We start from the raw sequence: 82,270 nt of genomic DNA, 5'->3' as shown, positions 1-82,270 counted from the left end.
ATTCAGCATCTTGTCTGCTCAGGATACTACGTTGGTGCAACAGGATACCTTTCCAGAAACCATTCAAGTGGATACGCTGGGGCAGGATTCTAGCCTGAGCATCAGTCTTGGTGTACCTGTTTCCCAGGATGCTCTGGAAGCTGCCGTGGATTATAACGCGGATACCATGAAACTTAATGCCCGCAACCAGAAAATTTATCTCTACGGCAATGCTTTTGTTTCCTATACCAATATTACACTAAAAGCGGATTATATTGAACTGGATTGGTCGAAAAGTGAAGTGTTGGCTCAAGGAGTAAGAAATGATACTACTGGCGTGCTGGAAGGGACGCCAGAGTTTACGGAAGGAGAAAATACTTTTGTTGCCAAACGGATGCGCTACAACTTCGAAACCCGCAAAGGAATCGTTTACGATGTTACCACAGAAGAAGACGATATTCGGGTAAAAGGCGCTCGCTCTAAGTTCATCAGTGCTCCTCCCGGCGATACGACGGCACACGATATTATTTATAGCGAAGATGCCATCTTCACGACTTGTACTGCTGATCACCCTCATTTTGGTATTCGCAGCAGAAAACAGAAAGTGATTCCTAATAAGTTGGTTGTAATAGGCCCTTCTAATCTGGAAATCATGGATGTACCCACACCTCTGTGGTTGCCTTTCGGCTTTTTTCCGGTCTCAGGAGGGCGTAGTACCGGGCTTATCTTTCCCAGAGATTATGAATATTCAGAACAATGGGGCTTTGGTTTGAAACAGATCGGCTGGTTTTTCCCTTTAGGGGATAACTTCAACCTCACAGTGGCGGGTGATATTTATCTGGAAGGGACTTATGGTTTGGGAGCAGCCGTTCAGTATCGTAAGAGGTATGGCTATAATGGCAATTTTAATTTCCGTTTTGATAGCCGCCGCCAGGAAGAAATACTTAATGTGCTTGACCCTGATACTGGCGAAACAATGATAGGCCCTAATGGGAACATTGTGCAAGAATCGGTTTTTCGCCGTGCCAATGGTATCTTACTCAACTGGTCACACAATCAAGACGCTGCTGCTCACCCGATGAACAGGCTGGGTGGGTCGATCAACTTTCAGACGAATAATTTCCAGCAGCGGGTTTTCAATGATGCTCGTTCGGTGGGAACAAATGTGATTAACTCTAACTTTACCTTTTCTCGCAATTGGCTCGATAAGCCGATTTCAATGAGTGTTGCTTTCCGCCACAGCCAGAATACGCGGACGCGGAGCATGAACGTGGATTTTCCCACCTTTCAATTTCAAACCCAGGCCTTGTACCCGTTCCGCAAAAAGGAAAGGGTAGGGGCCAAGCGCTGGTACGAAGACATCACTTTGCGTTATACCAATGAAGCGAGGGCGAATTTTACCGCACCAGACACCGCCTTTTTCGAACGTCAGACGCTCGACAATGCCCGTTATGGTATGCAACAAACGGCTAGTGCCGGTACTTCCTTCAAGGTACTTAAATACTTCAACCTCAACCCAGGGGTAAACATGAAGGAGGTATGGTACATGGAAGAATTAGATCTGACTTTTGATAGCGAAAATGGCGTAGTACAAGATACCACGTATCTGCCTAACGGCGATCCTCTGATAGAGACTGTAGACTTTGGTACCTGGATTCAAGATACAGTGCCAGGCTTCACCTCCTACCGGACGTACAGTGCTAATCTGAGTTTAAATACTCAGATTTTTGGTACTTACCGCTTTGATAAAGGGAGGATTCGCGGACTTCGGCACGTCATAAAGCCCAATATTTCGATTGGTTATCAGCCGGATTATATCAATAATAGAAATTATTATGATTCGGTCACGGATACCTTGGATATAACGACCAATCGCTTGGTTTCTCGCTATCAGGATGGCATATTTGGGGCCCCACCCAGCTCAGAAATGCAGATGGCCCTAAACTATAGTATCACCAATATTTTTGAAGCCAAGATTTTCTCTCGCAAGGATTCAACGGAAAGAAACATTAAGCTTTTCGATAACATCTACATCAATGGTAATTACAACTTTGCGGCGGATACTTTAAAGTGGTCACCTATTGCGATAACGGGTACAACTCGACTGTTTAAAGGAGCAACAACCTTTTCGTTCAATACCACTTTTGATCCGCATATACGACAAGAAACAAGTGAGGGCTCTGGTGTCTTTCAACGAATAAACCAGACGACTTGGCAGCAAAACGGTAAACCCTTTGAGTTTGTCAATGCAACCTTCCGTTTCAATACCAATTTGACTGTTTCAAAAATCAGAGCTCTTTTTCAAGGTAAGGAAGAAGAAATAGTAGAAGAAGTAGACCGTGATGGCAACGAACTTCGGCCGGTAGATGAAACCGATTTTCTCAGCTTATTTGAAAATTTCTCTATTCGCCACAACCTGACCTTTGGCGTTACTCCTCTGTCGGCTGACCGTGATACCTTTCAGGTGAATACCCATAGCCTTGAACTTCGAGGAAGTTTGGGGCTTACCCCAAATTGGAATGTAGACATTGGTTCTATTGGTTATGATTTTGCACGTAAGCAAACTACCTATCCTTATCTTGGCTTGCGCCGAGATCTTCACTGCTGGGAAATGGGTTTCAACTGGGCACCTACCCGGAATACCTACTCCTTTTATCTCCGGGTGAAACCGGGTACCCTCGATTTTCTCAAAGTACCTTATCAGCGTAACAATGCCGATGGAAGCCGTGCTTTTGAGTAATGGTTTGGTCTACTTGTTTTTTAAAAAATATTGTAAGGCGATTCGATAGCCCATGTAACTACGCTCACCGCTGATACTACGATCCAAAAACAGCAAGCTTTCAATAGCGAGGGCTTCATTGAGGAAAAAAGCCGCACCTGCCCCAATTCGAACATTGAGCTGACCATCGTTTAATGAATCATCAAAATTATTTTGGGAATAACCAAGTGAAGACTCGACGTTTCCGAAAGGTATAACTTGTCCGCCTGACTTCAAATAGTAACGCAGTGACGGGGTAAAGCTTAGATAAGTACTGGTGTTGTTCAGAATCGTATTGTCAAAATTCCCACGGGAGTAGTCTATTTTTAGGCCTGCGCTCCATTGGTCGGCGAAGAAATAGCTGGTTTCGGTGTTAATATTTGTTCGCAAGAAAGAATTTTTATTGTTGGGAAAGAAATGCAATTCAAGTTGGTTGTTGCCGAGCAGGATGGTTCCTTGATTGACTTGGCCACTTCCTGATTTCCAATCTCCGAGGCTTTCCTGTCGGAGAAAACTACGTAGGCCTGCCCTTAATTCAAAAGAAGGGGCATTGGGAAGGCTAAAGTGGTAAGGGTAATAGATGTAATAGCTGGTAAGACTCGCCTCTAAGACTATATTAGGGCGAATAAAATGATTGCTACCCACTTGTAGGGCGGTGTATTCCCCAAAACCCCAAAGGAAACTGTAATCTACCGATGGGCGATCAGTACCTGCTTGAATGTACCAATGAGTACCTTGAGCTTTCGGCTGAAAATAATACCGAAAATAAGGATGAAGGCGAAAATTGGTGGAGCCTCTTTGACTATACGTTTCATTGAAAAGTTGGGCCATCCCACCAAGCATAAGCCTATCGGTTAACATTTGCCCGTAGGTAGGAGCGAGTAGGTAGTAGGAACTGCCGGAAGAAGTGTTTTTAGTAGGGAAACCATATTCGTAAAAAGCAGCAGCCCCAATCGTAGCGTCTCCACGCTGAATTTGGGCACAAAGTGTGGTGGTGAGAAAAGCAAAAAGGAATAATAAGGAGTTTACCTTTGTCATGATTGCGCGGTTTTTGAGATAATTTAAGGGTGTTTAAATGGTGGCTTTTTTATTAGAGATATATAATTGACACTTGTGGTTGTAACCTGCTATCATAAATCACCAGGATAAAGCGATTGATTATTGACCTTGGCGCATCGAATTTACGCTTCGGTTGTTTAATCATTATTACCCCATCAAACAATGATTGATTTATGAGAATCAAGGTGGAAAAGTTAAAAAGTTTGCTTGAGCAAATTGATGAGTTCCTCTTAGCGATCAACGAAGCTGAAAAACATCAGTTGGACAGTTTGGAGAAGGTTGCAAAACCTTATCGTAAGAGCGCCCGCAACTTGGTGCACTACCGCGCTTTCCGGACATTTGACCTCCGTGATTTTCAAAAAAGTATGCGAGATTTGGGACTCTCGCGTTTTGCGAATGCAGAGGGCCACATTAGAGCTAGCTTACTCAATACTCGCTTGATTTTGCAGGCGCTTATCAAGGATGATGGAAAGCAGCTGCTAAAATCAGGCTTGTCGATCAAGCGTTCTCGGCGCTTGTTGGCCAGTCACACCAAACAACTCTTGGGGTATCGTTCTCCGGGCAGGCGGGTAAGGATAATGGTGACCCAACCCAGCGAAGCTGCCAATAATTATGAGCTGGTAGAACAATTGGTGAAAAAAGGAATGAACGTGGTGCGAGTCAATTGCGCCCACGATACGCCTGAAGCTTGGTGGGCAATCATTGAGAATGCCCAACGAGCAGCAAAAGCGTCGGGCCGGAAGGTAAAAATAGCCATGGATTTGGCAGGGCCTAAAATTAGGACAGGAGCCATTACCGAAGGACCAGAGATTCGTAAATTTAAGCCCCTTCGAAATGAGTTGGGGCAGGTCATTCAACCAGCGGTCATCTTGTTGGTTGCGGAATTGGGAGAGACATCGGCGGAGAATACTTTGCCTGTTGGTCAATTAGCGCTGGAAGATTTAGCCATTGGCGATGAACTGCGATTGAGAGATATGCGCAATAAGAAAAGGAAGTTTTCCATCATTGATCGAAATGCAGAAGGCCAGTTTGTAGCCACCTGTCGGAAAACAACTTATGTAACAAGCGGTATGGTGTTGGAACATTCCAAAGCATCCGGTAAGGTTTTGGTAGTTGGTAAATTGCCGCCTAAAGAACACTACCTCTTATTAAAAGAAGGAGATACCCTTCAGGTGAATCGAGCTGCGATTCCTGGTGAATCTGCGGTCTACGATCAGGAAGGGGTTTGCATCAAGATAGCTCATATTTCGTGCCAGTTACCAGAAGTTTTTAACAAAATCAAGAAGGACCATACTGTGTTGTTTGATGACGGAAAGATCTTCACAAAAGTCACGGAAGTAAATGAGGACTATTTCCAGGTAACCATTTTGAGAGCTTCCGAAAAAGGGGCAAAACTGCGTGCTGAGAAGGGCATCAATTTTCCCCAAACGGAACTGGGAATAAGTGGATTGACAGCCAAGGATAAGGAAGATTTAAAATTTGTAGCCCAGTATGCTGATATTGTTAATTTCTCGTTTGTGAATTCCAAAGCTGATGTAGAAGAGCTATTTGTGGAACTGGAGCAGCTTGGTGCACTCAATCAACTGGGCGTGATTTTAAAAATCGAAACCCGTTTAGCCTACAATAATCTTTCGGAGATACTGATGACTGCGATGCAGTCTAAACAGGTAGGCGTAATGATTGCCCGAGGTGACCTTGCTGTAGAGACTGGTTGGGACAATATAGGCTTGGTTCAGGATGAAATTCTTGCCCACTGTAGTGCTGCTCATCTGCCAGTGGTGTGGGCCACACAAGTACTGGAGAATATGGCTAAAAACGGCCTGCCTTCGCGTGCGGAGATAACTGATACGACCACTTCTTTGCGAGCGGAGTGCGTCATGTTGAATAAAGGAGCTTATATCAACGATGCAATTGAGTTATTGGACACAATCCTGAAAGACATGGAGCAGTACCATAATAAAAAAGAAGTGATGTTGGCGAAGCGAACCAAGTTGAGTGTGGGTTAATCGCTGCCTATTTTAGGAAAATTTCCTCCTTGATCGCAGGAACAATGTTAATCGCTTCTGCTTTCTGAAACAAAGCTGCTATAGCAGCACGGCCTTCCGTTCCGAGGTCGCGTGTATAATCATTTACATAAAGACCAATGTGAGCGTACATAACGTCCTCATCCATCTCCTGGGCGTGAGCACTTACATAGTCGCGGGTTGCTAAAGGGTGCTGTTGTGCGTAAGCGACACTTCTTGCCATCACTCTATTTATTTTATGCTGAATATCAGGAGCTAAACGACGGTGTGCCACAATTCCTCCTAAGGGAATAGGATGACCGGTACTACCTTCCCAGAACTCGCCTAAGTCCTGGATTTTTACGAGGCCTTTGTCCTGATAGGTGAAGCGATTTTCGTGAATGATCAACCCGGCAATAACTTCTTCTTGCTGTACGGCTTTTTCAATATCGGAAAAAAGAAACTCTTGCTTGTTTTGTGCTTCAGGGTAGGCAAGGCTGAGTAAAAAGTTGGCTGTGGTTAATTTTCCGGGGATGGCGATTGGTCCTTTTTTTATTTCTTCTGCGCTTAGCGGGCGTTTGGCAATAAGTAAAGGACCACAATTGCGCCCTAGCGCGGAGCCTGCATCTAATAATACATATTGGTTAGTCAAGTGAGCATAAGCGTGATAACTAAGCTTGGTGATGTCTAAAACGCCTTGTACTGCTTTTTGATTCAGCTCCTCCACATCGGCCAGAATTACGTCAAATTCGAGCCCTTCAGTATCGACTTTTTGGTGGACTAAAGCATCAAAAATAAAAGTGTCGTTAGGACAAGGAGAAAACCCTAGAGATAATTTCATAATTTTGTGGCCTAAATTCAAGAAACTATGCACTTACAAGTGCTTTACGAGGATAACCACCTCATTGCCATTAACAAGCCTGCGGGCTACCTGGTTCAAGGTGACCATACCGGAGATACTACTTTGGCGGAATATGTAAAGAATTACATCAAAGTTCAATATAACAAACCTGGTGACGTCTTCCTTGGCGTTATTCACCGTTTGGATCGCCCGGTAAGCGGTGTGCTACTATTTGCACGGACCAGCAAGGGCCTGACGCGGATGAACGAGTTGTTTAAACAACGCGAGGTCGAAAAAACCTACTGGGCGATTACGGAGCTTCAACCTGACCCTATGGAAGGAGAGCTGGTTCATTATATCCGTAAAGAGAAAGATCGAAACTTTGCCAAAGCTTTCGACTTTATGAGCAATCGCGCAGATGGTGCTAAAAAGGCAGAGTTGACTTATAAAATGCTTGGCCGAATCAGTACCTATTCTTTACAGGAAGTAAAGCCTAAAACGGGGCGCCCTCACCAGATTCGGGTACAGTTGTCTAAAAATAAGACGCCTATTCGAGGAGATATCAAATACGGAGCTACTACGACCAATTTAGACGGTAATATCAATCTGCATTGTCGTCAACTTTCCTTTATCCATCCGGTCAAGAAAGAGCGTGTGACGATTTATGCCAATCCACCAAAGGAAGATATTTGGGACTTGTTTAAAGGCTTTTGGAAAAGATAGTTATGAAGGCGTTTTCTTTCGTGAAATATCAGGGAGCGGGCAATGATTTTATTATTGTTAACCATTTGGAAGGCGTTGTTTTGACGGACCTTTCTGTGGAGAACATTGCCCGCCTTTGTGATCGCCGCTTCGGTATTGGTGGTGACGGGCTCATGTTATTGGAGCCGCACCCTGAGCTGGATTTCGAGATGAAATACTACAACTCGGACGGACGACCCAGTACCATGTGTGGAAACGGAGGGCGTTGCCTGGTGGCGTACGCTTTCAAGTTGGGGGTGATCGGAAAAGAAACGACCTTCCATGCGGTAGATGGCGTCCATCGGGCGATAGTAGAGCGCCCTGATTGGGTTCAGCTAGAAATGGGCAAAGTAGATAAAATAGAGACGGTTCTTAATGGCTGCTTTCTTGATACCGGCTCTCCCCATTATCTGGAGTGGCACGATGATCTAGCTGCTATTGATGTTGATGCGCAGGGGCGTGTATTGAGAAATAACGCAGCCTTTTCCCCTGGCGGTACCAATGTGAATTTCATCAATGGCGATGTGAATGGCTTGACGATTGCGACTTATGAACGTGGGGTAGAAGCGGAGACACTGGCCTGTGGGACCGGCGTTACCGCAGCGGCAATTGTAGCCGTTCAACGGCGCGGAAAACCTGGGCTATTTACAGTGCCCGTTCTTGCTAAAGGTGGTGCACTAGAAGTGAAAGTGGATTATGATGGTATAGCCTTTTCTTCTTGGCTATGTGGTCCGGCAACCTTTGTTTTTACTGGCGAAATAAGCGTTTGAAAGATATTAAGTACTTGGTACTAGGATGGAGTACTATTTGAATCCAAGTACACAGTTTCCATTGTTTGACCCTCAAGTTCGCCGTAGGTTGCAGCTACGGCCCATCAAATTACACTATTAAGCTGACCTTTTTAGTCTATCAGCAATGAATCTCTCAACAACATCTGATAAGCAGGTTGGCATTTCCTGGCAATCTCTTCTAAATGGGCTGGTAATTCAATCACTTTCTCCTGATAGGGTTTGAAGCCTGTTGACGAATGTACGTTGCTGTACCAATACTTGGCCCAAACGCCATCTTCAGGAAGTGCTCCTGCGGTCCAGCCAAGCATTTGTTCTGTGAATGGAATCTCTAACTTGTCGCAAAGTTTTTGCAGAATATCCCGAGGGTTTTGTAACAGTATTCGGGCATCGACAATGGCTTTCAACAAGTGGTGCTTCTTCAAGTAAGCATACAAATCATCTTGCTGCGGAATACCGATATCAAAAGGCGTTGGTTGTTGGATAACCTTGGTATAGGAAGCCAATATCGCCCGCGGATCACGGATGAGCATTACGTTGTCGCACTGGTGCAGAAAACTGCGATCCAGATCCATCAAATGATGAGTCATCTGCTTGTGTACCACAACAGGAGTAGGGTAGTGGTCTCCCATAATTACTTTATTCACCACTTCATTCCCATCTGCTGATTGACTGGCCATGATTTCTGCAACACCTGGGTGTGCGGCCTCACTGTTGGTGTTCGCAAGGTAGTAGGCATACAAGGGTTCATCAACGATCGTTGTATCTGGTCGTTGTGCAAAACTGTACATCAAGGCCGTCGATATATTTCTTGGGCTGGACCAAAGGTTGATGATTTTCATAGTTATTAGTCGTAAAGGTGTAGGATTATTTTTTTACTGTTTTGGACTGGTCCAAGCTAGTGCTCTGACCATCTATTTAATAATTATGGTTCTGATTTCTTTATCTCCGGAATCGTTGGTAATCTCTAATCTATATTCACCAAGAGGTAGACATAAAACAGTAGGATCATTTTCGTAATCTTTCTCGATGATATCAATTGGCATAGCATGGCTATCTTCATTTGATTTATAGGCTTTTATTAAACATGGATAGCCAACCGTAATGTTTTCGATGTCGTAACTCTTATTTCCAGGGTAATGGTATAACCAATTAGGCCTGTTCATTACAAATTGTGTTCTTGGGTGGTATACCAAGATGTCAAAGTAGGAATTCCCTTTAAATCCATTGTAATATTCACCAAATTGGTTCCTAAATACTTTTGGTGAGTCATATTTGATCATTTCATAAAATGGACTCTCTTTAGAAGAATATCGTTCGACTAATATGTCTTGATAAATCGTCAATGGATTTATTCCGGTATATTCCGATAGGTAGCTCGCCATCCATCGTTTTTCATTGTTTGCTTTTTCTAACAAATGATACCAACCGCAATGGATTAATATTTTGGCCTCGGGGTCTTCCTCTAAAATCTTAGCTATGTTTTTAGCTTGGTTCTGTTCTCTTTCTTTTCCAAATTCTTCGTATTTGAAAATGGTAAAACCAATAGTTATAGCTTCCCTTATCAAATTTGACATTTGAGGCTCACTGGTGTAAGTGCCTGAAACAGGGGAGTTTAATGGATACCCTCTTTCGTTTATCGTAGTGCCATGACTGAATTTTCTTTCTATTGAATCATTAAGGTTCGTTAAAGCCTCCAGGCCGAAATACTTATAACCATTTTGATACAAACCTTTTAACAGGCTCCTTGTAAGCATTCGATGTTGAGGCTTATGGTGGGCTTCATTGATAATGACTATTTGATGTTTAGCTGATTCTTCTATTATTGAGGCAATAGCATCTATTGGCGAAAAATCGGCAAAATATACTTGATCTTCCCAAGTAAGTGTGTCAAAACCCCAGGCTATTGGGCCATCATAAGAAATCTCTTGCGCTTTTAGGTATTCTCCTATGTAAGTTAGTTGAGAGGCTACTTTTGATTCATCCAAAGCACCATTTGATAAATCCTCAATAAGGTTTTTGCTTAGCCTATGTTGAAAAATAGGCAAAGCCATAGTATCTGCTTGGCTGTTAAGTGAGGTGAAAAAACTGTTCGTTAGTAATAGTACGAGAAATACAACGCTTTTGATCATGTCTTCATTTTTTTAACGAAACCCTTTTCAAAATCAACCACAAGCCCCATTCCCGACCCTTCCCATTGTTGAAAATGGCTTTGTTTCGGAATGTTTTTTTAAAGGGGGAGGAGAGGCGTTATACACGTATTCGCTTAGCTTGACCACCAACCCCAAACCCTTACCTAATCAAAGTCACATCCCCCATCAATACCTCCTTATTGATGCCAAGATCATCACTGTAGGTGATATTGACAAAATAAACATAGACGCCAGCAGGCATTAATTCTCCACGCGTTTTGCCATTCCAGCCTTCGCTGAGGTTATTGCTCACGAAGATTTGACCTCCCCAGCGATCATAGATTTGTAATTCGTATTCCAAAACGAGTACAGATGGATCCAACTGAATGAAAAAGACATCATTGACACCATCCTCATTGGGCGAAAAGATATTTGGGATGAAAGCCTGGAAAACTTTACATTCCTTGAATTGAACTCGGATCGTGTCTGATACAACACATCCATTGTTAGCTAAGGTAGCAGTAATTAACCCGGGGCTTTCCACTAGGTAATTATCTCTTGTTGTGCCATCAAACCACTGGAAAACACCTTGGCCTACCGTTGGTTGTACCTCAAAAGATTGGTTTTCGCACACGATGGTGTCCATTCCTAGTTCTAGTAACGGGAGTGGCGCAAAAGCGAGGTTAACCGAGTCGCGACTGATACAGCCATTTGCGCCGGTGATGTCGAGCCAATAGATGCCGGGAGTATTTAGGTCTCGGTTTTGGTCTGTGCTTCCATCGTCCCAGCTGATGGCGCCAAGGTTTGCAGGCGCATTGAGCGTAACTGCTTCCCCTTCACAGGCGGTCAGGTCTTCGCCTAGATCAAAATCAGGAGCAGGGAGGAAGTCAATCACCACAGAATCACGGCTGGTACAGTCACCATTGGCTACTTCTACGAAGTAGAGGCCACTGTTTTCCACAAGGTAAATGGACGATGACGACCCATCTTGCCATATCCCGCTTTGACCTGCGTTTAATACAACTGGCGGACCTTCGCAAGGCATTTGATCGGGGCCCAAGTCAATTACTGGGGCGATCAGGAAGTCAAGGGTGAAATCATCGTTTAAGATACAGGTGCCAATGGTGGCAGTCAGATCGTAACCTCCAGGTGCAGTTTCCGTAAAGGTGGGGCCAGTGTCACCATTGCTCCACAGGTAACTGTCTGCTGCTATTGGAGAACCTAGTGTAAATGTAGTGCCTTCACAACTTTCGTAAAACGGAGCAAAATCAAGCTCCGGCAAGTCTATGATTGCTACTAAAATAGTGTCGCTGGAAGTACAGCCCATGTTGTCGGCTGTAAACCAATACTCGCCAGCTTCGCTAACGGTAAAGTTATTTGTCGTACTCCCGTCCTGCCATGAGATGGTGCCGCTATCTGTAATGGCCATCAAGTTGAGGCTTTCTCCTTCGCAAAGCGTAGTATCAGCACCTAATGGTGTAATTACAGGGCCATCACTCAGGATGACCTCGAAATACTCTCGGACGATACAACTTCCAAAGGTAGCATCAAGGAAATAGGTGCCTGCTGTGGTCGTTGAAAAATCAGCATCCATATCTCCGTCGCTCCACGCGTAAGCATCGGCTACTGCGGGGGAAGTAAGGTTGATGACATCTCCCTGGCAGGCAAATATTTCGTCGCCAAACTCAATCGTTGGATTATCCTGGAAAGTAACGTTGATAGAATCGCGACTGCTACAGCCCATTCGATTGCCTTCTACCCAATATAGGCCGGATTGGAAGACGGTGATCCCATTCATAGTGCTTCCTGTTGACCAGGTATAGCTAATATCCGAAGCAGGAAATCCTAGCATAAGACTAGGCTGGTCGCACACTAAGGTATCATTGCCTAAGTCAATGATTGGCACACTAAAATAGTTGACAAGTACAGTGTCGCGGGTGCTACAACCACTGTTGGCGGCTTCTAGCCAGTAGACCCCTGGCGCATTACCCGAAAAATTATTATTGGTGCTTGCATCTTGCCATAAATAAGTATCTGCGGTTACATTGGAGGTCAAGTCAAAGGTTTCTCCATCACAGAGATTGATGTCTAAACCAAGATTGACAATGGGGGCGGTGGCGAGGCTCACCATCGTCGTATCACCGGCTTCGCAACCACCTATATTGACGACCACACTGTATTCTCCCCCTGTATTCAAGGTAAATGTAGGATCAGTAGATCCATCTTGCCACAAGTAACTTGCACCATTAATGGTAATGCCTGGATCTAACGTAAGTGTTTCACCACTACAAACTATCGGGTCATCTACAAGATCTACTGCGAAATCTTGGGCGGCAATGACTTCAATCGTATCTCTTATAACACAGCTGGTCTGAAAATTAACCTCTACGGCATAAGAACCTGATTGCGTAATCACCAAAGTAGAATCGGTGGAGCCATCTTGCCAGAGGTAGGTTTCTCCTATGGTGTAGGAATAGGCGTTTAGGGTCAATGGATCACCATTGCAAAGCGCTTGATCAGGCCCCAAGAAACCAACATCTATAAACTCGGGAGCGCTATCAAAGATCCAACCCACGTTGGTGTTGTCAATATCCGTACTGCGGGCTCCGGCGAGGAAGTTAGCACCGCCTGCGGCCTGGATATCGCGCATCTGGATAAAGTCGGCAAGGATGTTGCCACTAGCGGGCATATTTACGTTGGCTAGCGAATTGAGCATGGTCGAAGACAGGCTGATCGGGGTGCAGTTGTTGCCAATGATCTGCCAGTATTCATTGATCGTCTGGGTGAAGAAAGCATCAAAACGGTAGGCTTTACCCGGCGCACACAGGAGGGTGTCCATGCTTTGTTGGCGCAATAATCGTGCATTCCCGTTAAGGGTAACTGAATTGAATGTACCATTGTCTGTATCAATGGTGGCGTCTCCTGCTGGCTCCGTAAAGTAAACATTGTTCAGCGAAAGCGGATAATCAAAACGGATGCCGGGCTGTGTGTTGGTGAAGTAAATGTTGGAATTCCCCGGTTGTAGATCAAGTCCTGCTGAAAAGACCGTAAAAGTAGAGATAAATGGACCTGGATTGTTACCAGTGAGTTCTATTTCCGAATCGCGCAATATTAAAGTTTTGGGATTAGGGAGCCCAATGGCTCCGATGTCTTCGACAATGATAGGCTGGTTGTTCGTGTCAAAGGTGCCACGGTTGAGGCTAATAGTGGCTGCGTTCAATGGGTCTGTAAGTTGGTACGAACCAGTTCCTTCAAAATAGAGGGTGTGCAACCTTATCCCTGTCGTCGTTATCGTGTGATTGTTACTACCATTGAATTTGATCAGGAAAACGTTCCATTCCATTGTTCCTTCTATGGTCAGCGAGCCAAATATCTGTATATAATTGGAGTTGAAGTTAGGGGTGTTGGCGATGCCTGCTTCCCAAGTCATATCGTGGCAATACATGTTGTTTCCTAGTGAGTTGCTGACTAAGGGGTTGATCGAAGAAAATGAATTGACATCAAAAATAACATCATCAATTGGGGTTGGGATACACTCACCGCCGGGGCCACCTGAACTTAGTGACCAATTGTTTTCGTCGTTCCAGTCTCCGGCATCACCTACCCAATAAAGGGTTCTACCAGCAAAGTTGGCGAAGTTCCAGTTTACATTCCCCCCATCGTCAATGGAGTTATTGGCTTGCAAATTCCCGGTACCGGTTTGTATGATACCGTGTAGAAAGATACGATCAAAAGTATGGTCGTTGGCAATATTGAAATTGGTGGTGTAGCCAGTACTGTTGGTTCTGATGTAGATCATTCCATCTAGGCAATTGCCATTGGCATCCAGCTCATTGATCGTTTGGGTGACATCACTAACGAAATTGTATTGATGGCCGGGGGCCAGGTACCAGTAATCGACGGTATTGTTACCAGAAATAGCTCCTTCTTGATGAAACCATAAAGAATCAATCGTCACATCGGTGCCCGGAAAATCAATCAAGGAAAATAGGCGGCCTTCAAAAGAGCTGAAGATTATCTTGTGGTAAGCTGCCGTAGTGGTGCCAAAGGTTCTGTGTAGCGCCGAAAATGGCCCTTGGTGCTCAATGGTAGAGGTTCCTGCATCGAGTAACAGGTTGTCGGTGTTTACCTCCCAAATAGGTGCATAAAAGTTATGAAGGTTCACTCGGATATAAGAGGAGCCAAGGTATAACTGCCGCGGACTGGCAAATTCCGAATAGAAACGATTGACTTCCATGTCCTGATCATTGGTCCGCAGGATACCAGAAAAGAAATAGAGGTTGAAGTCTACGTACAAGTCATCCTGGAGTATCCATTCGCCTCCGGTGCCGGAAAAATTCACATCAAAATTGAATGGTTGCCCGGCACTGGTGATGGTATTCCCCAGTTGATCAGATTCAAAGTAGTAAGCGCCCGCAAAGGTGTGTTGCATGGCTGTTATAAAAGTCAAGGAGCCCCCCAAGCGCAGTGAATTATTGGCCAAGCCAGTGAGGTTGGGCATATTGGTAGCGCCTGTCCAGTCCATGCTCCGGCAATAGGCGTTTTCTACATTTACGGTGACGGATTGGCCGGCGGCATTGAAGGAATTGGCGTCAAAATACACGTCGTCCAATTGGGAAGGAATACAACCACTGCCCGGTCCGCCGCTGGTAAATGACCAGTGCGTGGGGTCGTTCCAGTTGCCAGTACCACCTACCCAGAAGAAATCTTGCGATGGTCGCGGGTTGAGTGTCCAGCCCGTATTGTTTCCTAAATCTACCACATTGTTGGCGGTAAAAGCACCCGCCGCATTGATATCTCGCAGGGAAACAAAATCGACTGCTACGTTACTGCCAGTCACAAAGTTGGTTGCATCACCAGCGGAGCTGGATTCTATACCGATGCTCTGAAGGCAATCTCCTTGTGCATCAATTGCCCCCAGCGTAAAGGTTTCGCCAGCCTCAAATTGATAACGCTGACCGGGGTGCAAAATCAGATTGTTTATAGTAGGGCTGCCATTGAGTAAGGTCAGGTGGAAGAGGTCGAGCTCGTTGTAGTTCATGGTAGGCGCATCGGCACCATTGCCACTAGGTATCCAAGGGATAATGCGGCTATTCCCCATCGGACTGCTCAGAATCACTCGATTGAAATTAATGACACCAGGCCCTTCCATCCAAATATCAACGACCGGATCAATAAGAATAAAGGTGGAGGTTCCAGCAATCATCGTCAGATTGCTTGCATGCAACCGTAGCGGCTGGATGATCTGCTCTGGGACATTCCCGCTAAAAGGATCAATTGTAGTACCACGAATGGTGATAATCGACCCCGCTAAGTCTAGCGTTCTGTTATTATTTGTACGGCTTTCAAAGTATTTGCAATCAATGTTTTGGCCATTGGTCTGTAAGTTGCCTTCGTTTAATACAAAAGCACTGTCTACGGTAATCCCACTGTTGAGTAACCAGGTAGCAGTACCATCAAAGAAGACGTCTTGCCCAGCTGGATGAGTACCGTAGCTGATGGTGTTGGTGGGCAAGGTGCCGGTAAAAACCGTTTGGCCAGTAAATGAAAAAGTCATGGTCGGAATCAAATCCAGCGAACCATAAATGTTCAAGGTTACATTGGTACCTCCAATAAAAGTGGGGTTGTTGGTCGCTCCCAGCCAGGTCATGTTGCGACAAAAAATGATGTCGGTATTCATGGTTACCGTTTGCCCGGGTGCAGTGAAGGAGTTTCCATCAAAGAAAATATCATCATCTGCAGTAGGTGCTTGCGAGTGCGTAATGGCACCTCCCGAGCTGGTCGCCCAATGACTAATATCTGACCAGTTGCCACTTCCGCCGATCCAAAAATAATCGGCAGCAAGAAGGACACTAAGGTTACTGAGTGTGAAAATGAATAGAAAAAGGAAGCTTTTGGGGAAACGCATGTTTTAGGCTTTTTTGAACAGCCCAAATTTACGGTATTTTTTTTGAGCTATTCTTGGTTGCTTAAAAGAGGGAATTGTTACCAGTATTTCTATGTTATTCGGAGCGAGGGGCTTATGTTTATTGCTTTTTACATTTCTGGACAGGCAACAAAGAAGCATTACGTCAGGTAAAGAGACAGGTTTTTTATTGCAATAGTTTAAGGTCATCCCGATTTAGGCAAGCGCCGTGCACCTTCGCCCACTGTGCGCTATGCATCCATCGGCTAAGGCGCACGGCGGATATGAGCTAGCCAGTAGGTAGGAAGGAAATTATGGGTTTATTCCAGAAGCAATTAGTGCGCTTAATATTGCAATCATACTTAAAATAATACCAAGCCACATTCCTTTCTTATTCATAAGCTCTGAGCTACTTGGCAATCTACTTCTGTACCACATGTACGTGACAAACATCACAGTAAAACCAGGTGCAGTAATCATTATCTTATGAGAACTTGTTAACCATTCTATCCAGTGTCTATTATTGAAGGCTATATCAATAGCAGCCAAGAAAGAGGTTAAAGTTACACCGAAAATTAAAGGGGGCATTATAGGGGAATCCATTTCACCAGCGTAGAAATGATTATAAAATTTATGAATATTGACCAGATATTTTCTAAACATAATACATCGAGATACTGCATGTGGGGTGGCGAACAAGTCGGATAGCTAATCAGTAGGCTGGAAAGAAAGCGTCTTTATGTATGCTTCGAAATACTTGAGTAACATCTCTTTTGAACGTTCCTCATTATTTTCGTTTTTCTGTAATATATATGAAGACCAATTAGCGCTAAATCTCCGACCTTCTTCCTGCATTAACCATTCATTAAAGCTCAAAGTTTCAGGTGCTGAAAAGTGATTAATACTCAGTTCATATCCGATGAAAAAGTTTACTAAGCTACTATAGCTGTCGTCATTGTAGAGTAGCATAGTGGCTCTGTTGTTTAACAGAAAGAATAGTTGATTCAATTGAGATCTCATTTTATTTATTTATTGGGAAAAATCAAAAAAACACACATGATTTAACCATTTAATACGCCAACTACTAACACCCCTATGTTGGTAGTTCTTTAAAGACTCGGAAATCTTCCAACCCCAACAATAAGCACAATATCAAGTGATTCTTTTTGATTTTTGCTCTCTGTGGGGATGATTAAGCCCATTTTATACTTATGCTTTTTACGGAGATTTAATTGAGGAGATATCCAACAGGAAAGTGGCTTGTCCGGATTACGGTTAAAAGAAATATAGCTGAAAAAATTCTCTTTTGTAAGATCTAATCTTGCCAATTCTTCCCCTGAGGTCAAATCAGTAAGCGTAAATTTCATTCCATCAAGTAAATTTATGATCTGATGCTTTTGCATATTAAATATGGAATCTACTCTCACCTGCTCAAGGTTTGGGAAGTAAAGCCTTACTTCATATTTATCAGAAGAAAACTGTGGTACGAATTTTTCGCAAACCAGTATTGGGGTGTCATCGATAGGTAGATGGTATACTTTGTCAAGTTTGCGTAAGCCCCAATTACCCTTGTCTAAATGAGATGGCGTTTTGTGACATGCAGAGAAAATCAGGATTAGGACAGCTCCTACAAGGCTTTTTTTCATATTTATAGTATCACCATTTGAGTCATGGCTAGGTTGTTCTACCTCTTTCTGTAGAAATATTTTCCTCATTTGTAAAATTCTTACTTATTTTTTTTGACCTAGTACATTGTACACTTCCAGCTGGTAGAGCAGGCTTGGTGATTATAAACCGCTTAAGTCAAGTAAGGGGAGTGATAGTAAGATCAATAATGAAGTTATTACTATCACTACCGATTTGTTACTGATTTTCCGAAGGAACAGAAAAATGAGTAACGCTTCAACTGTAAGAAAAAACATCTTAAAAATCACACCGCTCGCAAAGGGCCAAAACTCTTGCGCAACTAAATAAACGAGGTGATTGAACTCACCGGTTCTTCCATTAAATGAGAAGATTAGCCCAAAAATATTTACAATAGAAAACAGTAAAGCTGCTGCAATAGAAAGCAGATTGTTTTTTATTATTGTTTGGTTGGGTCTCATAGTTCCACGATTTTGCCTTACTTAGCAACCTCCGCAAAACGGATTTTTACGTACACTCTGCTGTAGGCAAAGTCAACGCCGAATTGAATTTGAATAAAGACATCATTCCAGCACACAATCCATTACCGCACCTTCACCAATTGATCCACTACCAAAACATGCCCTTCCAAATCTTTGATCCGTAAGAAATAAATACCCGTAACCCAGTTTTCTGTAGAAATACTTTCCTCATTTGTAAAAATCTTGCTTATTGTTTTTTGGCCTAAAGCATTGTACACTTCCAGCTGGTAGCGGGCCGGAGAATCGTTAATTTTTACCGTGAAGTTGTCATTGAAAGGGTTGGGGTAGATGGTCCAAGCGTCGTTTTCTAGAAGGTATTCGGCATCGTTAACCATACAGTTTGGATCATCGCTGGGGAGGATTTCTAGCGTGATGGTGGTATCTGTAAGGCAGCCCAGGTTATCTTCAATGGTAAATTGCAAGGTCGTCAGACCAATATCTTGAGGGAGTATAAGGATACTGTCTAAATTTTGAAAAAGGATATCATCGCTATTTTCCCAATACCAAGTGGCGGCGCTTACAATTTCTTCTCCATTTGCTTCAATTTCGCCTTCTACATTGATTCCCCAAGAGAAGATGACGCCATTATCCAGGCCTAGATTATCTGTTACTCTTATCTTCCATTCTCCATTTAATGGACAACCTTGCAAATCGTTGAAGCTATCTTCAGGCTCGTAGCTTCCGGCCGGGAAGTAAGTGTCCGTATAGGTGTAAATGGTGCCATCAATATAACTGGGAACCGTGGTGTAAGAATAGGTCGGGGCGTTGACATCAAACTCGATCAAGGTGCCATTGGCACTTTCTGGAACGAAGGTGTATCGATAGGGGATACCTAAAGTAGTATCGGAGGATACACCGTCAACAGGATTGTTAGCAAAAGGCTCTCCAAAATTAGTGCTCCCTGTGCCGCTTGGATAATCAAGTAAGAAAATACTACTCCCGTTAGGGCAAATCAGCTCGATATCTAAATCTCCGGAGTAAGAATGTTCCAGGTTCATCCAGAGGCTGTCTATTGGATTTTCTTCACTGACCGTAGCGCCTGCCGGAAATTGATTAAAAGTAATTACAGATTCATATTGCTCGCCAGATCCATCGGGGAGTAATAGCGTATCACCAAGTGCTCCCGCACTGTAAGTAACCAAGGTAGAAGGCAAAAGGGTGAAGCCAGGAATATTGTTCAATGAATCAAGCAAGGTGTACAATAGAATAGTATCGCCCCAGCAATAGCTGTCTTGCAGCAATTCGCTGGCTGCAAGGCTAATTCCCGGAGATACCCTGACAAAGCGGAAAGGAATATTTACGGTAGGACAGCCCATCGCATCGGTAATGTCGAGTTGTACTAAGTAAAATCCAGGCTCGGTAAAGACCTTCTCAACCTGGGGGCTGTTATTAAAGGTTCCGTCACCAAACTGCCAGTTAACGGTGCTGGTCGCCAAATCTTGAGGATAAACAAGCCCGTTCTGAGGAAAAATGGCTTGTGCATCAAAGTGTACGGTGTCTCCGGGACATATATCAATAAAAGGGGTATTCGATATCGCAGGGGGCATACTCGCTATGTCTGCTATTATGGGCTGGCAAGAGGATAAGCAGGCAATTGTAGCTTCCCAACCATCGCTTTCTCCTTCATCATCACTGCTAAATTCAACGTAAATACAACCGGTCAAATTAGCGGCTGTCGCTTGCACGGAAAAGGGAATACCTGCATGAATACTCACCGGTGGGGTGATCAATGGCGCTGAGGCATCGTTGCCGTCATAAAAACGCAGGGTATCGCCAGGTAGCAACTGGATGCTAGAAAACTGCACTAAGCTATGAGTGCTTCCTGTGCCATCACTGCAAATCAAGGTAGAGAGGGTAGTGTTAGCTTCGTAATCATCGTCTCCTCCTGGGTCAAAAAACACGCCGCCACAATCCGTTATGGGACTGCCGTCCATGATGTAATCTTGGGCGATGATAGGGGAATAAATGCCTAGAAAAAGAAACAGAGCAGAGAGAAAAACTTTGAGAGTGCGCATGTTTTGGTGTTTTAGTAAGGAACAATTTACTAAAATAGGTATTCGACTAAACATTAAGGTAAGTAAAGCCAAATAAAATGCTTCTCAATACTTATGGATTTAAAAGGATAGAAAACTGATCGAACGGATTTAACAGATTATCACGGCTTATTTAATGAAAAATATGTGTTGATCTGTTAAATCCGTTGGATCCGCGTTCTATTTAGGTTATTAATAAACTTCGGTGTATTTGCTCTAATATAAGATAGGAAATTACACCTTGCTAAATGAAATTGGCTTACTCCAACTCCACCACCAAATCATCCTGCTGTACCAGCGTCTTTTCTTTCAAGTGAACCTTCTTCACGGTACCGGCTACGGGCGAAGTAATGGTACTCTCCATTTTCATCGCTTCAATGATGAATAGAGGAGCATTTTCTTTGATTTCCTGTCCTTCCTTTACCAGTATCTTGCTGAGGTTTCCTTGCAGTGGTACACCGATTTCTTTATCACCGCTCGCTTTACGATTCATTACGCGTTCAACTTTTAGATTGCGGTCGCGAAGCTGTACAGATCGAGTCTGTCCATTTAAAGTGAAGAATACCAGTCGGTTACCTAGGTCATCAGCAGCGGTGCTGTTGAGGTACCTGATCATGATGGTTTTACCCGGAGCGATGGTCACCATGATTTCTTCATTAGGTTTTAAACCATAAAAGAAAGCAGGACTAGGCAAGTTACTGATTTCGCCAAATTCTTCGCGGAAGTCGGAGTAATCTTGATAAACCTTGGGGTAAAGCAGATAGGAAAGCAAATCTTTGATCCCTAAATCTTTGCCGAAAGCCTTTTGGAAAGTCTTGAGTTCCTTGTCAAAATCAATGGGCTCCATGTGAGCATTAGGACGCTCGGTGTAAGGGGCTTCTTCCTTGAGGACCAGCTGTTGAATTTCTTTGGGAAATCCTCCGTTTATCTGACCCAAATCTCCACGCATAAGTGCTTTTACACTGTCAGGGAAGGCCAGCTTGTTGCCTCTTTCGAGAACATCTTCCTTTGTGAGGTCGTTGCTGGTCATAAACATGGCCATATCTCCCACAACCTTAGAGGAAGGCGTTACCTTGATTAAGCCACCAAAGAGGTCATTAGCCGCTTGGTAATTGGCTTTGATGGTCTCAAACTGTTCTTCCAATCCCAATCCCCGGGCTTGTGGCCGCAGGTTCGAGTATTGTCCACCGGGGATTTCGTGCTCGTAAACGCTGGCAGTACCGGCGCGTAATTCCGTCTCGAAAGGATAGTAGTAAGCCCGCACGCTTTCCCAGTAAGCACTGTAAGCATTTAGCGAAGGCAAGTCAATCTTATTCTCCCGTTCATGGCCTTGCATCATCGCTACCACTGAATTGAAGTTCGGCTGCGAGGTGAGCCCAGAAAGGGCACTTATTGATACATCCACCACATCTACGCCGGCCTCGATTGCTTTCAAATAGGTCGCCGCCTGGATGCTACTGGTATCGTGGGTGTGCAAGTGAATCGGCGTGTCGACGGTTTCTTTTAATTTACTAACCAAAAGCTCCGCCGCAAGTGGTTTCAATAGCCCCGCCATGTCCTTAATGGCGATGATATGAGCCCCGTGATCCTCCAGCTCCTTGGCCATGTCCAGGTAATACTGAAGGGTGAATTTAGTCTTTGTAGGGTCGGTAATGTCCCCGGAATAACAGATACAGGCTTCCGCCAAACTGTTGGTGTTTTCTCTTACGGTCTTAATACTGGTGGCCATATTGTCGACCCAGTTGAGGGAGTCGAAAATGCGGAAAATATCAACACCAGTTTCGGCAGCTTCTTCAATAAAGCGAATAACCAAATTGTCTGGATAAGCAGTATAGCCTACTGCGTTTGATCCGCGTAGTAGCATCTGCAACAGCACGTTAGGCATTGCTTTACGCAGCTGAGCGAGTCGTTTCCAAGGGTCTTCCTTGAGGAAACGCATGGCCACATCAAAAGTAGCCCCGCCCCATACTTCCATACTGAATACATCAGCACCGTGTTTTTGGGCAAAGCTTTCAGCAACTTGGAGCATATCAAACGTACGCATGCGCGTAGCAAGCAAACTCTGATGCCCATCACGGAAAGTAGTATCCGTGTAATGAATTTTTGAGTCGGCCTTTAGGTCTGCGACAAAACCTTCGCGGCCTAATTGCGTGAGGCGATCTTTACTGCCTTGGGGGAATGGATTTTCTTTTACAAAAGCAGGCACCTGAGGTTTTAGGAAAACCTTCGTTTTGTCGTGGTATTTAACGTCAGCATTACCGTTGATATTAACCTCTGCCAGATAGCTCACTAATTTGGTGCCGCGGTCTTTCCAGTTAGGCGTTTTTAGGAGCTCGGGGTGGGCAGGGATAAAACCTACCGTCGCCTGTCCTTTCTTGAAAGTTGGATTTTGCAAAAGGTTTAACAGGAACCCAATGTTGGTTTTTACACCACGAATACGGAATTCACGTAACGCACGGTGAAGGCGTTCACTGGCTCCTTCAAGGGTTCTTCCCCAAGCGGTAACCTTTACGAGCATGGAGTCAAAATAGGGGCTGATCTTAGCACCAGGGAACGCACTACCTGCATCGAGGCGGATACCCATACCAGAGGCTGATCGATAGGCGATTAAGGTGCCATAATCTGGCTTAAAGCCATTCTGAGGATCTTCTGTCGTTACACGGCACTGAATAGCAAAACCATTGATTTTTACATCGTCCTGGTTTCTGATAAAGATCGTCTTATGTGCCAGAGGATAACCCATGGTAATAAGGATCTGAGACCGCACTAGATCAATACCTGTAATCTCTTCTGTAATGGTATGCTCTACCTGAATCCGGGGGTTTACCTCAATGAAATAGATATTTTCCTCCTTGTCTACCAAGAACTCTACGGTCCCGGCACAGCTGTAATTAACTTCCTTGCCAAGGCGAATGGCATATTCGTAAAGCTTCTCCCTCGTTTCCTTTTTCAGGGTGATACTTGGTGCAACTTCAACAACTTTTTGGAACCTGCGTTGCACAGAGCAGTCGCGTTCGTAAAGGTGTACAATATTGCCCTGTTGGTCTCCAAGGATCTGAACCTCAATGTGTTTGGGTTCTTCAATGTATTTTTCAAGAAAGACAGTATCATCTCCAAATGCAGTCTTAGCTTCTCCTTTTGCTTCGTGGTACTCCGTTACCAGTTGTTCATCATTGCGAACGACACGCATACCGCGCCCGCCACCACCAGAGGCGGCTTTGATCATAATGGGGTAACCTATTCTCTGAGCTTCGGCCAGTGCAATTTCGGCATTGTCAAGATCCTGCTGAGAATCTTCAATGAGTGGTACATCTACTGCCCGAGCAAGTACTTTGGCCGCCATCTTATCCCCGAGACGTTCCATAGCCTCTGGGCTGGGCCCTACAAAAGCAATGCCTTCTTCCCGACAGCGGCGGGCAAAATCAACATTTTCACTGAGGAAACCATAGCCTGGATGGATGGCATCAACGCCTTTTTCTTTAGCCAGTTTGATAATCGCCTCTATGTCGAGATAAGGCTTTAGAGGCTCATCATCCGGCCCAATTTGATAAGCTTCATCAGCTTTATACCTGTGTAGGCTATAACGGTCCTCAAAGGTATACATGGCCATAGTCCGCAACTTCAACTCGGAGGCTGCACGGAGAATACGGATAGCAATTTCGCCCCGATTGGCGACAAGAATTTTTTTGAACCTTTGGATCTTTTTGGGCATGGGGACAGTTGATTTTTTAGTATATGGTTCGGCTAAGGATTAGAAAAAGCGACACAAAAGTACTTTACGCTAGAGCGAAAGCCCTTTGTCGCCATCATAGCAGCAACCAGCAAGTAATATAACCTGTATCGATAAAATTGTGAAGTCTGAATTTTGCGTTTCTACGAAAGCTATCAAGATAGGCTTTAGTATCCGTAGCGCCAACCGGTGAATTTTCCTTCCAGATAATCAACTTGTTGTACATCTCCCAGTCGGAAACGAACAGGCATTTTTGTAGCCTGCTCCAGTTTTACCTCCAATCGGCAAAAGAAAGCCAAGTCTGCTGCCGAATAGCAATTAGGTTGTTGTTCGAGCGCTAAGGAGGAACTGCTTAGCGTCAAAGGAGATAAGTAAGAAGGTGCTGTTGATACATCTGAAGAAGAAGGGAGTCCAACAGGGAATATTTTGATAAAAGAAGAAAGGGGAGTAGTAGACTCTATCTTTTCTTGCAGTAAGAGTATTGGCTGCTCAATAGCTTCCTTTGTTTGTCCAAACAAGGAATTACAAGCTAGTAGCATGAACCCAAAACCAATCAATAAATATTTGTTCATGCGGCGGTAGCTTTTTAAAAGTCAGGTTTGCTGTGTCTATTCAAAGAAAATCAGTGTTCTATCGTACCCCTATCCTTTCTTCGTTCCAGCGTACAATTCGAATTTGTGAAATTTACAAGGAATTTGACTGTTCAACAAATGAATCTTGCGGGAAGGTCGCAGTCCGACACTTTTTATAGCCCTTAAATTACCAGAAAGTATCCAAGCTTGGTAACCGGTAAAATCTGTCTTTAGTTTATCTCCGATTTCACTGTAAAGGCCATTGATGTCTTCCGGATCAATTCTCAAACCATACGGAGGGTTGGTGACTACCGTTCCAGGCCCCTCGGGAGGGAGGAATCTCTGAAAACTACTACGTTTCACCCTAATAAAAGAGCCAAGATTAGCTGCATTGATATTGTTCTCTGCTATTCTGATGGCTTTGAAATCCTTGTCGCAACCAAGAATTGGAATATCGTAAGGTTGGCGTTGTGCCCGAGCTTCCATTTTTATTTCTTTCCAAAGACCAGGTGAGAAGTCCTGCCAGTTTTGGAAAGCAAAATCTCGGTACATTCCTGGAGCTTGGCGAGCAGCAAACATCGCAGCTTCGATGAGAATAGTACCAGACCCACACATCATATCTACAAAGGGCTGATCAGCTTTCCAACCCGATAGTTGGACCATTCCTGCTGCCAGTACCTCATTTAATGGAGCTGCACCACCATCGGTACGGTAACCACGCCGGTGTAGGCCATCGCCTGAACTGTCTAGCGAAAGGGTCGCCTCATTACGGCTGTCTAAGTGCAGATTGAACCGGATATCCGGCGATTTGGGATTTACGCTTGGGCGTTTTCCAGTCTTGTCACGAAACCAATCTGCAATAGCATCTTTGGTTTTTAGTGCCAAATACTGACTGTGAGTCATCTGGTGAGATTGGGTAACTGCTTGGATGGCAAAGGTTTGGTGCAGTTGCAAATACTTTGACCAATCTACTTCCCTTAATGCATCGTAAAGCCCCTGCTCATTTGGAGCGTGGAACTGCTTGATAGGGATTAAGATTCGTACGCCACAACGCAACCATAGGTTTGCTCTGTAGAGCAACGCCTGATCTCCTTCACAAGTAACGGCCCTTTTAAGAACCGTAATATTTTTTGCTCCTAAGCTTCGTAGTTCTTCAGCAAGAACATCTTCAAGCCCGGCCAGTGTTTTTACCAACATTTCCATTCTGCAAAGGTGCTGAGAAATTTGGCAAAAAAGAGAATTCTATGGCTTTTTCTTACGCTTAATCTTTAGGGACAAGGGTTCTTAGTCCATCAACAAGACATCTCCTTCTATGATGATCGTCTCTCCATTCTGTAAACGCAATTCTGCCCAGTAAACAAAGATGGCTTTGTTAAGACGTTTCCCTCTTGTTTTGCCATCCCAACCTTGTGACGGATCATTGACCTGGAAATTTTGATTTACAAAAACCAAGCCACCCCAGCGGTCAAAAATATTCAGAGATACTACTTCTGTGATTTGCTGCGGATCGCCATAAATGAAGAAGCGATCGTTGTTTCCATCGACATTATTAGGCGAAAATACATTGGGAACATAGACGGGGACCGTTTCGTCGACAAGTAACAGGATTTTTGCTTTTGAGCTGCAATCATTAACATCCGTCACGAACAATTCAAGGAAGGTGGTCTGTTGTGCAGTGAAAACAGGGTTTAGACAATCTGTACAGCTTAATTGTGGATCGTTGCTCCACTGGATACTAGCGATTTGATCAATAGCTTGGTCAAAAAGAGGTTCCAGTGTGTATTGTTCTCCCAGCTTTAACTCTACTTGTTCCTCTAACAGAATATTGATACCCGTAGCTTGACTAATACTGGTTACAGCAAAGACTTCGCAACCATTGATGTCTTGTACAACGAGGTCGTAAGTACCAGTAGGCAGGTTCAGAAACACAGGGGTACTCACAAAGTTATTACCGTCATCAATACTATACAAATATGGAGGGCTGCCGTTGCTTACTTCATCAAATACAATGCTGCCGGTTTCTTCACCACAGGCGATATTATTGGTAATGAGAGTTTCTATACTGGGTTCTTCAATAACAACATTAAAAACGTCACTAGACTGGCAATCATTATCAGTATTGGTGACAACAAGCTCGTAGGCACCAGGAGTGCTTGTCGTGAAATTATTTAGAACTCCTTCAGCTACAGTGGAGCCTGCAGCGTCAAGAATAGTATAAATAATGTTGGCTCCTTGACTTGAGTTACTGAGATCGATCACAGTGTTGCCTGTAAAGCAATCAAGAATGTTTATCGCCGGGCCTGCTTCAGCAGTGGGGGCATCTTGATCAAGGGAAACATTCACAATATCGCTAGCAGTACAGCCATTGAGCGTGTCAATAACATTGAGTTGAAAGTTGCCAATTGAGTTGGTGGTCAGTTGCCAGTTACCGGTATTTATTGGTGTGCCATCGGGGCTTACCCAGGTCGGTACCCAATTGATGGGGCCTTCTTCACCTTGTAAATTGGCGTTTATATCAAGGCAACCTATACTTACATCATCGCCGGCATTGGCATCTGGTGTAGTAAAGTTGGCGCTTATGTTGATATTTGTTTCGTTGGTACAATCATTATCGTTGTTAATCAAGCTTAAGGTATAAGTACCTTCTTGATCGACCATTAGGTCCGCATTACTGCTTAATAATACCTGACTTTCATCGTACCAGCTAAAGGAAAGGCTTCCGAGGGAATTACTGTTTCCAGTGATAATAATACTAGGCTGGTAACAATTGATGAGGGTATCATTAAGCGGTTCGAAAACCGGTACTTCTCGTTGCTCTACAACCATTGTTTGCAAGGTGTCAGCACAGCCATTACTCTGATCGGTCGTGATAAGAGAATAATTTCCAGCTAAAACAACAGCAACATCAGCTAGGTCGGAAGGACTGACTATACCACTTCCCGGGCCATTCCACTGATAGGAATAATTACCTGGGCCATTGCTGATATTAGAATTAATATCAATGGTGTCAATGCTACAAGTAAGTGTGTCTGGTAGGTTGAAATTCACAATAGGAGCAATCGTATCTATGCCTACATCAAAGAGAATTGTACTTCTACAGCCATTCGCTTCATCCCTGATGGTGAGAGAATAGCCTCCGGCTTGGTCTACCGTTTGTTCCCATGTTGTACTGGGCAAAATGTCGCCCATCGCATTCCTCCAAATAGGGGTGTAGTTTGCAGGGCCAGAGCTAGTGCTCAAGGTTACGGTCTCATTATTACAGTCAATATCGCCTGGTAAATCTGGTATGACTCTTGGTGCCAAAGTATCTATTGCGACCTGAAAATGAGTCGTTTGAGTACATCCGTTATCTGCATCTGAAAGCGTAATAAGGTAAGTGCCTGGTGTGTCAACTTGAGCATTAGCCGTTTGGCTAATCGTCATGCCCGATGGGTTTTCCCAGTTGAAACTGAGGTTTCCTGTATCAGGGCTTGTTGCTGTAAGGTTTAGTGTGGGAAAGAAACAGTTCAAAAGCGTATCAGGAATAGGATCAATGGTCAGCGATGACAAATCTTCGAATACTGTGCTGAGTAAGGTGTCTCTACAGCCATTCGTGATATCTTCTGCGATGAGTTGATAATCACCTGGTTCGAGTACGATTATATCCTCGACTTGTGAACTTCCATTGATTCCTCCGATGGGCCCATCCCATTGAAAGCTGTAGTTCCCTGATCCATTGAGGCTGTTTATATCGATAGCTACCTGGTTAAGGTCACAATCCAATGTATCTGGTAAATTGGCAAGCATAATCTCAGGAGCAATAAAATCTCCAGTAATGATGATCGTATCCCTGCCTGTACAGGATGTACCATTTTGGGTCGCGACTAATACATAAGTATCAGGTGTGGATACCGACAGCGTAGGCGAATTCGTAAGTAATGAACTACCGTTGATGTCTTCCCAATTGAGGGTCCAGTCTGGATCAGGATTGATAGCAGACAATTGAACAGTATCCTGTATACAACTAAGGCTGGTTGCCCCGCCAATCATTGGATTTAGATCGAAAGAATGAACATCCACCTGTATACTCATTGCGGCCGAGCAATTATTGTCATTGTCAAGAATACTCAAGGTGTAAGTGTCTGGTGTCGTCACACTTAGCATAAGAGGGTCGGGAGCTGCTATAATCGTATTGGCGGCGTCTGTCCATTGATAAGAATAGTTGCCATTCTGGCTTGAGTTGCTAGCGTCTAGCGTGATGAAAGATGTAGCACAGTCAAGGGAATCTATGGCATCAATGAGCACAACTGGAAGTATACTATCACCAATGATGGTCGTGGAGAGTGTGCTTAAACAATTATAGGCATCCGTAACACTGAGGGTATAGCTTCCACTTGTTAAGTTATCATTTAATGCATTCATATTGCCATCTGACCAAGCGTATACATAGGGTGTAGTCCCTCCACTAGCTTGCCCTTCAAGGCTTCCCAGAAGTTGGCAATCAGCAAAAAGATTGAGGGTGTCGATACTTACTTCGAGTAAATCCGGTTGATCTAGTGTAACGGAAATCGTATCCAAACAACCATTGCTATCATTAATAAAGGCATTATAGGTGCCAATATCCAGGTCATTTACAATTGCAGTATCTAATCCTACTTGATGGCTCCAAATATAGGTGTAAACGCCAGTACCCCCTGACGGGAACAACTCAATACCTCCATTGGCTGCTCCAAAGCAATCGATGGTATCCACCTGTGTGGTCGTCGTGATATCTACGACCAAGACTTGTGCTTCGCCATCTGTTGATCCAGTACAACCATCTGCACTTAAATTAGTGATTTCGTAAACTCCCGTGTTTACAATAGGTATTTGAAAAACGCCTTCTGATATATTGGTATAGGTCGTCGGAGAACCATTGGAAAGGAAATCGAAAGAAAAACTACTTCCATCCGTTAAGGTAATAGGTAAAGCTACGTTGGGCCGACCATCACAGAGAACAAAATTTCCATCCAATAAACCTGTCGGAGATTGAGCATGAACCATGTGGTACAAGGTGTCAGTAGCTCCGCATTCATCACTTATGACAAGCTGGATCGTATCATCCGCCATTGGAACGATATTGAATATAGAATCTTGGTCACCATTGGGCCATTGGTAACTAATATCGCCAGTGCCGCCTATAGGCAGCGCTACAAGCTCCAGACCATCACCTGAACAGACGCTGCCAGGGCCAAGGATGCTGCCTGTGAGTGGTTGTGTCTCAAGAATATAAATAGTTAATTCTGACTCGCTACAATCACAAGGGTTTCTTAGTTTGAGCGTGAACGTTTCAGTTCCTTCAATGATATTATCAGCAAAGAAGTCGATAACGACAGTGTCTGCAAATACGCCTGCAGGAATAACCACAGAATCAGGTAGAGCAGTATAATCCAGCCCTGCTGTTGCTGTGCTAGAGGGGAGCAGGGAATAGAATACAGTAAGATCATCAGTGAGCACTGAATCTCCTCTTGTAAAAATGATAGAAGTTGAGCCACAGCCTTCGTAGGAAGAGTCATTGCTTTGGCTAGGTCCTGTTACTTGACTTGCTACTCGAGAAGTAAGACCAGCAGCAAAACTATTGGCTTTGAGGAAAACAGCAGCATCCAATTGGTCATCAAAACCGCGATCACTTACCACGAGCTTGATGTGATAGGTTTCACAAGGAATTACCCTGGCTGAAGCGACCATCGGAACGGTAAAACCATCAAATGCAATGAAATCTGAAGCAGGGGCAGCTTGGTTTAAGCTACAACCCACTAGCCCAGGCGGTATATTGTTTTGATAGAAAACATTATTAAAAAAAGGGCTGATACTTCTTGCGGTAATAGCTTGGTTGGTACCAGGAACAATAGCAATATTGATACCATTGTTAGTGAAAGGGCCTGTTAGACCAGGGCCGTCAATGAAAAAACCAAATAAATCAATAAAGGAACTAAGGGAAAATTGGCAATATTCTTCAGAAGCAAAGACAAACTCAAAGGAGATGCTGTCCAACGTAGGTGTGAAATCAAACTCAAGGACAACGGGATCGAAAAAATTGGAATTAATATCCCCTTCCAACATGGATAAGGTCGCCAAATCAGGGTCGGTATTGGTAACGCCGTAACCGGTTGATAGTGTTTCTGCGTCTCCAAGATTGTGCCCAAGGTTAGGCCCCATGATTTCCTCTATATTTCCATTGGAGAGAATAATGCCTTCTGCAAAGCCTATGGAGGAGGAGCCATTCGTAAAAACGCCTGCCTGACCTACTTCACCACGAAGCTGAATATTAGAAACTTCGAAACATTCTCCTCCTCCTAGAAATACCTCTCGAATGAGATATTCACCATCTGTACTTGTCAATGCTGATATGGTATCAGACTGTCCATGCAATCGAGCACAAATGGCAAGAAGCATAGTTGGGAAAATAAGGAGTAACAAAGCCCTTGAGCTAGGGGGGTGGTTCATTTTGAAGTTGTGTTCCTAGGAGAATGCCGGTTACGAAATAACGAGTGGTATCCTTGAATAAGAATTATCCAAAGATAGTAGATTTGACGGGATGCACACTAAATAGTAACGGTAGGAATTCGACAATAAGGGTCGAATATTTTACAGATCAGGAAGGAGCACAATAGAGAAGTTCAGCCCAATAGTCATATTGCTATTGATGACTATTGGACTGAGATAATAAGCGTTTATTCGTACTTAAAAGGAAGTACTTTGCTATCTTTTACAGAAGAAAGTGTCATGAGTGTTTTCAAACGCTCAATTTCTTCAATTTGAGAGAGTGTCTTGAACAGTAATTTCTCGTAAGTAGGAATATCCTGACAAACGATTTTGATCAAGAAATCAGCGTCTCCTGTAATAATATAACACTCTACAATCTCTTCAATTCCCTTTATTTTTTCGAGAAAATGGTTGAGTGCGTTCTCCTTTTGCCAAGCCAGGGATACCAGTACAAAAGTTTTTACATTAAGCCCAATGGCTTGTGGGTTAACCTGAGCATGGTAGCTTTGAATGATCTCACTCTGTTCTAATTTCTTGACACGTTCAAGGGTTGGAGCAGGGGAAAGGCCAATTTTCTTGGAGAGGTCTAGGTTGGTTATTTTACTATTCTCCTGGAGGATCTTCAAGATTTTCAGATCGATTTTATCCAGTTTATCTGCCATTACAACTTTGTTATTCGTTAATCAAAAGAAAAAGCTAAGATAGGTAGCTTTGAAATAAATTACAATTTTTTCATAAAAAAGCCTATCAAAATTTTATTTAGAGCCTTTTTTGCAGGGGTGGACTTTAATAAAATTCGGTAATACTTTAATGAAAAAGAAACCCGTTGGCGGAGATAATCTCTACCAACGGGTTAATTAACGCTGAAAAACAACCATTATTATCTTATGGCCAAACACCAAAAGAAGTATAATCGCTGGCAATTTTATTAATTGCGTTAACAAATGCCGCTGTTCGTAAATCTTTAATATTACGTTTGCGCTTCTTGATTTCGCGAATTTGATGATAAGCTACAATCATGGTTTCTTCTAAACCACTGCGAACCAAGTCAATTTCATCAGCACCACGAGCAATCATGTTACGTTGTGCGGCATTTACTGTTTTACCAGTAAGTTCTTCCACAACATTGATGATGTTATTGTAGGTTTGCTGGTTGAATCGCTTATCCATTCTTCCGAAGCGCATGTGTGAAAGGTTTTTCAACCATTCAAAATAAGAAACAGTAACCCCTCCTGCATTAAGGTAAAGGTCAGGTAAAATCATTTTACCTGCTTCAACCATAATTTGTTGCGCTTCAGAAGTTACGGGACCATTTGCAGCTTCGGCAATGATTTTGGCCTTAATCCGTGCAGCATTCTCTTTGTTGATTTGATTCTCAAGTGCAGCTGGAACAAGAATATCACATTCAAATTCCATCACTTCTCTACGGCGTTCTTTCGGGAAAGACTTAGCACCTGGGTAGTTGAGAATAGATCCGGTTTCTGCCCGGAACTTTAGCAAATCATGAATATCAATACCGTCTTTCTTGTAAATGGCACCTTCAACCTCCGAGACACCTACGATTGAAATACCTCCTTCGTCTTGAGATATTTTGGCAGTGTAGGAGCCTACGTTTCCGAGGCCTTGGACAACCATTGTTTTACCTTCTGTGCCAGGGGTAATACCAAGCTTCTTCATATCTTCTGCAACAGAAAGAGCTTCACGTATACCGTAGTAGACGCCTCGTCCTGTAGCTTCTGTACGGCCTTGGATACCGTTTTGTGTAACAGGCTTACCCGTTACACACCCTGCTGCATTAATGTCCGTAGGGTTAAATGAACGGTAAGTGTCATAAATCCAAGACATTTCTCGGGGGCCAGTTCCGTAATCAGGTGCTGGAACATCAACCGATGGGCCAATAAAATTACGACGAACGAGCTCCGTGGTATACCGACGGGTAATTTTTTCCAGCTGGCCAGGAGTATATTCCCAAGGGTTAATTTTTACTCCGCCTTTTGCGCCACCAAAGGGTACATCTACGATGGCACATTTATAAGTCATCAAGGTTGCCAGGGCCATTACTTCTTCCTGGTTAACATGATTACTGTAACGAATACCACCTTTGGTTGGACTACGGTGGTGACTGTGTTGTACACGGTAAGCCTCAATTACTTTTACTTCACTTCCAAATTTTACAGGAAAATGAATTCGATAAACAGCATTACAGACTTTAATCTGTTGAAGTAACCCATCGGGTAAACCTGTGTGGGCTGCTGCGTTGTCAAAGTACTTTTGTACGCTTTCGTAAAATACGTCCGGCTTGTTATTAGCCATGGTCATTAATTTGATTTTCAATTTTGGTTAGTCTTCGGTCGAGAACGACCAAGAACAAAACAAGTCCAATAAATACGGCTACAATCACCGCTACTACTACGTACATTTTGCCCATGCTACGCATAAAGTCGGTTGAACCAGTCTGTGCAGCACCAGTGGTGAGGGTGAAAAATACTAGAAAAGCAGTAAGGATCCAGTTTGTAGCTTTCATAATGGATTATTTTGCGGGGGCTAAAGTCGATAAATTTTATAAATCTGCCGCTTTTTAGGGGCTTTCTTTTGCCTATTTGTGTGAACTATTTTTCATAATTGTCGTCCTCGTCCCATTTATCCCAAAGATATTCTTCTATCTGGGAAGCCCTGTAGAGTAGGCTGGCAACCCATGAGCTGACGAGTGTCCAGCCTATTACTGCTGGGTAAAATACCATTCGCATGGTGTTGTCAAGATCTTCTCCTCCTAGAGCAGGATTACCTCCGTTGCCGGGATGCAAGCTGTCAGTAAGACGAGGGAGTACATAAATTAGCGGGATCAGGGCGATGAATGCAAAGATGTTGTACACCGCAGAAATTCGTGCACGCTGCGCTTCGTCAGGAAAAGCACTGCGAAGTACGAAGTAAGCCATGTAAATCAAAAGCGCAATAAGTGTGGTAAACTGCTTGATATCCCAGCTCCAAAATTTCCCCCAAGTGTATTCGGCCCAGATAGCACCCGTCAATAACCCTAATCCGCCTAATAATAGTCCAACACTAGTGAGTGCCGAGGCCCAGTAATCATAGCGATTGTCTAACCGACGTAGGTATTTGATGCTATAAACCATGGCTGCAATAAAAATAATCATCATCGCTAACCATAAAGAAACGTGGAAATAGGTATTCCGGATAGTTTCTCCTAAAATATTCCGAAAAGGGAAGGTAATACCCTGCTTTTCGTGTAGCCCAGTCATCTTTTCATTGATCCACTGTTGCATGCCCTGATCAGGGTCTATGGAGTCTTGTGTGATAAGCACAGCATTGGGGCGGACAGAAGCACCATCAATAGGGTTGTCAATGACGAGGGCGAAATCTTGAACCCGTTGGCTACTAGGAAGATAATCGGGGATGTTGAATGCGACGCGAGCGTTCCGAGGACCTGTAACGTCAATGCTTTTTGCGGCGAGGCTGCGTTCGTTGTCCATTTTTAGCCACATCCGAAGGGTATCTTCTGCTTTGTCAAAATTGGTATTATAGCCTTCTATTTCTAGAATGAGCTCCTGTCCTGTTTTAGCAGAAGAAGGTGCCACCAGCGTAATGCCCGGTTTTAAAGGCACCAGCATACCTACGACAAAAACGTAAAGCAGAATTAGTACACCCAGTGCTTTCCACCAATATTGACGGATAAGTTTTTCCATAATGGTTTTCTGTTTGTTAATCTCGCCAGAGAAAGGGGTAAAGCAATATCGATACGCTTAGTAATACCAAATTTATGGCGACCAAGATAAGGATATCACTGGAAATGGAGGTGTCTTGAATTAGTCGTAGAGCATTAGCTCCAATTTTGACTAAAGTAAGGAGTATGGGGATAATTACTGGAAAACCCAAAATGGCCATTAACGTAGCGCTGTTTTGGGCTTTAGCTGATATTGCCGAGACAAAAGTAAAGGCGATTGATAACCCCATGCTACCCAGAAAAATAGCCAGAATAAATAAGCCTGTTTCCTTCACGGGGTTTCCTGTGAGCAATGCCAATGCACCCCAACTTAAAAGACTCAGCAAAAAGAGGAGGCTGGTATTGTAAATCATTTTTGCCAGCAACAACGCCAATGGGTGAACCAGGTTGTAGTAGTACAATTGCCGGCTTTGGCTCTCTTGTACAAAACTTTTGACAATGGCACTTACTGCCGCAAAAAGAATAATTACCCAGAAAATCGCGTTCCAGACCTTGGGCTGAATATCAATAAGGGCGGAATAAACCAAGACAATGGTGGCTAGCACGTACAGCACTATGCCACTAAGGGCATAACGAGTTCGCCATTCTAATATCCAGTCACGCCAAAGTAGGCGCATAGTCTGTTGTAACATATTCATCTAACCGCAAAGGTAACAAATCGTCATTTCTTAAGATGGTTGTTTGGTGCTGAATGGTTGATTTTTTACCTAAATATCGCAATAGACTGGAAGGTGGTACGATTGCGGCAGGTTTCTTAAAACAACTTCCATTTAAAACAACAGCTGATGTATATTTGCAAATCATTAAGCTTTAGATAGCTTCGGTAACAACTTTGAGAAATTACATGAATACCTACCACTTTATTAAATCTTTTCGTGCACTATCCCTAACGGCTTTTTGCTTCATGATGAGCTTGGGTATGTGTTGGGCAGAGGTCACTTATTACCAAACTAAAGCACTCGCTGGTGATGGCATCTATAGTATGCTCCGTCGCTATAAACTGGATGGGCATCGCTGCAATTTTGACCAATTTTATGAACTCAATAACCTCAATAAAAATACAGGCTTAAGGGTTGGTGAACTCTACTCCTTGCCTATTCAGGTATTTGATTTTGATGGCCGGACTATTCGCTCTACCATTGGCGAAAATGACTGGAATACTGCTGTGGAAATTCGAGATTATAACCGAGCGTTGGTGGAACTAGGCTTGTTAGAATCAAATTACGATAAGAGCCTCAAATTATTAGTGCCTTTCCATATTCAAAATTGTACAAACGAAACAGTCTCCATTGCCGCACCAGTAGCGACTGACCCAGAAGAGGAATCAGCAATAAATACTAGCACAGCCTCCGCCGAGGCAGATGGTGTATCCAGTAGCGGCGGGCGACGAATATTTCCAATATTTGGCCCTGAATATGCTTATACTCCTTTAGCCAGCACTAAGCTTAGGGGCAAAGTGTTTTATGTAGTAGGTGGGCATGGTGGCCCGGACCCAGGGGCCATTGGCCAGCGCGGAAACTATCGACTATGTGAAGACGAATACGCCTATGATGTTGCCCTGCGGCTTTGTAGAAACTTAATTGCACATGGTGCTACGGCATATATGATCAACAGAGACCCTAATGATGGTATCCGCAATGATAAATTTTTAGAATGCGATACAGACGAAGTCGTTTGGGGGGATATCCGCCAATCGTCTAATCAAAAAGTACGGTTAACCCAACGTTCTGATGTCATTAATGAACTCTACGAAAAACATCGCTTACAAGGAGTGACCGATCAAAAGGTAGTTGTTGTTCATGTTGACTCTCGTAGCCATAGCCAACGGACAGATTTGTTTTTCTATCATCATCCCTCCAGCGAAAGCGGCAGAGAGTTGGCTCGGCAGATGCAGCGTATTATGCGGCAAAAATACCGCCGGTATCGTGCAAATGGAGAATACCATGGAACGGTTACTGCTCGTGACCTCCACATGTTACGAGAATGCAAGCCAACCTCTGTGTATGTAGAGTTGGCCAATATTCGAAATACCCATGACCAGCAACGCATCATCATTCAACGAAATCGCGAATTGCTTGCCGATTGGATGCTAGAAGGGTTAATGAACGACAGTTCTAATTAGAATTTCGGACAAATAACCTTAAAGCGATCTTTGCTTGGGTGAACATAAATAAGGGAGAGTTCAAAGGCTCCACGAGAATTGTTCGCCGTTGAGAGGTCCGAAACAGTGACATCGTAGCTTAAGCCAAACTGCCAGCGTTCTACCTCCAAGATAGCACTGACAACCATGGCGTCAAGCCCTATGCCGCTTTCGGCTTGATTCGCTACTCTGCCCCAAAGGCCCGCTCTGATGGCTACCTCACGCCAATCACGGTTGCTATAACGTAGGTTCATTCCCCCAATGCCAAGGAAGGAAGGGCCCTGCCCCATAACTGCAATTGCTGGTAGAAGACTAGCTTCTCGGGTAAGGCTAACTTGACCTCCTGCCTGACCTACCCAACGACTATGTAGCATTTCACTTTGATCATCAAGGAAAGATACATTAGGCTCTGTAAGATGGTGAAGGGCACCTCCCAGGTAAAAGCTGTTGTCTTCATCAATAACGTTGTAGTAAAGCACGCCAGCATTGAACTCCATAAAGAGGTCCGTTTCCATCATGCTGAGTGCTTCACCATTAGAAGAAGCAAAATTAATGAAAGCGGTTTGGCTTCCAGGCATGACCTCGAATTGTTCCGTAAACCAAAGGTCATTCCAGTCGTAGGACCACTGGGCTATACCCAGTTGTGCACCACCAATCAAAAACTGACCAGAACCACGAGAACGGCCACTCCCAATATGTTTGAGATAAGAACCACTGAGGACCGCTCGCGATTGGCTAAATTGAGATTCTCCTACTTGGTCACGAAGAATAGCAATTCCCAGGCTGTAATAATCATCACGGCCAACCGGGCGACGGCCTTCAAATGAGGCTGCAATACTCTTGTATGCCTGGTTACCCAATACAGCATAGTTTTGTGTCCGATAATTGGCTGTAAACCGGTATTCTCCGGGGAAAACACCAGTAAGCGCGGGGTTCATCTGTAGAGGAGAAGAATAAAACTGGCTAAAATGGGCATCTTGTGCACTAAGCGCTATAGGAGCCAGAAGACTTAATCCAATAAGAAAAAGAAATGTATATAAGGTAGAGTTGATTTTCATGCTAAAGGTTTTGTAACCCGGGCAGCGGCTTGTATGCTGCTGCCCGGATAAATGGAATGACAGAATTACTTAACGGATAAGGGTGGTTTGGCCTCTCAGAATTTCTTCTGTTCCGTCTTCATGGAGTACTGTAAGTGACCAAACAAATACACCACCATTGAGCGGTTCTCCCCGGTAACTTCCATCCCAGCCTTTATTTGGGGTGTTTACTGGGAAATCTTCTTCAGCGTAGAGCATTTCACCCCAGCGATCAAAGATTTGGAATAAGATAACCTGAGTACCTGGCCTGCCATGTACTAGAAGTAAATCATTGATACCATCACCGTTTGGTGTGAAACCAGTAGGTACAACAGCCAATTTGGGCTTGTCTACAAAGACTCTCAACAGGTCAGTGTCTTCACAGCCATTTTCATCAATAGCGTAGAGTTCGTAATCAATAGTTGATTCTGGAGATGCAAAAGGATATTGGCATTCTTTACAACTTAATGTGCCTTCGTAAGGAGCATACCAGACATATTCAACATCACCTTGGGCGTTGGTCGTTGTTCCCGCTAGCTCTATACTGTCTCCGAAAACAATTTCGAGATCTGGCCCTGCATCTACAATGAATTCTCCTGGCTCAACAACCGTTGCGTTAGTCAAAAATTGACAACCATTGGCATCTTCAATAAAGATGTTATAATCACCACCGAACAAGCCTATTAATACATTGCTGCCAATGTAATTTTGATTGTCAAGACTAAAACGGAATGGCGGAGTACCTCCTTCTGTATTAATAGTAAGCATTCCATCACGCTCACCATAACAACTAACATCCTGACTATCAATCGTCGCTATTAATGCTACTGGTTGGTCGATCGTCGCTGTACGAATATCTTCACAGCCGTTAGCATCTGTGATCGTAATTTCATAATCGCCCGCAATAAGATTATCAAGGGATGAAGCAGTGGAACCACTTGGCCAGCTGTAGTTATAACCGGGTATTCCTCCGGTTACGCTAATGCCAATTGAGCCATCATTGTATCCAAAACATTCATTGTCCTTAATGCTAAAAGCAACGGACAAGCCAGTAGGCTCATCTACAATCTCTGAGAGTGTAGTCTCACAGCCTTCTTCATCACGCACCGTCACAGTATAGGTACCTGCAGGAATATCGTCAATTTGAGCAGTGGTTTGGTTACCTCCAGCAGGCCCCCATTGGAAGGTGAAATCACCGCCATTAGGACCACTAGGATTGATAACTTCGATGGAGCCATCATTATAGCCATTACAGCTAGGTTCTGCAACCATAAATCCGAAATCAACAGCTTCAGGGTCCATAAGGAAACGATCTTGTGAGGCTGAACATCCTTGCGCATCAGTAACGGTAACGGAGTACAGAATACCTCCGGGAACGTCGATCCGAACTAGGCTATTGGTACCATCCTCCCATTCATAGCTGTAGTCGGTTTCGGACATTCCTACGCCGCCCATAATCTGGTTAATTCCTACGCCTCCATCACTGTACCCATTACAAGTAGGGCGCTCGGCAATAAAATTGAAGGTAATGGGGGCCAATTCTGCGACAGTGGTTGCAGCAACAACCTGACAACCGAGGTTATCCGTAACTGTTACATCGTAAGCGCCTACCGCAAGATCTGTTGCAGTAGCATCACTTTGTCCATCGCTCCAAGCGTAGGTGTAAGAACCACCGCCACCACCAGCAATGACCACCGTTTCACTTTCATTGAGCCCTGCACAGCTTTGTAGTGTTTGGGCTGCATCAGCGTATAGACTATCAGGGGTGTTGATGGTGAACGAAGACATAATTTCACAACCCAGTGCATCCATGACAGTGTAGTCGTAATCACCAGCTGTCAAATTTCCAATTGTGGGGTCGGCATAAGTCATGCCGTCAATCAGAATGCTGAAAGGTGCTTCTCCTGCATCAATATTTATCACTGCTTCTCCATCAGAAAATCCAAAGCAACTTACATCTGTTAAGACAGGTAAGGAAATCTCTAAATCACAGAAAGAAGAGGTGCAGGTGCTAGATCCAAGTGGAACAATACAGTTGTTATTGGTGCCATTGAAAAATGCACGAACTTCTATGGTCACTTCGTCGCCATTGTTTAAACCTTGAACCAATAATTCAAGATCAGTAATAGGCCCCATCCAACCTTGAGGACCACTTGGCAATATTAGGTTGTATTCGTATTCTGTGACACCAGGTATTGGTAGCCAACTGAATAGTAAATCGCCACCCTGCTCGTCGCAAGAAACGATAGGAGCAGGAACATCTTCTATTACGGCAACAAGTACACTGTCAATAACGCTACAGCCGTATTCATCTTCTATCAATATCTCATACAAGGTACTGGAGGATGGGCTGGCAACAGGAGTCGGGCAATCCGTACAGTTGAGCCCGCCACTTGGCGTCCAAGTGTAAGTATATTCGTTCTCATTGTTAAAGGTGATCGACCATTCTAAAAGTTCTCCAAATTGGAGTGGTCCAAAGGCATCTGTAATCAATAGTTCCCATTCTCCGTTTATAGGAGAACCTATGAGGCTGTTCCAGTTGCCTTCAGGCTGGAATTCACCTGTGTAAGGTGGAGTTCCAGCATTAATGGAAACAAGAGCTGATGGAGAAAAGCAGGTGTTGATAAAGCCTTGATTAGATCCACCGCCATTGGCAGTTGATAGGGGAACAATACTCCCGTCAGGTGCCTCTAGGCTAACGTTTACATCCGCAGCAAAGTCTGTAGTTAGACTAAAACATACCGATTCAATATCCGATAGTGGATTCGTTATAAGAATAGGGTTTATACTGTTGACATTGAGTGGACTGCGGTATGCATTCCCCGGAGGGTGATTTGCATTGCCTACAGGATATTGTGGGAATCGCTCAAATGTAATAGGTTGGGCAATAGGTGGTATTTGTGAAAGGTCAAGATTAGCCGTTTCGCCTTCGCACAATACTACGTCTTCTTGTTCTTCAAATTCGATATTGCAATTGTAGCAATCTGGGTGAGTGGGAGGAAGCACTTCAAAATTAAGAGTAGTATCATTTAAACAGCCAAAATCGTCTAAGACGAAAAAAGTATACGCTGCAAAACCTGCATTAACAGGCGATGCTAAGATGCTGTCTTGAGTGGCACTTATGACGGTCGGATTAGTTTCCCATCCATAGTCAACAAAAGTGGGAGTAAAGGTCTCTACATCCGGGAATAAGTAGTCTTTGAAAGTAATACTCCATTCAAATAACCAGCCATTATCAAGTCCCAAGTTATCTGTCACGCGGATCGTCCAGTCACCATTTAGTGGACATCCTAGGAAGTTGGCAAAACTTTCTTCAGGCTGGTACTCTCCTTCCGGGAAATAACTATCAGTGTAGGTGAAAGTATTTCCAGTATTGTTACTTGGTACAGTGGTGTAGGTGTAGGTAGGAGCCATGCCGTCGAAATCAGGTAATGTTCCGTTGGCAGCAGTTTCTGTAAAGGTATAAGTGTAAGGTATTCCTGGCGTAACATCACTGGACTGTCCATCCACGGGGTTACTGGCAAAAGGTTCTCCAAAGTTAGTAGAACCTAAGCCTGAGGGGTAGTCCAGAATATAAATAGAAGTTCCATCAGGGCAAATTAGCTCAATATCAAGGTCACCACTATAGGAGTGTTCTAAGTCTAATGTAACCGAACATATATCTGAAGGATTGGTAAGCGTAGCTCCTGGTCGGAATTGAGTAAAACTAATGCTCTCCTGGTACTGACCACCGCTACCGTCAGGTAACAAAAGGGTATCAGACCTAACGCCCGCTTGAGCAAACGTCCCGGTATTAGGAAAAACAGTTACGTTAGAACTGCTCATCGGGTCTATAGAGGAGGTAACCATGATAGAATCTCCACTACATATAGTAGGATCAAGTGATCCTCCGAATTGATAAGAAGGGTAGGGGGATACTCTAATTCTTTGAGAGATAAAGTTGGTGTTTTCGCAACCAAATTGATCTCTGATTTCTAATTGGACAATATAACCTCCGGGTTCATCAAAAACATTGGTAACATTAGGACCAATGGCCGTGTTTCCATTACCAAAATCCCACTCGAAAGTACTAGTCTGGTCACTGTGGTTATAAACCAAGCCGTCCTGAGGGTATATACCCGAACCATTAAAACTTACCCGGTCCCCGGGGCAAATATCTATCCAGCCGGTATCCACAGGCATCATAGCAGGTGTGGTGTTGACCAAGTCCGCAAGAATAATCTGACAAGCAGCTATACAGTTGATATCAGCACTCCAGCCAGTATTGCCTTCATCTGTACCATCGGAGGTGAATACTACCGTAATACAACCGCTGAGGTTAGCTGCCGTTGCCTGAATGATGAAAGGATTCGTTGGGTCGAGAAGAAACGCTCCGTCAACCGCGAAAGCGGGGTCAGGGTTGTCTGCATCATAAAAGGTGATGCTTTCTCCTGGGCCAATGTCAATACTGGAGAAAATCAGCTGAATGTGGGTGCCTTCGGTACCGTCGCTACAAATTACAGTAGTGAAATTTTCATTCAACCCGTAATTAGCGGAACCACCTCCGCTATCTTGGAAAAAGCCTTCACAATCTGTGATAGGATTTCCGTTCATAGTGTAGCTCTGGGCAGAGAGACTGAAAGAACAAATTCCCATAAAAAACAGGAATGTCCAGATGTGTCTGGGTAAAAGTTGTCCCATGGATGACCTTTTTTGTTTCAAATTAACGGGTTACAAAGCTTATGCCTGTCTGCAAGGCAGTCAGACGCTATTAGCATTCGAACTGGGATGCAGTTCATGGGAAGGGCAAAATAAATACCGGGGAATCCAGTAAAGAGAAGTTTGAAAAGTTGCTACGTGCTTAGCAAATGTAAACATCTCAGATTAATTAGCCTAATTATTCCCCAAATTGTTTCATCCTCCATTCTAGGGTGACAAATGTATTTTTTATTTCTGAGACCGACCATTTTTTCCTTATAAGATTCGGATGGTTGTCCGACAAATAGTATATCCTTCTTCACTAGGTAGACCCTCTCTGAAGGCTATTCGCTGCCTGTCTTGCAGAGAACGATCTTTACCTTGCTGTTGGTAAATATTGCGCTTTAGAGCTCGGCCAAGCAAAAGCTAAAGTCTATATTTGCAACTCACAGAAAATGAAGGCATGCAAATACTGGATGGAAAACTCCTGGCTCGCCAGGTAAAAGACGAATTAGCGAAAGAAACAGCCGCCCAGATTGCGGCAGGGGGTAAAGTACCTCACCTAGCTGCCGTATTGGTAGGTGACAATCCTGCTAGCCAGGTTTATGTACGCAACAAAGTGCGGTCTTGTGAGCAGGTTGGCTTCCATTCTACGTTGATCAAGAAGCCTGTCGATATTTCACAAGAAGAATTGTTACACATTATTCATGAGTTGAATAACGATGATGGAATTGATGGTTTCATCGTGCAGCTGCCATTACCGGCTCATCTTGATGAAGAAAAAATCACATTGGCAATTGATCCAGAGAAAGATGTCGATGGTTTTCATCCGGTAAATATTGGCAGAATGGCCTTGGGTCTTCCTTGTTACCTGCCTGCAACACCTTGTGGAATCGTAGAAATCCTGAAGCGCTATGAGATTCCTACTTCAGGAAAAGAAGTAGTCGTTGTTGGGCGATCAAATATAGTGGGTACTCCTATTAGTATTTTACTTTCACGTAAAGAAAAAGTAGGCAATGCCACCGTGACGCTTTGCCATAGTCGAACAGCAAATCTTGCAGAACATACTCGCCGTGCAGATATCCTCATCGCATCAATAGGTAAGCCTAATACCATTACCGCAGATATGGTGAAAGAAGGAGTAGTAGTTATTGATGTTGGTATTAACCGTATTGATGACCCTGAGGCAGCACGTGGTTACCGTTTGGTAGGTGATGTTGATTTTCCGGGAGTTAGCCCTAAAGCAAGTTACATCACACCGGTTCCTGGTGGCGTTGGCCAAATGACGGTTGTTTCTCTGCTTATGAATACGTTAAGTGCAAGTAAAAAGGCCATTTATGGATAAGCACTCCTATTGGGCGTATTCCTTTGCCGTGGTTGGAGATGAACGGGAAGAGCTTATTGGTATGTTAGACGATTTACCGATGCTCGGCTTTGAAGAAAAGACCAAGCATTTGATTGCCTATATCGATGTCGAAAACTTGACAGAAGAAGTGATTTCTAGTATTGCAATCCTGTCGGATATTCATAATTGCACTTATCAACGCGAATTTGTTCCCGGACAAAACTGGAATGAACAATGGGAAGCTTCCTTTAAGCCTGTTCAGGTTGGTAATTTTGTAGGTATTCGGGCAGAGTTTCACCCTCCGTTTGTTGAAGTGACCCATGACCTTATTATTCATCCTAGAATGGCATTCGGAACGGGTCACCACGCAACTACCTATTTGGTGATGGAACGTATGCAGGAATTAGATTTTAATAATAAATCTGTCTTTGATTACGGCTGCGGAACAGGGATTTTAGCGATTTTGGCCCGTAAATTAGGAGCTCAACCTATCACCGCTGTAGATATTGAAGAAGCTGCTACCGAAAATACATTGGTAAATATGGCAGCTAATCACGTTGATGGTGTTGAAGTTTTTACTGGGGATATTAGTGCCGTGCCGGCGACTAAAAACAATGTCATTTTAGCGAATATCAATCGCAACGTAATACTGTCTAGCCTAGACGCGTTATACGCAAGGACCGTCGAAGGGGGAGATTTGTTGGTTTCAGGAATTTTGCAGCAGGATCAAGCTTTGGTTGATCAAAAAGCTGAGAAAGAAGGCTGGCAAAAAGTACTAACCCGAGAAAGAGACGGTTGGCTTCTTCTACACTATCGGAGGGATTAAAAAAAGAATAAAAATATGTTGCGACAGTTACTGTTGATGGTGCTCTTCTTGGGAGGGCATGGCCTGCTTTCTGCACAGATGGCTCAGGATTCGCTTTCTCCTGCACAAGTTCAAGCTGATTTCCTTGTGGAATTAGAAGATTTAATGACGAACGGGAAGCCTAAGCCTGTAGAGGAAGCTTACGAAAATTTCACAAAAATTTTCAGTTCAGGTGCTTTTACACCAGAAGAGCAAACACAGGTAACAAACACAGGGCTTTTGATGCGTTCGAAAAGACTGGGGGCGAGTCCTCATTTTCAGTACTATCTTGAAACATTGGCAAAAATCAAGCAAAATACAGTCTATGCAGAGCAGTTTACTGCGTGGCACCGTGTTTTAGAGAGAATGATCAATGATGATGCTAATTTTACGGTAAATAATGTAGGCACTTTTTTGAAGTTTTCTAACGACTTCTTTGGATTGCAGGCCATTAAGTATTCTCCAGCAAGTGTTAGTTGGTTTGTCTTTACTGAAAAATTCGACTGGACTTATGACAAAGAACCCATCTTGCAAGTTGAGAATGCAGACTTAACTGGCTTGAGATCTAACGATACCATTGTAATCAACCAGACCAATTTCGATTATTATCCATTAGAAAATAAGCTGAAAGGAAGTGGTGGTAAAACAACCTGGCAGCGTACAGAACTAGGCACAACAGTTTTTGTAGACCTTGAGCGATATGAAGTAGAAACTATTCGGAGCATATATGAAGCAGAAGTAGCCTACCTTACTTATCCTCAGTATTTTGATACCAAAAAAATTAAGGGAACTTTTACCGACAAACTGGTTTCTGACGATAGCCGTACCTCTTATCCACGGTTTGAATCAACAGAGAGCTATATTAATATTCCTAATGTGAGGGAGGGGGTAAGACTGCGTGGTGGTTTTCGTCTTCATGGGGCTACAGTATATGCGGTAGGTTCTAAGCAAGCACCGGCAGAACTATTGGTACTGAATGATCGTAATCAGCCACGTTTTCAAGGTGTCGGAAATCTGGTAACTATAAAAGACCAAGATCGTATTGTTGGTTCAGGGGTTAATTCTATTCTTTACCTAGGTGCAGATAGCCTTTATCATCCATCGGTCAATGTTCGTTTGAACCTGAATGATCTTAGTATGGAACTTACGCGTGGTAAAAAAGGTACGGATCGGTATCCGTTCTACCACAGCCTACACCAGATGAATATTGATGCGGACTTTATCAAGGTATTCCTGAATGAGGATTCTCTTATTATCGGCCGTCCCACTGCCAGCTTTGTGAACAAAGGAGACGTTATCTTTGAGTCGCTTAATTACTTTGATCCACGAGAATACAATCGAGTTCAAAATATTGCTACTGCCAATCCCCTTGCCATCATGAAGGCGACAGCAGAAAGAGAAGGAACTAACTTTATGTCGGCCTCGCTCCTGGCAAACCGAATCAATTCTAAGTTTACTATCGAGAACATCCGGCCACTTATTTACGATCTGGTAAGTAAGGGGTTCATCGCCTACGACCCGGAAACGAATGAGATAGAAATGAAAGAGAAAATCTACCATTACGTTAATGCAGATGCTGGTAATGTAGATTATGATTACCTCCAGTTGGTATCAACAACCGACACTATTAATGCCTCTATTGGTCTAGGAGATGGTTATACCGTGCTGAACGGAGTAAAGCGTATTGATTTTAGTAAACCGCAAAGAGTTGCCACCTTACCTTCTGGTAACCAGGTTTTCTTGAAGGGCAATCGCAATTTTGACTTCGACGGCCAGCTGTATGCGGGATATAGTGTGATGGAGGGAAAAGACTTTCATTTTCAATACGAAAGCAATCAGGTCAACCTGGATTCTGTACGCTATTTTGATTTGTTTGTGCCTACCGGGAACCTGGATGAGAACAACAAGCCGGAAGCCTTTAGCATTGGTTCAAGGATCGAACACTTGCAGGGAGTACTGCTGGTAGATGCTCCAAATAACAAATCTGGTCGGAAGGACATTCCTATTTTTCCTTCTTTACAAAGTAAGGGGAATAGCTATGTTTTTTATGATCGTTCCGATACCCAAAATGGGGTGTATACCCGTGACTCCTTTTACTTTGAAATAGCCCCTTTTAGCTTCGATCACCTGGATCGTTACGGGCCTCAAGACGTTCATTTTAAAGGCGAATTGTTCAGTAATGGTATGTTTCCGGAGATTAAAGAGACGCTTGTTTTGCAAGAAGATCAATCTTTGGGGTTTGTTACAGAAACGCCTACGGAGGGGTATCCTGCTTATGACGACAAAGGGACATTCACCGGTGAAATGAAACTGGATAATAATGGACTACTCGGAAAAGGTAGACTTAATTACTTGCAGGCAGTAGTCGATGCGGAGGATTTTACTTTCATGCCAAAACGAACAACAGCAAGTGCCGATGCCTTTGATTTGGAAGAAGACAGAGTGGGGGAGATACCGGTTCCTGAAGTTCATGGTGAAGCAGTAAACTTGGAATGGCGGCCTTATAGTGATAGCTTGATTGTGAAAAGTGCTGATGCGCCATTTGAGTTGTATCAAGAAAATGATCATCAATTAGAAGGTACTTTGGTTTTAACACCTTCTGGCTTGAGGGGGTCTGGGAAATTGGGATGGAGTTTAGGGGAAGCAAACTCTAAAATCTTTTCCTTTGGGGCAAATTCAGCTGTTGCGGATACGATGCAGATCAGAATCAATGTCCTTGAAGTTGATGATCGGCTGGGCCTAGAAACCAGTAATGTCAATGGACTGCTGGATTATGATGAGGGTATCGGTCATTTTGAGGCCAATGATGAAAGTGTAATAACCACTTTGCCCTATAATCAGTATACCACATCAATGAACAAGTTTGATTGGGATATGAAAGGGAGTACCATTACATTCGAATCAGACAAGGATAATCCTGCATTGTTTACATCAATACACCCTGACCAAGATTCTTTACAATTCAGAGGAGAAGAAGCTACGTATGATTTAAAAAGTAGCCTCTTGGCCATTGAGGGCGTAGAATATATAGTGTCTTCTGATGCATTTATTTATCCGGATAGCCAATACATTGAAATTTCCGCTGATGCGGAAATGGCGAAACTGGAAAATGCTCAAATTATTGCAGATACGACCAGTAAATACCATGTAATTAATCGTGCTACTGTCGAAATTAAAGGACGGAGGGTTTATGAAGCCAGCGGTTTTTATGAATACAATGTTGGACCTCACGAGCAAGAATTTGAGCTGGACAATATCATTGGGCAGCCTATCGGAAAAGGATCATACAAAGACAAACGTTCGGTAACAAGAGCGACCGGGGAAATTCAACCTACGGATACTTTTTATATCGATCACAAAACACAATTCCGAGGAACAATTAGCTTGGACGCAGAGGAAAAGAGTCTTAATTTCAATGGTTATGCTCGGTTTAACGCAGAGAATCTCCCTAATAAATACTGGTTTACAGTAAGCTTTGCCGGGGATAAAAATGACCTCGTTATTGATTACGATGTTCCTAGTTCCTATGAGAATGATCCTTTGTTTTCAGGATTGTTCCTTTCTAAGGAATTCAGCCGTGTTTATCCGAGGATTATTACACCACTTTACTTTCGTAAGGATCGCAGGATACTGGATCTGTCGACAGGGGTAATTAAGTACCTGGAGGACAAGGATCAGTTCATTTTAGGTGATTCAGCAATTGTCTTGGGGAATGAGATAGTGGGTAATAAAATGCTGTTTAAAAATGTCGATGGATCAGTAGAGGCCGAAGGTAAATTCACCTTAGGTTCTGAGCTACGGTATATGCAGGTAGATGCAGCAGGCAGGGCCTCGACAGCCTTCCCACCTCCAGCACCTGAAGAAGAAATACCAGAAGAGGAAGAAACTGGTGGCATTATGCTAGCAGAAGACCCACTTGTAACGGAAGAGCCAGAAGAAACAGTCCCTTTTGATCCATCACAAATAGCTTTTACAGCAGAGTGGATGATGGGCTTGAAAATGAGAATACCGGAAAACCTTTTGAAGATTGTTCAGAATGATTTCGAATCTGCCTCTTTTGAATCCAGGGCGATTGGTTATTTAACAGATATTTCTTTTTATCAAAAGACGGTAAGAGAGATATTTCCCGCCGGCAAAGAGCGCGATGACGCGCTGGCTGGTCTTGGATTAGGAGCACTGAATGTTCCCAAAAGATTGAATCCTTATGATTTTCTGTTTAGCCGATTACCAATGAAGTGGCATCAAGATTATCAGTCTTTCGTTTCTACAGAAAAAAACAATGGCGTAATATCAATTAATGGAGAACCTTTGAATAAACAGGTTGAATGCTATGTAGAGCTGAAAATGCCTAGTTCCGACGCCGACGATCGTTTGTATGTTTACCTGAAGTCACCCAGTGGGTTGTTTTATTTCTTTGGCTTTAAGCAAGGAATTCTTAGCATAACCTCTAACAATACGGTCTTTATGCAGCAGTTGGAAGGTATGAAGGTTAAGGATTTAATCATGAAAATGGACGATGGGGAAACATTCGAGATTGTACCCGTAGAATTAAGCTCTGCCAACTTGTTTCTTCGCCGAATTCAGGCAGTGCAGTAAGCTAAGCTTAGCTAAAAGGCTAAGGTTGTAGGCATGAAAAAAAGGTAGATGGATAATCAATTTTATCCATCTACCCTTTTATTTTTTATGATTCTGTTTACTGCTAGACCTCTACCAGGTAATTGTAGTCTAGGATTCGATCAAGTAAGGCGGGCTTCAATTGATCTGCAGCTTGCAAAATAAGGGCCTCATTACTAGGAAAAGGTATTGGGCGGTTACCAATTCTTCTCCGGGTATCCTTGCTCAGTGCCCGATTGTCTCCACGGAAAGTAGAAGCATAGTTTTCGAAGATGGCAGCAGCAGCTAAAGGCTGTGACCGTATAAGGCGATTGGTCCGTAAGTTATATACTTCTACCATGCCTTCTACATTAGCTTCTTTCTGCTGAAGGGTTTCGATGACCCAAGCCTTTACGGTGATCTCTTTGGGTACTTTTACATCGTTACCTAAAGAATCCTTGACTACATTGCCATTATTGTCTAAAACATACTCGTATCCGTCGGTAATGTTTTTGGTGTCAACGTACTCGCGTTCGCGAATCAATTCTGGGCTAACAATAATGTCTGTTATGCGTAGCTTAACTTCGTAATCAAAGTCAAACTGACGATCATCTCTAATATGATATTGCTGCCAGAAGTTGTTTAGGTTAGCTGTATTAACCTGAGCAAGACGTTGTTCAAAAGCAGCAGGAGTAACAACAGGAGCATTGTTTTCAACACGGACCAATATATGAGTAGTACCCAATTCGTGTGCTTTTTGTTGCAGTGCTACCGTGTTTTGATAAGCACGGAAATAACGTTGGGTTTCTTCTAGTTCGCGATAAGCAGAACGAGCAGCTTCCTTGTTACCTTGCTCGGCTTGACGGAGAAGTTCGTTAGCCTGCTGGTAGTGGTAAGCAGCAGCTTTGTCGCGGCTTTCCTGCTCAAGCGCATCAACCGTCACGAAATTGAAAGTTGCAGTGTATCCGTTCTTGTCGGTAAGAGGAAGTAAAGGACTAATTGCTTCCTGGCGTTTGCGAATGTTACGAGTCAATTCGTTGATCCGTCCCCAGCTGTCTTCTCTGTTTGCACGCTGAAGGCGTTCTAATTCGCGCATTTCCCGAGCAGTTATTTTTGCAAAAGCTTCTTCTGCTGCCAAAACAAGCTTGGGGTTTTTACGCTGCTTGCCACTAAGTTTTCTTTGTGCCAAAGCAATGGCCTGGTCGTAGTTGCCGGTCTCGACGAGCTTTTCAGCACTTACACAAGATTGGAAAGTGAATAAAACCAGGATCAAGTAAACGAAGGCTGGGGTGATACGTTTCATAACTCAAAATTTTATGGGCGTCAAATTGGCCTGTGTCTTTCAGGCCTTTTCATTTCATATAATAAAGATAAGGGAGGCCTGCCGTCCCTGTCGCTAAGGAATGGTTAAAGGAGAATTGGCCTTGGTTAAAGCTTGTTAAGTATTGTTAAGGAAAGGTTGTAGCTGCAATTAGCTATTGATAGCTTGTTCTAAATCGTATAAAATGTCGGCTATGTCTTCTATTCCAACTGAAATTCGGATCAAGCCGTCACTTATACCATGAGCACGGCGTACTTCAGGGTCTATTGCACGGTGTGACATCGTGGCTGGGTGGAGAACCAGGGTGTCTACATCCCCAAGCGTAGGAGTGAGAGTGCAAAATTTCAGACGATTAAGAAAGGCTTTTCCTGCTGTTAAACCGCCTACTAGTTCAAAACTGATCATGCCACCCGGCCCTTGCATTTGGGTTTTGGCAAGCTCGTGATCCGGGTGGTCGAGGAGGCCGAGGTAATGAACAGTGGCTACTTTATCTTGAGCGAGGAGCATTTCTGCTACCATTTGCGCATTTTGGCAATGGCGTTCCATCCGAAGCGCAAGAGTTTTCATGCCATTGTGGAGTAACCATGCTTCCCAAGGACTTGCCGTGCACCCCAATAAGCGTAGCTTTGTTAACATTTGCTGCTGCATGAGCTCCTTGTGCTGGCTTACCAAAACGCCAGCCGTACCTGTGGCATGGCCATTCAGGTACTTGGTGGTAGAATGTAAAACGAAATCAATACCATAAGCTAAAGGCTGCTGTAGCATCGGTGTGGCGAAGGTATTGTCAACAACCGTAAAACAATCATAAGCCTTAGCAAAGGCAGCAAGATGTTCTAGGTCTACACACCGCAAAGTAGGATTGGAGGGTGTTTCGGTGTAGATCATTTTTATCTGATGATTCTCTTCCAAGACGCGTGTCAATCCTTCTTCATCGCGGAGGTCATGGATGATCATCTTGATGCCTAATGGCTGAAAAACGTCACGGAAGAGCGCAACAGTGCCGCCGTATAAGTCGGCCTGTGTCAATACGATGTCTCCTGGTTGTAGCAGCCCCATACCAATAAGTGATATTGCCGCCATTCCTGAGCTAGTCAAAAGTCCGTATGTTTCCCCAGGCAATCCACGACCCTCCAAGCGGGCAATCTTATCTGCTACAGCATCAATTGTAGGATTACCAAAACGGGAATAGATGTTGCCGGGAGTATCTCCTTCAAAAATAGCTATTCCCTGCTCTATACTTTCAAAAGTAAAAGAGGATGCTGCGTAAATAGGTAATTGGTGAGGAGGATTACCTGCTGTCCATTGCGGATCACGGGCGCTAATGGATGCAGGACTAAGAGGTTGCTTAGACATAGGTTGCTTTTCTTGAGATTGAGAATGCAGTAGTAAATGAAAACTGCTGGCGTAGTGCCAAAATTACTACTTTTGCAGTTGCAAATAGCCAATAAGTATGCAGGAGGAAGAGAAAGAGAATGATGACTTGTTTGAAATTTCGGAAATCAAGGTTGATGGAAAGCAATCGCCACTGAGGATCGATAAGTTTTTACATATCCGTACGCAATTTTCCCGTAATAGAATCCAGGATGCTATTAAGGCTGGAAGTATTACGGTTGATGATAAGCAGATCAAGGCAAATCATAAGGTAAAGCCGGGGGAATTAATTAAAATGGTTTTACCTCGTTACTATGGTGCGGAATCCCCGTTACTCGCAGAGAATATTGCATTGGATATTCGCTTTGAAGACGAAGATTTGCTGATTTTACACAAGCCGCCAGGCTTGGTCGTTCATCCGGGAGTAGGCAACTGGACAGGAACTTTAGCGAATGCTTTAGCTTTCCATTTTGGGAAAGAGCTGCCGGTACTGGAAGGTAATAGTCACAACCGAATTGGTTTGGTGCATCGTATTGATAAGGATACTTCGGGGCTGATGGTCGTGGCGAAAAGCGATTTGGCAATGACTCATTTGGCAAAACAGTTCTTTGATCACACCATTGAACGGACTTACTATGCTTTGGTATGGGGAGACTTGGAGCAGGATAAGGGGACCATCTCAAATTATGTGGGGCGTGATGACCGTAATCCGCGGGTGAATAGAGTGTATGAAGAAGGCGAGGATGGTAAGTTGGCCGTTACCCACTACGAGGTCATTGAGCGAATGTATTATACTACACTAGTAAAATGCAATTTGGAAACAGGACGCACGCACCAGATAAGAGTACATATGCAGCACCTGGGGCATCCTTTATTTAGCGATCGCCACTATGGCGGAGATAAAATCGTAAAAGGGACGGTCTATTCTAAGTATAAACAGTATGTAGAAAAGATATTTACGGCAATGCCTCGTCAGGCACTACATGCAAAGTCTATAGGATTTGAACACCCACGAACAGGGGAGCGTATGTTGTTTGATTCGGAATTGCCGGAAGATTTTCAAACAGGAATGAATCTTTGGCGAGATTATGTAGCTCAGCGTAAAGCTGGAAAAAAGAATATGCCTTGAAGGAAATTCAAGTTATGCAATCGTGGCTAGCTGGTTTTGTGATAGAGCATAATATATGTCCTTTTGCAAAACGTCCATTTACCCAGGATCGAATTCGTATCCGGGTGGTGGAAACTGACAATGAGGAAGTGTTGACAAAAGCATTGCTAGAGGAATTAAGTGATTTGGTTACTATTAATCGTGCTCAGCTGGAAACTACTTTACTGGTTTTTCCGAATTTATTTTCTGAGTTTGATGATTTTTGGGCGTATTGGGAATGGACCCAAGATTTGCTTGTTGCGAGTAAAACAGAAGGGTTGATTCAATTGGTAGGGTTTCATCCCGATTTTTATTTTGGAGAAAGTGATCAAGATGATTTGGCAAACTACACCAACCGATCCCCTTACCCGCTCATTCATCTTCTAAGAGAAGAGAGTGTGGAAGATGCTATCTCTCAATTTTCGGGAATAGATCAAATTCCAGACCGCAACGCCACCTACCTGCGGACCTTGAGTAAAAAAGTATTAGAGAATTTACGTATTGGACATCATGACTAAAGAAGAGAGATATAATGCACTAGTACGCTTAGGAGAGCTATTGCGAGAAGGGAACGACGAATTCCTGCAGGCCAGTATTAAACGTTCGGCTATCCACAATGGTTGGTTTACGGAGGCTAATCAGCAGCAGGCTATAAATGCTATTGCAACACAAATGCTCGACCCTGAAGCGTTGACGGAATGGATAGGGACGTACGATTTGCCAGAAATTACGGTTGCGAAACAGGTAGGGGTGGTCATGGCCGGTAATTTACCCTTGGTAGGTTTTCATGATTTGCTTGCCGTATTTATGAGTGGTCATCAGGCGGTCCTGAAATTATCTGATAAAGATCCTTACTTAATTCCTGCGATTTTGCGAGCGTTAAAACTCATTGACGAGCGTACTGCTGATTATTTCAAAATTGTAACTAAGCTAGCAGGCTTTGATGCTGTAATCGCTACAGGTAGCAATAATTCTGCGAGGTATTTTAAAGAATATTTTTCGGAGTATCCACACATCATTCGTCAGAATCGTAATGCTGTTGCTGTACTTACAGGAGAAGAATCTAAAGAGGAATTGTTAGCGCTAGGGCATGACATATTTGATTATTTTGGCTTGGGCTGTCGCAATGTGTCGAAATTGTACTTGCCAGAGGGTTATGATTTTAAACCACTTTTAGAGGCGCTTCACGAATACCGTCATCAATTAATCAATCACACGAAGTACAAGAACAACTTTGATTATAACTACGCGCTATATGTTTTGAATAGGGTGCCTTATGAGGCTAATGGATGTATACTAATGACAGAGAATGCGTCTCTTCAGTCACCGATAGCAACATTGCATTATGAATACTATTCGAGTGTAGAGGCTATTACGACAACGCTGTTGTTGAGGGAGGATGAGATTCAATTGGTGGTAAGTCAACTCTCATTGGCTGGTTTGTCTCCATATAAGCTAGGAGATGCCCAGCAGCCAGGGCTGAGTGATTATGCGGATGGTGTGGATACGATGGCTTTTTTGCTGAGCTTGCAATAAAAAAATAAAAAAAATACATAGTCTGTGCAGCAGATGTTGCACTTGTCCTATTCTAAGGGTGAGAACGTTGTCAAAACAAAACTTATCACCGCTTTTCGGCACTTTATCTGAAAAGCAAAAGAATAGAAAATGAAAAATTGGATTTATCTTTTATTGGCACTGCCACTAGTTGTTTTTAGTTGTCGAAAAGACAATGATATTACTACAACCACAGGTTCGGGCTATGAAGCTCCTACTATAATTGTTACTGCAAATTTAGCCGGACAAGTTGTTGACCTCGATGGTATAGGTATCGAGAATGCGATGGTTCGATTGGGGAGCGAGGTCGCTGTCACCAATGATGCAGGACTTTATCAGTTCCGTAATATCCAGATGAATGCCAAGGGAACTTATGTTACTGTTACTAAAGAAGGGTACTTCTTAGGTTCTGACCGTTTTTACCCCGCTAATGGCTCTCGGAATGTAAATCGCATTCAGTTGTTACCTAAGACCTTAGCAGCAACCATTACGGGTAGCCAGGGTGGAACAATAGAAGTGGAAGGTGCTAGCATTGAGCTCCCCGCAAACAGTGTGGTTAACCCTCAGGGCCAAGTTGTTACCGGCGATGTGAAGGTATACGCTCAGTGGCTTAATCCAGCAGATGATAACCTTGGCGACTTTATGCCAGGTGGATTATTTGGTGTGAATGAAGCCGGGCAAGAAGTAACCATGACATCAATGGGTATGCTTGCCGTAGAATTGTACGATCAGTCTGGCAATGAGCTACAGATAGCTCCTGGACAAGAAGCAATGTTGAGCTACCCAGTACCTGCGGAGCTCCGATCTATTGCTCCTACAGAGATTCCACTTTGGTATTTTGACGAAACCGATGGTGTTTGGATTGAAGAAGGGAAAGCCATTATGGATGGTGATTTCTACTACGGAGAAGTAAGTCACTTTACTTTCTGGAATGTAGATTTCCCTTATGGTACAGAGACTGTTGACATCACAGGCTGTGTCAAATTTGAAGATGGATCTATTGCACCTTTTGAATCCTTTACGGTAGGTGTAGAAGGTCAAGGAACTATTATTTGGGGAACGACTGATGATGCTGGCCACTATAATGGACCAGTACCAACAGGAGAAACCTTGAATTTTTACTTCAGTAACCCTTGTGGAGGAAGCCAAGTGTTTACGGCTGGACCATTCTCTGAAGATACAGAGGTAACGGGTTGCTTTATTTTAGAGTCTGCCGATGATGCTACAGTCAGTGGCCAAGTTGTTGACTGTAACGGTGATCCCGTTGATGGCGCAATCGTCATGCTTAATCACAGTATCTGGTGGTATTCACAGGTAGTTGTAGCTGATGAAAATGGGAATTTCTCCTATACTTATTCTGGCTGTTCGAGCACGGAATTGAATATCGTTGTCTATGATTTTGATAACCTAGAATCATCTGAACCAGCCAGCTATACTTTAACAGAAGACCTGGATATCGGAACGATTGCAGCTTGTGGTGTAGAACTGGAGAGCTACTTGAGCAGTGATGCGAATGGCACTTTGCTTGATTTTTATGATCTTACCTTAGCGATTGATACGATTGAGCTTTCTCCTGATAGTATTATTTTCGAAACCTATAGTGTTATTAGTGGACGTGGTTTTGATGAGGATAACAGTCAGCATACTATTATGCTATACCTTAATGAACTTGGACTTGGGTCATATACGGGGATAGATGTAGGGTATAACTATAGCGTTTATTCCAATAACCCAAATGGCAGCAGCAGCCTGTTGTACTGTTACCCTCCTTGTGGTAGCATTACAGTGAATATTACCAATAATGAAGGTCCTGGAGGGTTTCTAGAGGGCAACTATTCAGGTACTGCCAATGGCTGGTGGGGTAGTCAACAGCAGCAAGTTGTTGATGCTCCGGTGAGTGGAACTTTCAGCGTGAGAATTCCCGACTAACTAGTTAGATTAGCGTAAGCAAAAGAACAGCAATAAAACGCATTCGATAATTTATGACTGAAAGCGAAATCATTCGCGGTTGTCAACGAGGAAAGGCGAAGTACCAGAAAGCACTGGTACTTCGCTACTCGGCAATGATGATGACAGTAGCCCGGCGCTACTGTAGAGATGATCATGCTGCGAAAGATGTGCTGCAAGAGGCATTTATACGGGTCTTTCGAGCGATTGATCGCTATCAGCAAACGGGCTCTTTTGTAGCTTGGTTACGCCGGATTGTGATCAACATTGCTTTACAATCCAAAGAAAAGGCTTCTTACCAGAGAGAACAAGCAGGACTAGAAGAGATTGCTCATCCTTTGGTGGCACCCAATATTGTTCAGCAATTAGGTGCAGAAGAGTTAATTGCCTTGATACAGAAATTACCCGAAGGGTTTCGGGACGTTTTTAACTTATATGTTGTAGAAGGATACGCTCATGACGAGATCGCAGAAATACTAGGGATTGCTCCCGGTACTTCTCGCTCGCAATTGGTGCGTGCCCGGCAAAAATTACAAGCCATGATTTTACAACAAGAAAAGGAGACTTATGTCAAACGAGTTGGATAAGCATATAGGGGAAACCCTGGGGCGGTACGAATCTGATGTAGATGCCGAGGCACTTTGGATAGCTGTTAAGCCACCCAAAAGGCGTATGCCCTGGTTTTGGTTGTTGGCGCTATTTGGAATAGTAGCTATCGCCGGAGGGGTTGCGTTATGGACTGATGATGAAAGCGAGATAGCAGCAAATTCGCAGCAAATCGTTGATAATACCATAACTGCAAGTGAAGAAGGTGATGCTATTAATGAAACTTATCAAGAAGCTGGAAACCACGAAATTAGTGGTTTGAAGTCTCAAGATGATATGTTGTTAGTAGACAAGGTGCCCATGAGCATGCCAGAAGCTAAAAACACTACAAATTCTTTGACATCAGTAGCCAAGAATACAACTGCTCGTGATACCAGAACCCAAGTAACAGAAAAAGTTATTAATACTAACTTGGTAGTGGCAAATGAAAAGTATGAACAAGATACACGAGTGTTAGAAAATATTACAAGTGAAACATCAAGTGAGAATACTATTAATGGAGATAATGCTGATCTTGAAACAGAGACAGTAACAGAAGGCGCTTTAGTTACCGCTAGTAACCACCCGGTATTCACAAAAGCGGCACAAAATATAGGTACGCTTGCTTGTGAAGTATCCCTTACAGAAGACGATGAGAAGCTACCTTTAGTCAATTTAGAAAATTCACCAAGCCGGAATAGGAAGAATAATCAGTTTTTCGCACAAGTTGATGTAGCCTACCTTGGTGTTCAGCGGCAACTGGAGAACAAAGACTCTTTAGGTGTTTCTTGGGTTAGTAGAAGAACCAATTCTGAACAAGTGCTTGAGGGTCTGAGCGCAGACCTCAGCTTGGGTTATCGTAGCCGCGATGGATGGCAAGTAAGAGGTGGACTAGGTTATACGCAACTGAATACACTCTTTGAAAGCACAGCGATCACAGAAACGGTGGATACGGTAACAGGGGTGACGATGTTGATTTATGGGCCAGACAATACTGTTGATTCTGTTTTAGGGCCTGTAGCTTACTATGAAACGACAAGAAGGGAAAGGAAAACCTATAATAGTATTCGTCAATGGGAATTGCCCCTTTTGGCGGGATACAATTTTGAGCTAGGTCGCTTGACTTTATTGGCAGAAGCCGGTGTGCGTCTAAGGCTTCAGCGCAGCTGGGAAGGCACTGTCCTGAACGGCGAGTTGGAAAATGAATTCCAGGATTTATCTACTACTGATTGGTATCGCACAGGCTTAGGCGTAAGCTTGCAAGGAGGATTACAATTGGCATACCCTGTTACCTCGCAACTAGATATCCTTGCCGGAGGAAGTGTTCGTTATAATTTGCAGGACTTTTCCACAGAGGAATCTCCTTTTATGGAGCGTTATCAGCTTTTGGGTGGGCAACTTAGCTTACTCTACCGCTTTTAAGTCTTTCTGCCAGAAGGCTAAGGCCTTTGTTCGTCGTGACGAAGCTGGCTTGTTTGAGGAGGGACGAGGATCATTGCGGTCTTAGTGCGCAGGCCGTGAGGCCGTAGCTCGGCGCACGGAGGAGCAGGACGAGGTGCTATTCTCTCAAATACCGCTTTGGGATAGAACGAACTACATCAAGCTAGAAGTAAAATCACTGTTTTAGGCCGCTAAACCTAAAAGGGAACGACCATGTCACAAACATACGAGGGATAGTAACTGCTCTGTAAGGCAGGGGGCACCCTGCATGAAGGAGCAGTGGAAAGCCCGGTGCCGTAGGGGTGTTTGCGTAGCAACGCCAATACCGGTATGGCCCCAGAATGATTTGAAATAGTATTTAACCTTTTGCGGTCTTTCGTTTAGGCCGCTCTACTTTTAGTCGAAGAAGGAGTACCAAGCTAATAAGAAAAAAGACACCCAGAACCAAAACACTGTTACGAATATTGCCGGTAACAAGCTCTGCGAGGCCAAAGATGAAAGTACCAGAGACGATAGCAATTTTTTCCAGTACATCGTAAAAACTGAAATAAGAGGTGGTATCTTCTGTGCCTTCGGGAAGAAGTTTTGAATAGGTAGACCTGGAAAGCGATTGGATGCCACCCATGACTAAGCCCACAGCACCTGCGATATAGTAAAACTCTGTTTTTCCTTCAACGGAGTAGGCAAAAAGACAAATAAGAATCCAGATGATGAGCATACTTGCCAAGCTAAAAACGTTACCTCTGTATTCAGAAATCAGCGCAAAGAGATAAGCTCCACCAATGGCAACAACCTGGAGAATCAGGACTACATAAATTAATTCTTCTGCCGCAAAGGCAAGTTCTTTCTCCGCAAAAACGGAAGCGAGGTACAAGATGGTCTGAACCCCCATACTATAGCAAAAGAAGCTGTAAAGAAAACGCTTTACTTCTTGTTGGCCTTTGAGGTCTTTCCATACTTTCTTTATTTCCTGATAGCCTTGTTTGGCCATGGTGCTGATCTTGTCACTACCACGCCGTTGGTCTTTGGGTAACCTGCGAAAGGATATCTGAGAAAAACCTATCCACCATAGACCAACCATTACGAAAGATATTCTTGCTGGAAGGGTATCTGCTGCTGGTAGGCCAAAAACTTCTGGTTTGAGGATCATAATCAGGTTTATGATCAATAATAAAACGCTTCCAACATAGCCAAAAGCGAAACCTCGGGCGCTTACCCTGTCATACATGTCTTCGGTGGCAATATCAGGAAGGTAGCTGTTGTAAAAAACCAAGCCGCCGGCAAAACCGATCATGGCCATAATAAAACCAACAGTGCCGACCCATAAAGTTGACATCCCGTTGAACCAAAGCAGCGACAAGCAGCCAATAGCCCCGAATGTAGTAAAGAATTTAAGGAACCACATTTTTCTTCCTCCGGCATCCGCAATTCCTGATAACCAAGGGGATACCAGTGCTATTAGGATATAGGCGGCAGAAATTGCGAATGCAAATAAGCTGCTATTGGAAATTTCTAAAGCGCCAATATGGATGATTTCATTGGTGACGCTTAGGAAGTAAGGAGGAAAAATAGCGACCGTAATAACAAGGGCGAAAGCAGAATTGGCCCAGTCGAACATCGCCCATCCATTAAGGGTGCGACGATTATTCTTAAGTACAGGTGTTACATCCGGCGTATCCAGAATATCCATGGAGATTGGTGGTTTAGGATCGTCAAGATACAAGAATCTTAAGAATTGGTTTGCTTATTAAAAACACTTACCTTTCATGCTGTTATGAACATCGGAATCCTTTCTCGCAGCACGGAACTCTATTCTACTCGCAGCCTCTACAAAGCTGGCAAGCGAAAAGGGCATACTATGCACGTGATTGACCATACGCGGTGTAGTTTGGTGATTGATGCCGAGGCGCCTAATATTTTTTATAAATCGAAGCCACTTGATTTTCTGGATGCAATTATTCCCCGAATCGGGGCCAGTGTTACGGGCTTAGGAGCCGCTGTGATCAATCAATTTGAATTGATGGGGATTGTTAGTCCAACCAGCCCAGAGGCACTACAGCTAGCTAGAGATAAACTGAGAAGCTTCCAGACTTTGGTGCAAAACCAAGTAGCTGTTCCTAAGACCATTATGATCAACCCTTATGGAAATCTACACGATGCGGTAGCACAGCTGGGCGGCTTTCCTGTGGTTGTGAAAATGTTGGAAAGTACGCATGGAGAAGGGGTGGAACTTGCACACAATTACTGGGCTTTGCAGCGTATTACAGCCGATTTTTTTCGTGATGAAGACCGGCTTTTAATGCAGGAGTACATCGCAGAAGCAAGAGGTGCTGATACCCGAGTGTTAGTGGTTGACGGGCAAATTATCGCGAGTATGCGCAGGCAGGCGAAGCCAGGAGAATTTCGCTCCAATTTGCACAGGGGAGCAAGCTCTTTGGCTATTCAGCTAAAGCCAGAAGAAGAAGCCTTGGTAAAAGAGGTCGTCAAGGTGTTGAACATTGAAGTAGCAGGTGTGGATATCCTACCATCTTCAAAAGGGCCTTTGGTGATGGAGGTCAATGCTAGTCCAGGTTTAGAAGGTATTGAAGGCACAACAGGTAAAGATGTTGCAGGTGCTATTATTAGGCTAGTAGAAAGAAAAGTGAAAGCGAATAACAGGAAAGATTAAATTTTATGAAAATCCTTGATGTTACGGTAGCTCCCGGGAAAAAGCAATTGATCAAAATACCTGTAGGGCAGCTTCCTAGTGGGAATACCATCATTGTTTCGGCGCATGTTTTCAGGTCGAAAAAACCTGGGCCTACAGTGCTTTTTTTGGCGGGCGTTCATGGTGATGAGATCAACGGTATGGAGATTATCAGGCAAGCTATTGAAAGTGGCATCTTCAATAATCTTAGGGCCGGAAATGTTATAGCTATACCTATTCTCAATACCTATGGGTTTATTAATTTTTCAAGAGAGGTGCCCGATGGAAAAGATGTTAATCGGTCTTTTCCTGGAACAAAAACCGGATCATTGGCCTCCCGTGTAGCTTTTTCTATTCATAAGCATATTTTACCATTGATTGATTTTGGAGTGGACTTTCACACTGGAGGGAGAAGCAACTATAACTACCCTCAAATCCGTTATACAAAAGGCAATGAGCAGGCCAGTCAATTAGCGGAAGTCTTTGGGGCACCATTACGAATAGCTTATGGGACGCTCCGGAAATCCTTGCGGAGGGTCGCATTGGATAAGCATCAGGTTCCTATTTTGGTATTTGAAGGCGGAGAAAATCAACGGTATGATGGTCTGAGTATTCAGCATGGTTTGGCAGGGATACGCCGGATTTTGCAGTACCATAAAATGATACCTGGAGAATACACGCCAAAAGAAGGGCTACTCTTTAATAAATCTAGCTGGTTGAGAGCGGGCAGAGGAGGTTTGTTTCAGTGGATGAAATCATCAGGCAGCTGGGTGAAGAAAGGAGAGCCACTGGGTTTTATTAGCGATCCACAAGCGATTAAGCCTGCACGGTATATTCACGCTCGCGCTGATGGTTATATTGTTGGGCATAATAACACACCGGTTGTAAGCCAAGGCGATGCGCTGTTTCATCTAGCTTATCGAGAATAAGCTTTTGTTATTAAAAGTGGAGAGGGTGGAATTTGACCTGACCTAAGGTATTCCATTCTAATGCCGGGGCGGGAATTTTTATAACATTTAGAATACTCAAGGCGGACCTTAGAAGTGGGCGTTTTGTACGGATTTTTTTCATGTCAATATCAAAGGAGAGGTAAAGCTGGCGGTAGCGGGGATAATCTGTTTCTGGTAAGGAAAAGCTGTTGTTGTTCTCGTCGGTCCAAGTGTTGCTAAAACCGCCATAGAGGTTTTCAGAGCCATAGCCAACCGCAATGTTGAGCCAATTTGGCCAGCGGCTTTGGGGGGCAAAAGCTTTGGGACTTACGCTGGCCCATATCGTCATGGTATTATAGTCTTTCAAAAAACGTTCGGGTACAGAGGAGCCATAAAGGTCTATATGCCGCATTCTAAGGCTACTCATTGCTTCGCCGTTGGTGCTTAACAGAGGAGCGGCAGAGGGGAGCTTCCTGTTTGTAGAAATTTTCAAAATTATCCGCTGATCATCCCAAATGCTTTCCTGAGCGACAAATAAGCCCATACCTAGGGTGTTAAAGCCAATATCTGACCAGGAGAAGCCCCATTCGGCTGAAAAGCCATCCATAACTTCCAGGGTGCCTTGTAAAAACATGCTTATTCCACCGGCCAGCCACAAAGAGCGTCTTTTGTCTAGCCCTGTCCAGCGAGCACCATCATAGAGCCAGCGAGCTTCCGAGTAGGTGGTTAGAAAGTGCCCTGCTTTATCCATTTGCTGCCATTCCCGGGCATCATCGAAAGTCCTGAATTTGGTAAGCTCATAATCTTTGTACCAGGTTTGGTATAAGCCGTAGGCTGCGCCAGTATAGATAACAGCACCTGCACCAACAGTTCCCCAGAAGCGTTGTTTATGGAGCGTGTCGGCGGGTGTCATCCATTGCCAGGCATCTTGAGCACAAGCTGGCGTAATTACGACGCTCCATAGCAATAGTAGGATATATAGCGTTTTTTGCATGTGGTAAAGTTAGCAACAAAGCCACATTCTTCTCGATTAATCCTGTTTCAAATACTTAACTTATCGGGATGAATACAATTTTGAAAAAAAATACGGGAATAATTTTGCTTGCAGCGGGGGAGGCGAGGAGAATGGGTATGCCAAAACAATTGCTCGTTCATGAAAAGGAACCGCTTATTAGGCATATGGCTAAGTTGGTGCTAAAACTAAACAGGCCAGTTACGGTAGTTTTAGGTGCGCGTGCTGAAACTATTAAGACGGTTATTGCTGATTTACCACTAAAGATTGTGGTTAACCCAGCTTGGCAAGAGGGGATGGGGACCTCCTTGGTGGCAGGCTTGAATTCCTTTTCTAATATGGAAGGTGTTTTATTTTGTGTAGTAGATCAACCTTACTTAAGTGAGGCACTATTACACTCTTTTCTGGAAGGTTTTGATAAGCTAGAGGCTGATTCTGTAGGAATACTTGCGGCAAGGTATAATAACGGCCAATTAGGAGTGCCGGCTTTATTTGGCCACCAATGGTTTGAAGAATTGAAAAAAGTTGCGCCAGATAAAGGTGCCCGAAGAATAATCAGACAGGAAAAGGACAATTTGGTTGCTATTGATTTTCCGGAAGGCATATTTGACCTTGATCGGCCGGAAGATTGGGAAAGGTTTAGGGAGAAGTAAGTGCAATTACAGGCTTGGGGGGACTTTTTTAAAGAAAAAACAAGAAATAAAACGGTAAAAAGAGCGATAAATTACATGTATTATTCCATTTTATGGACACAAAGTGTGTCTTTAATTGTTGGTTTTCATTGATTTATAAGTTTTGATGCTTTTTCTGTAATTCCAGTAAGAAACTCAAATGTACTTCGTCTAGGCTAATTCTTGCTGCATATTTGTATTGTCAACAGGAGATAAGGTGTTGATGAGGAAGTTGAAAGCTTCTTGAATTCTCGAAGGAGGATTGCCCAAACAAATAATCATGACTACAAAAGGTTGAAAAAGACCTGCTAATAACAATTATAACCCCATGACTTATTTGTCTTTCAAGATCAATTATAATCTCATGAAGTTTTAGGAACATCAATGGATGTTTCATTTTTTGGTATGTAGATAGCCTCTCAAAGCTCTTTTTTAAACCGGTTGGTAATCCCAGCCGGTTTTTTTATGCACCTGCTCAAGCATAAATGTAAGCAAAATTCTTCTTGTGAAGAAGATCTGCTCTTGCATGGTTAATTCCTTTCTTTCTCTATTCTTTGGTACTTCTGCTGTTGATTTACGGGAGCCTGGCTAATTAGTTTCGTTTTTATGGGACTAATGAGTCATTTGTGCCTGTCTTTTTATGCTGCAGGTGGCTTTTAATATGATTATATGCGAGTTAAATTACCTTTAAAAGGTTAGTAATACGGTTGTGTTTTTCCAGTTTTTTGTATTTTTTAAGTTGTTAACTTATTGATTGTTAGTGATTTGTTGGTTTTGGTTGCTGCTTATTATGGTGCAGTAAGAAACTCAAATGTACTTCGTTCAGGCTAATTCTTGCTGCATATTTGTATTGTCAACAGGAGATAAGGTGTTGATGAGGAAGTAGAAAGCTTCTTGAATTCTCGAAGGAGGATTGCCCAAACAAATAATCATGACTACAAAAGGTTGAAAAGACCTGCTAATAACAATTTATAATCCCATGACTTATTTGTCTTTCAAGACCAATTTATAATCTCATGAAGTTTTAGGAACATCAATGGATGTTTCATTTTTTGGTATGTAGATAGCCTCTCAAAGCTCTTTTTTAAACCGATTGGTAATCCCAGTCGGTTTTTTTATGCCTATGCTCGAGTAAAAAAACTTTTCTGATCAACTTCTTCCCCCCTCTATCCTCTGTCAATCACCGTTGCTTGTTTCTCGGTCATTGAAATTGATTTACGAAAGTTAAGCTAAATAGTTTCGCTTTTATAAAACTAATGGGCTGCTTTCAAGGTCATTTTTTGAAGTTTAGCACTTTTAATGGGATGAAATACTAATTAAATAAACAGAAAAAGTTCAAAAACAGAGGTGTAATAATACAGAGATGTGAACTTGTTTTCAATTTAATAGATTGAAAAAGAGAAAGTTAGTGTTTTTTATAGCTGATATAGTTGTACAGTAAGAAACTCAAATGTACTTCGTCTAGGCTAATTCTTGCTGCATATTTGTATTGTCAACAGGAGATAAGGTGTTGATGAGGAAGTTAAAAGCTTCTTGAATTCTCGAAGGAGGATTGCCCAAACAAATAATCATGACTACAAAAGGTTGAAAAAGACCTGCTAATAACAATTATAATCCCATGACTTATTTGTCTTTCAAGATCAATTATAATCTCATGAAGTTTTAGGAACATCAATGGATGTTTCATTTTTTGGTATGTAGATAGCCTCTCAAAGCTCTTTTTTCGAACCGGTTGGTACCCCCAACCGGTTTTTTTTGTTTATGTTTCGGCTCAAACCAAAGGTCTTAGAATTCTTAATATGAAAAAGCATTTAGTAGCCCCTTCCTTATTAGCCGCCGATTTTCTCCATTTGGGTGCCGCCATTGATATGGTTAACGAGAGTTTAGCTGATTGGTTTCACTTGGATGTGATGGATGGGCAATTTGTTCCCAATATTTCTTACGGGATGCCCATTATTCAAGCGATTAAACGTCAGGCAGGCAAGCCTTTAGATGTTCACTTGATGATTGAGCAACCCGAAAAATATATTTCTACTTTTCGGGAAGTAGGAGCAGATGTGATTACTGTTCACTATGAAACCTGCCCACATTTGCATCGGACGGTACAGCAAATTAAAGAAACGGGGGCCAAGGCTGGCGTTGCACTGAACCCGCATACGCCGGTTTCCTTGCTTAAGGATTTGATTGAGGATATTGACTTGGTGCTCATTATGTCTGTTAACCCTGGTTTTGGTGGGCAGAAATTTATTTACCAAAGTATCCCCAAGATTAAAGAACTCAAAAGCTTGATTAGCGAACGCAATTCGAAAGCCATTATTGAGGTTGACGGCGGTATTGGCTTGCAAAATGCGCAGGAAGTACTAGCTGCTGGTGCTGATGTATTGGTTGCCGGTAGTAGTGTTTTTAAGGCAGCAGATCCCAAGAAAGCAATTGAGCAATTGAAAGCTGTTGGGCACGAAGTAGATAAATTTATCTAGTTTTCTTCGGGCAGACATTTTCTCTACGTTAGTCTTTTTACCTTTGAGCTTCTCGCTGGGGAACCCTTGTTCTTTGGTGTGACCATAAAAGTGTCAGAGAATCATTAACCATTACTGTCAAGCGCATGCGATCATTTTTTATTTCCGCTCTCCTCCTTTTATTTAGTATCGGACTTTCTGCACAAACCGAGCGAGCTACGGTTACGGGCGTAGTGTCGGATGTAATATCTGAGCAGGCCATTGACTTGGTAACTGTCTACGTTAAAGGTAGTAATACGGCTGCGGAAACAGCCGCCAATGGCAGGTACAGTATAGTAGTGCCTGCAAATGAAAAATTCATTTTGGTATTTTCTCGTATTGGCTATCAGGAAGGGACTACAGAACTAGGGCCGTTGCCTGCGCGTTCAAATCAGCAGGTGGATGTAAATCTAGCGCCTTCCGAGAGCGAAATTGAAGTGATCGTACGAGAGAGTAAGATTGAAGAAGGTGGCATGGTGAGGGAGGATGTGGAACAGCTCAAGTTGTTGCCTACGACCACCGGTAACCTGGAGAGCGTTTTGCCTCATATTGCACTTGGTGTAAGCAGCGGTTCCGGAGGCGAACTCAGTAGCCAGTACAATGTACGCGGGGGGAATTACGACGAAAACCTTGTTTATGTTAATGATTTTGAAATTTACCGTCCTCAGTTAGTTCGGGCAGGGCAGCAAGAAGGACTCACCTTCGCCAATATTGACCTCATTCGTGACCTTTCCTTTTCTTCAGGTGGATTTGAGGCCCGCTATGGGGATAAATTGTCTAGTGTTTTGGACATCAAGTACAAGCGCCCCGACGAGCTTCGAGGTTCTGTAGGCCTAAGTTTCCTCGGCGGATCTGCTCACTTGGAAGGGAGTATTGCGCCTAAAAAGGATTCTTACCGGCGGTTGCGGTTCCTGGTTGGGACTCGGTATAAAGACACTCGTTACTTGCTGGGTTCATTGGATGTCTCCGGAGAATATACGCCTAGTTTTACCGATGTGCAGGCTTATGTAACCTACGACCTTAGCAGAGATTGGCAGCTGGGCCTGTTGGGTAATTTCAACCAAAGTATTTATCGCTTTCAGCCTACACAGAGAAGCACCGGTTTTGGTTTAATCAACCTTGCCTTGCAGCTCTTTAGCGTTTTTGAAGGGCAGGAAGTGAACGAATTTACCACTCAAATGGGAGGCTTAAGCCTTACTTATTTGCCAGATCGTAGTGTAAATCCTTTTTTCGTTAAGTTCCTGGCATCGGCTTTCCGCAGTGATGAGAATGAGCGTATTGATGTTATCGGACGTTATAGCCTTCGTCAAATTGATAGTAATCTGGGGAGTGATAATTTTGGCGAGGTCTTGGCTGAACTTGGTGCAGGAACTCAGCAGCAATATGTACGTAACTTTCTGGATATACAGCTTTATAACGCAGAAGTCAAAGGCGGATTAGAACTTCAAAAAGGAAACGAAGAAGTAGATGCTTCCCATTTCTTTCAGTTTAGCCTCAAGGCACAACACGAGCGGATTGATGACATGATTAATGAGTGGGAGCGTTTGGATTCGGCAGGGTATAGCTTGCCTTACGATACCTCTGCCGTAATGTTGTTCTCGACCTTGAAAACCACAAACCAATTGCGGTCATTACGTTTTTCTGGCTTTATTCAAGATACTTACACTTGGCGTAAGGACGACAAAGGTGAGCTCCGCCTTTCTGGAGGTGTACGCGCCAATTATTGGGACTTGAACCAGGAACTTTTGATCTCACCACGTGTGCAGCTGCTTTACAAGCCTTTGGCGGGTAAGCGAGATATTAGTTACCGCCTGGCAACTGGTCTGTATTACCAAGCTCCTTTCTATCGCGAAATGCGCGCCTTCGACGGGCAGGTCAACACTGATTTGCTTGCTCAGAAGTCTTTCCATGTCGTAGGCGGATTTACGCTTGATTTTTACCTGGGTAAACGTAACCCTAAAAAATTCCGCTTTATCACCGAGGCCTATTACAAGGAATTGTGGGACCTGGTGAGCTATGAAATTGAAAATGTACGTATCCGCTACAGTGGCCTCAATAATGCAAAGGGTTACGCCATGGGGCTGGATATGCGACTCAATGGTGAGTTTGTACCTGGTGCTGAAAGTTGGATCAACCTTTCCTTCTTAAGAACGCGCGAGCGGCTAGACGGCGTTACGCACCTCCGTCGAGAAATCAACGTTGATGAAGCTGTAGAGGTCAAGGATGTTCCTCGGCCTACCGATCGGCTGATGCAGATGAGTATGTTTTTTCAGGATTACCTAAAAACCAACGAGAACATCAAAATGCACCTCAATCTCACCGTGGGGAGCGGCTTGCCTTACGGGCTTTTGGGCAACAACCAGGAATTCCGAAACACTTACCGTTTCAATCCTTATCACCGGGTGGATATAGGCTTCAGCTTCTTGTTGTTTGACGAGAAAAGACGTGCTAAACGACCTAATCACTTCCTTCGCTTTACGCAAACAACCTGGTTGAGTTTGGAAGTATTCAATCTTCTGCAAGTTCAAAATCAAGCGGGTAATACCTGGGTAAAGACCATTTTCAACCAGCAGTATGCCATCCCGAATTACCTCACTTCTCGGAGAATAAATCTGCGTTTGAAGATGGATTTTTAGGATTTTGAAATTAGGGGTGATTTAAAATTTGATAAGGAAAGTAAGTGGGTCTTTATGCCAAAGTCTGCGAAAGCTGTACTAGCCCTTTGTGCCTCAGCATGACGCTACTTCAATACATCAACGCCTGTCATTTGCCAATGATGTAACTGGTACCGTAGCCGGGGTGGCGCAGATAAAGGTGTTGCTCAAAGATGAGAAGTTCCTTCTCGGTCTTCATCCATCCTCTCGTCTGGTGCGCCGTTAAGTAGGGTAGGGGGCTCAAAGGCCCGCCATTCCGTAAACAGGTCGGTTAATTGACTGTAATTTGCAGGTGGGCTTGAAAGTTGTGATTGCTAAATTTAGGGCTTTTCCGAGAATTTGCCTTCAGGAAGTGTTTTTTGAACTTCCTTTGAGGGGAGTGCCGCTTTTTTGGCGAGTAAAGCGTTGTAAATAAGGAAGAGTAAATAAACAGGATGAAAAACAGGAATAGTGCCAAATAACTATCTTTGAGAAAATGTTGTTTTAAACTGCCTGGAAATCTATTCGCAATGTTTTCAAAGAGGATGTTTTAATGCGCTCATTGATAATTATATTGGTTGTTGGTATTTGCGGAAAACTGATCGCCCAGGCTTATGAAGTAAACATCTTTAATCAGGAAGACCGCCTGATTAATTATTCCTGGGGAGGGATAGTCGAAGATAAATCAGGCTATCTTTGGATGGGTGGTTTTAGAGGATTAACGCGTTTTGATGGGCAGCAATTTATAACAATTCACAATGGAAGTAGCGCAAATGTTCGCTATGATCTTGATAACGTAGGAAGACTTCATAAGTTAAAAACGGAGGAAATTGCTTATATAAAAACAAGAGACGAAATTGAAATTTTCAACCCCGAAACTTTTCACTTTCGCATACTTTCTCTGAGGACGTTTACTACTGCACCGCCCGTTATTGTTTCTATCAATATGTATGAAGATGGCGACCTCTATATTTGTCTGGAGGCTACCACGGGTATTGTTGTACTACGCTATGATGGTCGTACCATTACTCCTGTTCTGGAGCAAGTAGAAAAGCGAGAGAATGCAATCAATATTCATAGCCCTGGCAACGCCAAGTTGCAACTGGTTCCTTTTTCCGCGTTCAGGTATTTTTTTTTTGACGGAAATAAGGGACACTTCTTCTATAATCAAAAAGAGAATGAATATACGCCGATTACTTTGCCTGATCGGCTTAAGGGTAAAGAAGCATGGCCCTGCTTTATGGTGAAAGGTAAAAAAGAGAACTGGTTGTTTTCTTTTGCCAGGATAGATGGACTATTTACCTTCAATGCACAAGAAGAAATTGTACCTCACCCCCATTTCGATCAAAACCTGAGATATAGAAATGGGCGGAAAGACGAAAAAGGGAATATCATTTTGGAAGTAGTAGAAGGTAGAAAACGTTTTCTCTTGTATGAACCTGACCTCAGCACTGTGAATGAAATAGGTTCATATTCTAATCGCCTTTGGCATCAGTCTGAGCTCTGGAGTAAAAATTTTAAGGAATACTTCTTTTATACAGGAGAAAAAGGGTTGATTTATCGCCATCGGCCAACCTATACGATATCCCCGGTTTTGAGGCAAAGCACAAAAAAACAAGCGGGGGTGAGTCTGCGGGGAATGATTGAGCTGACTAACGGAAAAGTATTGGCCGGCACGGATAACCACGGAATTCACCTCTATGATCCAGTATTGGACACAGTTACTTCCGTAGTGACCCCAGTGGGCTGGCCGGACGATTTAAAAACGGTAATTGCTAGCCGAACGCTGCTAAAAGATACATCCGGCAACGTATGGCTAACGGCCTTCATGAGGAATACCGAAAATGAGCGACCGGCTGGTTATTTACTGAAATTTGACGAGAAAGCAATGAAAATCAAGGCCTTTCACCCCCTTTCTTCCAGGGTGAAAACGATGGCATTCATCAATGACTCTTTACTGCTAGCGGGGATGGAATCAGAGCTTTTTACGATTAGTCTTAAGCCAGAGGTAAGGACAAAAGTGTTGAAAAAAACTTCAGAAGGTCACAATCTATGGTATGGTATAGAAAAAATAATTCCTTTACCAGAAGATGGTCATTTTCTGTTGGTAACGGCTACCGGCTTGTATCGCTTTGATTATGAGCAAAACAAGGTTGAAGAAATTTTAGTGCCAGGAAGTCAGGTAGATCACTATTTTGATGTTTATCAGGAAAATGCTGCAAGCTGGTGGGTCGGTACTAACGGTGACGGTCTGTATCGGTACGATACGCTCACCGGAGAACTCAAAACCTTCGGATTTAAGCAAGGTATACTATCCGATATGGTATGTGGTATTGTGCCCGAAGGAGAAGATTATTTAATGCTGAGTACCTACCGTGGTTTGTATCGTTTTGATAAACGTCGGGGTTTAGCGAGTAACAAGGGCTTACAAAACGGCCTTGCAGAATATGAATTCAATCGTAACAGCTACCTTGGCTTGAGCGATACCAGCTGGCTTTTCGGTGGGGTCAATGGATTCTATCGCGTGACCAAGGTGAATAGTGTGACAACGGAAGCAGTAACTCCTCCTAAAATATTGTTGTCATATGTTCATTTTAGAAACGAGAACGCTGAGCAGGATACTTTCATTTATAACTTCCATAGTCAATCCGAGGCATTAACGCTTCCAGCTAATGCCCGCAGGCTGCAAGTACAGCTTAGTAGTTTTAACCCGGAAGAGAAAGCCAATGTGCTATTGCATTTTCGTTTACATCCCTCGGAACGTTGGGAGTTACTGCCAGAGAGCGGAGAGCTCACCTTTAACTTTATTCCTCCGGGACACTACCAGTTGCAGGTTGCCGACCGTACGAGTGGCGAAATGCTTTTTAATTTACCCATTTACGCAAAATGGCGGTGGTACGAACGTACTTCCGTCCAATTAGCCGGGGGGATACTTGTCTTGACACTAATAGGCTTGTTGTTGTATTTTTATTTTAAAGGACAGTTAATTCGCGTAAAGACGTTACAATTAGAAGAAAACGACAAATTCCGCCAACGTTTATTCGCTTATATCGCACACGAATTTAAAACGCCACTGACCATCATTTTTGGCCTCACCCAACGCTTACGGCAAGCTCCCGAAAATGAAGTCATAGTGGACCAGTTGAAAGTTATTGAAGAGCATGGCACCTCCATGACTAACCTCGTGAATCAGATGATTGAGCTGAATGAGTTACAGGCCAATGAATGGCAACCTGATTATGCACCAACCGATTTGATAAAGCAGATAAAGTTGATTGTTACTCAATTGCAACCATTGGCTGATAGTTTAAATGCTAAGCTGGAATTTCATGCCAAGGAAAATTTCATTTATCAGTGGAGTGACTTTGAGAAACTAAAAGTCATTGTCAACAACCTGGTCAGTAATGCTTTGAAATTTAGCCCTTTAGATGGGAAGGTTAAGGTCTCAGTGGCTGCAGGAGAAACAACGTGGTCATTGACCGTAAAGGATCAAGGGCCGGGTATTCGCGAAGAAGAAATCGAACATATTTCCAAGCTTTTCTACCGTAGCAGTCAGCAGCACGATAAAGAGTTGCCAAACGCGGGCATTGGTTTAGCTTACGTCAAGGCCATCGTTGAAGCGATGGACGGACGGATGAATATTTACAACGACCAAGGATCAGTTTTCGAAGTGATTTTTCCGGCTCGTGCCATCGATAAAGCCTTGATGAAGGAAGAGGTTGCAGAAGAAACGGTTATTTTAAATACCCAAATAGTTGGTGAGGAGAGGTCGGAGTCCAAGGAAAGCCGTGAACTAGTGTTATTGGTAGAGGATACTCCGGCAATGGCAAATTATGTAAAGAGCTGCTTCCCTTCGGAAAAATACCGCGTTGTATGGGCGCGTAACGGAGAAGAAGGAGAGCAACAGGCTATTGCGTTAGTACCCGATATCATTGTGTCGGATGTGCGGATGCCGGGAAAGAATGGTTTTGAACTTTGTGCGGCCTTGAAGGCTCATCCCGTCACCAATCATATTCCGATTGTAATGCTAACGGCCCTGGCGGATCAGGACAGTCGGTTGGCCGGCTTACAGGCCCGTGCGGATGTCTATCTGGCCAAACCCTTTCAGGAAAAGGAACTGGTACTAACCGTAGCTAACTTACTCTATACCCAGGAGCAAACACGCCTCAGGTATACTGATGATCGGGCACACCCGGAAAAAAGGGTGGTTCCTTCTACTTATCCTCAACATGATGAATTCAGACAGAATATAGATCAAGTATTGGAAAAGCACTTCAACGACGCTTTATTCGGAGTGGAAGAGATGAGCCGTGCTTTATTTCTCAGCCGTACCCAGTTGCATCGTAAATCGAAAGCGCTGCTTGGGAAAAACCCCGGCGATCTCCTGCGCACCTACCGCTTAGAAGAAGCAAAAGCAATGCTTGATACTACCGATTTTCCCATTGCCAGGATAGCCCAGCAGTGTGGTTTTAACGATGCTTCCTATTTTACAAAAGTTTTCACCACAGCTTACCGGATTACCCCATCAAAGTACCGAAAACATTAGGCCTTCGGTTGATTTGGAACGAGATTACCATCATCTTGCAACGAGATTACCACTCCCATCCAACGGGTGATTTTACCTTTGATTGTGACAGTTGACACCTTAGTCAAAGGGAAGTCTTTCCCCTCTTTTGCTTAAAGGTGCTAAACATAGCATCTCTCTTTAAAGACGACAAAATTATCTAATCTCATGAATGGAACGAACTCCAAATGGTACTCCTATGCGGTACCCCAAACAGTGCTTTTTACAAAATTTATCAGTTTAGCGAGCCGCACAGCGTTGCTGCTATTTCTAGTTTATAATCCTGTCTTTCTACAGGCACAGTGCAGCCTACTAGGCCTTCCCGGGCGAGTAATCGCCGAAGACTTTGATGATAGTACACCTCCCTATGATGCAGAATATGAGCTTTTCGGGGATGTAGTGGGCCCGCTCGTTACCGTTACGTCCGGATTGGTAAGGGTTGATATTTGCTACTGGGGAGACGTCGGGAATACAAACGAAACCTGGACCGTAACTATCGCTGGTGAATCATTTTCTACTGGTGCATTTGGATATACTCCATCCGAGGACGACCCAGCCTGTATTCCCTATTTTGTATCAGCAGATGCAGTGGAAAGTGATTTGAACGATAACGGAGATATCAGCATCAGTTACGATAACTTTGGGGATGGCTGGACGACCGACCCCGCTACGGGAACAAGCGATGAGTTTAATGCCCAGGTACTTTTTGTGCTGCTGGATTTCGATATAGACATTTCTGTCACCTCAGCAACCAGTACTTGTCAGGATGGTGATGATATTGACTTTGACGGTATTCCCGCCAACGGAGACGTACCTGGAGATAACGCTTATTTTGATATCATTCCTTTTACTGATGACTTTGACCGTGAGACGGGTATACTCGATGTTTCCGAAATCGCTCCCGGAACCTATACTGCCAGATACACCTACACTATTTATGGCTGTCAATTCAGAACGACAAGGACCGTAGAGGTTTTTGCCACACCCACTGCTACTTTAGAGGATTACACGCTCAATTGCGCTGCGCCGGGCCAGGTTATTAGTCTTAATCTTATGTTTTCGGATGACAATGATCCCGGTGGCACTTTCGCAATAGAAAGTGGGACGGGGGGGAGCATTAATGGAGACCGTTTTACTGCACCTATGGAGGGAGGCTGTTTCACCATTAGTTATACACCCCCCAATCCCGATAACTGCTCGGCAGTTGTAAGTTCGGAAGCAGAACTGCTGATTAATGTTCGTCCGGATCCAGCCTTGAGTGTCGATTTACCTGCTTTTATTTGTAGTACCGAGGATATCACTGTCAATGTTACGAATAACAGCAATGGCCCTAATCCCGTACTTACGATCAATGACGAAGAGGTCGACTTTGGAGAAAACACCTTAGCGGCACCCGAAGAGGAAGGCATTATCGCGTACGAAATTTGCCTGACAGAAACGACTACGCCAGAAGACTGCGGAAGCATTACCGATTCGGAAGATTGCAGCAGAATAGCGTGTGAAACCGTCAGGGTATTCAATAATGGTGCGGGCTGTGGTGCCGATGGCCCATTCCTGAGCGAGTGCGTACCCGACCCCGAAGCGATGGACCTTTGCCCGATTGAAACCCAATCCTTCTTTGATTTTACGTGTGGATTAATTCAAATTGACCCCATACCAATGGGCGAAGAAAGCTTAGATTTTTCGGTGATCCAGGCGGAAATCACCAACGTAGAACCAGAAATCGCCTTCTGTGATACGGAAGAAATCTGTTTTGACTATCAGGGCAGTTTGCCCGGAGAGATCGGAGGAATAGCCAGCGGAGGCCCAATGATCAGAGATCTGAGCGAAGCGGCAGATGCGGCGTGTACCATTATCAATTTCACTTTCTCGCTACCTCCACCTTTGGAATTCGTTGAGATAGACCCCTTGCCCTTTCCTGATGTGGTAGAGGACGCTTGCGATAAAACCATTGGCGAGTTTGTAGCGGATGCTATCGCGAACGAGGTAAATGCCGACGGTGGCAGTGGTTTGATCGTAGCTGACACCGATGGCGATGGTGCTTTTGACCAAGTGGTGGAAGAGTACCTGTTTCCCGGAAACGGCAACGCCTGTGTACCCAATAATGTGCAAGGTGCGGGAGTCATTAGTATTCGTAATGTGGTGAATTTCCCCTTTTCGACTCAATCCGCCTGCGGGGTACCAACTACCGAGGGAGCGACGCTAATCGATCGCTTGCCTATTGGTTCCGTTCCCATTATAGGTGGTGCAATATCTGATGCTTTGCGTATTCAGGGGTGTGATTTTCCGTTGGATTTATCCGATGAAGAAACCGTTCAGATTCCGGTTTTTAATAACAGCCCACCTGAGTTTGCCAACTGCAACTCAAACGGGTATACGTTTTCGGCCAGCAGCAACTGTGACAACATTGCCAACTGGTCTATTCCCGTTGCCTACGATCCTTGTGACAATGGCATTCTACCGTATCGCGGCCGTACTGCTGACACGGATGCCAGTAATTTTATCGGCACTCCGGACGCAGCGGTAGAGATCACGCAATCAGGCCTCTACCAGACGGCAGGCCCAATTCCTGGCTCACAGCTTCCGGGAGGTGATTACGAGGTTACCTACACCGCCTACTCTTGCGCGGGTGTGGAAGGAAGCTGCACTTTTCCGGTAACGGTCAGTGGTGGCAATACGATCTTGGCATTGGTTTGCCCGGATGATGTGACGGTAAAAACCGATTTCGATGTTTGTACCGCCCAGGTAACAGGAATCGGCATACTGAGTGGAAGCGATTGTAATAGCATCATTAATTATTCCATCGTTTTTGCCGATGGCACCACCGCTTCCTCAAGCACTGATTTCAACGATGGAAATCTTGGAACGGTCAACAGCGCTGATGGGATTACCTTCCCCCTAGGCGAAAGCACCGTGACTTATACATTGATGATTGACCTCAACGGCGACGGCGACGCTGATGATACTATAGATGACGTGATGGAAACCCAAACCTGTACCTTTACGGTAACGGTGGTGGACGGCCAACGTCCCGATGCTTTCTGTATTGACGTAGACGTGCAGTTGGATAATACGGGCAATGTGACAGTCTTCGCCGCTGACCAAGGCGATGGCTCTCCCTTCGTTGATGGGGGCAGCACGGATAACTGCGATACGGATCTTGAAATACTGATTGCTAAACCCGGAGAAACCTTTGATATTTCCGCGAATTTCGATTGTACCGAAACGGGCTACAGCCTGGTGACACTACAAGTAACCGATGATGCTGGTAATACCTCTACCTGCTTGTCGCAAATTCACGTGCAAGATTTCTTTGATGGTATTGAATTCGACTTGGATTTACCTGAACTCTGCTTGGAGGCCAACAATCCCGATCAGCTGGATTTCTCCAACTACCTCGTCATCACCCTACCTGATGGCACTACCCTGACTCACGCCGAAGTGGTAAACAATACCTATCTGGGCGATGCTGTCGGCGGCTTTGGCCTTAGTGTCTTTTCCCCGGCTGCGGGCACGACTTCTACTGACCCCGGTACCATCTCCTCTGATGGTGTGTTTACTCCTGGTGATGGTACCGGTTACATCACGGTATCTTACGTACTGGCCCTACCTGGAGCAGTTGTACAAAACAGCAACGTGGGGCTGAACGGTTGTTTGGAAATCGTCCATTCGACCTTCGAACTGCGTCAACCCTTAGCGATGGAAGCCCCGGTTTGCGAGTGTATCGTACAAAACGATCGTGTGGTAAACTTAGGAGAAGTGACTGGCGGTCTGGAGCCTTACACCATTCAGTACGGCGGCGTACAATTGGACCTGGATCGTGATGGAATCGCTGACGATACCGATGGCGAATTTACTTATCAGGGATCGATCTTCTCTTCTAATGGAACCATAACTTTTGACATCACTGATTTTACCCAAGATCTGGGGAATCTGCTCGTCAATTACACTCAACCCACTTGGTCGTTCACCATCCTGGACGCCCGGGGGTGTGAACTCTTCCGCTCTGGCTCTTGTGATAATGACGACGAGAACGGCACGCCTGAGATTCTGTGTGAAGACCTCGGACCAGTAGCACTGACGACCGAAGAATTCGTGTGTGAAGCACAACATACCTGGGAGCACCCGCTACCCACCGACAACTGTGATGTAATTATTTACACTTATACCATTACCAACCCTGACGGTTCGGTAGCCGGGCCTTTCGACATTACCGCACTGCTTAACCCAGACATTACCAACCCGCTGCCGGACCAGTTTTTTGCTACTTACGATTTCGAACATTTAAGTCCTACGGAGAATGTTTCTACCGTGACTTACTACGCCGAAGACGCCGTTGGTAACTTTAGTCAATGTAGCTTCGAGGTGACCGTAACGGACGATGATGCGCCCCGCTTTATCAATTGTCCGGAGCCCGCAGTGATCGTAGACGCACCACCGACTTGGTGTAGTGCGTACGCCAATTACTCCCTGCCATTGGCCGAAGACAATTGTGACATCCCCGTGGTAACACAAATCGACGATACTGGCCTGACTTCCGGTGACATCTATCCCGTAGGCATTACCATCAATACCTTTGAGGCGATCGACGCGACGGGAAACAGGACGCTTTGTGATGTGAAAATTATTGTCAACGACTACCATACGCCTCCGAGCTTCGTATGTCCCGATGACGTAACGACCGCAAACGATTTTGGCGACTGTGGTGCTGTAGTGGACGATATCGCTCCTGCAAATATCGAAGATAATTGTCCTGATAACCTGACGGTCGCTTACCGTATCGAAAACGAAGCTGGCGAAGAAATTGCGAATGGACTAGACGATGCCAGTGATAATTTTTTCGAGTTGGGTACGAGCACCGTGACTTACTCACTTCAGGATATGCCGCTATTGCTCATCACGGAAATAACGCACGACCTGAGCGATCCCGTAGACGGAACCGTACCCGTACCTCCCTTTAGCATAGGCAATGCGGTGGACGGTGACTACCTGGAAATTACCAACTTCAACTCCGCCAGTTTGGATGTAAGTTGTCTGATGATTGAACGACTGTCGGCCGCTGGTAGCGAAATATTTGCCGTGCCTACAGGTGTTATCCTGGCCCCCGGCGGTGTGTTGACTATCCACTTCGGTGACGGTACGGACAGCCCGGCGGATAACTTCTACAACATTCCCGGCGCGGCTAACCTGGATGCTGACGCCCCTGCGGCCTACATTGTCAGCTTATCGCGCTCTATTCTGGATATTGCGGTACTCAACGATTTTGACATCAGCGGCTTGGCTCCTTTACAGTACAATCTGGCTGGACGCGAGATCGAAGATTACTGGTCAGGTACGATCAGTCCGCTATTTGGTGGCGGCATCATCAGAACCACGGTTTGGGACACCAATACCGCTGCTGACTTTGAGCCAGGTGAGGCCTGTTTGCCAACAACCATTGGAATGCTAAACCCGAGCTTGCCACAACCTACGCCTAACGGTGCTCAAACGGCTATTCAGGCCCAACCCATTACCCGCCTGGAATGCAGCTTCACCGTAACGGTGACCGACGCAGAAATGGCTATTTGTGGCCTTTACGGCGACTATACGGAGTATCCCGGTAATCCGGAAACGATCGCTTACGGCGAATGTGTAGAATCCGTCGTGACGGTCGACGAATTCTTTACCATTGCCGACTTAAATCTTTCCCTTGCGGGGGACGCGGGGGATTTCGCTGATCTGACCTTCTCGCTCATTAGCCCGGAAGGTACCTTGATTGAACTGCTGATAGCAGAATGTACGGGGACCAGCGCTTTCGATTTCACGTTGGACGGCGACTCCGAACTGGCTGAACCTTTTCTGGATAATTGCGCTAGCTTGAACGGTGGCCTAACTTTAGTACCTACTGGCAATATCGAAGCTTTTAATGGCGAACAAGCCCAGGGCGATTGGACCCTCCAAATCGGCCACAACGGAACGGTCACCACTGATCCGGCTACGCTTGCCACTTGGAGTCTACTCATCAGTGCTCGGGAAGCATACGACCAAATGGACGTGACCCTTGAAAACGATCTCAACCTGTGTGGTGCGGAATACACCTACCTGCAAGCCATCCTGTTCGATAACTGCCCTGGTGGTAGTGTACAATTGACGATCACCTTTGAGGGTGGCGCCGTAGAATTAGATCAAACCTTGTCGATTTTTCCGGAGAATACTGAATTTACCTATTTCTTCCAGGTGGGAGAAACGACCGTACTGTATACCCTGACCGATGCTGCGGGCAATACCTCGACTTGTGGCTTTACCGTAACCGTATTAGATGTTCAGTTTCCTGAAATTACTTGTCCAGACGATCTGGTGATTCAACTGGGGCCAGGCGAGTGTGAAACTAACCAGTATCCAACCACTCCAATTTTTGAATTTGATAACTGCCCGGATTACGTGCTCAGTTCTTTCCCTCCAGGAACATCCGTCCCGATTGGTGATACGACCATCACGCTGATTATCACTGACGCTTCTGGCAACGAAACGACCTGTACGTATAATCTGACGGTACTGGAATTTGAGACGGATCAGGCGCTGGCTTGTATCAACGAACAAAACGTGTCGTTGGGTGCTGATTGTCAGGCAACGATCACCGCAGATATGCTATTGAGTGGCGACCTGTACCGCTGTTACGATAACTATATCGTGACACTCTATCCAGACATGCCGGACACGGGGGCTGAGCCGATCTCTACCTCGCCCTTGATCACGGTAGACTACGTGGGCGAAACAATTGTAGCAGAAATCTGCGACCCCGACACAGGAGAGTGCTGCTGGGGTTTTGTGAACGTGGAATACAAGTTGATTCCTGAATTCATTTGTCCGGCCGATACGGTTGTAAACTGTACTGATTTGACTGGCCCCGATCTCTTAGGCGTGCCCGAAGTAACCTCTTGCGTACCCGGTGGCGCAGTCGTCACGCACCAGGATGAGTTGACGGATAACGGGGCCTGTGGCGAACCGCGTTTTGTGATCATGCGTACTTGGACGGTAGCCGACGCCGTGGGTAATTCTGCCCAGTGTACGCAAACTATCGAAGTGGCGACTTTTGATCTGGACCAGATTATGTTTCCCGAGAATTACGACGGCATCACTAATCCGGTGCTTGATTGTTCAGCAGTACTGGCGGATCCCACGCTGACCTCACCCGATAACTTGGGGTACCCGACCATCAACGGAACGGACCTCTACGAAGCGATCTATTGTTCGGCCGCCATCAACTTTAACGACGAGACTTTTTACATTTGTGATAATAGTTTTCTGTTGTTCAGAACCTGGCGTATCGTGAATCAGTGTCTCCCGAACCCATTGTCGGATGTCCGGGAATTCACTCAGATCATACGGGTTGAGGATTCGGACGGGCCCGATTTAAGCTGTCCGGAAGATGAAACGATCAGCGTCTCTCCGTTCGACTGTACGGCTACTTATCAGGTGCCAGTATTGGATATTTTGGATGCCTGTTCGGACGTTACTTATATCGTGCAAGTGGATAACGATACCTTAACATCTCAGTCCAATAATCTGTACATCGTTACCGGCTTGGAACGTGGTGATCATACGGTCACCTACCTTGCACAAGATGCCTGTGGTATTCGTTCACAGTGCAGCTTCACAGTGACGGTAGAGGATCAAATAGCACCAACAGCCAGCTGTAACGATGAATTGAATGTTTCTATCGGCGGTGGTGACGTAGCCAACGGCCTGTTCGGGCAATCCCGTATCTTAGCCACCGATGTAGACGAAGGTTCTCGTGACAACTGTAGTACCGTGGATCTGGAAGTACGCCGGAACTACTGGCACAACGACACTTGCGATCCGAGCGAGAATAGCTGGAGTCCCTGGGGCGATTTTGTAGATTTCTATTGTTGTGATATCAACAACGAAATCACCATCGAACTGCGCGTCACTGATGCCGTCGGCAACCAGAATACTTGCTGGTTGACGATTACACCGGAAGATAAGCTGACCCCGTTCTGTTATGCTCCTGATAATATGGAGTTGACTTGTAATGATCTGCCACTGACTTTCCCTGGTGACATTGAGACGGCTTACGACGAAGACTTCGCCGCTACCTCGATCATGATGAGCTCGATCTTCGGAGGAGCAACAGGAACAGACAATTGTGTGGTGGATACCATCGTAGAGCGTACGCCTAATATTCAGATCAATGATTGTGGTTGGGGATCAATCACTCGTCGTTTCGAAGCTTGGCAGCTACGCCCAGAAGGCGATGCTAACGGCAATGGTGCTATCGATATCAACGAAGT

46 protein-coding genes are annotated in these 82,270 nt (G+C 44.2%); 21 read left to right on the top strand and 25 right to left on the bottom strand.

Going from position 1 to position 82,270, the window contains the following annotated elements; genetic code table 11:
• On the top strand, positions 1-2,719 hold a 2,719-nt coding region (locus ACRBG0_RS16730; protein ID WP_431488009.1), incomplete at its 5' end, for a putative LPS assembly protein LptD.
• Between the two features lie 9 nt (positions 2,720-2,728).
• Here ACRBG0_RS16730 and ACRBG0_RS16725 read toward each other — a convergent pair.
• Positions 2,729-3,775 (bottom strand): hypothetical protein, encoded by a 1,047-nt coding sequence (locus tag ACRBG0_RS16725; RefSeq protein ID WP_431488008.1) that lies wholly within the window; start codon positions 3,773-3,775, stop codon positions 2,729-2,731.
• A gap of 194 nt (positions 3,776-3,969) precedes the next feature.
• Between ACRBG0_RS16725 and ACRBG0_RS16720 the strand changes: the two genes are divergently transcribed.
• Positions 3,970-5,802 carry a pyruvate kinase gene (locus tag ACRBG0_RS16720; protein WP_431488007.1) on the top strand — a complete coding sequence of 611 codons (1,833 nt, stop codon included), beginning with the start codon at positions 3,970-3,972 and terminating at the stop codon, positions 5,800-5,802.
• Between the two features lie 7 nt (positions 5,803-5,809).
• On the opposite strand, the gene ACRBG0_RS16715 is transcribed toward ACRBG0_RS16720, so the two are convergent.
• Positions 5,810-6,640 (bottom strand): 1,4-dihydroxy-6-naphthoate synthase, encoded by an 831-nt coding sequence (locus ACRBG0_RS16715; protein ID WP_431488006.1) that lies wholly within the window; start codon positions 6,638-6,640, stop codon positions 5,810-5,812.
• 27 nt (positions 6,641-6,667) lie between these two features.
• On the opposite strand from ACRBG0_RS16715, the gene ACRBG0_RS16710 reads away from it, so the two are divergent.
• Both ACRBG0_RS16710 and dapF read left to right on the top strand, forming a co-directional pair.
• A complete protein-coding gene (locus tag ACRBG0_RS16710; RefSeq protein WP_431488005.1) occupies positions 6,668-7,363 on the top strand; it encodes an RluA family pseudouridine synthase in 696 nt (231 codons plus the stop codon).
• Positions 7,364-7,365: 2 nt separating this feature from the next.
• Positions 7,366-8,151 (top strand): diaminopimelate epimerase, encoded by a 786-nt coding sequence (gene dapF / locus ACRBG0_RS16705; protein WP_431488004.1) that lies wholly within the window; start codon positions 7,366-7,368, stop codon positions 8,149-8,151.
• Positions 8,152-8,282: 131 nt separating this feature from the next.
• Here the strand turns inward: dapF and ACRBG0_RS16700 are convergent, their stop codons facing one another.
• The 17 genes from ACRBG0_RS16700 to ACRBG0_RS16620 all read right to left on the bottom strand — a co-directional run bounded on the left by ACRBG0_RS16700 (position 8,283) and on the right by ACRBG0_RS16620 (position 35,566).
• Complete coding sequence (locus tag ACRBG0_RS16700) at positions 8,283-9,011, bottom strand: hypothetical protein (RefSeq protein WP_431488003.1); 729 nt, start codon at positions 9,009-9,011, stop codon at positions 8,283-8,285.
• Positions 9,012-9,083: 72 nt separating this feature from the next.
• Positions 9,084-10,301 carry a hypothetical protein gene (locus ACRBG0_RS16695; RefSeq protein WP_431488002.1) on the bottom strand — a complete coding sequence of 406 codons (1,218 nt, stop codon included), beginning with the start codon at positions 10,299-10,301 and terminating at the stop codon, positions 9,084-9,086.
• Positions 10,302-10,461: 160 nt separating this feature from the next.
• On the bottom strand, positions 10,462-16,209 hold the full coding sequence (locus tag ACRBG0_RS16690; RefSeq protein WP_431488001.1) for a gliding motility-associated C-terminal domain-containing protein: 5,748 nt from the start codon (positions 16,207-16,209) through the stop codon (positions 10,462-10,464).
• A gap of 309 nt (positions 16,210-16,518) precedes the next feature.
• Positions 16,519-16,869, bottom strand: coding sequence for a hypothetical protein (locus ACRBG0_RS16685; protein WP_431488000.1), 351 nt, complete (start codon positions 16,867-16,869; stop codon positions 16,519-16,521).
• 45 nt (positions 16,870-16,914) lie between these two features.
• Entirely contained in the window at positions 16,915-17,226 is a 312-nt protein-coding gene (locus ACRBG0_RS16680) for a hypothetical protein (RefSeq protein ID WP_431487999.1), read from the bottom strand.
• Between the two features lie 89 nt (positions 17,227-17,315).
• Positions 17,316-17,921 carry a hypothetical protein gene (locus ACRBG0_RS16675; protein ID WP_431487998.1) on the bottom strand — a complete coding sequence of 202 codons (606 nt, stop codon included), beginning with the start codon at positions 17,919-17,921 and terminating at the stop codon, positions 17,316-17,318.
• A gap of 72 nt (positions 17,922-17,993) precedes the next feature.
• Complete coding sequence (locus tag ACRBG0_RS16670; protein WP_431487997.1) at positions 17,994-18,311, bottom strand: hypothetical protein; 318 nt, start codon at positions 18,309-18,311, stop codon at positions 17,994-17,996.
• A 122-nt stretch (positions 18,312-18,433) separates the two neighbouring features.
• Positions 18,434-20,386 carry a T9SS type A sorting domain-containing protein gene (locus ACRBG0_RS16665; RefSeq protein WP_431487996.1) on the bottom strand — a complete coding sequence of 651 codons (1,953 nt, stop codon included), beginning with the start codon at positions 20,384-20,386 and terminating at the stop codon, positions 18,434-18,436.
• A gap of 277 nt (positions 20,387-20,663) precedes the next feature.
• Positions 20,664-24,116: a pyruvate carboxylase gene (locus tag ACRBG0_RS16660; protein ID WP_431487995.1), complete on the bottom strand. Its 3,453-nt coding sequence runs from the start codon at positions 24,114-24,116 to the stop codon at positions 20,664-20,666.
• Positions 24,117-24,301: 185 nt separating this feature from the next.
• The gene (locus ACRBG0_RS16655) at positions 24,302-24,706 is read right to left on the bottom strand and encodes a hypothetical protein (RefSeq protein ID WP_431487994.1); all 405 of its coding nucleotides are present in this window, start codon (positions 24,704-24,706) and stop codon (positions 24,302-24,304) included.
• A 69-nt stretch (positions 24,707-24,775) separates the two neighbouring features.
• Positions 24,776-25,909 (bottom strand): THUMP domain-containing class I SAM-dependent RNA methyltransferase, encoded by a 1,134-nt coding sequence (locus tag ACRBG0_RS16650; RefSeq protein ID WP_431487993.1) that lies wholly within the window; start codon positions 25,907-25,909, stop codon positions 24,776-24,778.
• A gap of 81 nt (positions 25,910-25,990) precedes the next feature.
• Positions 25,991-31,120: a choice-of-anchor L domain-containing protein gene (locus ACRBG0_RS16645; protein ID WP_431487992.1), complete on the bottom strand. Its 5,130-nt coding sequence runs from the start codon at positions 31,118-31,120 to the stop codon at positions 25,991-25,993.
• A gap of 278 nt (positions 31,121-31,398) precedes the next feature.
• Positions 31,399-31,872 carry an Lrp/AsnC family transcriptional regulator gene (locus ACRBG0_RS16640; RefSeq protein ID WP_020537671.1) on the bottom strand — a complete coding sequence of 158 codons (474 nt, stop codon included), beginning with the start codon at positions 31,870-31,872 and terminating at the stop codon, positions 31,399-31,401.
• 223 nt (positions 31,873-32,095) lie between these two features.
• On the bottom strand, positions 32,096-33,529 hold the full coding sequence (locus ACRBG0_RS16635; RefSeq protein ID WP_431488011.1) for a Glu/Leu/Phe/Val family dehydrogenase: 1,434 nt from the start codon (positions 33,527-33,529) through the stop codon (positions 32,096-32,098).
• Positions 33,516-33,734 carry a CcmD family protein gene (locus tag ACRBG0_RS16630; protein WP_020537669.1) on the bottom strand — a complete coding sequence of 73 codons (219 nt, stop codon included), beginning with the start codon at positions 33,732-33,734 and terminating at the stop codon, positions 33,516-33,518. Before ACRBG0_RS16630 ends, ACRBG0_RS16635 begins: the two co-directional genes overlap by 14 nt.
• Before the next feature lie 85 nt (positions 33,735-33,819).
• The gene (gene ccsA, locus ACRBG0_RS16625) at positions 33,820-34,911 is read right to left on the bottom strand and encodes a cytochrome c biogenesis protein CcsA (RefSeq protein WP_431487991.1); all 1,092 of its coding nucleotides are present in this window, start codon (positions 34,909-34,911) and stop codon (positions 33,820-33,822) included.
• A gap of 16 nt (positions 34,912-34,927) precedes the next feature.
• Positions 34,928-35,566, bottom strand: a complete 639-nt coding sequence (locus ACRBG0_RS16620; protein ID WP_431487990.1) for a heme exporter protein CcmB — start codon at positions 35,564-35,566, stop codon at positions 34,928-34,930.
• A 227-nt stretch (positions 35,567-35,793) separates the two neighbouring features.
• Here ACRBG0_RS16620 and ACRBG0_RS16615 point away from each other — a divergent pair, with 227 nt between their 5' ends.
• On the top strand, positions 35,794-37,071 hold the full coding sequence (locus tag ACRBG0_RS16615) for an N-acetylmuramoyl-L-alanine amidase family protein (protein ID WP_431487989.1): 1,278 nt from the start codon (positions 35,794-35,796) through the stop codon (positions 37,069-37,071).
• Here ACRBG0_RS16615 and ACRBG0_RS16610 read toward each other — a convergent pair.
• On the bottom strand, positions 37,068-38,147 hold the full coding sequence (locus ACRBG0_RS16610) for a PorP/SprF family type IX secretion system membrane protein (protein WP_431487988.1): 1,080 nt from the start codon (positions 38,145-38,147) through the stop codon (positions 37,068-37,070). The genes ACRBG0_RS16615 and ACRBG0_RS16610 overlap by 4 nt on opposite strands.
• A 69-nt stretch (positions 38,148-38,216) precedes the next feature.
• Complete coding sequence (locus tag ACRBG0_RS16605; protein WP_431487987.1) at positions 38,217-42,845, bottom strand: proprotein convertase P-domain-containing protein; 4,629 nt, start codon at positions 42,843-42,845, stop codon at positions 38,217-38,219.
• Between the two features lie 460 nt (positions 42,846-43,305).
• On the opposite strand from ACRBG0_RS16605, the gene folD reads away from it, so the two are divergent.
• Genes folD through ACRBG0_RS16590 form a run of 3 tightly spaced genes read left to right on the top strand, consistent with a single transcriptional unit; the run spans position 43,306 to position 49,627 of the window.
• Positions 43,306-44,187, top strand: coding sequence for a bifunctional methylenetetrahydrofolate dehydrogenase/methenyltetrahydrofolate cyclohydrolase FolD (gene folD / locus ACRBG0_RS16600; RefSeq protein ID WP_431488010.1), 882 nt, complete (start codon positions 43,306-43,308; stop codon positions 44,185-44,187).
• Positions 44,180-45,013 carry a 50S ribosomal protein L11 methyltransferase gene (gene prmA / locus ACRBG0_RS16595; protein WP_431487986.1) on the top strand — a complete coding sequence of 278 codons (834 nt, stop codon included), beginning with the start codon at positions 44,180-44,182 and terminating at the stop codon, positions 45,011-45,013. Before folD ends, prmA begins: the two co-directional genes overlap by 8 nt.
• 15 nt (positions 45,014-45,028) lie before the next feature.
• Positions 45,029-49,627: a hypothetical protein gene (locus ACRBG0_RS16590; RefSeq protein WP_431487985.1), complete on the top strand. Its 4,599-nt coding sequence runs from the start codon at positions 45,029-45,031 to the stop codon at positions 49,625-49,627.
• A gap of 103 nt (positions 49,628-49,730) precedes the next feature.
• Here the strand turns inward: ACRBG0_RS16590 and ACRBG0_RS16585 are convergent, their stop codons facing one another.
• Both ACRBG0_RS16585 and ACRBG0_RS16580 read right to left on the bottom strand, forming a co-directional pair.
• Positions 49,731-50,927 (bottom strand): hypothetical protein, encoded by a 1,197-nt coding sequence (locus ACRBG0_RS16585; RefSeq protein WP_431487984.1) that lies wholly within the window; start codon positions 50,925-50,927, stop codon positions 49,731-49,733.
• Positions 50,928-51,095: 168 nt separating this feature from the next.
• Positions 51,096-52,298 carry a trans-sulfuration enzyme family protein gene (locus tag ACRBG0_RS16580; protein ID WP_431487983.1) on the bottom strand — a complete coding sequence of 401 codons (1,203 nt, stop codon included), beginning with the start codon at positions 52,296-52,298 and terminating at the stop codon, positions 51,096-51,098.
• A gap of 97 nt (positions 52,299-52,395) precedes the next feature.
• Between ACRBG0_RS16580 and ACRBG0_RS16575 the strand changes: the two genes are divergently transcribed.
• The 6 genes from ACRBG0_RS16575 (at position 52,396) to ACRBG0_RS16550 (ending at position 58,971) form a co-directional block, all read left to right on the top strand.
• Entirely contained in the window at positions 52,396-53,445 is a 1,050-nt protein-coding gene (locus tag ACRBG0_RS16575; RefSeq protein ID WP_431487982.1) for an RluA family pseudouridine synthase, read from the top strand.
• The gene (locus ACRBG0_RS16570) at positions 53,442-53,981 is read left to right on the top strand and encodes a DUF1415 family protein (protein ID WP_431487981.1); all 540 of its coding nucleotides are present in this window, start codon (positions 53,442-53,444) and stop codon (positions 53,979-53,981) included. The genes ACRBG0_RS16575 and ACRBG0_RS16570 overlap by 4 nt, the downstream gene beginning before the upstream one ends.
• Positions 53,974-54,999 (top strand): acyl-CoA reductase, encoded by a 1,026-nt coding sequence (locus ACRBG0_RS16565; RefSeq protein ID WP_431487980.1) that lies wholly within the window; start codon positions 53,974-53,976, stop codon positions 54,997-54,999. The genes ACRBG0_RS16570 and ACRBG0_RS16565 overlap by 8 nt, the downstream gene beginning before the upstream one ends.
• A 129-nt stretch (positions 55,000-55,128) precedes the next feature.
• Positions 55,129-56,946 carry a carboxypeptidase-like regulatory domain-containing protein gene (locus ACRBG0_RS16560; RefSeq protein ID WP_431487979.1) on the top strand — a complete coding sequence of 606 codons (1,818 nt, stop codon included), beginning with the start codon at positions 55,129-55,131 and terminating at the stop codon, positions 56,944-56,946.
• Between the two features lie 53 nt (positions 56,947-56,999).
• Positions 57,000-57,551: an RNA polymerase sigma factor gene (locus ACRBG0_RS16555; protein WP_431487978.1), complete on the top strand. Its 552-nt coding sequence runs from the start codon at positions 57,000-57,002 to the stop codon at positions 57,549-57,551.
• Positions 57,532-58,971: a hypothetical protein gene (locus ACRBG0_RS16550; RefSeq protein WP_431487977.1), complete on the top strand. Its 1,440-nt coding sequence runs from the start codon at positions 57,532-57,534 to the stop codon at positions 58,969-58,971. The genes ACRBG0_RS16555 and ACRBG0_RS16550 overlap by 20 nt, the downstream gene beginning before the upstream one ends.
• Before the next feature lie 376 nt (positions 58,972-59,347).
• On the opposite strand, the gene ACRBG0_RS16545 is transcribed toward ACRBG0_RS16550, so the two are convergent.
• On the bottom strand, positions 59,348-60,679 hold the full coding sequence (locus ACRBG0_RS16545; RefSeq protein WP_431487976.1) for an MFS transporter: 1,332 nt from the start codon (positions 60,677-60,679) through the stop codon (positions 59,348-59,350).
• A gap of 84 nt (positions 60,680-60,763) precedes the next feature.
• On the opposite strand from ACRBG0_RS16545, the gene ACRBG0_RS16540 reads away from it, so the two are divergent.
• Both ACRBG0_RS16540 and ACRBG0_RS16535 read left to right on the top strand, forming a co-directional pair.
• Positions 60,764-61,657: an ATP-grasp domain-containing protein gene (locus ACRBG0_RS16540; protein ID WP_431487975.1), complete on the top strand. Its 894-nt coding sequence runs from the start codon at positions 60,764-60,766 to the stop codon at positions 61,655-61,657.
• 5 nt (positions 61,658-61,662) lie between these two features.
• Complete coding sequence (locus tag ACRBG0_RS16535; protein WP_431487974.1) at positions 61,663-62,604, top strand: succinylglutamate desuccinylase/aspartoacylase family protein; 942 nt, start codon at positions 61,663-61,665, stop codon at positions 62,602-62,604.
• A gap of 10 nt (positions 62,605-62,614) precedes the next feature.
• Here ACRBG0_RS16535 and ACRBG0_RS16530 read toward each other — a convergent pair whose 3' ends face one another.
• Entirely contained in the window at positions 62,615-63,598 is a 984-nt protein-coding gene (locus ACRBG0_RS16530; RefSeq protein ID WP_431487973.1) for a DUF2279 domain-containing protein, read from the bottom strand.
• Between the two features lie 68 nt (positions 63,599-63,666).
• Between ACRBG0_RS16530 and ACRBG0_RS16525 the strand changes: the two genes are divergently transcribed.
• The 5 genes from ACRBG0_RS16525 to ACRBG0_RS16505 form a co-directional block, all read left to right on the top strand.
• Entirely contained in the window at positions 63,667-64,269 is a 603-nt protein-coding gene (locus tag ACRBG0_RS16525; protein ID WP_431487972.1) for a nucleotidyltransferase family protein, read from the top strand.
• Between the two features lie 1,817 nt (positions 64,270-66,086).
• Positions 66,087-66,764 carry a ribulose-phosphate 3-epimerase gene (rpe, locus tag ACRBG0_RS16520; protein ID WP_431487971.1) on the top strand — a complete coding sequence of 226 codons (678 nt, stop codon included), beginning with the start codon at positions 66,087-66,089 and terminating at the stop codon, positions 66,762-66,764.
• A gap of 125 nt (positions 66,765-66,889) precedes the next feature.
• Positions 66,890-69,418 (top strand): TonB-dependent receptor, encoded by a 2,529-nt coding sequence (locus ACRBG0_RS16515; RefSeq protein WP_431487970.1) that lies wholly within the window; start codon positions 66,890-66,892, stop codon positions 69,416-69,418.
• Positions 69,419-69,968: 550 nt separating this feature from the next.
• Entirely contained in the window at positions 69,969-73,961 is a 3,993-nt protein-coding gene (locus tag ACRBG0_RS16510) for a response regulator (protein WP_431487969.1), read from the top strand.
• Positions 73,962-74,147: 186 nt separating this feature from the next.
• Positions 74,148-82,270 (top strand): HYR domain-containing protein (locus ACRBG0_RS16505; RefSeq protein WP_431487968.1); only part of this gene is annotated, 8,123 nt, incomplete at its 3' end.

It is taken from the genome of Lewinella sp., assembly GCF_050633125.1.
GTDB lineage: Bacteria > Bacteroidota > Bacteroidia > Chitinophagales > Saprospiraceae > Lewinella.
The sequence above is the reverse complement of the archived record's forward strand: the minus strand, read 5'-3'. Positions and strand labels throughout refer to the sequence as shown.

Bases quoted from the DNA above. Each gene is read 5' to 3' on its own strand.
- ACRBG0_RS16725 (WP_431488008.1), bottom strand. From the start codon at position 3,775: ATGACAAAGGTAAACTCCTTATTATTCCTTTTTGCTTTTCTCACCACC.
- ACRBG0_RS16720 (WP_431488007.1), top strand. From the start codon at position 3,970: ATGAGAATCAAGGTGGAAAAGTTAAAAAGTTTGCTTGAGCAAATTGAT.
- ACRBG0_RS16715 (WP_431488006.1), bottom strand. From the start codon at position 6,640: ATGAAATTATCTCTAGGGTTTTCTCCTTGTCCTAACGACACTTTTATT.
- ACRBG0_RS16710 (WP_431488005.1), top strand. From the start codon at position 6,668: ATGCACTTACAAGTGCTTTACGAGGATAACCACCTCATTGCCATTAAC.
- dapF (WP_431488004.1), top strand. From the start codon at position 7,366: ATGAAGGCGTTTTCTTTCGTGAAATATCAGGGAGCGGGCAATGATTTT.
- ACRBG0_RS16700 (WP_431488003.1), bottom strand. From the start codon at position 9,011: ATGAAAATCATCAACCTTTGGTCCAGCCCAAGAAATATATCGACGGCC.
- ACRBG0_RS16695 (WP_431488002.1), bottom strand. From the start codon at position 10,301: ATGATCAAAAGCGTTGTATTTCTCGTACTATTACTAACGAACAGTTTT.
- ACRBG0_RS16690 (WP_431488001.1), bottom strand. From the start codon at position 16,209: ATGCGTTTCCCCAAAAGCTTCCTTTTTCTATTCATTTTCACACTCAGT.
- ACRBG0_RS16685 (WP_431488000.1), bottom strand. From the start codon at position 16,869: ATGTTTAGAAAATATCTGGTCAATATTCATAAATTTTATAATCATTTC.
- ACRBG0_RS16680 (WP_431487999.1), bottom strand. From the start codon at position 17,226: ATGAGATCTCAATTGAATCAACTATTCTTTCTGTTAAACAACAGAGCC.
- ACRBG0_RS16675 (WP_431487998.1), bottom strand. From the start codon at position 17,921: ATGAGGAAAATATTTCTACAGAAAGAGGTAGAACAACCTAGCCATGAC.
- ACRBG0_RS16670 (WP_431487997.1), bottom strand. From the start codon at position 18,311: ATGAGACCCAACCAAACAATAATAAAAAACAATCTGCTTTCTATTGCA.
- ACRBG0_RS16665 (WP_431487996.1), bottom strand. From the start codon at position 20,386: ATGCGCACTCTCAAAGTTTTTCTCTCTGCTCTGTTTCTTTTTCTAGGC.
- ACRBG0_RS16660 (WP_431487995.1), bottom strand. From the start codon at position 24,116: ATGCCCAAAAAGATCCAAAGGTTCAAAAAAATTCTTGTCGCCAATCGG.
- ACRBG0_RS16655 (WP_431487994.1), bottom strand. From the start codon at position 24,706: ATGAACAAATATTTATTGATTGGTTTTGGGTTCATGCTACTAGCTTGT.
- ACRBG0_RS16650 (WP_431487993.1), bottom strand. From the start codon at position 25,909: ATGGAAATGTTGGTAAAAACACTGGCCGGGCTTGAAGATGTTCTTGCT.
- ACRBG0_RS16645 (WP_431487992.1), bottom strand. From the start codon at position 31,120: ATGCTTCTTGCCATTTGTGCTCGATTGCATGGACAGTCTGATACCATA.
- ACRBG0_RS16640 (WP_020537671.1), bottom strand. From the start codon at position 31,872: ATGGCAGATAAACTGGATAAAATCGATCTGAAAATCTTGAAGATCCTC.
- ACRBG0_RS16635 (WP_431488011.1), bottom strand. From the start codon at position 33,529: ATGACCATGGCTAATAACAAGCCGGACGTATTTTACGAAAGCGTACAA.
- ACRBG0_RS16630 (WP_020537669.1), bottom strand. From the start codon at position 33,734: ATGAAAGCTACAAACTGGATCCTTACTGCTTTTCTAGTATTTTTCACC.
- ccsA (WP_431487991.1), bottom strand. From the start codon at position 34,911: ATGGAAAAACTTATCCGTCAATATTGGTGGAAAGCACTGGGTGTACTA.
- ACRBG0_RS16620 (WP_431487990.1), bottom strand. From the start codon at position 35,566: ATGCGCCTACTTTGGCGTGACTGGATATTAGAATGGCGAACTCGTTAT.
- ACRBG0_RS16615 (WP_431487989.1), top strand. From the start codon at position 35,794: ATGAATACCTACCACTTTATTAAATCTTTTCGTGCACTATCCCTAACG.
- ACRBG0_RS16610 (WP_431487988.1), bottom strand. From the start codon at position 38,147: ATGAAAATCAACTCTACCTTATATACATTTCTTTTTCTTATTGGATTA.
- ACRBG0_RS16605 (WP_431487987.1), bottom strand. From the start codon at position 42,845: ATGGGACAACTTTTACCCAGACACATCTGGACATTCCTGTTTTTTATG.
- folD (WP_431488010.1), top strand. From the start codon at position 43,306: ATGCAAATACTGGATGGAAAACTCCTGGCTCGCCAGGTAAAAGACGAA.
- prmA (WP_431487986.1), top strand. From the start codon at position 44,180: ATGGATAAGCACTCCTATTGGGCGTATTCCTTTGCCGTGGTTGGAGAT.
- ACRBG0_RS16590 (WP_431487985.1), top strand. From the start codon at position 45,029: ATGTTGCGACAGTTACTGTTGATGGTGCTCTTCTTGGGAGGGCATGGC.
- ACRBG0_RS16585 (WP_431487984.1), bottom strand. From the start codon at position 50,927: ATGAAACGTATCACCCCAGCCTTCGTTTACTTGATCCTGGTTTTATTC.
- ACRBG0_RS16580 (WP_431487983.1), bottom strand. From the start codon at position 52,298: ATGTCTAAGCAACCTCTTAGTCCTGCATCCATTAGCGCCCGTGATCCG.
- ACRBG0_RS16575 (WP_431487982.1), top strand. From the start codon at position 52,396: ATGCAGGAGGAAGAGAAAGAGAATGATGACTTGTTTGAAATTTCGGAA.
- ACRBG0_RS16565 (WP_431487980.1), top strand. From the start codon at position 53,974: ATGACTAAAGAAGAGAGATATAATGCACTAGTACGCTTAGGAGAGCTA.
- ACRBG0_RS16560 (WP_431487979.1), top strand. From the start codon at position 55,129: ATGAAAAATTGGATTTATCTTTTATTGGCACTGCCACTAGTTGTTTTT.
- ACRBG0_RS16555 (WP_431487978.1), top strand. From the start codon at position 57,000: ATGACTGAAAGCGAAATCATTCGCGGTTGTCAACGAGGAAAGGCGAAG.
- ACRBG0_RS16550 (WP_431487977.1), top strand. From the start codon at position 57,532: ATGTCAAACGAGTTGGATAAGCATATAGGGGAAACCCTGGGGCGGTAC.
- ACRBG0_RS16545 (WP_431487976.1), bottom strand. From the start codon at position 60,679: ATGGATATTCTGGATACGCCGGATGTAACACCTGTACTTAAGAATAAT.
- ACRBG0_RS16540 (WP_431487975.1), top strand. From the start codon at position 60,764: ATGAACATCGGAATCCTTTCTCGCAGCACGGAACTCTATTCTACTCGC.
- ACRBG0_RS16535 (WP_431487974.1), top strand. From the start codon at position 61,663: ATGAAAATCCTTGATGTTACGGTAGCTCCCGGGAAAAAGCAATTGATC.
- ACRBG0_RS16530 (WP_431487973.1), bottom strand. From the start codon at position 63,598: ATGCAAAAAACGCTATATATCCTACTATTGCTATGGAGCGTCGTAATT.
- ACRBG0_RS16525 (WP_431487972.1), top strand. From the start codon at position 63,667: ATGAATACAATTTTGAAAAAAAATACGGGAATAATTTTGCTTGCAGCG.
- rpe (WP_431487971.1), top strand. From the start codon at position 66,087: ATGAAAAAGCATTTAGTAGCCCCTTCCTTATTAGCCGCCGATTTTCTC.
- ACRBG0_RS16515 (WP_431487970.1), top strand. From the start codon at position 66,890: ATGCGATCATTTTTTATTTCCGCTCTCCTCCTTTTATTTAGTATCGGA.
- ACRBG0_RS16510 (WP_431487969.1), top strand. From the start codon at position 69,969: ATGCGCTCATTGATAATTATATTGGTTGTTGGTATTTGCGGAAAACTG.